Annotated in this window: 100 protein-coding genes and 2 pseudogenes (2 of these 102 cut by a window edge); 51 read left to right on the top strand and 51 right to left on the bottom strand. The window is 70.8% G+C overall.

The genetic code is table 11. The features are described 5' to 3' along the window. Positions 1-3,128, bottom strand: the 5' portion of a protein-coding gene (locus HNR07_RS17745; protein WP_184365943.1) for an SH3 domain-containing protein. Its footprint begins 580 nt before the window's first position; only the first 3,128 of its 3,708 coding nucleotides appear in the window; it begins with the start codon at positions 3,126-3,128; the stop codon falls past the left edge of the window. Positions 3,129-3,586: 458 nt separating this feature from the next. Here HNR07_RS17745 and tnpC point away from each other — a divergent pair, with 458 nt between their 5' ends. Continuing rightward, positions 3,587-5,086, top strand: coding sequence for an IS66 family transposase (gene tnpC / locus HNR07_RS17740; RefSeq protein ID WP_221318653.1), 1,500 nt, complete (start codon positions 3,587-3,589; stop codon positions 5,084-5,086). Positions 5,087-5,090: 4 nt separating this feature from the next. Here the strand turns inward: tnpC and HNR07_RS17735 are convergent, their stop codons facing one another. From HNR07_RS17735 to HNR07_RS17720, 4 genes are read right to left on the bottom strand one after another with little or no spacing between them, the layout of a single operon-like run. Then, positions 5,091-6,821, bottom strand: a complete 1,731-nt coding sequence (locus tag HNR07_RS17735; RefSeq protein WP_376769928.1) for an ABC transporter ATP-binding protein — start codon at positions 6,819-6,821, stop codon at positions 5,091-5,093. Beyond that, entirely contained in the window at positions 6,818-7,711 is an 894-nt protein-coding gene (locus tag HNR07_RS17730; protein WP_184365942.1) for an ABC transporter permease, read from the bottom strand. The genes HNR07_RS17735 and HNR07_RS17730 overlap by 4 nt, the downstream gene beginning before the upstream one ends. Next, positions 7,708-8,643, bottom strand: coding sequence for an ABC transporter permease (locus HNR07_RS17725; RefSeq protein WP_184365941.1), 936 nt, complete (start codon positions 8,641-8,643; stop codon positions 7,708-7,710). The genes HNR07_RS17730 and HNR07_RS17725 overlap by 4 nt, the downstream gene beginning before the upstream one ends. A 46-nt stretch (positions 8,644-8,689) precedes the next feature. Further along, entirely contained in the window at positions 8,690-10,285 is a 1,596-nt protein-coding gene (locus tag HNR07_RS17720; protein WP_221318861.1) for an ABC transporter substrate-binding protein, read from the bottom strand. Between the two features lie 751 nt (positions 10,286-11,036). Here HNR07_RS17720 and HNR07_RS17715 point away from each other — a divergent pair. Continuing rightward, positions 11,037-11,570: an ATP-binding protein gene (locus HNR07_RS17715; protein WP_184365939.1), complete on the top strand. Its 534-nt coding sequence runs from the start codon at positions 11,037-11,039 to the stop codon at positions 11,568-11,570. Between the two features lie 135 nt (positions 11,571-11,705). Here the strand turns inward: HNR07_RS17715 and HNR07_RS17710 are convergent, their stop codons facing one another. From HNR07_RS17710 to hisS, 4 genes are all read right to left on the bottom strand, one after another. Beyond that, a complete protein-coding gene (locus HNR07_RS17710; RefSeq protein ID WP_184365938.1) occupies positions 11,706-12,554 on the bottom strand; it encodes an AMP-binding protein in 849 nt (282 codons plus the stop codon). A 410-nt stretch (positions 12,555-12,964) separates the two neighbouring features. Next, complete coding sequence (locus HNR07_RS17705) at positions 12,965-15,556, bottom strand: LuxR C-terminal-related transcriptional regulator (protein ID WP_184372227.1); 2,592 nt, start codon at positions 15,554-15,556, stop codon at positions 12,965-12,967. 165 nt (positions 15,557-15,721) lie between these two features. After that, a complete protein-coding gene (locus HNR07_RS17700; RefSeq protein ID WP_184365937.1) occupies positions 15,722-18,172 on the bottom strand; it encodes an ATP-binding protein in 2,451 nt (816 codons plus the stop codon). A 258-nt stretch (positions 18,173-18,430) separates the two neighbouring features. Next, complete coding sequence (gene hisS, locus HNR07_RS17695) at positions 18,431-19,759, bottom strand: histidine--tRNA ligase (RefSeq protein ID WP_184365936.1); 1,329 nt, start codon at positions 19,757-19,759, stop codon at positions 18,431-18,433. A 982-nt stretch (positions 19,760-20,741) separates the two neighbouring features. Here hisS and HNR07_RS17690 point away from each other — a divergent pair. The 3 genes from HNR07_RS17690 (at position 20,742) to HNR07_RS17680 (ending at position 24,259) form a co-directional block, all read left to right on the top strand. After that, entirely contained in the window at positions 20,742-21,371 is a 630-nt protein-coding gene (locus HNR07_RS17690) for a GTP-binding protein (protein WP_184365935.1), read from the top strand. A gap of 131 nt (positions 21,372-21,502) precedes the next feature. Then, positions 21,503-23,809, top strand: coding sequence for an accessory Sec system translocase SecA2 (gene secA2 / locus HNR07_RS17685; protein WP_184365934.1), 2,307 nt, complete (start codon positions 21,503-21,505; stop codon positions 23,807-23,809). Positions 23,810-23,956: 147 nt separating this feature from the next. Next, positions 23,957-24,259, top strand: a complete 303-nt coding sequence (locus HNR07_RS17680) for a DUF6406 domain-containing protein (RefSeq protein WP_221318860.1) — start codon at positions 23,957-23,959, stop codon at positions 24,257-24,259. 884 nt (positions 24,260-25,143) lie between these two features. Here the strand turns inward: HNR07_RS17680 and HNR07_RS17675 are convergent. The 6 genes and pseudogenes from HNR07_RS17675 to HNR07_RS17650 all read right to left on the bottom strand — a co-directional run bounded on the left by HNR07_RS17675 (position 25,144) and on the right by HNR07_RS17650 (position 31,413). Continuing rightward, positions 25,144-25,416 carry a hypothetical protein gene (locus tag HNR07_RS17675; protein WP_184365933.1) on the bottom strand — a complete coding sequence of 91 codons (273 nt, stop codon included), beginning with the start codon at positions 25,414-25,416 and terminating at the stop codon, positions 25,144-25,146. A 609-nt stretch (positions 25,417-26,025) separates the two neighbouring features. Then, positions 26,026-27,015, bottom strand: coding sequence for a cytochrome d ubiquinol oxidase subunit II (locus HNR07_RS17670; RefSeq protein WP_184365932.1), 990 nt, complete (start codon positions 27,013-27,015; stop codon positions 26,026-26,028). A 46-nt stretch (positions 27,016-27,061) separates the two neighbouring features. Next, entirely contained in the window at positions 27,062-28,393 is a 1,332-nt protein-coding gene (locus tag HNR07_RS17665) for a cytochrome ubiquinol oxidase subunit I (protein WP_184372222.1), read from the bottom strand. Positions 28,394-28,593: 200 nt separating this feature from the next. Beyond that, on the bottom strand, positions 28,594-29,268 hold the full coding sequence (locus HNR07_RS17660; RefSeq protein WP_184365931.1) for a response regulator: 675 nt from the start codon (positions 29,266-29,268) through the stop codon (positions 28,594-28,596). Further along, positions 29,265-30,450: pseudogene (locus tag HNR07_RS17655) on the bottom strand (sensor histidine kinase). Before HNR07_RS17655 ends, HNR07_RS17660 begins: the two are co-directional and overlap by 4 nt. Before the next feature lie 111 nt (positions 30,451-30,561). After that, on the bottom strand, positions 30,562-31,413 hold the full coding sequence (locus tag HNR07_RS17650) for a spermidine synthase (RefSeq protein ID WP_184365930.1): 852 nt from the start codon (positions 31,411-31,413) through the stop codon (positions 30,562-30,564). Positions 31,414-31,588: 175 nt separating this feature from the next. On the opposite strand from HNR07_RS17650, the gene HNR07_RS17645 reads away from it, so the two are divergent. Further along, on the top strand, positions 31,589-33,340 hold the full coding sequence (locus tag HNR07_RS17645; protein WP_184372219.1) for a proline--tRNA ligase: 1,752 nt from the start codon (positions 31,589-31,591) through the stop codon (positions 33,338-33,340). A gap of 71 nt (positions 33,341-33,411) precedes the next feature. Here the strand turns inward: HNR07_RS17645 and HNR07_RS17640 are convergent, their stop codons facing one another. Beyond that, positions 33,412-33,858 carry a ferritin-like domain-containing protein gene (locus HNR07_RS17640; protein ID WP_184365929.1) on the bottom strand — a complete coding sequence of 149 codons (447 nt, stop codon included), beginning with the start codon at positions 33,856-33,858 and terminating at the stop codon, positions 33,412-33,414. Between the two features lie 83 nt (positions 33,859-33,941). Then, complete coding sequence (locus tag HNR07_RS17635; RefSeq protein WP_184365928.1) at positions 33,942-34,469, bottom strand: ferritin family protein; 528 nt, start codon at positions 34,467-34,469, stop codon at positions 33,942-33,944. Positions 34,470-34,863: 394 nt separating this feature from the next. Here HNR07_RS17635 and rimP point away from each other — a divergent pair, with 394 nt between their 5' ends. The 7 genes from rimP to truB all read left to right on the top strand — a co-directional run bounded on the left by rimP (position 34,864) and on the right by truB (position 41,821). Continuing rightward, positions 34,864-35,346 (top strand): ribosome maturation factor RimP, encoded by a 483-nt coding sequence (rimP, locus tag HNR07_RS17630; protein ID WP_184365927.1) that lies wholly within the window; start codon positions 34,864-34,866, stop codon positions 35,344-35,346. 24 nt (positions 35,347-35,370) lie between these two features. Then, the gene (gene nusA, locus HNR07_RS17625; protein WP_184372216.1) at positions 35,371-36,393 is read left to right on the top strand and encodes a transcription termination factor NusA; all 1,023 of its coding nucleotides are present in this window, start codon (positions 35,371-35,373) and stop codon (positions 36,391-36,393) included. Further along, entirely contained in the window at positions 36,368-36,715 is a 348-nt protein-coding gene (locus tag HNR07_RS17620) for a YlxR family protein (RefSeq protein WP_312893869.1), read from the top strand. The genes nusA and HNR07_RS17620 overlap by 26 nt, the downstream gene beginning before the upstream one ends. A gap of 233 nt (positions 36,716-36,948) precedes the next feature. Continuing rightward, positions 36,949-40,038 carry a translation initiation factor IF-2 gene (gene infB / locus HNR07_RS17615; protein ID WP_184365925.1) on the top strand — a complete coding sequence of 1,030 codons (3,090 nt, stop codon included), beginning with the start codon at positions 36,949-36,951 and terminating at the stop codon, positions 40,036-40,038. 88 nt (positions 40,039-40,126) lie between these two features. Next, positions 40,127-40,423 (top strand): DUF503 domain-containing protein, encoded by a 297-nt coding sequence (locus HNR07_RS17610; RefSeq protein ID WP_026116717.1) that lies wholly within the window; start codon positions 40,127-40,129, stop codon positions 40,421-40,423. 2 nt (positions 40,424-40,425) lie between these two features. Beyond that, positions 40,426-40,866 (top strand): 30S ribosome-binding factor RbfA, encoded by a 441-nt coding sequence (rbfA, locus tag HNR07_RS17605; protein ID WP_184365924.1) that lies wholly within the window; start codon positions 40,426-40,428, stop codon positions 40,864-40,866. Between the two features lie 67 nt (positions 40,867-40,933). Next, entirely contained in the window at positions 40,934-41,821 is an 888-nt protein-coding gene (gene truB, locus HNR07_RS17600) for a tRNA pseudouridine(55) synthase TruB (protein ID WP_184365923.1), read from the top strand. Here the strand turns inward: truB and HNR07_RS17595 are convergent. The 4 genes from HNR07_RS17595 to HNR07_RS17580 are packed head-to-tail and all read right to left on the bottom strand — an operon-like array spanning position 41,818 to position 43,650. Then, positions 41,818-42,051: a hypothetical protein gene (locus HNR07_RS17595; protein ID WP_184365922.1), complete on the bottom strand. Its 234-nt coding sequence runs from the start codon at positions 42,049-42,051 to the stop codon at positions 41,818-41,820. The two genes, truB and HNR07_RS17595, sit on opposite strands and share 4 nt — an antisense overlap. A 41-nt stretch (positions 42,052-42,092) precedes the next feature. Further along, on the bottom strand, positions 42,093-42,506 hold the full coding sequence (locus tag HNR07_RS17590; protein ID WP_184365921.1) for a type II toxin-antitoxin system VapC family toxin: 414 nt from the start codon (positions 42,504-42,506) through the stop codon (positions 42,093-42,095). Beyond that, positions 42,507-42,767: a CopG family transcriptional regulator gene (locus HNR07_RS17585; RefSeq protein WP_184365920.1), complete on the bottom strand. Its 261-nt coding sequence runs from the start codon at positions 42,765-42,767 to the stop codon at positions 42,507-42,509. 10 nt (positions 42,768-42,777) lie between these two features. After that, positions 42,778-43,650 carry an alpha/beta fold hydrolase gene (locus HNR07_RS17580; protein ID WP_184365919.1) on the bottom strand — a complete coding sequence of 291 codons (873 nt, stop codon included), beginning with the start codon at positions 43,648-43,650 and terminating at the stop codon, positions 42,778-42,780. Between the two features lie 180 nt (positions 43,651-43,830). On the opposite strand from HNR07_RS17580, the gene HNR07_RS17575 reads away from it, so the two are divergent. From HNR07_RS17575 to HNR07_RS17560, 4 genes are all read left to right on the top strand, one after another. After that, positions 43,831-44,778 carry a bifunctional riboflavin kinase/FAD synthetase gene (locus tag HNR07_RS17575; protein WP_184365918.1) on the top strand — a complete coding sequence of 316 codons (948 nt, stop codon included), beginning with the start codon at positions 43,831-43,833 and terminating at the stop codon, positions 44,776-44,778. 286 nt (positions 44,779-45,064) lie between these two features. Further along, positions 45,065-45,334, top strand: a complete 270-nt coding sequence (gene rpsO / locus HNR07_RS17570; RefSeq protein WP_184365917.1) for a 30S ribosomal protein S15 — start codon at positions 45,065-45,067, stop codon at positions 45,332-45,334. 289 nt (positions 45,335-45,623) lie between these two features. Continuing rightward, positions 45,624-47,927 carry a polyribonucleotide nucleotidyltransferase gene (locus HNR07_RS17565; protein ID WP_184365916.1) on the top strand — a complete coding sequence of 768 codons (2,304 nt, stop codon included), beginning with the start codon at positions 45,624-45,626 and terminating at the stop codon, positions 47,925-47,927. A 108-nt stretch (positions 47,928-48,035) separates the two neighbouring features. Then, a complete protein-coding gene (locus HNR07_RS17560; RefSeq protein ID WP_184365915.1) occupies positions 48,036-49,370 on the top strand; it encodes a M16 family metallopeptidase in 1,335 nt (444 codons plus the stop codon). Between the two features lie 72 nt (positions 49,371-49,442). Here HNR07_RS17560 and HNR07_RS17555 read toward each other — a convergent pair whose 3' ends face one another. From HNR07_RS17555 to HNR07_RS17545, 3 genes are all read right to left on the bottom strand, one after another. Then, complete coding sequence (locus tag HNR07_RS17555; protein WP_184365914.1) at positions 49,443-49,910, bottom strand: Hsp20/alpha crystallin family protein; 468 nt, start codon at positions 49,908-49,910, stop codon at positions 49,443-49,445. Beyond that, positions 49,907-51,619 carry a BCCT family transporter gene (locus HNR07_RS17550; RefSeq protein WP_184365913.1) on the bottom strand — a complete coding sequence of 571 codons (1,713 nt, stop codon included), beginning with the start codon at positions 51,617-51,619 and terminating at the stop codon, positions 49,907-49,909. The genes HNR07_RS17555 and HNR07_RS17550 overlap by 4 nt, the downstream gene beginning before the upstream one ends. A 263-nt stretch (positions 51,620-51,882) precedes the next feature. Continuing rightward, on the bottom strand, positions 51,883-52,392 hold the full coding sequence (locus HNR07_RS17545) for a MarR family winged helix-turn-helix transcriptional regulator (protein ID WP_184365912.1): 510 nt from the start codon (positions 52,390-52,392) through the stop codon (positions 51,883-51,885). Positions 52,393-52,565: 173 nt separating this feature from the next. On the opposite strand from HNR07_RS17545, the gene HNR07_RS17540 reads away from it, so the two are divergent. From HNR07_RS17540 to HNR07_RS17525, 4 genes are all read left to right on the top strand, one after another. After that, positions 52,566-53,672: a polyprenyl synthetase family protein gene (locus HNR07_RS17540; RefSeq protein WP_246420374.1), complete on the top strand. Its 1,107-nt coding sequence runs from the start codon at positions 52,566-52,568 to the stop codon at positions 53,670-53,672. A 73-nt stretch (positions 53,673-53,745) separates the two neighbouring features. Beyond that, positions 53,746-55,212: a phytoene desaturase family protein gene (gene crtI / locus HNR07_RS17535; protein ID WP_184372209.1), complete on the top strand. Its 1,467-nt coding sequence runs from the start codon at positions 53,746-53,748 to the stop codon at positions 55,210-55,212. Beyond that, positions 55,209-56,165 carry a phytoene/squalene synthase family protein gene (locus HNR07_RS17530; protein WP_184365911.1) on the top strand — a complete coding sequence of 319 codons (957 nt, stop codon included), beginning with the start codon at positions 55,209-55,211 and terminating at the stop codon, positions 56,163-56,165. Before crtI ends, HNR07_RS17530 begins: the two co-directional genes overlap by 4 nt. 39 nt (positions 56,166-56,204) lie before the next feature. Further along, positions 56,205-57,212, top strand: a complete 1,008-nt coding sequence (locus HNR07_RS17525; protein ID WP_184365910.1) for a DUF5914 domain-containing protein — start codon at positions 56,205-56,207, stop codon at positions 57,210-57,212. A 32-nt stretch (positions 57,213-57,244) separates the two neighbouring features. On the opposite strand, the gene HNR07_RS17520 is transcribed toward HNR07_RS17525, so the two are convergent. Continuing rightward, positions 57,245-58,807: an FAD-dependent oxidoreductase gene (locus HNR07_RS17520; protein WP_184365909.1), complete on the bottom strand. Its 1,563-nt coding sequence runs from the start codon at positions 58,805-58,807 to the stop codon at positions 57,245-57,247. Further along, the gene (locus HNR07_RS17515; protein WP_184372206.1) at positions 58,804-59,616 is read right to left on the bottom strand and encodes a class I SAM-dependent methyltransferase; all 813 of its coding nucleotides are present in this window, start codon (positions 59,614-59,616) and stop codon (positions 58,804-58,806) included. The genes HNR07_RS17520 and HNR07_RS17515 overlap by 4 nt, the downstream gene beginning before the upstream one ends. 90 nt (positions 59,617-59,706) lie before the next feature. Here HNR07_RS17515 and HNR07_RS17510 point away from each other — a divergent pair, with 90 nt between their 5' ends. Further along, positions 59,707-60,894: a lycopene cyclase family protein gene (locus HNR07_RS17510; RefSeq protein ID WP_184365908.1), complete on the top strand. Its 1,188-nt coding sequence runs from the start codon at positions 59,707-59,709 to the stop codon at positions 60,892-60,894. Here the strand turns inward: HNR07_RS17510 and HNR07_RS17505 are convergent. Beyond that, on the bottom strand, positions 60,884-61,801 hold the full coding sequence (locus tag HNR07_RS17505) for a MerR family transcriptional regulator (RefSeq protein WP_184365907.1): 918 nt from the start codon (positions 61,799-61,801) through the stop codon (positions 60,884-60,886). The two genes, HNR07_RS17510 and HNR07_RS17505, sit on opposite strands and share 11 nt — an antisense overlap. Before the next feature lie 92 nt (positions 61,802-61,893). On the opposite strand from HNR07_RS17505, the gene HNR07_RS17500 reads away from it, so the two are divergent. The 3 genes from HNR07_RS17500 (at position 61,894) to HNR07_RS17490 (ending at position 66,381) form a co-directional block, all read left to right on the top strand. Beyond that, positions 61,894-62,514, top strand: a complete 621-nt coding sequence (locus HNR07_RS17500; protein WP_184365906.1) for a DUF4383 domain-containing protein — start codon at positions 61,894-61,896, stop codon at positions 62,512-62,514. Beyond that, positions 62,511-63,998, top strand: a complete 1,488-nt coding sequence (locus HNR07_RS17495) for an SDR family oxidoreductase (RefSeq protein WP_184365905.1) — start codon at positions 62,511-62,513, stop codon at positions 63,996-63,998. The genes HNR07_RS17500 and HNR07_RS17495 overlap by 4 nt, the downstream gene beginning before the upstream one ends. 148 nt (positions 63,999-64,146) lie before the next feature. Beyond that, complete coding sequence (locus HNR07_RS17490; RefSeq protein WP_184365904.1) at positions 64,147-66,381, top strand: MMPL family transporter; 2,235 nt, start codon at positions 64,147-64,149, stop codon at positions 66,379-66,381. On the opposite strand, the gene HNR07_RS17485 is transcribed toward HNR07_RS17490, so the two are convergent. Then, the gene (locus HNR07_RS17485; protein ID WP_184365903.1) at positions 66,341-67,126 is read right to left on the bottom strand and encodes an aminotransferase class IV family protein; all 786 of its coding nucleotides are present in this window, start codon (positions 67,124-67,126) and stop codon (positions 66,341-66,343) included. The genes HNR07_RS17490 and HNR07_RS17485 overlap by 41 nt on opposite strands. 101 nt (positions 67,127-67,227) lie before the next feature. Next, positions 67,228-67,935 (bottom strand): GntR family transcriptional regulator, encoded by a 708-nt coding sequence (locus tag HNR07_RS17480; RefSeq protein WP_184365902.1) that lies wholly within the window; start codon positions 67,933-67,935, stop codon positions 67,228-67,230. Between the two features lie 189 nt (positions 67,936-68,124). Here HNR07_RS17480 and HNR07_RS17475 point away from each other — a divergent pair, with 189 nt between their 5' ends. The 5 genes from HNR07_RS17475 (at position 68,125) to HNR07_RS17455 (ending at position 72,670) form a co-directional block, all read left to right on the top strand. Further along, positions 68,125-69,381, top strand: a complete 1,257-nt coding sequence (locus HNR07_RS17475) for an NRAMP family divalent metal transporter (RefSeq protein ID WP_184365901.1) — start codon at positions 68,125-68,127, stop codon at positions 69,379-69,381. Between the two features lie 112 nt (positions 69,382-69,493). After that, positions 69,494-70,300 (top strand): LamB/YcsF family protein, encoded by an 807-nt coding sequence (locus HNR07_RS17470; RefSeq protein WP_184365900.1) that lies wholly within the window; start codon positions 69,494-69,496, stop codon positions 70,298-70,300. A gap of 28 nt (positions 70,301-70,328) precedes the next feature. After that, a complete protein-coding gene (locus HNR07_RS17465) occupies positions 70,329-70,940 on the top strand; it encodes a 5-oxoprolinase subunit B family protein (protein WP_184365899.1) in 612 nt (203 codons plus the stop codon). Positions 70,941-70,966: 26 nt separating this feature from the next. Further along, a complete protein-coding gene (locus tag HNR07_RS17460) occupies positions 70,967-71,881 on the top strand; it encodes a 5-oxoprolinase subunit C family protein (RefSeq protein ID WP_312894067.1) in 915 nt (304 codons plus the stop codon). Positions 71,882-71,890: 9 nt separating this feature from the next. Then, positions 71,891-72,670, top strand: coding sequence for a putative hydro-lyase (locus HNR07_RS17455; protein ID WP_184365898.1), 780 nt, complete (start codon positions 71,891-71,893; stop codon positions 72,668-72,670). Positions 72,671-72,977: 307 nt separating this feature from the next. On the opposite strand, the gene HNR07_RS17450 is transcribed toward HNR07_RS17455, so the two are convergent. Further along, positions 72,978-73,673, bottom strand: coding sequence for an ABC transporter ATP-binding protein (locus tag HNR07_RS17450; protein WP_184365897.1), 696 nt, complete (start codon positions 73,671-73,673; stop codon positions 72,978-72,980). After that, complete coding sequence (locus tag HNR07_RS17445; RefSeq protein WP_184365896.1) at positions 73,670-74,791, bottom strand: FtsX-like permease family protein; 1,122 nt, start codon at positions 74,789-74,791, stop codon at positions 73,670-73,672. Before HNR07_RS17445 ends, HNR07_RS17450 begins: the two co-directional genes overlap by 4 nt. 168 nt (positions 74,792-74,959) lie before the next feature. Between HNR07_RS17445 and HNR07_RS17440 the strand changes: the two genes are divergently transcribed. Next, positions 74,960-76,201, top strand: coding sequence for a sensor histidine kinase (locus tag HNR07_RS17440; protein ID WP_184365895.1), 1,242 nt, complete (start codon positions 74,960-74,962; stop codon positions 76,199-76,201). After that, the gene (locus tag HNR07_RS17435; protein WP_312893866.1) at positions 76,198-76,878 is read left to right on the top strand and encodes a response regulator transcription factor; all 681 of its coding nucleotides are present in this window, start codon (positions 76,198-76,200) and stop codon (positions 76,876-76,878) included. Before HNR07_RS17440 ends, HNR07_RS17435 begins: the two co-directional genes overlap by 4 nt. 27 nt (positions 76,879-76,905) lie before the next feature. On the opposite strand, the gene HNR07_RS17430 is transcribed toward HNR07_RS17435, so the two are convergent. After that, on the bottom strand, positions 76,906-77,547 hold the full coding sequence (locus HNR07_RS17430; RefSeq protein ID WP_184365894.1) for a hypothetical protein: 642 nt from the start codon (positions 77,545-77,547) through the stop codon (positions 76,906-76,908). 191 nt (positions 77,548-77,738) lie between these two features. Between HNR07_RS17430 and HNR07_RS17425 the strand changes: the two genes are divergently transcribed. Together HNR07_RS17425 and HNR07_RS17420 are read left to right on the top strand one after the other, a co-directional pair. Further along, the gene (locus HNR07_RS17425; RefSeq protein WP_184365893.1) at positions 77,739-79,064 is read left to right on the top strand and encodes an aminotransferase class I/II-fold pyridoxal phosphate-dependent enzyme; all 1,326 of its coding nucleotides are present in this window, start codon (positions 77,739-77,741) and stop codon (positions 79,062-79,064) included. Beyond that, a complete protein-coding gene (locus tag HNR07_RS17420) occupies positions 79,049-79,939 on the top strand; it encodes a dihydrodipicolinate synthase family protein (protein ID WP_184365892.1) in 891 nt (296 codons plus the stop codon). Before HNR07_RS17425 ends, HNR07_RS17420 begins: the two co-directional genes overlap by 16 nt. 107 nt (positions 79,940-80,046) lie before the next feature. Here the strand turns inward: HNR07_RS17420 and HNR07_RS17415 are convergent, their stop codons facing one another. Continuing rightward, a complete protein-coding gene (locus HNR07_RS17415) occupies positions 80,047-80,820 on the bottom strand; it encodes an alpha/beta fold hydrolase (protein WP_184365891.1) in 774 nt (257 codons plus the stop codon). A 57-nt stretch (positions 80,821-80,877) separates the two neighbouring features. Between HNR07_RS17415 and HNR07_RS17410 the strand changes: the two genes are divergently transcribed. Beyond that, positions 80,878-81,228, top strand: coding sequence for a MerR family transcriptional regulator (locus tag HNR07_RS17410; RefSeq protein WP_184372197.1), 351 nt, complete (start codon positions 80,878-80,880; stop codon positions 81,226-81,228). 74 nt (positions 81,229-81,302) lie between these two features. Here HNR07_RS17410 and HNR07_RS17405 read toward each other — a convergent pair whose 3' ends face one another. The 7 genes from HNR07_RS17405 to HNR07_RS17375 form a co-directional block, all read right to left on the bottom strand. Then, positions 81,303-81,566: a hypothetical protein gene (locus tag HNR07_RS17405; RefSeq protein ID WP_184365890.1), complete on the bottom strand. Its 264-nt coding sequence runs from the start codon at positions 81,564-81,566 to the stop codon at positions 81,303-81,305. Positions 81,567-82,173: 607 nt separating this feature from the next. Further along, positions 82,174-83,148, bottom strand: coding sequence for an arsenic resistance protein (locus HNR07_RS17400; protein ID WP_184365889.1), 975 nt, complete (start codon positions 83,146-83,148; stop codon positions 82,174-82,176). Positions 83,149-83,366: 218 nt separating this feature from the next. Beyond that, a complete protein-coding gene (locus tag HNR07_RS17395; protein ID WP_184365888.1) occupies positions 83,367-85,625 on the bottom strand; it encodes a glycoside hydrolase family 3 C-terminal domain-containing protein in 2,259 nt (752 codons plus the stop codon). 11 nt (positions 85,626-85,636) lie between these two features. Then, the gene (locus HNR07_RS17390; protein WP_376769927.1) at positions 85,637-86,332 is read right to left on the bottom strand and encodes a TetR/AcrR family transcriptional regulator; all 696 of its coding nucleotides are present in this window, start codon (positions 86,330-86,332) and stop codon (positions 85,637-85,639) included. A 509-nt stretch (positions 86,333-86,841) separates the two neighbouring features. Continuing rightward, positions 86,842-87,018 (bottom strand): DUF397 domain-containing protein, encoded by a 177-nt coding sequence (locus HNR07_RS17385; RefSeq protein WP_184365887.1) that lies wholly within the window; start codon positions 87,016-87,018, stop codon positions 86,842-86,844. Next, on the bottom strand, positions 87,008-87,823 hold the full coding sequence (locus HNR07_RS17380) for a helix-turn-helix domain-containing protein (RefSeq protein ID WP_184365886.1): 816 nt from the start codon (positions 87,821-87,823) through the stop codon (positions 87,008-87,010). Before HNR07_RS17380 ends, HNR07_RS17385 begins: the two co-directional genes overlap by 11 nt. 1,073 nt (positions 87,824-88,896) lie before the next feature. Continuing rightward, the gene (locus HNR07_RS17375; protein ID WP_184365885.1) at positions 88,897-89,751 is read right to left on the bottom strand and encodes an NmrA family NAD(P)-binding protein; all 855 of its coding nucleotides are present in this window, start codon (positions 89,749-89,751) and stop codon (positions 88,897-88,899) included. A gap of 89 nt (positions 89,752-89,840) precedes the next feature. Between HNR07_RS17375 and HNR07_RS17370 the strand changes: the two genes are divergently transcribed. The 5 genes from HNR07_RS17370 (at position 89,841) to HNR07_RS17350 (ending at position 94,562) form a co-directional block, all read left to right on the top strand. After that, complete coding sequence (locus HNR07_RS17370; RefSeq protein ID WP_184365884.1) at positions 89,841-90,797, top strand: AraC family transcriptional regulator; 957 nt, start codon at positions 89,841-89,843, stop codon at positions 90,795-90,797. Positions 90,798-90,962: 165 nt separating this feature from the next. Further along, on the top strand, positions 90,963-91,745 hold the full coding sequence (locus HNR07_RS17365; protein WP_184365883.1) for a class I SAM-dependent methyltransferase: 783 nt from the start codon (positions 90,963-90,965) through the stop codon (positions 91,743-91,745). Between the two features lie 74 nt (positions 91,746-91,819). After that, complete coding sequence (locus HNR07_RS17360; protein ID WP_184365882.1) at positions 91,820-91,972, top strand: hypothetical protein; 153 nt, start codon at positions 91,820-91,822, stop codon at positions 91,970-91,972. A 169-nt stretch (positions 91,973-92,141) separates the two neighbouring features. Continuing rightward, the gene (locus HNR07_RS17355; RefSeq protein WP_184365881.1) at positions 92,142-92,624 is read left to right on the top strand and encodes a DUF1269 domain-containing protein; all 483 of its coding nucleotides are present in this window, start codon (positions 92,142-92,144) and stop codon (positions 92,622-92,624) included. Between the two features lie 135 nt (positions 92,625-92,759). After that, a complete protein-coding gene (locus tag HNR07_RS17350) occupies positions 92,760-94,562 on the top strand; it encodes an alkyl/aryl-sulfatase (protein ID WP_184365880.1) in 1,803 nt (600 codons plus the stop codon). A gap of 20 nt (positions 94,563-94,582) precedes the next feature. On the opposite strand, the gene HNR07_RS17345 is transcribed toward HNR07_RS17350, so the two are convergent. After that, complete coding sequence (locus HNR07_RS17345) at positions 94,583-95,110, bottom strand: TetR/AcrR family transcriptional regulator C-terminal domain-containing protein (RefSeq protein WP_246420372.1); 528 nt, start codon at positions 95,108-95,110, stop codon at positions 94,583-94,585. Positions 95,111-95,129: 19 nt separating this feature from the next. Here HNR07_RS17345 and HNR07_RS17340 point away from each other — a divergent pair, with 19 nt between their 5' ends. Then, a complete protein-coding gene (locus HNR07_RS17340; RefSeq protein WP_184373100.1) occupies positions 95,130-95,372 on the top strand; it encodes a hypothetical protein in 243 nt (80 codons plus the stop codon). Positions 95,373-95,392: 20 nt separating this feature from the next. Here the strand turns inward: HNR07_RS17340 and HNR07_RS17335 are convergent, their stop codons facing one another. From HNR07_RS17335 to HNR07_RS17325, 3 genes are all read right to left on the bottom strand, one after another. Beyond that, on the bottom strand, positions 95,393-96,292 hold the full coding sequence (locus HNR07_RS17335) for a GlxA family transcriptional regulator (RefSeq protein WP_184365879.1): 900 nt from the start codon (positions 96,290-96,292) through the stop codon (positions 95,393-95,395). Positions 96,293-96,330: 38 nt separating this feature from the next. Continuing rightward, a complete protein-coding gene (locus tag HNR07_RS17330; RefSeq protein WP_184365878.1) occupies positions 96,331-96,936 on the bottom strand; it encodes a cysteine hydrolase family protein in 606 nt (201 codons plus the stop codon). 69 nt (positions 96,937-97,005) lie between these two features. Then, complete coding sequence (locus HNR07_RS17325; RefSeq protein ID WP_312893863.1) at positions 97,006-97,479, bottom strand: GNAT family N-acetyltransferase; 474 nt, start codon at positions 97,477-97,479, stop codon at positions 97,006-97,008. Between the two features lie 51 nt (positions 97,480-97,530). Here HNR07_RS17325 and HNR07_RS17320 point away from each other — a divergent pair, with 51 nt between their 5' ends. Further along, positions 97,531-98,088, top strand: coding sequence for a TetR/AcrR family transcriptional regulator (locus tag HNR07_RS17320; RefSeq protein ID WP_184365877.1), 558 nt, complete (start codon positions 97,531-97,533; stop codon positions 98,086-98,088). A 174-nt stretch (positions 98,089-98,262) separates the two neighbouring features. Here HNR07_RS17320 and HNR07_RS17315 read toward each other — a convergent pair whose 3' ends face one another. Beyond that, a complete protein-coding gene (locus tag HNR07_RS17315; protein ID WP_184365876.1) occupies positions 98,263-98,712 on the bottom strand; it encodes a GNAT family N-acetyltransferase in 450 nt (149 codons plus the stop codon). A 122-nt stretch (positions 98,713-98,834) separates the two neighbouring features. Between HNR07_RS17315 and HNR07_RS17310 the strand changes: the two genes are divergently transcribed. After that, entirely contained in the window at positions 98,835-99,071 is a 237-nt protein-coding gene (locus tag HNR07_RS17310) for a hypothetical protein (protein WP_184365875.1), read from the top strand. Between the two features lie 40 nt (positions 99,072-99,111). Here the strand turns inward: HNR07_RS17310 and HNR07_RS17305 are convergent. The 3 genes and pseudogenes from HNR07_RS17305 to HNR07_RS35025 all read right to left on the bottom strand — a co-directional run bounded on the left by HNR07_RS17305 (position 99,112) and on the right by HNR07_RS35025 (position 103,814). After that, a pseudogene (locus HNR07_RS17305) lies at positions 99,112-99,947 on the bottom strand (TIGR03619 family F420-dependent LLM class oxidoreductase). Between the two features lie 34 nt (positions 99,948-99,981). Further along, complete coding sequence (locus HNR07_RS17300) at positions 99,982-100,509, bottom strand: endonuclease/exonuclease/phosphatase family protein (protein ID WP_246420370.1); 528 nt, start codon at positions 100,507-100,509, stop codon at positions 99,982-99,984. 2,021 nt (positions 100,510-102,530) lie between these two features. Further along, a complete protein-coding gene (locus HNR07_RS35025; protein WP_246420367.1) occupies positions 102,531-103,814 on the bottom strand; it encodes an AfsR/SARP family transcriptional regulator in 1,284 nt (427 codons plus the stop codon). 240 nt (positions 103,815-104,054) lie between these two features. Here HNR07_RS35025 and wrbA point away from each other — a divergent pair, with 240 nt between their 5' ends. Both wrbA and HNR07_RS17285 read left to right on the top strand, forming a co-directional pair. Next, positions 104,055-104,729 (top strand): NAD(P)H:quinone oxidoreductase, encoded by a 675-nt coding sequence (wrbA, locus tag HNR07_RS17290; protein ID WP_184365874.1) that lies wholly within the window; start codon positions 104,055-104,057, stop codon positions 104,727-104,729. A gap of 60 nt (positions 104,730-104,789) precedes the next feature. Then, positions 104,790-105,815 carry an arylamine N-acetyltransferase family protein gene (locus tag HNR07_RS17285; protein ID WP_221318855.1) on the top strand — a complete coding sequence of 342 codons (1,026 nt, stop codon included), beginning with the start codon at positions 104,790-104,792 and terminating at the stop codon, positions 105,813-105,815. Between the two features lie 93 nt (positions 105,816-105,908). Here the strand turns inward: HNR07_RS17285 and HNR07_RS17280 are convergent, their stop codons facing one another. After that, positions 105,909-106,811: a LysR family transcriptional regulator gene (locus HNR07_RS17280; protein WP_184372185.1), complete on the bottom strand. Its 903-nt coding sequence runs from the start codon at positions 106,809-106,811 to the stop codon at positions 105,909-105,911. A 171-nt stretch (positions 106,812-106,982) separates the two neighbouring features. On the opposite strand from HNR07_RS17280, the gene HNR07_RS17275 reads away from it, so the two are divergent. Further along, positions 106,983-107,990: an NADP-dependent oxidoreductase gene (locus tag HNR07_RS17275; protein ID WP_184365873.1), complete on the top strand. Its 1,008-nt coding sequence runs from the start codon at positions 106,983-106,985 to the stop codon at positions 107,988-107,990. A 198-nt stretch (positions 107,991-108,188) separates the two neighbouring features. After that, positions 108,189-109,007 (top strand): aldo/keto reductase, encoded by an 819-nt coding sequence (locus HNR07_RS17270; RefSeq protein WP_281386828.1) that lies wholly within the window; start codon positions 108,189-108,191, stop codon positions 109,005-109,007. 74 nt (positions 109,008-109,081) lie between these two features. Here HNR07_RS17270 and HNR07_RS17265 read toward each other — a convergent pair whose 3' ends face one another. Then, positions 109,082-109,771 (bottom strand): hypothetical protein, encoded by a 690-nt coding sequence (locus tag HNR07_RS17265; RefSeq protein WP_184365872.1) that lies wholly within the window; start codon positions 109,769-109,771, stop codon positions 109,082-109,084. 231 nt (positions 109,772-110,002) lie between these two features. On the opposite strand from HNR07_RS17265, the gene HNR07_RS35615 reads away from it, so the two are divergent. Both HNR07_RS35615 and HNR07_RS17255 read left to right on the top strand, forming a co-directional pair. Next, entirely contained in the window at positions 110,003-110,998 is a 996-nt protein-coding gene (locus HNR07_RS35615; RefSeq protein WP_184365871.1) for an AraC family transcriptional regulator, read from the top strand. A 373-nt stretch (positions 110,999-111,371) separates the two neighbouring features. Then, entirely contained in the window at positions 111,372-112,259 is an 888-nt protein-coding gene (locus tag HNR07_RS17255) for an alpha/beta fold hydrolase (RefSeq protein WP_184365870.1), read from the top strand. Between the two features lie 94 nt (positions 112,260-112,353). Here HNR07_RS17255 and HNR07_RS17250 read toward each other — a convergent pair whose 3' ends face one another. Then, complete coding sequence (locus HNR07_RS17250; protein ID WP_184365869.1) at positions 112,354-112,953, bottom strand: HAD family hydrolase; 600 nt, start codon at positions 112,951-112,953, stop codon at positions 112,354-112,356. A 127-nt stretch (positions 112,954-113,080) separates the two neighbouring features. Between HNR07_RS17250 and HNR07_RS17245 the strand changes: the two genes are divergently transcribed. Both HNR07_RS17245 and HNR07_RS17240 read left to right on the top strand, forming a co-directional pair. Then, a complete protein-coding gene (locus HNR07_RS17245) occupies positions 113,081-113,611 on the top strand; it encodes a GNAT family N-acetyltransferase (protein WP_184365868.1) in 531 nt (176 codons plus the stop codon). Between the two features lie 175 nt (positions 113,612-113,786). Next, positions 113,787-115,343, top strand: the 5' portion of a protein-coding gene (locus HNR07_RS17240) for a BCCT family transporter (protein ID WP_184365867.1). 87 nt of this gene lie beyond the right edge of the window; only the first 1,557 of its 1,644 coding nucleotides appear in the window; its start codon is at positions 113,787-113,789; the stop codon falls past the right edge of the window.

Below are 115,343 nucleotides of genomic sequence, written 5' to 3'. Positions count from 1 at the left end.
CGCTGGTCCTGTGGCGCGGGACTGCTGTCGACCTTGACCTTGAAGCGGAGCTTGCTGATCTTCGGGCGATCCCTGCGCTTCATCGGCGGCCAGTACAGCACGGACAGGGCCAGATCCGACCAGACGGGAGGAAGCGAGACCTTCCCCCTGACGTTCGCGGAACCCGAGCCGAGGATGAAATCGAGAATGTCCTTGCTCGCCAGGCTCTGGGTATAGGGGTCGATCCCTCCGGACGCGTCGATCGTCCATCCCCAACGGACGGGGGATTCGGAGGTGAGGAGGTACAGGTCCTCGTCCCGGCGCATGATGCCCTTCTCGTCGGGGACGAGCTCGAGCGTGACGTTGGCGTCTTCGGGAACAGGCGGCCCTTCGGGATCGAAGGCCAGTTCGATGAGTTCCACCCCGCTCAGCCGAGCGCGTTGGCGGTCAGGCCTGATCAGTCCCAACGCCAGGGGATCGAGCACGCAGCCGCCGCCCTTGTTCAGCGCGTCGATCGCCTGCGGGGTCTGCCTCGCCGTCAGCGCGAACTGCTGCGTGCCCGTGGTCTCCCGCAGGAGCTCGTAGGCGCTCAGCAACTGCTCGCGGAGGTCTGACAGGTTCTCTTCGAAGAGGGTTTCGAGTTCCCCCGCCTCAGCATTCAGCTTGGCCGGATCCCCTTCCCTGTCCGACTTCGCGAGGTCAGCGATCCTCTGGGTGACCTTGGGCAGGTCCCAGTTGACGGAGGGCCTCTTGAGCAGTGCTGACTCGTACGACTTGACCAGCAGGTACAGGTACTTCTGCAGCGTTGTCCGCGCCCGCTGGTCCATCTGCTGTACGGCGAAGACCGCTTCCGGGTCGGTTGAGATCCTCCCCTTCTTCTGCTGGAGGTGAACGACGGCGCCGGCGTTGGCCGCCAGACGGCTGAAACCCTCCCCCACGGAGTTGAGGGCTTTTCCGAGTTCGCCGAAGAGCGTCACCTTCTTCTCGTTGACCTCTCGGACGCGACGGGTCAGATCGTTCCACTCCGGACTCTCGGCCTCCAGCTTTGCGAGTGCCGCCTCCACCTCGGTTTCGGGTACCTGGAGCGCCTTGACGCCCTCAGAGGCCAAGGAGAAGGCGGAGCCCAGACCCCGGCCGACCGCGCTCCAGTCCACCGGCTTCTTCCCGGACGCAGCCTTGCTCGCCTCCTTCGCCTCCCGCGCCTGTTCCACGGCGTCCGTGACGTCCGTGAGGGCGCCGCCGATCTTCGAGAGGGTGTCGGGGGCCGAGTCCCGGTCTGCTCCCACCAGGTCGGCGGAGACCGCCGCCAGTGATCCGACGGCACCCAGGACAGGTTGGCCGACGGGGACGACCTGGCACAGCGCGCCAGCCATCTTGATACAGGACTTGATCGTCGCCTGCCTGCGCAGGTCGTTCTGCGCTTCGTCGAGCAGCCTGTTGCGGAGGTTGGTCAGCAGGGTGGCGAGGTCCCTGAGGTCGCCCTCCACGGTCCCGATCAGGTCCTGGACTTCGCTGATCCTCGCCTCACCGGCGGTTACCTGTTCCGCCGCTGCCCTGCTGTCGGCGTTCACGGTGTCGATCGTGTCGCTGAGGATGGCGGCAGTTTCCCGTGCACCGCGGTCCGCGTCAGCGACCCGCGCGCTGAGCAGCATCATCCGGAGCGCTCGCTTGGTCTCCTCCTCGTACAGCTTGATCGACCCGGAAAGCGAGAGCAGGGGAGTGTATCCAGCGGGGTTGCCGAAGTAGTCGAGGTGGGCCCGGTGCCGGACCAACATGGTGGCGAACTCGGTCTGGGCGGCCGTCCAGACCGACGGTGGCACGCCGTCCCAGGCGTTGGTCGCCGGGACGGGCTCGGCGAGGGCCTTGTCGTAGACAGGCAACAGCGCCTGCAGTTCCTCCCGCGCTCCCGCCAGGAACAGGTCACGGGCGCACTCCAGTGTTGCCTGCACGCCAAGCGGATGCAGCCAGGCGTTGGGGATGTCGAGGAAGACCGGTTCCGGCGTCCTGCTCGCACCCCGGCTGGCTGGGCGTCCCGGGGCGCCTGCGCCCGGTTCGGTATCACAGGAATCCATCATATGAATATCGGCGCTGGCGTCGCTCGTTCCGAACGCTTCATGCCATAGCGTTATCTTGTAATGTGCTGATTCTGTTGGCGTCCCTGCCCTTCCGCCTTTGCAGTCTTTTTCCTGGTCCCCGGCGGGCCCGCCCTTGTTTGAAGTTGCTAGATCCTGGGGGCTGAGATTGGTCGTGAGGGTTCCGCCGTGTCCTCCGTTGCCGGGAACTCCTGGCGGCAGGGCGTTTGATCCATTTTGAGGAAAGCGGTTCGATCCCCATGTGCCCTTGGTCTTTTCAGACCATGCCCACTGCCATTTGTATTCGTGGTAGGTGGATGGAGGGTTGAAGCGGATGGTTTTCGAACTGTTGAACATGTCCGCGGAGTATTTGAAATACTGACCCGGAGCCGCTTCCATGCTGTCGCCGTCTTTGCCGTCTTCGCCCGCGCCGGGGTCCTGGCCGCGTCCTCCGCGGGCGAGGAGGCGGAAGTCAGGGTCGCCGGCGGAGGTCACCCCATGAACGAATATCCGCAGCGATCCGGCGTTTCGTCCCTCGGCCCCGTTCGCTCCCGGGGTGCCGTTGGCGGCGTTTCGTGCCTTGTCCACCGTCCAGAGGAGCGGTGATGTGTTGATGCTGGCGGTGTCGTCGGCCCAGACAAGGCGACGGGCGAAGATGTCCACGTTCGCCTCTGGCAGCGAGAAGGCCCCGCGTACTTCGAGCGTGTCGCAGTGGATCCGCAGGGATCCGACCGCTACCCGGGGGTTGTCGCCGTCGATCCTCTGCGTGCTTCGGTCCACGTGGAGATCCCTCCAGAGGCCGTTCGGGTGACCCTCCGCGAGCACGACGTGTACGCCCACGACCGTGTGCTCCTCGGGCCCCGCGGCGGTCTTCGTGGAAAACCGCCGGATGTAGAGCGTGCTCGTCGCCGCCGGCTTCTCCGGGCGGGAGTCGATGAACGAGCTCTGCGCGCTCGTGTCCGACAAGTCGGGGATGAATTTCTGCCCTGTGAGCGGTTCTGCGGAACTGCGGGCATGCGGGACAAACGCATCTTGTCCGGTATGTAGCGCCATTGCTGATCCCTCCATGCGCATCACGGATGAGCTCGTTGCTGTTGGAAACGCGGGAAACTCGTTCGCTCGGCGAAATTCTGGAACCACGTTGGGGGACCAAAAAGAAAGACTGTGGCCAGTGCTGACGAGTCGAGTGTCCGGGGTTTATTTTCGCTCGCCAGTCCTGTGGTTGCGTCGGGCTGCCAAGTACTGGTGAGGATACAATCGAGCCGAGTGGCAAGTCGAATGGGGCAACCATGCAAATAAAGCCAAATAAAATACCTTCTCGGAGCTGCGTCGCTCCTGATCTGGGGTGCCCCGGAAAATATCGCCCGCGTTCTCAGAGGCTCCAGACAGCCGAAGGGCCGGGCGCGCGGCGTGCGCGCCCGGCCCTTCGGCTCGGTCTGTCCGGCTCCGCTCAGCCCTCGGCCAGGCGATTCCGGTCCAGGCGTAAGCATTCAGTTGCTGGGTTCGCCTGACAGGGCGACACTGGACCAGGCACGATGTCCACCATGCCGTCGGGACTGGAGACCGCCTCGCGTGAGGACCTGCTCGCGCTGATCGGTGTGCTCCACGAACAAAACACCGCCCTGCGCCAGCACCTGGCCCAGCAGACCGAAGAGATCACCCGCCTCAAGGCCGAGAACGAACAGCTCCGAGCCGACAACGCGCGTCTGACCACCCGGGTCGCGCAGCTCGAACGCCGCCTGGGACGCAACTCCGGCAACTCCTCCCTGCCACCCTCCTCGGACCTGTTCGACAAGCCCGAACGCGCACCCGCCAAGAAGAGCGCCCGCAAACGCGGACGCCAACCAGGCGCTGAAGGCTTCGGACTGCCTATGGTCGAAAACCCCGACCAGGTCCACGACCATCTGCCCGCCACCTGCACCGGGTGCCACGCCGAGCTGGACCCGGCCTCCTCCATTGGCTACCAGCGCCGTCAGGTCCGCGACATCCCCCTGGTCACGGTGCAGGTGAGTGAGCACCGCGCCCACACCTGCGCGTGCCAGTGCGGAAGCATCACCCAAGCAGCGATGCCCCAGGAACTGGCCGCCTCCCCTTCCTCCTACGGCCCCCACCTGCGCACCCTGGCCGTCTACCTGCTCGTGTTCCAGCACATCCCGGTGGAGCGCACCGCACAGCTCATCAACGACCTGACCGGCGCGAAGGTCTCCACCGGATGGGTGTCGCATCTACTGGGCGAGGCCCATGCTCTGGTCAGCGACAGCCTCAACCTGATCCGGGCGTTGCTCACCCTGGCCCACGTGCTGCACGCCGATGAGACCACCACCCGCATCAAGGACCAACGGTGCTGGTTGCATGTGGCCTGCAACGAGCACCTGACCCTGCTGGGTCTAGCTCCGCGTTCACGAGCCGGGGCGAACACGTTGGGGGTACTGCCGGGCTTTACCGGCACCCTGGTGCACGACTCCTTGGCCTTGTACTCGGGTTACACGTGCGCCCACCAGCTGTGCGGGGCGCACCTGATCCGCGAGCTCACCGCTGCCGAACAGGACCACCCCGGCCAGCACTGGCACCGTCAGATCCGGTCCGCGCTGGCCACCTTGGCCCGCGAGGCGGGGCGTGTGCGCTGCGGCCAGGCCGAGCACATCCCCGCCGGGGTGCTCCTGGCCCAAGGGGAGTTGTTCCACCACGGCATCGCGGTCGGGCTGTCCTGCCATCCCCGGGCCCAAGGAAGGAAGCAATCACCGGCCCGCAACCTGCTCGAGCGTCTGCGGGAGCGGGCCGAGCAGGTGTTGGGCTTCTCCGACCGGCCCCACCTGGTGCCCTTCACCAACAACCTCGCCGAAAGAGCGCTCAGACCCCTCAAGACCCAGGTGAAGATCTCCGGTTGCCACCAGTCCCGTCAGGGGGCGGCGGCCTGGCTCGGGGTGCGTTCCTACATCGACTCGGCCCGCAAGCACGGGGTGAGCGCGTTCGAAGCGCTGCGCCGGGCGTTCACCGGACAGTTGTGGATGCCGCCCATCCCCGCCTCCGCCTGACCAGCTAAGGCCATCTACCCTCCGCAGTCCCCAACGCCTTCTGAATGCTTACGTCCAGGCGGTCCTCGACGTCCAGGCCAAGCCGCTCCGGGGCGCCCGGGAAGGACAGTTCGAAGTCCGTGGTGTCGGCGATCAGCGCACGCGTGTACTCGTGCTGCGGCGACGACATCACCTCGCCCACCGGTCCGTACTCCACGATCTCGCCCTTGTTCAGGATCGCCACCCGGTCGGCGATGTTGGAGACCAGGGCGATGTTGTGCGTGACGAACAGCAGGGACATGCCCTGGTCCTGGAGGTTGCGCAGCAGCTTCACGATCTCCGCCTGCACCGAGACGTCCAGCGCCGACGTGATCTCGTCGCACACCAGCAGGTCCGGGCCGGTCGCCACCGCGCGCGCGATGCACACGCGCTGGCGCTCGCCACCGCTCAGCTGTTCGGGGAAGCGGTCGGCGTAGGACGCGGGCAGCGCGGCCCGCTCCAGAGCCTCGGCCACCACACCGTCCGGGTCCGCCGGCTTGCCCACCAGGTGCCGGTACGGGCCCAGGATCTGCTCGCGCACCCGCTTGCGCGGGTTCAGGGCCTCGTACGGGTTCTGGAACACGTACTGCACCCGCCGCCGCTGCTCAGCCGTGCGGCGGTAGCTGCTGGTGGCCAGCGGAACCCCGTCGAAGAGGATCTCGCCGGTGAACTGGTGGTGCAGCCCCGCCACCGAACGCGACAGGGTCGTCTTGCCCGAACCCGACTCGCCCAGCAGCGCCACGCACTCGCCCCGGGAGACCGACACGTTGATCCCCGTCAGCACCTGGGTACGCCCGTACCCCGCGGCCAGGTCGGAGATCCGCAGCAGCGGCTCCTCCTCCTCGGACTCGGCCTCCTCGTGCCCGGACGTCTTCAGCAGCGGCACCGCCATCAGCAGCTGCCGGGTGTAGGAGTGCTGGGGGTCGGACAGCACGTCCGCGGCCCGCCCGCGCTCCACGACCTCGCCCCGGTACATCACCGCGATGTCGTCGGCCAGGTCGGCGACCACGGCCATGTCGTGGCTGATGTACACGCCGGCGGTCCCGTAGTCACGGGTCATCGACCGGATGGTCTCCAGCACGTGCGCCTGCGTGGTCACGTCCAGGCCGGTGGTCGGCTCGTCGAGCACGATCACGTCCGGGCGGCCCACGAACGCCATCGCGATCGCCACCCGCTGCTGCTGCCCGCCGGACAGCTGGTGCGGGTACCGGCGCAGGAAGGCGTCGTCGTCGGGCAGTGCCACCTCGCGCAGGACCTCGCGGACCCGCTCCATGACCTCGGTGCCCGAAAGCGACGCGTCGTGCAGGGCCTCGCTCAGCTGCACACCCAGCCGCAGGGCCGGGTTGAGCGCCGAGGCGGGCGACTGCGGGATGTAGGCCACCGCGCGGCCGCGCAGCTCACGCACGCCCCGCTCGGTGAGCCCCGCCAGGTCCTGGCCACCGACGACCAAGTGACCGCCGACGATCTCGGTGCCGCGCTTGCAGTGCGCGAGCAGGGACAGCCCCAGTGTGGTCTTGCCCGAACCGGACTCGCCCACCAGGCCGAGGATCTCGCCCCGCCTGACGGTGATGGACACACCGCTGATGATCTCGACGTCCGAGGGACGCCCGATCACCGTGAGCCCGTCCACCACCAGCACGGTCTGGTCGTCGCCGGAGCCGTGGTATCCCCCGGGTCCGTGGTACTGCGCGCCTTCGTAGTTCTCGTTCCCGGTCACTTCTCGACCCCCCGGTCGATACCGATCGCCGCACGGGAGAGCCCGTCGGTGATGAGGTTGGCGCCGACGGTCAGCACCGCGATCGCCGTCACGGGCAGTGCCACCGCCCACGGCTGGATCGCCATGCCCTGGCGGTTCTCGTTGATCATCAGGCCCCAGTCCGCCGTCGGCGGCTGCAGACCCATGCCGAGGAAGCCGAGCACGGCCACCACACCGATGGAGTAGGTCAGGCGCAGACCCAGCTCCACCAACAGCGGACTGGTCACGTTCGGCAGGATCTCCACCGTCATGATCCGCCAGCGCGGCAGCCCGATCGCCTCGGCCGCCTTCACGTAGTCCTGCTCGATCACCTTGCGGGTGGCCTCGCGGATCACCCGCGCCACCCGAGGCATGTGCGAGACCGCGATGACCGCGACGATCAGCCACACCTTCGGGCCGATGATCGACATCACCAGCAGCGCCGCGATCAGCTGCGGGAAGGCCAGCAGCACGTCGTTGGTCCGCATGAGGACGTCGTCCACCCAGCCGCGGCGGTAACCGGCGATGATGCCGATCACCGTTCCGGCGGCCACACCGATACCGGCGGCGGAACCGGCCAGCAGGAGCAGGGTCCATCCGCCCCACAGGAAGCGGGTCAGCACGTCACGGCCGCGGTTGTCACCGCCGAACAGGGCCTCGTCCACGCCTGTCTCGAACGGCTTTGCCACGAACTCGGTCGGAGTGTAGGGCGCCACGAACGGCCCCACCACGGCGATCAGGACGATGAGGCCGCTCAGGACCACACCGACCTTGGTCCGGCCGAACCGCCACGCGGTCCGGAACAGCCCCGGGCGGCGCCGTGCGGGCGCCGCGGGGGTCGTGCTCGTCACGCTTGTCGAAGGTCCACTCATCGGTTCGCGACCCTCACCTTCGGGTTGGCCGCCAGCCCGATCACGTCGGCGATCAGGTTGACCAGGATGTACACGCCCGCGATGAGCAGGACCACGGCCTGGATCAGCGGCACGTCACGGTTGTCGATGGCGTCCATCAGGACCTTGCCGATACCGGGGAAGTTGAACAGGAACTCGATCGCCACCACGCCGCCGGCCAGCCAGGCCAACTGGAGGGCGACGACCTGGGCGACCGGGCCGATCGCGTTGGGCGCGGCGTGGCGCCACAGCACCGTGCGCTCGCTCATGCCCTTGAGCCGAGCCTGCTGCACGTACTCGCTCTCCAGGACCTCGATCATCGTCGCCCGCATCATCCGCACGATCGGCGGGGCGACCGCCAGGGCCAGCGTCAGCACCGGCAGGACCCACTGTTCGGGGCCGCCCGCACGGGCGTACACCGACGGGAACAGCCCCAGCCCGCCCGGGCCGAGCAGCAGGATCAGCAGGATGCCGACCACGAACTCGGGGATGGACGCCAGGACCAGGGTGCCCATGGAGGACGTGTGGTCGAAGGCGCGGTCCCGGCGCAGGGCGCTGAACGCGCCGACGACCAGCGCGATCGGGGTGGCGACCAGGGCCGCCAGGCCCATCAGGGTCAGTGAGCTCCGTACGGGGCTCGCGAGGTACTCGGCGACGGGCATCCGGTTCGAGAACGAGGTGCCCAGGTCGCCCTGGAGGAGTCCTTGGAGCCACTGCATGTACTGCACGGCAACCGGTTCGTGCAGGTTCAGCTGGTTGCGCAGCGCTTCCAGCCGCTCCGGGGTGGCGTCCCGGCCCAGGATCAGCTGGGCCGCGTCGCCGGGCAGTGCCTGCGTGGCCGCGAAGACCACGAGGGACACCGCCCAGAGCGTCAGTGCGCCGAAGAAGAGGCGGACGACGATGAGTCGAGTCATGGTGTGCTTTCGGTAGCGGTATGGAGCTCGGGGGCCGTCAGGCCCTCTACTGCTCCATCCACATGGTGTGGAAGGCGTAGGAACCGAGCGGGTGGCCCGAGACCGACGGGCGCAGGCCGTGTACCGCGACGGTGTGGGCGTCGAGCAGGTTCACGAAGCCCCACACGATGTAGCCGCCCTCCTCGAACTCGATCTGCTGGGCCTTGCGGATGAGCTCGTTGCGCTCGTCCAGGTCGGCGGTCTGACGGGCCTCCTCCAGGTACTCCAGCCACTCCTCGTGCTCGCCCCACATGGTCTCGTTGTAGGGGGCGCCCACGATCGAGCCCTGGGCGGTCTGGGTGATGTAGCCGCGGGCGCTCCAGAAGTCCTGGCCGAAGGGGTAGGGGAAGCCCTCCTCGGGGTTCCAGTAGTCGCTGGAGTTGACCCGGCGCAGGTTGACGGTGACCCCGGCCTCGCGGGCCTGCTCCTGGAAGACCTCGGCGGCGGCGATCACACCGGTGCTGATGTCGGCGGTGACCAGCTCGACCTCCAGGCCGTCCTCGTAGCCGGCCGCGGCCAGCAGGCGCTTGGCCTCGTCGATGTCCTGGTCGCGCTGGTCGAAGTCCTCGGGGTAGGACGGGTCCATCCGCGCGTACATGTCGTTGCCGATCTGGCCGTACCCGGCCAGGGCCTGGTCGACCATCTCCTGGCGGTCGACGATCAGGCGGAAGGCCTGGCGCACGCGGACGTCGTCGAACGGCGCCTCCTCGATGTTCATCGTGAACGGCAGCCACATGCCGGTCTCGGACTCGAGGATGTTCACGTTGGGGTCGGCCTCGATGATGGAGACCTGCGCGTGCGGAACCTGGCTGATCACCTGCACGTGGTTGCTGTTGAGGGCGTTCACGCGGGCGTCGTCGTCGGGGAAGTTGATGATCTCGAGCTTGTCCACGTAGGGCTGGCCCTCGATGTGGAAGCCGTCGTGGCGGTCGAAGACGCTGTACTCGCCGACCTCGAACTCGGAGTACTTGAAGGGCCCGGCGCCGATCGGGTTCGCCGGGTCGTAGCCCTCCGGAACGATGCAGTTGTAGTACTCGGCGAGCGCCTCGGGCAGGGTGACGAAGGGCTCTTCGGTACGGATGATCATGGTGCGCTCGTCGACGATCTCGCTCGCGTCCAGGTCGACGCCTTCCAGGTCGCCCGCGCCGCGCTGGGGGTCCTCGGGGTCGAGGATGCGCTCGAGGGAGTACATGACCGAGTCGGTGGTGACCGCGCTCTCGTCATGGAAGGTCAGGCCGTCCCTGAGGACCAGCGTCCACTCGGTGCCGTCCTCGTTGGGCTCCAGCGACTCCGCCAGGTAGGGCTCGATGGTGCCGTCGTTGTCGAAGCGCATCAGCGAGGCGTAGAGGGCGTAGTTGCGCGCGATGTCGACGTTGTCGGTGGGGGCGTGCGCGTCCAGCGTGTCGCTGGCGCCGCCGCCCGCGACGCCGACCTTCAGGTGGCCGCCGCGCTGGGGCTCGCCGTCACCTCCGTTGCCGCCGGACTCGGAGTCACCGCCGCACGCGGCCAGTACCGGGACGACGGCCGCACCGGCCGCGGAGGCCTTGAGCAGGCTGCGGCGGGAGGTGAGGTGCTTCAGGGCAGGGGTGGAGTCTTCGGGCATGGCAGGCACGGGGACACCTCGTGTGGGGATGGGGATGGGGATGGGGACTATAGGCAGACCGAGACCGCTGTGACGGGCGGTCGCCCGGGGGACCGGCCCCCCGGGTGATGGTCGGCATCGGCCCAATCGATCCTTGTTCGCACTACAGGAAGCGTCAAACGAGGTCGGGACAGGGGTGGGGATGTCCGGGAGATTTCTTACGGCCTGTCCGAGATGGTGCTGGAGGGGATGCTGAAACCTGCTGTGGCCTGGGGGTTTTGGAGGGGAGAGGCGGGTACCGCACACGGTCGTGCACGCGCTGCCCCGGTGCCGTGGTAGGGGCGATGGGCACGCTTCCACCGTTTGCTGTTGTGTCCCCATCGTTGTCGCCGGGTAGCGAAAACGTGGCGTTTAGTCGCCGGTTTTCTGTCTTTGTCGGAGGTGCGATCACATAGGGTGACCATTCCCGGAACCGTGCGGGACGGGTCCCGGGACGGAATCGACAGCCGTAATCGTCGCCCCGGGTCACGTGCGTCCCAGGGGGAAGGCCGGTTCCGGTCAGGTATTGCCTGCGTGTTACACCTCACATGGCCGGTCCTGGACCCCGGGTCGTTTCCTTTGTCCACATCGGGGAGGACACGGGACGGGGTTTTGTGACCAAACCCCGGCGAGGTGAACACGGGTGTGCTGTTCTGGACCCGACACACCCTTGTCTAAGGTGAGTGCAGGCGGCGCGACCCGCGCGCCCGACGCGGGTGATTGGAGTGACCGGATGGCTGAGGCGAGGCAACTCCGGGACTATGTGCCCGCGGACGCCCCAGAGGCCGCGATGGCGACCGCACCGAGGATCGACGTCGGAGAGCTCACCGGTGGGGTCACCGACCACACGGTGTGGAGTTGTGCGGGGAACCTGACCGCGGTCCGGTCCGTCCGGGCCCGGGTGCGCGAGTTCCTCACCAGGGCCGGGCACGGCGAGGAGGCCCTGGACGACGCGGAGCTGGCCGTCAGCGAACTTGCCACCAACGCCCTGCTGCACTCGCGCTCGGGACAGAGCGGCGGGGTGATGACCCTGTTCATCCGCTCCGACTCCCAGCGGCTCCGCGTGGCCGTCGCCGACCAGGGTGATCGTGACCCGGCCGACTCCGAAAGCGGGCACACCCGCGAGGACGGCGACGACTTCGGGCGCGGCAAGTTCATCGTCGACAGCTGCGCCACGCGCAGCGGTGAGTACTGGAGCGAGGCCACCCACGTGGCCTGGTTCGAGATCGACGACGCCGGTGAGTCCGCGGTCGCCGAACCCGCCTAGAACGCTTTCCTCGCCGTCATCGACTCCGGACGGCAGCGCGACTCCGCACGGCTCTGGCGTTCGCCGCCCGGAGCCGCCCCGGCCAGACCCCGCCGGGCGTAGTAGAGGTGTTCCGGTGTCCTAGGGGCCCGTGTCCTAGGGGGCCCCGCTGGAGTGGGGGAAGCCGATCCTGGTGGGGACGGGGTCGCACGCGACCGTCACCCGCCGTCCCTCCGGGGGAGGGCAGTCGTCGCCCGCCACCACACACGCTCCGGTCCACAGCGCCAGCGCCACCAGCGCCAGCCGGGTCGCCTCGTCCCCGGCCTCGCCCACCGCCACCACGTCATCGGCGGTCAGGGCCAGCTCCTCGCGCAGTTCGGTGAACCGGGCCAGCAGGTCGTTGTGGGTGTGCAGGGTGGTCAGGATGTCGTCGCCCGCGGGCTCGTAGCCCAGGTGTCCGTTGTCGAACAGTCCGCGCGCGGGGCTGTACCCGTTGCCGTCCGGGCTGGGCAGCAGGAGTTCCTTGAAGGGCGTCGTGCCCAGTGCGGACCCGAACGTGATCACCTGCCGGACCCGGGACCGCTCGGCCAGCTCCAGGGCCCTTCCGGCCAGTTCCTCGCTGACCATGAGCAGTCGGGCGTCGGTCTCGGCCAGGGCCCGGCACTGCGTGCGCAGGTCGGATTCGGGGGAGACGGTCAGCGCGCGTCCGCCGACGGCCATCACCGTGTAGGAGGCCAGGAAGCGGTCGGGGGAGATCGGGGCGAGTACGCCCACGACGTCCCCGAGGCACATTCCGTGGCGGCTCAGCCCGGCCGCGGCCTGCTCGACCGTGGCGGCGAAGGCGAGCGCGTCGGTCCGGCCGGACCGCCCGCGGATCGTTCCGCCGCGTCCGGGCCTGAGTCTGAGACGTTCACACAGCCCGCCGGTGAGTGAGCCGATCGGGTCGTCCCGACGCGGCAGGTGACGGCCGGGTCGTCCGGTTCCAGAAGTCAGCTCTACCCCCATGCGTTCCTCCACTCGAACAGTGTGCCCGCGGGCCCGCTGCCCGGGCTCGTCACGCCCCCTCCACGTGGCGAGCCCGGAAGCGCCGTGCCGGGCGTTCGTCGCGAGGGACCTCCCCAGGTCTTCCCCCGCGCCGGCGCGGTTGCCCACCGGCTCCGAGAGCGTCCACGGAGCCGACGGCCCGACGGTCTCCCGGTGTTCGGCCCGGGCCCCGACGGCCGCTTCTGGGAGCGCTCAGACCCGGTCCGTACGGTGCCAGGAGCCTGATGTCCCATGGCTTGAAGCCTAGCGTGTTCACAGTCAAATGCACATGCATCTTGCTATGCAGATGCATATGTAGATTCGTGGGCGCCCGGGGACTACACAACCCGCGCGGCGCCCCTGGGCCACCCGCGCGGACGGGTCGGACCGGTTCAGGCCGTCCGGTGCCGCTCGATCCACGCGGTGATCTGTGTGCGCGAGTGGAAACCCATCTTCCGGTTGATGTTGGCGACGTGTCTGGCCGCTGTCGACGACGTGATGAACAGGGCCCGCGCGATCTCCGGGTTGCTCTTGCCCGTGCTCACCTGCAGCGCGACCTCCAGCTCGCGCCGGGTCAGCAGCTGCCGGGGGCTGGCCGACTCGGGGGAGGGCGCCGGGGCGGACGCGCCCTTGGCGGCAGAACCGTCCCTACGCCCGCGCCGAGCACCGGACCGCGAGCCCGAGCCGGAACCCGAACCGGATCGCGAACCCGTACCCGAGCCGGAAGCCGATCGTGAACCTGCACGTGTACTCGAGTCCGGGCGGCGGCCCTCCTCGGCCAGCCGCCACGCCTCCCGGACCACCTCCGACTGGCCCAGCAGGTACCCCTGCTCCCACCAGCTCACCAGGTGACGGCGGCGCCGCCGGACCCGCTCCACGTCCACGAACGGCCACGGGGCACCCTGCACGGGCAGCCCGACCCGGGCGCGCAGCGCCGTCGCCGCCCCGGCCAGGCGGCAAGCGGGTTCGCGCAGCCCGGAACCGAACGCCACCCGGGCCAGCGACACCAGAGTGCGGGCCGCTTCGGCGCGCTGCCCGCTGGTGTGGCTGATCAGCAGGCCTTCGCTCAGGTAGTCGTAGGCCTGGCTCGTGGAACCCTGTGCGTGCGCGACCCGGCCGATCCCGGCCAGGCATCGCGCCTCCTCGGCCACCGCGCCGATCATCCGCTGGGTGTCCAGCGCCTCCCGGTAACAGCGGTCGGCGGTCATCAGGTCGCCGTTGACCTCCGCGGCGCGGGCCTGTCCCAGCAGAACCACGCCCACCCCCCAGCGGTGGTCGATTCCGCGCAGCAGGGTCAGCGCCGCGTTGTAGTGCTGGTCGGCGGTGGGGTAGTCGCCCTGCTGGGCCACCAAAGCGGCCCGGGTACCCAGGGCGATCGCCTCGCCCCACAGGTCACCGGCCTCACGGCACAGCCGCAGGGCCTCCTCGACCCGGACCGAAGCCCGGTCCAGGTTGCGTTCGCGCACCTCCACCAGCGCCAGCAGGTTCAGGACGGTGCGCACGAACACGTCGTCCCCGGCCTCACGGCACAGCCGCAGCCCCTCCTCGCCGGCGCTCACGGCCAGATCGTGGTCCCGCCGCACCCGCGCCAGCTGTGCCCGACCCACCAGGGCCCGCGCCCGGGAAGGCGCCTTGGCGGTCTCCTCCAGGTTCAGCAGCCGATCCATCCAGTGGGCGCCCTCGGAGTAGCTGTTGTGGCTCACCCAGTGCGCCACCAGGCTCACGCACAGCCGCAGCCCCGGCTCGGCCGCGCCGCGCTGGTGCGCCCAGCGCAGCAGCGACCTGAGCGTGTCGTACTCGGCGATGACCCGCTGGCGCCCGGCGTCCCGCTCCGCCCACGGCATCGACCGGCTCGACTCCAGCCGCTGCCCCAGGGCCTCGGCCAGCCGCAGCATGCGCTCCAGCAACCGCTCCTGGAAGAGCTCGGCCTCACCCGCCTCGACCAGCAACCCGTGCGCGAACAGCCGCACCGCCTCGGGCAGCCGGTAGCGCACCCGCCCCTCGAACTCGCCGGTCACCGTGATCAGCGACCGGTCCAGCAGCGAGGTCAGCAGGTCGAGGATGCCCGACTCGGGCAGGGACCCGTCCGCGCACACCTGCTCGGCCAGCTCCAGGTCCCAGCCGCGGAACACCGAAAGGCGGCGCAGCAGCACCCGCTCGGGTTCGGGCAGGGCCCGGTAGACGAAGTCCAGCACCAGAGGCAGCACCTGGCTGCGTGAGACGGCCTGCCCCGGCCCGGGCTGGAGCGCGGGGGAGGCCAGGTGCGCGCGCAGCCCCTCGGTGAGCGCGTCGATGCCCTCGTCCGGGGCCCGCGCGCCCAGCACCTCGATGCCCAGCGGAACGCCCCCGGCCAGATCGCACAGGGTCGCCACGGCCTCCAGCTCCGCACCCGAAGCGGTGAACCTCGGGTCCCGGGACCTGGCCCGGTCCAGGAACAGCCGCACCGACTCCGCGTCGGCCGGGTCCGGCGGCGGGGCGTTGCGCGCGGCCACCGGCAGCGCCATCGGCGGCACCCGCCACACCGTCCCGCCGGTCAGCCGTACCGGCAGCTCACTGGTGAGCAGTACCGACACCGCCGAGCACTCCGTGAGCAGGGCCTCCCCGACCTCGGTCACCTCGTCCGCGATGTGCTCGCACGAATCCAGCACCAGCAGCAGCCGACGGTCCCGCAGCGCCTCGGTCACGGTCGCGGCCAGGGGCAGGCCCGGTTCCTCGATCACACCCACGGCCTGGGCGATGCGCGCGTGGATCTCCAGCGTGGTGCGTACGTCGGTCAGGTCCGCGATCCACACCCCGTCGGGGAAGGAGACCGTGGACTGTTCGGCCACGCGCAGGGCCAGCCGTGTCTTGCCGATCCCGTCGGAGCCGCAGAGGGTCACGGACCGGCTGGAGCCGAGCAGGCGGAGCAGATCGCTCAGATCTCGCTCCCGGCCCACGAAACTGGTGCCTGGCCGGGGGAGATTGTGCCGCGCTGGCGCGGTCAAAGGTGCCATGGCCTTCACAAATAGGGGCTGTCAGGGGTGGTCTTGTCCGGGGGAAGCTCGGGGCGGCGGGGACGGACGTCATCGGGGTAGGCGGAGCTGGTTGGGCTTTCTGGTTTAGCGGGTGCACGCGCACTGTGCAAGTGCTCACGGGCGAACGTGAGTCGTTCAGCCGGGTTCTCGCGGTGAAGCCCAGCCGGTCAACTGCGTCCTGGACGAAATCGAGAGTTTTCTGAAGATGTTCGCGATATGGCGAGCCGCGGTGGCCTGGCTGATGGTGAGCCGTTGGGCGATCTCCCGGTTGGACAGGCCGCCTTCGGCCAGCGTGGCGATCTCACGCTCCCTCGGGGTGAGCGCGTCCGCGCCGGTCAGCCGGGGCGCGGGCGGGCGGGGGAAGGCCAGGGCCCGATCACGCACCTGCTCCAAGGGCAGCGAGCGCCAGGCGCTCCACGCCTCGGCGGCCCGCCCCGCCCCCACTCTGCGCTCCACCGCTGACCGCAACCGGACGGTCTCCGCCGACGGCCGGTCCAGCTCGGCCCGCAGGCTCGCCGCCACCCCCGCCAGCGCGGCCGCCCGCGTGGGCTCCTCCTCGGCCAGGGCCAGCTCGGCCAGGGCCTCCAGCGCCCGCGCCACCGCGATCCGGCGGCCGGACGTGAAACTCACCCGCAGGCACTGGGCCAGCGGCTCCCGCGCGGACAGGGTGTCCCGTTCGGCCAGGTGGAGGCGGCCCAGGTCCGCTGCGCACTGCGCGGCCAGCGGAGCCGAGGGCAGCTCACCGAAGACCTCCAGCGCCTCGGCGAACAGCTCCTGCGCCCGCTCGTGGTCGCCGGCCTCGGCCGCGATGGACCCCAGACCGTGCAGACATCGCGCCTCACCCCAGCGGTCGCCCAGGTCCCGGGCGGCTCGCGCGTTCTCCTCCAGGTGGGTGACGGCCTCCTCGGTGGCGCCTCGGCGCCGGGCCAGCTCGGCCAGCACACCCCGGGTGGTGCCCTCGGTCATCGGGTCACCGGCCTGGGCCGCCCACGCCAGGGCGCGCTCGGCCTGGCGCTCGCCGTCCTCCAGGGCACCGGTGCGCAGGGACAGGGTGGCCGACGTCGCCAGCGCCGAGGCGGCGGCGGTGGCCTCACGGCAGGCCCGCGCGGCCTCCAGGGCACAGGCGGCCAGGGCGCCGACCCTGGCCGCGGCGTCCACGTCCAGACGCAGCTCCGCGTGCAGGGCCAGCGCCCGGGACCGCAGCGGCGGCGACTGCTCGTCGGGTTCGTGTGCCAGGACCTGCTCCAGGAGCCGACTGCCCTCGGCGGACAGGTCCCGCACCAGCCAGTAGGTCCGCAGCGCCACACACACCCGCAGGGCTTCGTCCACCCGACCCCGGGACAGCGCCCACGCCACGATCCGGGCGTGGTTCTCCCGGTGGTGGTCGTACATCCGCAGCCGGCCCAGGCGTTCCTCCCAGGTCTGCGGGACGGCGGCGCTCTTGGCCTCCTCCTCCAGCCGGTTGACGGAGAAGCGCAGATACCGCTCCCAGCGCTCGTCGCCGTCCGAACCCAGCTGCTCGGCGGCGTAGACGCGCACCGTCTCGGTCAGGCGGTAGTGGGCGGTGCCGTCGATCTCCGAATCCAGCACCACCAGCGACTTGTCCATCAGGGAGAAGTGCAGGGACAGGATGTCGGCGGGGTCAACCCCCTCGCCCGAGCACACGTCCTCGGCGGCCTCCAGGTACCAGGTGGAGAACACCGAGAGCCGGTGCAGCAGCAGCCGTTCGGCATCGGAGAGCAGGTCGTGGCTCCACTCCAGCACCGCGCGCAGGGTGCGCTGGCGGACCGGGAGGTTGCCGGTGCCGTCACTGGTCAGGAGCTGAAAGCGGTCGTCCAGGCGGCGCAGGATCTGCTGGACCGACAGCACCCGCACCCGGGCGGCGGCCAGTTCGATGGCCAGCGGCATGCCGTCGAGCATCCGGCAGATCTCCGCCACGTACCCGGAGTTCTCCCGGGTCATCTCGAACCCGGAGCGGGCCGCGTGCGCGCGTGTGAGGAACAGGCGCACGGACTCGTAGCGCTGGGCGTCCCGCCGCGGGATCGGCGCCGGAACCGCCGCGTAGGGGTCGGTGGGGGTGGGGCGAGCGGGCAGGGACAGCGGGGGCACCCGCCAGATGGTCTCCCCCAGCACGTGCAGCGGCTGGCGGCTGGTCACCAGGATCCGCACTCGGGGGCAGTCGCGCAGCACGGCCTGGCATAGCTGGGCCATCGGTCCCACGGCGTGCTCACAGGTGTCCAGGAGCAGCAGCATGTGCTGGGTGCGCAGCGCCGTGATGACACCGTCCATCAGGCTCTTGGCGTCGCCGGTGGCCGCCTGTAGACCGGCGGCGACCGTGCGCAGCGCCTGCTCGTGGTCGGAGGCCTCGCTCAGGTCGATGAACCGCGCGCCGTCCGGGAATCGGCGCAGCACGCGCTCGGCCAGGTGCAGGGCGAGTCTGGTCTTGCCGATCCCGCCGGTACCGGTCAGCGTGAGCATCCGGGACTCACCCATGATGCGGCTCAGGTCGACGATGTCGCGTTCACGGCCGACGAACTGGATGAACTCGCCGGCGGACAGGGGCAGGTTGTGGCGGGGAGGTGACATGGCCTCGATTACTAGGACACCGAAATCGGCCCGCGACGTACGCGCGGTACGGCACGGAGTACAGCCTGTCCCAGTCTGGCACCCGGACCCGCCAACTGTCTCGGGAATGGCCGGTTCCGGCACGGGAGGTCGCAAACCACCCCGTGCCGGACCAGAACCTGCTAGGGACCGCCTGCGGAGTGAGGGCGCCGGCAGGCTTCCTCAGCGCTGGAGGCCGCTGCCCTTGAGGGCGCCAAGACCGCAGGCCGGAGAAAACAGCTACAGCACGGTGCCCCGCGGGGTCCAGACGGCCGGGTCGGCCGGGCCCTGCTCGCCCTTGCCCATGTCCTTGACCTCGTGCTCCCCGCCCTCCTCGAACGGCGGGAACCACACGAAGGGGATGCCCTTCTTGGACGCGTACTGGATCTGCTTGCCGACCTTGGCGGTGGAGTGGAACACCTCGGTGTTGAAGCCGCGTTCGCGCAGCAGCTCACCGGTGCGCAGCGCCTCGGCGCGCCGCTCGGCCCCCGGGACCACCACCATCACGTCGGTGGGGCAGACCCGGCCGGTCTCGATCTTGCCCTCGGCCACCAGCTTGGCGAAGATGCGGGTCAGACCGATGGAGATGCCCACGCCCGGCAGCCGCTTGCGGATGAACTGACCGGCGAGGTTCTCGTACCGGCCGCCCGCGCAGATGCTGCCGTAGTCGGGGTCGTCGTCGAAGGAGGCCTCGTAGACGGTGCCCGTGTAGTAGTCCAGGCCGCGCGCGATGGACAGGTCCGCGACCACGCTGCCCTCGGGCAGGTCGGCGAGGTCGTTCATGACGAAGGCCAGCTCGTCCAGGCCCTCCTTCAGCAGCTCGGAGGCCACCCCGAGCTCCCGGACGCGCTCCACCACGTCCGAGCCGGTGCCCTTGATCCGGGCCAGCGCCAGGCAGGGGTCGACCTGCTCGGCGCTCAGGCCCTCGTCCTGGAGGATCTCGCGCACGCCGCCGTCACCGATCTTGTGGAGCTTGTCCACGGCGCGGATCACCGCGATCGGCTCCTTGATGCCCAGGCCCTCGTAGAAGCCCTGGAGCACCTTGCGGTTGTTGACGTTGAGCGTCCAGGCCGGGATGTCCAGCCCGCTGAGCACCCGGTGCACGATCCGGGGCAGTTCGGCGTCGAAGTGCAGGGGCACCGAGTCCACGTTGATGACGTCGATGTCGCACTGGGTGAACTCGCGGAAGCGGCCCTCCTGCGGGCGCTCCCCGCGCCAGACGCGCTGCATCTGGTAGCGCTTGAACGGGAAGGTCAGCTCGTTGAAGTGCTGGGCCACGTACCGGGCGAAGGGCACGGTCAGGTCGAAGTGCAGACCGAGCTTGGCATCGGAGTCGTCCCTGGCGTCGGCCTGGAGCCGGTTCAGGGTGTAGACCTCCTGGGACGTCTCGCCCTTGGCCATCAACACGTCCAGGTTCTCCACAGAGGGGGTCTCCACGGACGCGAAGCCGAAGGACTCGAACCCGGCGCGGATATGGTCCAGCCAACGCTGCTCCACGGCCCGGACCTGTGGGGTCCACTCGGGGAAACCGCTGATGGGAGTGGGGCGGACGACGCGCTGATCGGACATGTGGGGTTCTCGGCTCCCTTGGGAGTGTTCGGCTTGCTTGTGGGAAAACAACCCCTCGACCCGTCTCGCGCGCGCACGCGCACACGGCAACGCAGTGACCGACGCCGTTCGGGGAGGGGGCCCGTCCATCCTACGCACTCCACCACGAGCAAACCGCTGACCTTGGCCACAAGGGGGCTTTCCCGTTCGTGCGCCGGGGAGGGCGCTGTGAGAGGAGCCAAGCCGCTGGCGAGGTACGAGCGTCGGGCGCCGACGACGATGCCGTGTTGCCTCGAACACGGGTCCCCCGCGAAGGCGCCGAACAGCGGAAGAACCGTCGCGCGCCAGCGCGCCCGTTGGGGGCGGTGGCGGGTGACAGGCGGGTCGAGGCCAAGCGGGGCCCGAGAAAAACCGCCACCGGCCCACGTGGACGGTTGTGGGCCGGTGGGGCTGCGGAGCGCCAGTCGGGGGAGTACGGCCGGTCCGACGTCGAAGAGCGAGACGTCGGCGGTGGTCGTGCGCCCCAAGGCGCCGCCGAGGGCCCCGAGGTGGCCGCGTCCTCGTGCCAGGAGTCCGTCGCGACCGCGCTTGGGCGGGTGCCCTGTACTCCACCGTAGATGGCGGCGGCGGTGCCGGACAGGGATTGGCGCGGCCGAAAGCGGCCGAAAAAGGCCGCTCACAATGTCGTAAAGTCGACCTTCCGGGGTACAGGAGTGTGCTTGTCTGACTACGGTCCGTTCGCCAAGACGGACTCCCTGCCACGAGGCGGACATCCCGCCCCGGGGCCTCTTCGGCTGCGCGTCGCCCGAAAAGTGCGGAGTGGTCGCAAGATGTGACCTCGTGCCCCACTGTGCCGAAACTCCGGATTCCAGCGCCGTCCGGTGTTAGGTTCCTGGTGCGGTCGTTCCCGCGGAGGTTCGGACCCGGGAGCACCGCGTCCCTCCAGACCGGGTCATGTGAGCCAACTGTCCGTGCAGGCCCGGCACTCTCGCTAGGACAAACTGTGATCCACTCAGCTAACAGCACGAACAACGTCCACGCACCCACCGAACTGTCCACCAAGATCATCATCGCCGGGGGCTTCGGGGTCGGAAAGACCACGTTCGTCGGGGCTGTGTCGGAGATCCCCCCGGTCCGCACCGAGGCCGCGGTGACCGCGGCCAGCGCTGGTGTGGACGACCTCTCGCACACCCCGGACAAGACCAGCACCACGGTGGCCATGGACTTCGGCCGGATCTCCCTGGACACCGACCTCACCCTTTTCCTGTTCGGCACCCCCGGCCAGCAGCGCTTCTGGTTCATGTGGGACGACCTGGTACGCGGGGCGCTGGGCGCGGTGATCCTCGCCGACACCCGGCGCCTGGAGGACACCTTCCAGGCCCTGGACTACTTCGAGCGCCAGTACCGCCTGCCCTTCGTCGTCGCGGTCAACGAGTTCGACCCCGAGAACGCCTACAGCGCCGAGGAACTGCGCGACGCCCTCGACCTCACCCCGGACGTCCCCGTCGTCTACTGCGACGCGCGGGACCGCAAGTCCGTGGTCCGGGTCCTGGTCACCCTGGTCAAGCACGCGATGGCCGTGGAAGCACGCCAGCGCGCCCAGCCCACTCAGCGGACCCAGCTCGTCACCTGAACCAACCCCGCAGCACCGGCACGAACCCCTTCCCCCCCCAGGGGGTCGCGTCCGATGAGTACGTACTAACGCTCACCCGGGGGGAACCATTCGGTTGTGTCCGGCGTTACCCTGGCGTGGTGTTCGGACGAATGGCAGAAAGCGTCCGCCGCCTACTGGGCAAGCCCGGTGCGGTGGACCTGCGGCCCTATACCAAGCTCCTGCCGGCGATCGAGGCCGAAGAGGAGGGTCTGCGAGAACTCAGCGACGAGGAGCTGACGGAGAAGGCCATCGACCTCGGCTACGCCGAGCTCCCCTACTCCCACAGCGACCTCGTGAGTCTGTGCGCGGTCGGCCGCGAGGCCGCCCGGCGCACCCTCGACGAGCGCCCCTTCGACGTGCAGCTGCTCGGTGTGATGGCCCTGCTCGACGGCCACGTGGCCGAGATGGCCACCGGTGAGGGCAAGACCCTCGCCGGTACCCTCGCCGCCGCCGGGTTCGCCCTGCGCGGCAAGCGCGTGCACGTGCTCAGCGTCAACGACTACCTCGCCCGGCGCGACGCCGAGTGGATGCGCCCCCTCTACACGATGCTCGGGGTGACCGTCGGCTCCATCAGTGAGGAGGCCACCGTCGCCGAGCGCAAGGACGCCTACGCCTGCGACGTCACCTACGCGGCCGTCAGCGAGCTCGGCTTCGACGTCCTGCGCGACCGCATGGTCACCGACATCGACGACCGGGTGGTCCCCGAACCCCACGTGGCCATCATCGACGAGGCGGACTCCGTCCTGGTCGACGAGGCCCGTGTGCCGCTGGTCCTGGCCGGTGCCGCCGAGGCCGTTCCCGCCGACGTCGAGATGGCCGACGTCGTGCGCGGGCTCAAGCCGCGTCTGCACTACGAGATCGACGGCGAGGGACGCAACGTCCAGCTGACCGACGCCGGGATCGACGCGGTCGAGAAGGCCCTGGACGGGGTCGACCTGTACTCCGAGGACGACACCTCGGTCCTACCGCAGGTCAACCTCGCCCTGCACGCCCAGGTGCTGCTCCAGCGCGACGTCCACTACGTGGTGCGCGACGGCGAGGTGCGGCTCATCAACGAGTCGCGCGGCCGTATCGCCCTGCTCCAGCGCTGGCCGGACGGCCTCCAGGCCGCGGTCGAGGCCAAGGAGAAGGTGGCGGTCAGCGAGACCGGCGAGGTCCTGGACTCCATCACCGTCCAGTCCCTGGTCCTGCGCTACCCCACCCTCGCCGGCATGACCGGTACCGCGATGAGCGTCGCCGAGCAGCTGCGCGAGTTCTACGAGCTCGAGGTCGCGGTCGTCCCCTCCAACAAGCCGAACGTTCGGCAGGACCACGGCACGCGCCTGTACGCCACGCGCGAGGAGAAGGAGGACGCCCTCGTCGAGAAGGTGGAGGAGGTCCACAAGAGCGGGCGGCCGATCCTCATCGGTACCCAGGACGTGGCCGAGTCCGAGCTCCTGGCCGACCGGCTGCGCGAGGCCGGGCTGGAGAGCGTGGTCCTCAACGCCAAGAACGACGCGGACGAGGCCTCCATCATCGCCGAGGCCGGCACCTACGGCGCGATCACCGTCTCCACCCAGATGGCCGGCCGCGGTACGGACATCCGGCTGGGCGGCAGCGACATGGCCGACCGCGAACGCGTGGTCGAGGCCGGCGGTCTGTACGTCATGGGCTTCGGCCGCTACCCCAGCAGCCGTCTGGACGGTCAGCTGCGCGGGCGCGCCGGGCGCCAGGGCGACCCCGGCGACTCCATCTTCTTCGTCAGCATGGACGACGACCTGCTGGTGAACCACGCCCCCGAGACCACCGGCTACCAGACCACGGCCGAGGGCGAGATCACCGACGAGGGCTGGCTGGCCATGGTCGGTCACGCCCAGCGGGTCTCCGAGGGCCAGCTGCTGGAGGTGCACCGCAACACCTGGCGCTACAACAAGCTCATCGACGTGCAGCGCGAGGTGGTCCTGGAACACCGCGAGCTGGTGCTCACCGACGGGCAGGGCGACCGGCACCTCAAGGCGGACCGCAAGGAGCGCCACGAGGAGCTGGTGGAGGAGTTGGACGCCGAGGAGGTCGCCAAGGCCGCCAAGCTGATCACCCTCTACCACCTGGACCGCGGCTGGACCGACCACAACGCGTTCCTGTCGGAGCTGCGCGAGGGCATCCACCTGAGGTTCCTGGGCCGCCGCGACCCCCTCGACGAGTTCAACCGCGAGGCGGTCCCGGTCTTCAAGGGCTTCCTGGACGACGCGCGCTCCCGTGCGGCCGAGAGCTTCGAGGAGCTCGAGGTGGTCGATGGCGAGCTCGACGTGAGCTCGGTCGGGGTCAAACGTCCGTCGATGACCTGGACCTACATGGTGCACGACCACCCGTTCAGCTCGGCTCTGGAGACGCTCGTGGGCCGACTCAAGGGCGGTCGGGGCACGTCGAGCGGCGACTGATAATACGCTGAACCGCCACTTGCGCGGGTCGGGACCAAAGTCCCGGCCCGCGCATTACTTTTGTCGGCTAGTCTGCTCAAAACGCTAATCTTACCCACCAGTTCCCTGTCTAATTGGGCGGAGCGGGTTAATATGGATGCGTTTTCAATGGTATTCGAGACGGTTGGGACTGAATCCACGGTGGTCCACGAGATCGGCGCACAGGAGAAGATCAGTTACGGTCGCAACGACCGCTTCGCGGGCGGACCCGTTGGCGGAGGGAGCTTCTGGACCGACGATGACGGTCAGCCGGTGGCCAAGATCGGCGGTCCGAAAGACTGGCGGCCTACGCCCATGATCGATGTTCGGGTGGGTGATGTGTTCAGCGTCGGCGGCCAGGTGTGGCGGGTCACGGAAATCGTTGACGCCGATTCACCGGGTGCGTATCTGCTGGCCACTCGGATTAGCTGAACCCCTTCCCCGGTGTTGATCCCGGGGAGGATTTGTGTTGGGCCCTCGCTGGAATTGCAACCCCTTGCAACCTTTTCCCTGGTCGTGGCGGAGCGTTTCCTGTTTCGGTTTTCCGGCGAGGGCCTTCTTGTTTGCCCCTTTTTCTTGCTGGCTCTTTCCGGGCTGTTCTCGCCCGCCGCCCGACGTGGCCTGCCCGAATGGGGGCTACGACGCGGTGGCGCTGCGTCACCGCAGGTCAAAAGGGGTGACGCTGGTCTCGCCCGGGGCGAATCGAGACATTCCGGTTATCTCAAGGGGGGTGTTCGCGTTACCGGTGCCTCGTTAACGTCTGTGGTGCATGGTGCGCCCCGAAGTGTGTGCGAAGGTCCTTCGTCCACCTGGGGTACGGGTCGTCGCGCCTGGTCACTGCCGGTCCCAGGGGCTGTCCCCCGCCCCTGGGCCTGGCCGGCCCCCCTCCCCGGGCCGTTTCCCCGCCCCTGCGGGGTCTTCCTGTTCTCGCCGGGCCCTCCCCGGTCCCTCTTGCCGCGCCGCTCCGCGAGCCGGGCGGCCTTCTCGTGGTGCCGCCCCGTCGGCGGTCCGGCTGGGGTGGATCCTGTTGCAGAAGATCTGGCTGCCTCGGGTCGGCTGGTTTCTCCGGGTGGGAGGTCTTTTTGGGGCAAACCGAGTGGCGCTCGGGTCTTGCGGTAGAACGCGTTCCAGTATTAGCCTCTGGGTATGCCTCGCCCGGTGAGGGCACCCAACAGTTCGGTCGTGGGGTGTCACTGGCGGCAGGCGAACCGAAGGACCGTCGCCCGCCGAAGTCGGATCGCGCCCCGACTTCGGCGGGCGACGTCCGTTTCCGCCGCTTTCCCCGGTGTCCGCGCGGGTCCTGGGAGGTCCGGCGGCTAGCTGATCAGTCGGGCGATCTCGCCGAAGGTCGAGCAGGGCCAGGGCAGCCGACAGCCCCGGCAGCGGTGCTCGTTCTCCTCGCCGGGGCTGTGCAGGTGCAGGAGGTCCGCGCAGACGCTCGCGAGGGTGGACACCTCGTTGCGGGCGTTGGCGTAGAAGGCGACGTCGTTGATGCGGGCCAGGGCGCTGTCGGAAGGGGCCTCGGGAAGGCCCACGGTATCCGGATCCCAGGGCACCGCCCGGTCGGATCGCTCCAGGATCTGCTGCACGCACTGAAGCAGCCTCGCGTGTTCGGAGGGGCGTCCCCTCCGTGTCGCTGGTTTCATGAACGGCGGCATCGCTGATCTCCCCCAACGGGCGGATACGCAGCGGCTCATCCCGTCAGGGAAAGCGCTGTGACCAAGAGTACACATATCGTCGCCCAATGTCGCGGAGCGAGGGTTGTGGTCTGTCCCCAACAAGAGGTACGGGCTGCCCCCAAGGGGAGGGGCAGCCCGTTGGCCTACGGCGGGGGACCGGTCACGGAGGCGGGATCCCCGGCCGGGGGCGGATCAGCCGCAGCTGGCACCACAGCCGCAGGCGTTGCCTTCCTGGCAGCCGCAGGTGCAGTTCGAGCCGCAGTTGCAGCCGTGCTGGGGCGGTGTTCTGGTCAGGGGGTCGAGCACGGTCCCTCCTCAGGGTCGGTGGCGTACCCGTGTGCGATCACGCCAGGGCTTCCGGGCGGAAGGTGGCGCCACGAGTACGTTTCCCGCCACAGGAGGTGCCCGTTGTCCGGCTTTCCCAATCAGGGACGGGAACCTTACCCTCCCGTTACCCAAGGCGGGCGGGTCGGCACCCTTCGCGACACACCCGGCTGACCACCGCTTTCAGCACCGGAGTCAGGCGAAGAAGCTCGCTGGGACCGCGGGGCGGCGGGTCATTCGGTAGAGCCAAACCTGACCGATGAGCATGACCGGAACCGCGGGTAGCAGCGTCGACCACACGAACACCCCGGTCATGCCGGGCATGTCCGCCACCGGCAGTTGCGCGCACAGCGCCACCAGCAGCCCGGGAACCGCGATCGCCAGCGCCGAGGTGTGCCGGGACAGTATCGGCCCGCTCAGTCCGCTGGTCGCACCCAGGGCAGCCAGCAGGACGGTCACCAGCAGCACCGCGATCCCGGGGCCGGTCAGCACGAGACCGTCCGAACCACCAGAGCCCGCACCGTCAGAACCAGTTCCGGCGGCTGCGACAGCCGCGACGGCCGCGGTCGCCGCGACGGTGCCCAGGGCCACCCGCGCCAGCGTCCGGGTCGCCCTGGCGGCGGCGTCCGCGCTCTCGGCGCCGCTCTCGTCGTCGGGCCCCACCAGGCGCTCCGCGCCGAAGGCCGCGCCGCGCAGCGCGAACAGCCAGACCACCGCGACCGCGCCCAGAACGGTGAAGGGGTTCAGGGACGCTCCGCCGCCGAGCAGACCGGCCAGCACCAGTCCCCAGCACAGGGCCAGCGTCCAGCTGCCCGTCACGATCGCGGTGTCACAGGCGAACCGCCACCGCGCGCTGTCCACCTGGCCCCGGAACCACAGCCCCGCGTCCCGGAACAGCCACCCGGCCAGCAGCACGACGAGCACCGGCCACAGGGCACCGACCACGTGGTGTTCCAACACGGGGAAGAGCCCGGCCATCACCCCGAGCGCGGCGACCAACCACACCTCGGAGGCCAGGAAGTAGGGGGCGATCGCGGCCGCCACCCGGCGGCGTTCGGCGGGGGTGCGCGCCACGTGCGGCATGAGCATGCCCAGGCCGATGTCGGACCCGGCCAGGACCAGGTAGCCCACCACGAACAGGGACAGGAGCACGGCGGACGGCGGTGATGCGGACAGGAGGTCCATGACGGCTGTTTCCCTCTGACACTCAGATACTCGGACACTGGGGCTCTCAGAACGTGTGCACGGGTTCGGGGGTCTCCCGGGGCCCCTCCTCGCGGCGCTCGGCCAGAGGGCTTCCCTCGGGGCCCAGCCGGGCGAAGCGGACCAGCAGCCGGTAGGTCACGGCGGCCAGGGCGGCGAAGGCGACGGTGAACAGGGTGAAGGAGACCAGGGCCGCGCCCGGCGGCATGGGTGTCACGGCGTCCGCGGTGGTCAGATGGTGCACCACCACCCAGGGCTGGCGGTTGGTCTCCCGGAAGACCCAGCCGCCCACGCTCGCCAGGTAGGGGAGGAACGGCGAGAACAGCAGAAGGGTCAGCCCCCAGCGGCTCGGCCTGAGCCAGTTCGGGACCCGGCCGGCCAAGGTCCGACGGCCGGCGCCCCGACGGGGGAGCAGGTTCGGCAACCACCGCAGCGGGTTCAGCAGGTCCGCGAACTGGGCCAGGAGCATGACCGGGCCGAGGAAGAACATGAGCGTCCAGGCGGTGATCATCACGATCTCGCCGGTGGTGCTGGCGGTGGTCGCGATCGTGCTCCGCGCCGCGCTCTCGATCTCCTCGACCTCCGCGGCGGTGTAGGTCAGTCCGCTGGTGGGCGGGTCCTGGCCGAAGATCTGGAACTGCAGGCCGCCGAAGGTCACCACGACGAACGGCATCACGGTCATCACCACCGCGGCGAAGCGCATCCCGCGCCGGAAGATCCGGTGCGGGTCCTCGCCGCGCAGCAGGTGGTAGGCGCTGACGGCAGCCACGACCAGGGCCCCGACCAGCAGGGCGCTACTGGTCACGTGCAGGAAGGCGAACACCGCGGCGGGGTTGGTCATCAGGGCGACCGGGTCCGTCAGGTGCGCGACCCCGTCCACCATCGTGAACCCCACGGGGTGGCGCAGGAAGCCGTTGGAGATCAGCACCCACCACGCCGACGAGTACGCCGTCACGGTCACCACCGTGAAGCAGAACAGGTGCGCCCACCGGCCCATCCGGTCCCAACCGAAGATCCACAGTCCGAGGAACGTGGACTCGATGAAGAACGCCGTCATCGTCTCGATCGCCAGCGGAGCGGCGAAGGTGTACCCGAACATCTCGTGCAGCCCGCTCCAGTTCAGCGCGAGCTGGAGTTCCATCACGAGTCCGGACAACACCCCCATGCCGTAGTTCACCAGGTACAGGCCGCCCCACAAACGCACGGAGAGCATCCGCGACCGGTCGCCGCGCAGCACCGCCACCAGCTGCGTTCCGAGGATGTAGGGCGCGAGCCCGAGCGTGAGCGCGACGAACATGTAGTGGGTGGCGGCGGTCAGGGCGAACTGGAGCCGTGCCAGTACGAGCGGGTCTTCCAACATCGGGTGGCCTCTGCGGTCGGCGGTGGGGGCACGGAACAGCATCCGCCGACAGTCGGGCCCGCCACATCCTCTCCAGGGCGGCAGCTGAGGCACACCGGGGGAGGTACACCACGCGCACTCCTACTCCCGTAGGTCTACGGGCCGCCCCCGAGCCGCGCTCAGGGTTCCCCGAGACCGCGGCCGACCGTGTGCACCGCCCGCTACTCGCCGCGCGACCAGCCCGGGGTCACCAGCGCGCTCTCGTAGGCGATCACCACGAGCTGGGCCCGGTCGCGCACGCCCAGCTTCACCATCGCGCGGCTGACATGCGTCTTGGCCGTGGCCGGACTGAGCACCAGCTCCCGGGCGATCTCCACATTGGACAGCCCGCAGCCGACCAGTGCCAGGACCTCGCGCTCGCGGTCGGTCAGCCCGTTCAGGCGCGTGTGCGGGGCCGGGGAACCTGCCGGTCGCCGCGCGAAGTCGGCGATCAGCCGCCGGGTGACACCGGGGGAGAGCAGCGCCTCGCCCCCGTGCACCACCCGCACCGCCTGCAGCAGGTCGCGCGGTTCGGTGTCCTTGACCAGGAAGCCGCTGGCACCGCCGCGCAGCGCCTCGAAGATGTACTCGTCCAGATCGAACGTGGTGAGGATGACGACCCGCGTCCGCCTCAGCGCTGGGTCGGCGACAATACGTCCGGTGGCGTCCAGCCCGTCCACACCCGGCATCCGGATGTCCATGAGCACCACGTCCGGGCGCTCGGCACGCGCCAGCCGGACCGCCTGCGCACCGTCAGCGGCCTCCGCCACCACCTCGATGTCGGGTTCGCTGTCGAGCAGGGCGCGAAACCCTGCCCGCACCAGCGCCTGGTCGTCGGCGAGCAGCACCCGGATCACCCTGGTTCTCCCTGTCCTCTCGCGGGGCCGCCGTCCACCGGAAGCCTCACCCGCACCCGGAATCCTCCCCCCTCCACGGGTCCGGCGTCCACCGTTCCGCCGATCAGCGCCGCCCGCTCACCCATGCCGGTGATGCCGTTGCCCGGAACGGGCGGTCCCACGGTCCCGCGGCCGTCGTCGGTGACCTCCACGAGCAGCTCCGAGCGCCCGTAGTCGATTCGCGCCCACGCCCGGTCCGCGCCCGAGTGCCGAACCACGTTGGTCAGTGCCTCCTGCACGGCTCGATAGGCCACCCCTTCGACTCCCCCCGCCAACCGCCTCTGCTGACCGGTGACCCGCAGCTCCACCGCCACCCCGGCCCCGCGCGCCCTCCACCAGGTCCGGGACCCCGTCCAGACCCGGGACCGGCGCGCGGGGCGCGGACTCCTCCACCGCGCGCAGCACCCCCAGCATGGCTCTGAGCTCGGTCAGAGTGTCCTTGCTGGTCTGCTTGATGGTGGACAGCGCCTCGGCGGCCCGCTCCGGCTGGGACTCCATCAGGTACAGTGCCGTCCCGGCCTGGACGTTGATCAGCGAGATGTTGTGCGCGACGGTGTCGTGCACGTCGCGCGCCAGCCGCAGCCGTTCGTCGGAGGCCCTGCGCAGCAGCTCCTCCTCTCGGGTCCGGGCACTCTCCTCCTCCCGCTCCCGGTCCGCCCGCCGGTAGACGTCGCGCCACCGGAGGATCTCGGCCACGCAGATCAGCACGATGATCCAGGCCAGTGCGGCCATGGAGTCGGCGCGCAGTCCGCCGCCGGCCAGCAGCCCGTACACGTTGAGCAGGACGAACAGTCCGGGTCCCAGAAGCCACCCGAAGATGCGGTATCCCCGACGCACCAGGGTGTAGAGCATCACGAGCGCGCTCAGCATCACCACCCCGTCGGGGAAGGCCAGCGGGTAGTAGACGGTGGCGGCGGCCACCGCGACCAGCGCGACCACGCGCGGGAAGGCGGTCCGCCACAGGACCGGCAGGCAGGCGGCCAGGATGAGCGCGTACCCCCCGGGCCAGGCGGGCCTGTCCTGCGGGAGCGGGTCGAACACCTCGATCAGCGCGGTGCTGCCCGCGGACAGCAACAGCAGGCCCAGGGCGAGCCGGAGGTCGACGCGGGTGGGACGAGGGACACGCGAGAGTAGTGCTGCCACGAGCCCGACACTACGGCTGCCGCGTCCGGGAGGGCGTCCCCCTCGGGGCGACGCTTCGGGGTCGGCGCTACGCCCCGGGGAGTAGCGGCCCCCAGGGGGACACCGGGCACGCTAGAAGATGTCGGTCGGCGGCGCTGGTGAGTCCTCGGCGTCCGAGTCGTGCACGGGGGAGTGGCCGGAGACGAACCGGTCCAGGTCCTCGCCCGCCACCAACCGCGCCATCTCCGGGTCTCGGTGCGCCAACCGCCCCAGCTCCTCCTCGGGCAGCGGCCGGTGCCCCGCCACCAGCACCAGGTTGCCGAACCGGCGGCCGCGCAGGATCCCCGGCTCCGCGGTCATCACCACGTGCGGCAGTACCGAACGCACCGTGGCCACCTGGGCGCGCGTGTGCCTCAGGGCGTATCCGTCCCCGACGTTGACCACGAGGAAGCCGCCCGGCCGCAGCACTCGCGCGGCCTCGGCGTAGAACTCCGCCGAGGTCAGTCGGGCCGGGGTCCGCGCCCCCGCGAAGACGTCGGACACGATCAGGTCAGCGCTGGACTCGTGCCGAGCCGTGATCCACTCCCGCGCGTCCCCGATCCCCACCCTCAGCTGCGCCCTGCGGTCCCACGGCAGCCGCCGCCGGACCGTCTCCACCAGTGCCGCGTCCACGTCCACCGCCCGCTGGCGCGAACCCGGGCGGCTGTGCGCCACGTACCGGGCCACCGTCAGCGCACCGGCGCCCAGGTGCATCGCCTCGACCGGCTCGCCCTCCGGCGCCACCAGGTCGGCCGCGTGCGCGATCCGCCGCACGTACGAGAAGTCCAGGTAACCGGGGTCGGACAGGTCCACATGGGACTGCGGGGTGCCCTCGACCAGGAGGAACCACGAGTTCGGCCGATCCGCGTCCGCGAGCAGGTCGACCCCGGGCACGGCCGAGACCTCCTCCTGCGCCTCGACCCTGTCACGCACACGTCTGCCCATGCCCCCGCCTCACTCCCGGAAAATCCCTCCAACGTTAGGCGCTGCTGGCGCCAGTCGGAAACGGGCGCGCGAACGCCCTCCCGGGAGCGCTAGCCTGGGTTTCCCCGCATCCATCTACATCTATCCACGCGCCCCCCCGGGGCGCGATCACCGAGGAGTGGCCGTGCTACTGCGGATGTCGAACCTGTTCCTGCGCACCCTGCGTGAGGACCCGGCGGACGCCGAGGTGCCGAGCCACAAGCTGCTCGTCCGCGCCGGGTACGTCCGCCGCGCCGCCCCCGGCATCTACACCTGGCTGCCCCTGGGCAAGATGGTCCTGGAGAACGTCGCCCGCGTGGTGCGCGAGGAGATGAACGCCATGGGCGGCCAGGAGGTCCTCCTGCCCGCGCTGCTGCCCAAGGAGTACTACGAGGCCTCCGGCCGCTGGGAGGAGTACGGCGACACCCTCTTCCGCCTCAAGGACCGCAAGGGCGCCGACTACCTGCTCGGCCCCACCCACGAGGAGCTCTTCACCCTCCTGGTCAAGGGCGAGTACTCCTCCTACAAGGACTTCCCGGTCGTGCTCTACCAGATCCAGGAGAAGTTCCGCGACGAGGCCCGCCCCCGCGCCGGAGTGCTCCGCGGCCGCGAGTTCCACATGAAGGACTCCTACTCCTTCGACATCGACGACGAGGGCCTCCAGGAGTCCTACGACAGGCACCGGGCCGCCTACATCCGGATCTTCGACCGGCTGGGCCTGGAGTACGTCATCGTCTCCGCCACCTCCGGCGCCATGGGCGGTTCGGCCTCCGAGGAGTTCCTGGCCGTCGCCGCCACCGGTGAGGACACCTTCGTGCGCAGCACGGAGTCCGACTACGCCGCCAACGTCGAGGCCGTGCGGACCCCGGCCCCCGCCGAGCTGCCGGTCGAGGGACTGCCCGAGGCGCAGGTGCACCACACCCCGGACACCGCCACCATCCAGACCCTGGTTGACTTCCTGAACAACACGGTTCTGAACGACGCCGGGCCGGGCCGTGACGCTTTCACCGAGGCCGACACCCTCAAGAACGTACTGGTCAAGACCCGCGCCCCGGGCAGCGAGGACTGGGAGCTCCTGGCCATCGGCGTGCCTGGGGACCGCGAGGTCGACTTCAAGCGCCTCGAAGCCGCCCTGGAGCCCACCGAGGTCGCCCTCCTGGAGGAGGCCGACTTCGCCGCCAACCCCTTCCTCGCCAAGGGCTACATCGGCCCCAAGGCCCTGCTGGACAACAAGGTCCGCTACCTCGTCGACCCGCGCGTGGTCACCGGCACCGCCTGGGTGACCGGCGCCGACAAGACCGACCACCACGTCATCGGCCTCGTGGCCGGACGCGACTTCACCCCGGACGGCACCATCGACGTCGCCGAGGTGCGCGACGGCGACGCCTCGCCCGACGGCCGGGGCACCCTGTACACCGCGCGCGGCATCGAGATCGGGCACATCTTCCAGCTCGGCCGCAAGTACGCGGACGCCTTCAAGCTGGACGCCCTCGGCCCGGACGGCAAGCCCAAGCGCGTCACCATGGGCTCGTACGGCATCGGCGTCTCCCGCGCCGTCGCCTCGGTCGTGGAGCAGTCGCACGACGACAAGGGCATCATCTGGCCGCGCGAGATCTCGCCCGCCGACGTGCACGTGGTCGGCACCGGCAAGGGCGGCGAGGTCGAGGAGGCCCTGCGTATCGGCGGCGAGCTGGAGGCCCGAGGCCTGCGCGTGCTGGTCGACGACCGCAAGGCGGCCCCCGGCGTGAAGTTCAACGACGCCGAGCTGCTGGGCATCCCCACCGTGGTCATCGTCGGCCGCGGTCTCAAGGAGGGCCTGGTCGAGCTGCGCGACCGCCGCTCCGGTGAGCGCTCCGACGTCCCGGTCGGGGAGATCGTCGACCGCACCGTCACCGCCTGCAGCGAGTAGCGATGAGAGAGTAGACACAGCGAAGGAGCGGCGGCTCGGGACCCGGACCGCCGCTCCTTTCGCGTTCGGGGTCAGGCCTGGTCGAACCCCGGCAGGGAGTCCAGCTCGGCGCCCCACGCCAGCGCCCGTACCGTCGCCTCCTGGAGGATCCGCGCCGCCGTGATCCGCAGGTCCGTGTCGGCCGAGGCGCTCAGCCACAGACAGGCGCTCATCGTCGTCTCCTCCAACCCCGCGGCGAAGGCGTCCACGTCGTCACCGCCGCGCCCCTCCGGCAGCGGGTAGGAGGCCAGCGCGGGCGGGGGATCGACGCCCCGTTCCACCGCGGCCGCGTGCAGGGCGTCCCGCAGGGCCTTGTGCTCGTAGGCCGCCGCCGAGGCGCGCTCCCGCGGGGTCTGGTCACCGGCGGCACCGCCGACGAACTCGAACCCGTACACGGCGGCGTGCTCGGCGCTCAGGGCCTCCGCCAGCGCCGCCGCCGTGGGGTCCTGGCCCTCCGCGGGCGTGGGGCTCCGGGTCACCTGACTACCTGCCTTCACGTACTTGGGTGGTTCGGTCGCGGGGTGCTGCGCCGGCGCTCGGCGCCGGCGCTCGGCGCTGGGGCTCAGGCCCGGGCGAGCAGGTACGCGTGTCCGGCCTCGCACGCGCCGATCCCGCTGATCAACTGGGCCAGACCCGGGTCGGCGACCGCCGCCGCCTGGTCGAGCCTGGCGCCGGTGGCCGCGGCGGCCAGCACCCGCAGCCCCGCCACGTCGAGTACGGCGTCCAACGCCGGGTCCTCCTGCGGTGCCACCGGTTCGCCGCCCTCGACGTCATCAGGGTCCGCGTCGTGCGTGCCCACCTCCTCCGGGAGCGCGTCGAGCAGCGCGTCCAGATGGGTCACGTGGTGCTCCAGCAGCTGTTCCAGGAGTTCGGCGGGGCCGGTGCCCTGTTCCAGCGCGGCCTCGTAGCGCACCACCATCCGCTTCTTCTCGCGGATGAGCGAGCGCAGCACGGACACGTCCGGGGTCACGTCGAAGGGGTACCAGTCGACCGTGCCGCAACCGCCCGCTCCGACAGCGACACCCGTCACAGCCACACCCGTCACCGTCAGGCCCAGCACCGTGCGGCGGCTGACATCCCCCTGGCCCACGCGCCCTCCTCCCGTGCCCCGCGGCTCGGCGCGGTGTCGACAGGACCGCCGTCAGCGGCGGTCAGACCCCATCTTTCCACGGGCGGCGGTGGGCCCGGGCCGCACCGGCACCCCCTGCCAGGACGGTGATCCAGCCATGCGGCGGACCGAGCGCGACGCGCCCCGCCCGCGCGGACCGACCTGGGGGACGCTCAGGTGTGGATACCCTTGCACCACAACCGCCGTCGCACGCGACGCGCGGCGCTCGTGTGTCTCTACGGCACAGCGTCTCCAAGACGCCGTGCCCTCAGGGCACAGAGCGAATTCGCCGCAGACTACGTACAGAGCTGGACCGCCCCGTTCAACGGCACACGGCCGAGCGGGCGGGATTTCGCCGTTTGAGGGGCTAACACGCATGGGAGCGCAGGCGCGCAACGAGCGCATCGCCGAGCTGCTGGAGCCGGTACTGGCCGAGGCCGGACTGGACCTGGAGGCTGTCGAGCTGACACCCGCGGGCAAGCGGCGGGTGCTGCGCGTGGTCGTGGACTCCGACAACGGGGTCGACCTGGACACCGTCGGAGAGATCAGCCAGGCCGTCAACGACAGCCTGGACTCCTCCGACGTCATGGGCGAACAGCCCTACGTCCTCGAGGTCACCTCCCCCGGAGTGGATCGTCCGCTGACCCTGCCTCGCCACTGGAGGCGCTCCCAGGGCCGACTGGTGAAGGTCTCCCTCGTCGAGGGCGGTGACCTCACCGGTCGCGTCACCGAGTCCGACGACCAGGGCGTGACCCTGGACGTCAAGGGACGGCCCCGAACCCTGGCCTACGACTCGATCGCCAAGGCCAAGGTCCAGGTGGAATTCCGTCGCGCCGACGACGCCGACGCGGCGGACTAGAGGGGGAGCCCCGTGGATATTGACATGAGCGTCCTGCGCAGCCTTGAGCGCGAGAAGGACATCGCCGTCGAGCTGGTCGCCAAGGCCATCGAGGACGCGCTGCTGATCGCCTACCACCGCGAAGAGGGCCCCGACAAGAAGGCGCGCGTGGAGCTGAACCGCTCCACCGGCCACGTGATCGTCTGGGTCTCGGAGACCGACGAGGAGGGCGAGATCGTCGGCGAGTTCGACGGCACGCCCACCGGCTTCGGCCGCATCGCGACCTCCACCGCCAAGCAGGTCATCCTCCAGCGTCTGCGCGACGCCGAGGACGAGCTGACCCTGGGCGAGTTCGCCGGTCGCGAGCACGACATCGTCTCCGGCATCATCCAGCAGGGCAAGGACCCGCGGAACGTGCTGGTCGACCTCGGCAAGCTCGAGGCGATCCTGCCCCCGCAGGAGCAGGTTCCCACCGAGACCTACACCCACGGCGAGCGCCTGCGCGCCTACGTGGTGCAGGTCCGCAAGGGCCACCGCGGTCCCTCGGTGACCCTCTCGCGCACCCACCCCAACCTGGTGCGCAAGCTCTTCGAGCTGGAGGTCCCCGAGATCGCCGACAACACCGTCGACATCGCGGCGATCGCCCGTGAGGCCGGCCACCGCACCAAGATGGCGGTCCGTTCCAACCGCGGCGGCGTCAACGCCAAGGGTGCCTGCATCGGCCCGCTGGGCAGCCGCGTCCGCAACGTCATGGCCGAACTCCACGGAGAGAAGATCGACATCGTCGACTACTCCGAGGACCCCGCCGTGTTCGTCGCCAACGCGCTGTCCCCGGCCCGGGTCAACTCCGTGGAAATCCTTGACATGGCCGCCCGGGTCGCGCGCGTGGTCGTGCCCGACTACCAGCAGTCGCTGGCGATCGGTAAGGAGGGCCAGAACGCCCGCCTCGCCGCGCGCCTCACCGGTTGGCGCATCGACATCCGCTCCGACGCCGAGCCCGCGCAGGCCTCCGAGGAGGGCGCCGAGGGCACCGTTCAGGGGGATGACGACGCCCCCTCGGCCGGTTAATCGGGTCGCGGGCATGCCCCGACGCGATAAGGTGGCCGGAGACGGTCCTGACCGTCCCGTGCGAACGTGCGTGGGGTGCCGGTCTCGGACAGTCCAGTCCGACCTCGTGCGGCTGGTGGCCGTGGGCATGGTCATCACGCCCGACACCCGAGGTCGACGCCCGGGGCGCGGCGCCTATCTGCACCACGACCGGCGATGCCTTGAGCTCGCCGAACGCCGCAGAGCGTGGCCACGCGCCTTCCGGAGCCGGAACGGTGGAGGCGGCACCGGGTGGGACGTCTCACTCGTGACGTCCCTACTAGGTGACGCCCCGCGTGACTGAGCGCTTCGTCGTTCCGGATAGGGTTGGAATGTCTGGGCTGGCCTAAAGGTTGTAGAGACCGAGGTCGGCGTGCAGTGCTGTGTCGGCACGTAAGGGCTGGCCCATTGTTGTGTAGCGATGAGGAAGCAGGTCGAGATTGCGATGAGCGCCTGATGAGTACGCAGCGATGAGTAACTCGAGCTAACGACGGTCCGGCACAAGCCCATGTCCCGGACCGAAGCTGAAGGAGAAGTGTGGCGAAGGTCCGGGTGTACGAACTCGCCAAGGAGTTCGGTGTGGAGAGCAAGGCCGTGCTGGCCAAGCTCAATGAGATGGGTGAATTCGTCCGTTCGGCGTCCTCGACGATAGAGGCCCCCGTCGTGCGACGCCTGCAAGAAGCTTTCAACAACGGTTCCGACGGCAACGGCAAGAAGGGCGGCTCGGCTCCCAAGCCCGGCCCCGCCCCCAAGCCTGCCGCGCAGACCTCGGCGCGCCCCGCGGCTCCCAAGCCGGGGCCCGCCCCCAAGCCGGGCCCGAAGCCGGGCCCCAAGCCCGCGGCGGCCCCGCGGGCCGAGAAGCCCGCGGTTCCGGCTGACAAGCCCGCCCCGCCGGTCGAGAAGCCCGCGGTTCCGCACTTCGAGCAGGCTGCCGAGCAGCCCACCGCCTCCAAGCCCGGCCCCAAGCCGGCGCCGAAGGCGGGTCGAGGCGACGCCCCGCGTCCCGGTGCTCCCAAGCCCGGTGGTGCGGCCGGCGGTCGCGGCGAGCGTCCCCAGCGCGGTGACCGTCCGGAGCGTTCCGGCGGTCGCGAGGGTGGTCGTGACGGCGGTCGTGGCCAGCGTCCGGGCGGTCCCCGTCCGGGCCCGCGTCCGGGCAACAACCCGTTCGCGTCCAACGCTTCCGGCATGGGCTCCAAGCCGGCGGCTCCGCGTCCCGGCGGCGGTGCCCCGCGTCCGGGCCCCCGTCCCGGTGGCCCGCAGGGTGGCGGCGACCGCGACCAGCGCGCCCCCCGTCCCGGCGGTGGCGCTCCGCGTCCCGGCGGTGCCGGCGGCCCGCGTCCGGGTCCCCGTCCCGGTGGCCCGCAGCAGGGTGACCAGCGCGCCCCCCGTCCCGGTGGTGCCGCAGGCGCCCCGCGTCCCGGCGGCGGTGCTCCGCGTCCGGGTGGCGGCGGTGGCGCTCCGCGTCCCGGCGGTGCCGGCGGCCCGCGTCCCAGCCCGATGAACATGCCCTCGTCCCGTCCTGCCTCGCCTGCTGGCGGCGGCCGTGGTGGCGGCGGTGGCGGTCGTCCCGGTGGCGGCGGTGGCCGCGGCCGCGGTGGCGCTCCCGCTGGTGCGGGTCCGCGTCCCGGCGGTGGCGGCGGCGGTCGTCCCGGCGGTTTCGGTGGTCGTCCCGGTGGCGGCGGCCGTGGCCGCGGTGGCGGAACGGCCGGTGCGTTCGGTCGTCCGGGCGGTCGTCCCGGTCGCGCCCGCAAGTCCAAGAAGCAGCGGCGTGCGGAGTTCCACGAGCTCTCGGCCCCGTCCTTCGGCGGCGTCAAGATCCCGAGCGGCAACAACCAGGTCATCCGTCTGTCGCGCGGCGCCTCGCTGTCGGACTTCGGTGACAAGATCGACGTCAACCCGGCGTCGCTCGTCCAGGTCATGATGCACCTGGGTGAGATGGTCACCGCGACCCAGTCGCTGCCCGACGAGACGCTGCAGCTGCTCGGCGAGGAACTCAGCTACCGGATCGAGGTCGTCAGTCCCGAGGACGAGGACCGCGAGCTGCTCGAGTCCTTCTCCATCGAGTTCGGCGAGAACGAGGGCGGCGACGCCGACCTGCGTCCGCGCCCGCCGGTGGTCACCGTCATGGGTCACGTCGACCACGGTAAGACCCGACTGCTGGACACCATCCGCAAGACCAACGTCGTGGGCGGCGAGGCCGGCGGAATCACCCAGCACATCGGTGCCTACCAGGTCGCGACCGAGGTGGACGGCGAAGAGCGCAAGATCACCTTCATCGACACCCCCGGTCACGAGGCGTTCACCGCCATGCGTGCCCGTGGTGCGAAGGTCACCGACGTCGCGGTTCTGGTCGTGGCGGCCGACGACGGCGTCAAGCCGCAGACGGCCGAGGCCATCGACCACGCCAAGGCGGCCGAGGTGCCGATCGTGGTCGCGGTCAACAAGATCGACGTCGAAGGCGCCGACCCGCAGCGGGTACGCGCCCAGATGACCGAGTACGGCCTCGTGGCCGAGGAGTACGGCGGCGACGTCCAGTTCGTGGACATCTCCGCGCTCAAGGGCGACAACATCGACGCCCTGCTCGAGTCGATCGTGCTCACGTCCGACGCGGCCCTGGACCTGCAGGCCAACCCGGACATGGACGCTCAGGGTCTGGCGATCGAGGCCTACCTGGACCGCGGTCGCGGTTCCATGGCCACGGTGCTGGTCCAGCGCGGCACGCTCAACGTCGGTGACTCCATCGTCTGCGGCGACGCCTACGGCCGCGTTCGCGCCATGCTCGACGAGCACGGCGCGAACGTCCAGTCGGCTGAGCCGTCCCGTCCGGTCCAGGTCCTGGGTCTGACCAACGTGCCCAGCGCCGGTGACAGCTTCCTGGTCGTCAAGGACGACCGCGTGGCCCGTCAGATCGCCCAGCAGCGTGAGGCGCGCGAGCGCTTCGCCCAGCAGGCGAAGTCGGCCCGCCGCGTCACCCTCGACACCTGGAAGGACCACCTGAAGGAGGGCGAGCGCTCCGAGCTGCTCCTCCTCATCAAGGGTGACATGTCCGGTTCGGTCGAGGCGCTCGAGGAGTCGCTGCTCAAGATCGACGCCGGTGGCGACGAGGTCGCCATCCGGATCATCGGTCGCGGCGTCGGTGCGATCACGCAGAACGACATCAACCTGGCGTCGTCCGCGGACGCGATCATCGTCGGCTTCAACGTTCGGCCCGAGGGCAAGAACAGCCAGCTGGCGGACCGCATGGGCGTCGACATCCGCTACTACTCGGTCATCTACCAGGCCATCGACGAGGTCGAAGCCGCGGTCAAGGGTCTCCTCAAGCCCATCTACGAGGAAGTCCAGCTCGGCAGCGCCGAGGTCCGCGAGGTCTTCAAGGTGCCCAAGATCGGCAACATCGCCGGTTCCATCGTCCGCGACGGGATCATCCGCCGCAACACCAAGGCACGTCTCATCCGCGAGGGCAAGGTCATCTCGGCCAACCTCAACGTCGAGTCGCTGCGTCGGTTCAAGGACGACGCCACCGAGGTCCGCGAGGGCTTCGAGTGCGGTATCGGTGTCGGTTACAACGACATCCGGGTCGAGGACGTCATCGAGACCTACGAGATGCAGGAGAAGCCCCGCGACTAGTCGCGAGGACTGATCCACCTGGGGCCCCGGACCGCTGTGTCCGGGGCCCCGCCTTTGACGGCTCACACAACACCACAGGTGATCATTCTTGTACGTTGGAGCGCTGACCTTGGACGTTCTCCTCGGAGACGTCCACTCGCTCAAACAGAAGCGTTCGATGGTGCGGCCCGTCGTCGCCGAACTGCGCCGGAAGTTCTCGGTGTCGGTCTCGGAGGTCGGCGATCACGACCTCTACCGTCGGGCCAAGATCGGTGTCGCGGTGGTCGCGCCGACCGCCGCCCACGCACGGGACCAGATGGACACCTGCGAGCGTTTCGTCGCGGGCCGTCCCGAACTGGAGCTGCTCTCCGCCAGGCAGCGGCTCTTCAACGAAGAGGAAGACTGACGATGGTTGACGCCGCACGCGCGCGTAAGATCGCCGACCGTATCCAGCGCATCGTCGCCGAGATGCTGGACCGGCGAATCAAGGACCCGCGCCTGGGATTCGTCACCGTGACCGACGCCCGGATCACCGCGGACCTGCGGGACGCCACGGTGTACTACACGGTGTTCGGCACCCCCGAGGAGAAGGCGGCCAGCGCCGCCGCCCTGGAGAGCGCCAAGGGCGTGATCCGCAGTGAGGTCGGTCGCCAGACCGGCATCCGCCACACGCCCAGCCTGACCTTCGTCATCGACGAGGTGCAGGAGAACGCCCAGCACATCGAGAAGCTGCTGGTCGAGGCGCGCAAGTCCGACGAGGAGGTGGCCCAGAAGGCCACCAGCGCCAAGCACGCGGGTGAAGCCGACCCGTACAAGGCGCCTCGTGAGGACGAGGAAGAAGACGAGTAACCATCCCCGGGGCGGCGGCAGCGACCGCCGCCCCAGCCCTTTTCCCACGCTTTCCCGGAGGAACCCCATGGCCGACAGCGGTGTCGTGGTCGTCGACAAGCCCGCCGACTGGACGTCCCACGACGTGGTCGCCAAGACCCGCGGCCTGGCGCGCACCCGCCGCGTGGGCCACGCGGGCACCCTGGACCCGATGGCCACCGGGGTCCTGGTCCTGGGTATCGAGAAGGGCACCAAGCTGCTCGGCCACCTGACCCTGACCGAGAAGACCTACGAAGCCACGATCCGGCTGGGCCTGGTCACCAACACCGACGACGCCGAGGGTGAGCCCGGCGCCCGCGTGGACGCCTCCGCCGTCACCGACGCCGACGTGCACGCCGCGGTCGCGAAGCTCACCGGCCCCATCCAGCAGGTCCCGCCGCAGGTCAGCGCGATCAAGGTGGACGGCAAGCGCGCCTACAAGTCGGCCCGCGAGGGCAAGGAGGTCGCGCTCAAGGCCCGCACGGTCACCATCTCCCAGTTCGACGTCACCGCCATCCGCCGCACCCCGGACGCCGAGGGCGCCTTCGTGGACGTCGACGCGGTCATCACCGGTTCCAGCGGCACCTACATCCGCTCCCTGGCCCGCGACATGGGCGCCGACCTGTCGGTGGGCGGCCACCTCACCGCCCTGCGCCGCACCCGCGTGGGCCCCTACGACCTCTCCCAGGCCCGCACCCTGGACCAGCTCGCCGAGGAGTTCACCCAGGTCCCCCTGGCCCAAGCCGTGGCCGCCGCCTTCCCGGTGCGCACCATGGACGAGGCCGAGACCCGCGCCATCCGCCACGGCAACCGCATCAGTGAGAGCTCTTTGGGGGAGGGTACCGTCGGCCTGTTCGCCCCGGACGGAACGGTCATCGCCCTGGGCGAGAACCGCCCGGGCCACATGAAGCCGGTCGTGGTCTTCAGCCCTGCTTAGCGCAACCCGGTCTCGATCCAGCACCGCGTGAGGGCGGCCGGTTTAGCACCCTCCTCAGTAGCGGCATCGCGTACCCGATCCATCAGTTCCTTGGGCAAACTGAGCTCGGAGACGATCATGACCCGGCCCGTTGGCGGGTGTTGTTCCAGATCGGCGGTCCCTATCTCCTCGCTGATGTCCTGGTTGCCGTGGTACTCGGCCAGCCTTTCGAGTTTCTTCTCATCCACCATTGGCCACGGCTCCGCTTGGACGTGCGCTGTTCGGGTCGGCCTCAGATCTTGATGATGGTGGCCTTGTTGCCGCAGAGCATCCGCAGGTCGTCCGGGTCAGATGTGAGGATCGTGACCGGTCCGGGAGACGCGAGCGCCGTGGCACACAGCATTGCGTCGATAGCGTGCCGGTGGCCGTGCAAATTCGCAGCGCTCAGCAACCGAGCGGCCTCTTTGGCAATGTGCTCGGTCACCGGTTCGATCGTCAACCGGGAGAGCTGCCATTCCAGGGCCGCGCGGTTGATGCGCGGGTGAATGACTTCCACGAGCGTCGCGGAGCTCGTGATCACGCGGCTGTCATCGGCTTGGGCGAGGACGAACCAGCGTGTGATATTCCGGTCCTGGAGGACGGCTCTGGCCAGCCCTTCGCTGTCTAGGACCAGTGTGCCGTTCGGGCGCTGGAGGTCCGGGCTCATCTACTCCACTGCTCCAGGTGTGCCCTGCTCTTCGCGAGCACGGTTCAGTTCATCGCGAGTTTGCTGTATTTCCTCGTCAGTGATGGGGCCGTGGTGGGATTCCAATGCTTCGATGAGGTCGTTGAGATTATCTCGCTCGAGCTGCCTGGCCACAGCGGCGGCGACATAGGAGGAGAGGCCAGAGGGGCCGCTTCTGGAGCGTGCTTGCTCGGCGATGTCTCTGGGCATGGTGATGGAGTACTTCTGTGTAAGACTGCTCATGACACCTATGCTACCAACTATGCCCCTCTGGTGTGGGTCCAATGTTGAGGAACTCGACCAAGGCCGCCGTCAGCTCTCCCGGGCGCTCCACCGAGGGCAGGTGGCCGGTGTCCGGCAGTTCCAGGAGGCGGGCGCCCTCGATGCCCGCCTGGTAGAGGTCGGCGACGTCCTGGACTTGGGGGAGCTCGGACAAGCCCTTGACGACCAGGGCGGGCACGCTGATCTCGTGCAGGCGGTCCACCGCCGGGCGCTCGGGCCACTGGGTGTGGTTGGCCGGGCTCGACCAGCGGCGGGCGTACATCTCGCGCAGCATCAGCAGCGACAGGTCCCAGGCCTCGACGGGCATCTCGTCGGGGGAGCGGCCCGGGCCCAGGACCATGAACCTCGCCTGGGCGTCGGCCATCGCCGCCACGTCTGCCGATTCCGGTTCGGCGTTGCCCTCCTGGTACGCCGCCAGCCGCTCGTGCGGTACCGCCGCCAGGGCCATCTGTCGGCCGGTCCGCACGAAGGCCTCCGGCCACACGTGCCCCGACATGCCCGGGCAGACCAGCGCCAGCGCGTTCACCCGCTCCGGGGCCGCCAGCGCCGCGTCGACCGCGTAGGCGCCCCCGTAGGACGCGCCGATCAGCGTGGCCTCCGGGATCTCCAGCGCGTCCATCAGCGCCAACAGGTCCTCGTGGTGCCGGACCGGGCCCTCGTGGTCGGCCGAACCCCCGTAACCGCGCCAGTCGTAGCGCACCACCCGGTGGTCCTTGGCCAGCTCCGCGAACTGGTGGTCCCACATCCGCCGGTCGGCCACCCCCGCGTGCACGAGCACGATCGCGGGCCCGGTCCCGGCCTCGTCATAGGCCAAACGCGTCGTACCGGTGTCGATCATCGCCATCCGGGCACGGTAAACCGCGTGCCCGGGTCGTGCCAACCCTTCTTTGCCCACGGCAGGGAGCCGACCGTGCGGGAAGCGGAGTGTGCCGGGCCACACCGGCCGCGTGTCGGAAGCGGGAGCGCCGACATGGCACGCTTGTCTCAGGAACAACCAGACCACTTCACAGCAAGGGGACCGAACGTGCGGCGATGGGACGGGCTGGAGGACATTCCCTCCGACTGGGGGCGGTCCGTGGTGGCGATCGGCGTCTTCGACGGGGTGCACCGCGGCCACCAGGCGATCCTGGAGTCCGCGCGCGCCCACGGGCGCGAACTCGGCCTCCCCGTGGTCGTGGTCACCTTCGACCCGCATCCCCAGAAGGTGCTGCGCGGGTTCACCCCGCCGGTCCTGACCCCCGTCGAGCACCGCGTCGGGCTCATGGAGTCCCTCGGGGCCGACGCCGTGTGCGTTCTGCCCTTCAGCGGAGAACTGTCCTCGCTCAGCGCCGAGGAGTTCGTCCAGCGCGTGCTGGTCGACCGGCTCCACGCCGCGGCCGTGGTGGTCGGCGAGGACTTCCGCTTCGGCCACCGCGCGGCCGGGAACGTGGCCGTTCTGGCCGACCTGGGGGAGAAGTACGACTTCACCGCCGACGGCGCCCGCCTGGTCGCCGAGGGCGACACCATCACCTCCACCCGGATCCGCGGCCTCCTGGACGAGGGCGACGTGGTCGCGGCGGCCGAGCTCCTGGGCCGTCCGCACCGCGTGTCCGGCGAGATCGTGCACGGCGCCGCCCGCGGTCGCGAACTGCTGGGCTTCCCCACCGCCAACGCCGACCTCCCCGCGGACACCGCCGTGCCCGGTGACGGCGTCTACGCCGGGTGGCTGAGCCGCCTGGAGCCCGTCGAGGGGCAGGAGTCCCGCTGGCCCGCGGCGATCTCGGTCGGTACCAACCCCACCTTCGACGGCGCCGAGCGCACGGTGGAGGCCTACGCGCTCGACCGCGACGACCTGGAGTTGTACGGCCTGCGCATGGCCGTCGACTTCACCGCGCGGATCCGCGGTCAGGAGCGCTTCGACGACATCGAGGAACTCATCGTGGCGATGCGCCGCGACGTCGACCGCTGCCGCGAGGTCCTGGGCGTGGCCTGATCGGGCGCGGCCTGATTCCGCGTCCGGCTGTGTCTTCCACGACCCGTGACCAGGACGCTTCACCACGTGGTTTGCGGTAGGGTGGATCCGTCCACGTGTGCCCGCGGTGAGTCACGCCCTTCTCGGGGCGCGGATTCGGCGGGAGCGCGGTGCACCCACGCCATCGGCGGCGGGCCGCGCGCACCACACGCGACGGTGACTGTTCGTACGCGCGGTCACCGCGCCTGAACCCTGTCAAGTACCGGGGTTCGCCCTGCGTACCGACTCTTGAAACAGAAGGAGCGTTGTGTCGATCGACACCGCCACCAAGGAAAAGATCATCGCCGAGTACGCCACCGCTGAGGGCGACACCGGCTCCCCCGAGGTCCAGGTCGCGCTGCTCACGCACCGCATCACCGAGCTCACCGAGCACCTCAAGGACCACAAGCACGACCACCACAGCCGTCGTGGCCTGCTCCTGATGGTCGGCCGCCGCCGCCGTCTGCTCAAGTACATCGCCAAGCAGGACATCACCCGCTACCGCTCGCTGATCGAGCGTCTGGGCCTGCGCCGCTAGGTTGACTCGGAGGGAGTGGCTTCGGCCGCTCCCTCTTTGTTAGTAAGGTGTAACCAGAGTGGCCTCCGACACCGGAAGCCACTCGCACGCCACCGCGCCGCCACCCCGGTACCAGGGGTCGGTCCTCGGTAGTGGTCTCCGGACACCACCCGTCACGGGTGTGCCGTGGGCTTCGATCGATGACCGGCCGTCATCACCTCCGGGGCACGTCGCGGAAATGTACATCGCTGTGCCGGGAGCCTGTCGGGCTCCGGCGCGGCGGACCGCAACATGTAGTAGGAGGTCGCCCATGGAGGGCGTTTACTCGGCCGAAGCCGTCATCGACAACGGCAAGTTCGGCACCCGTACCATCCGCTTCGAGACCGGCCGCCTGGCCCGTCAGGCCGCCGGTTCGGCCACGGTCTACCTGGACGACGAGACCGTCGTCCTGTCGGCGACCACCGCCTCGAAGCGCCCCAAGGAGAACCTCGACTTCTTCCCCCTGACGGTGGACGTCGAGGAGCGGATGTACGCCGCCGGCCGCATCCCCGGCTCGTTCTTCCGGCGTGAGGGCCGTCCTTCCGAGGACGCCATCCTCACCTGCCGTCTGATCGACCGCCCGCTGCGCCCCTCCTTCAGGAAGGGCCTGCGCAACGAGATCCAGATCGTCGAGACGATCCTGGCCCTGCACCCCGAGCACCTGTACGACGTCGTCGCGATCAACGCGGCCTCGATGTCCACGCAGATCTCCGGGATCCCCTTCTCCGGCCCGATCGGCGGCGTGCGCGTCGCCCTGATCGACGGCCAGTGGGTGGGCTTCCCCACCCACGCCGAGCTCGAGGGCGCCACCTTCGACATGGTCGTCGCCGGCCGTGTCCTGGAGGACGGCGACGTCGCGATCATGATGGTCGAGGCGGAGTCCACCACCCAGACCCTGAAGCTGGTCGCCGAGGGCGCCGTCGGCCCCAACGAGCAGACCGTCGCCGAGGGCCTGGAGGCGGCCAAGCCCTTCATCAAGGTGCTGTGCAAGGCCCAGCAGGCCGTCGCCGACCAGAGCAGCCGTGAGCAGACCGAGTTCCCGATCTTCCTCGACTACGAGGACGACGCCTACGCCGCCGTCGAGGCGGCCGTGCGCGAGGAGCTCTCCAAGGCGCTCACCATCGCGGACAAGCAGGACCGCGAGAACGAGCTGGACAAGATCAAGTCCTCCGCCGCCGAGAAGCTGGCCGAGGACTTCGAGGGCCGTGAGAAGGAGGTCAGCGCCGCCTTCCGCAGCCTGAGCAAGCAGCTCATGCGCGAGCGCGTCCTGCGCGACCAGGTCCGCATCGACGGCCGCGGCCCCAAGGACATCCGTCAGCTGAGCGCCGAGGTCGGCATCCTGCCGCGGGTGCACGGTTCGGCCCTCTTCGAGCGTGGCGAGACCCAGATCATGGGCGTCACCACGCTGAACATGCTGCGCATGGAGCAGATGGTTGACACGCTCAACCCTGACAAGACCAAGCGCTACATGCACAACTACAACTTCCCGCCCTACTCCACCGGTGAGACCGGTCGGGTGGGCTCGCCCAAGCGGCGCGAGATCGGGCACGGCGCGCTGGCCGAGCGGGCCCTGCTGCCGGTTCTGCCCGCCCGCGAGGAGTTCCCGTACGCCATCCGTCAGGTCTCCGAGGCCCTCGGGTCCAACGGCTCCACCTCGATGGGCTCGGTCTGCGCCTCCACCATGTCCCTGATGGCGGCCGGTGTGCCGCTCAAGGAGATGGTCTCCGGTATCGCCATGGGTCTGATCAGCGAGGGCGACCAGTTCGTCACGCTGACCGACATCCTCGGTGCCGAGGACGCCTTCGGCGACATGGACTTCAAGGTCGCCGGTACCCGTGAGCTCATCACGGCCCTGCAGCTGGACACCAAGCTCGACGGCATCCCCGCCGAGCAGCTGGCCCTGGCCCTGCAGCAGGCCCGCGGCGCCCGTCTGGCCATCCTCGACGTCATGCAGGAGGCCATCGAGCGTCCGGCCGAGATGAGCCCGAACGCTCCGCGCATCCTCACCGTCAAGGTGCCCGTCGAGAAGATCGGCGAGGTCATCGGCCCCAAGGGCAAGATGATCAACTCGATCCAGGACGACACCGGCGCGGACATCTCGATCGAGGACGACGGCACCATCTACATCGGTGCCACCGACGGCCCCTCCGCGGAGGCCGCCCGGGACACGATCAACCAGATCGCGAACCCGACCATGCCCGAGGTGGGCGACCGCTACCTGGGCACCGTCGTCAAGACGACCGCCTTCGGCGCGTTCGTCTCGCTGCTGCCCGGCAAGGACGGTCTGCTGCACATCTCGCAGATCCGCAAGCTGCACGGCGGCCAGCGCATCGAGAACCTCGACGACGTGATCAGCATCGGCGAGAAGATCCAGGTCGAGATCCGCGAGATCGACGACCGCGGGAAGCTCTCCCTGGTCCCGGTCGAGGTCGTCGAGTCCGAGAACGCCAAGTCGGACAAGGCCGACAGCGCCGAGGGTTCGGAGGAGGACTCCGACAAGGATGACGACAAGGGCGAAGGCGCCCCGCGCCGCCGTCGGCGTCGCAGCTCCGGCGGGCGTTCCGAGAACACCTGATCCTGAGTCCGTCTGACCCGGGGCGGTCGCGTCTTCACGACGCGGCCGCCCCGCCGTCGTCCCACACGTATGCTCTGCTGAATGCCCCGACGCGAAGAAGAAGGATCCATGAGTTCTGTCCCCATCGCCGCAGAGCAGGAGCCGGGCACGACCGTGACGCTGCTGGAGCCCGACGGCGGCTCCGGACTGGTGCGTCGGACGGTACTGCCCGGCGGCCTGCGCGTGGTCACCGAGAACATCCCCGGCGGCCGGTCCGCGGCCTTCGGGATCTCCGCGACCACCGGCTCCCGTGACGAGGACTCCGCGCACGCGGGGTCGGCGCACTTCCTGGAGCACCTGCTCTTCAAGGGGACCGGGACCCGCTCGGCGCTGGAGATCTCCGCGCTGCTGGACGGTGTGGGCGCCGACCACAACGCCTACACCACCAAGGAGCACACCTGCTACTACGCGAAGGTCCTGGACCGGGACCTTCCGCTCGCGGTGGACGTGGTCGGTGACATGGTGGCCAACTCCGTCCTGGACGAGGACGAGGTGGAGACCGAGCGCGGCGTGATCCTCGAGGAGATCGCCATGTACGAGGACGAGCCCGCCGACCTGGTGGACGACGTCTTCGCCGAGCACTTCTTCGGTGACACCCCGCTGGGCCGCCCGATCCTGGGCACCGCCGACACCATCAAGGCGCTGGCCCGCGAACGCATCGCCGAGCAGTACCGGGACGCCTACGTGCCCTCGGAGCTCATCGTCACCGCCGCGGGCAGCCTGGAGCACGACACGGTGGTCGAGCAGGTCCAGGCCATGTTCGCCGACCGCCTGGCCGCCGCCGGTGACGCCCGTCCGTCCCGCCCGCGCATCGCGGGGAAGCCGGTCCGCACCTTCGGCGGCACGGTGGTGCAGCCGCGTGAGACCGAGCAGGCCCACATCATCCTGGGTTCGGAGGGGCTGACCCGTACCGATCCGCGCTGGTACGCCCTGCGCCTGCTCAGCGCCGCTCTGGGCGGTGGCATGTCCTCCCGCCTGTTCCAGGAGGTGCGCGAGAAGCGCGGCCTGGCCTACGCGGTGCACGCCTACCACACGGCGTACGCCGACACCGGCACCTTCCAGATCTACGCGGGCTGTCTGCCGGAGAAGGCCGACGAGGTCATCGGGGTCTGCCGCGACGAGCTGGCCAAGGTCGCCGCCTCCGGCATCACCGCCGAGGAGCTGACCCGCGCCAAGGGCCAGATCCAGGGCGCCATGGTGCTGGGCAGCGAGGGCACCAACGCCCGTATGGGGCGCCTGCTCTCGCACGAGCTCACCCGGCCGCGCCACTCCTCCATCGACGAGGACCTGGCGAAGTACGACGCGCTCACCCGGGATGACGTGGCCGCGGTCGCCGCCGAGCTGCTGGCCCGTCCGCGGGCGCTGGCCGTGATCGGCCCCTACGAGGCCGACCGCGTCTTCTAGCCCTCACACGCGAACGACCCCCGCCGGGCACGCTCCCGGCGGGGGTCGTTGGGTTCCTGGGGCCTGCCCGGATCAGGTGCGCTTGCGCCGTGAGATGTTGATCCGCTTGGGGACGCGCTGGTTGGCCGCCCCGTGGACGACCACCTCCAACAGGCCCTCGCCGTAGCTGGCCTCCACATCCTTCTCGCCCACCCCGTCGGGAAGGCTGATCTCCCGGCGGAAGGTGCCCATGAACCGCTCCGAGGAGTAGTAGACGACGTCGTCCTCGTCGCGCCGCCGCTCCCCGCTGATGGTCAGGATGCCGTGGTTGAGGCTGACCGACACGTCCTCCTCGTACACGCCGGGGACCTCGCACCTGATCACCAGGTCGCGGCCGCGGGCGAGGATGTCCGTGGGCGGGCTCCAGGCGTCGGCGAAGCCGCGTTCGCGCTCACCGGCCTGGCTCGTCTCGATCGAGGACATGGTGTCGGAGATGCGGTTCATCTCCGTGATCATGTCGACGACCCCGTGGAAGGGGTTGCTGAACCTCTTGGGTGTCATGTGCCCTCTGCCTCCTCTGGAGTGCCTTCTTCACCCTTACGGCCCACCCTGATGTTCCCAGAAGGGGCGGCTGGCGGTCGATCCTCCGCCCGGACCCTCTTCGGCGCGCCGGGCTTCGGTTCGCTCGCGAGCGCCTTGAACAGACCCCACAGCATGAAGATCAGGATCACCGCGAAGGGCAGGCCGGTGACCACCGACGCCGCTTGGAGGGCGTCGAGTGCCAGTGCGCCGCCCAGGACGAGCAGGATGAGCGTCACGGCGCCCTCGCTGACCGCCCAGAAGCCGCGCTGGAGCCGGTAGGCCTTCGTGCTGCCGCCGTTGGTGAGCATGTCGACCACCAGGGAACCGGAGTCCGAGGAGGTGACGAAGAAGATCGTCACGACGAGGATCAGCAGCAGGGAGGCCACGAGCGCGACCACCGGTGCCAGCGGGAGCGCCTCCATCAGGTGGAAGGCGGCGTCGGCCTCGTTGCCGTCCTGGAAGCCGCCGTCACCGAACAGTTCGTAGTACAGGCCCGAGCCGCCGAAGACGCCGAACCACAGGACCGACACGACGACCGGCGCGAACAGTGCGCCGAGGACGAACTCCCGGATGGTGCGGCCGTAGGAGATCCGGGCCAGGAAGATGCCGACGAACGGGGCCCAGGAGATCCACCAGCCCCAGTAGAAGACGCTCCACCCCGTGGTGAAGCCCGCCGCCTGCTCGTCGGCCAGCGGGCTCGGGAAGGACAGGCTCCACGGAACGAGGCTTTCCAGGTACTCACCGGCGCCCGAGGTCATTCCGCTGATTATCCACAGCTTGGGCCCGGCGACGAAGACGAAGGCCAGGAGCAGGAAGGCCAGCCACAAGTTGATGACCGAGAGCCTGCGCAGACCCTTGTCGATCCCCGACAGGACGCTGAACAGCGCGATGGCGGTGATGACGATGATGATGAGTGACTGTGTCAGCCCGTTGTCCGGGATTCCGAACACCCGGCTGAGGCCGCTGCTGATCTGCAGGGTGCCCAGCCCCAGGGAGGTCGCCAGGCCGAAGATGGTCCCGAACACCGCGAGGACGTCGACGATGTTGCCGGGCCAGCCGAAGGCGCGTTGGCCCAGCAGCGGGTAGAGGGCCGAGGCGGGCCGCAGTGGCAGGCCCTTACGGTAGGCGAAGTAGCCCAGGGACAGTCCCACCGCGATGTAGATCGCCCAGGGGTGGAAGCTCCAGTGGAAGAAGCTCGAGGCCAGCGAGCTGCTGGCGGCCTCGGGCTGGAGGAGCGCGTCGACCTCCTCACCGTCCTCGTCTTCGATGACGATGGGTGTGAGCCCGGCTTCCTCGGCCGCCTCGAGCTGTTCCTCCCCGGCCTGGCCCTGCTCCACGACGATGGGCGCCTGCGTGGCGTCACGCGGGTCGTGCAGGTGGTTGACCGGCTCGGCCACGCCCCAGAAGACCAGGCCGATACCCATACCGGTGGTGAAGAGCATCGCGAACCAGGCCATGGTGCTGAACTCGGGCCGGGAGTCGTCCGGCCCCAGCCGGACCTTCCCGAACCTGCTGAGCATCAGGAAGATCGCTGCGCCGAGGAAGAAGGTGGTCGCCAGGACGTAGAACCAGCCGAGCGTCGAGCCGATCCAGTCGCGGGTGCTCTGTGCCGCTTGGAGCAGCGGGTCCGTGTAGGCGATGCCCAGGACCACGAAGGCGATGATGACCGCTCCGGAGGTGATGAACACCGGAGGGTTGGTTCGTTCTTGGATGAATGCGCGCAGGGTTGAGATGGTTGCTCCTTCCCATCCCCGTCACGGAGAGTTTCGGGCGGGGGTCGGGCGCCGGTTCCTGCCACCGGCCACGGATGGGTCCCGTGGGATGGTAGAGGCTTTCGTCCCTGGTAGTAAAGCAACCGTCACAATGCGGAGAGTTTCCGGCAGAGTGTGACATGTCGTATGACGGGTTCACGCTCCGGAGCGGAGGGCCCGAACGCGGGGCGCGGGGCGGGTCAGGTCTTGGGCTCGATGAGTGAGTCCAGGGTCGATCCGGCCCGGTCCAGCCAGTCCACGATGACCCTTAGCTCTTCCAGCGTGTAGCCGGAGTGCAGATCGATCATCGCCTGCCGCATGCCCGGAGCTCTGGGGCCGATCCTGTCCTCCGACCCCTCGACCAGCCGTACTGCGACCTTGCGCCTGTCCAGCGGGTGCGGTGTTCGTTCGACCAGGCCGTGCGCCTCCATCCGATCCACCACGCCGGTCACCGACCCCGTGGACAGGCAGAGACTGTCCGCTATTTCGCCGGGTGTCATGGTTCCGCTGGCTCGGAGAAGCATGTAGCACTGGAAGTCGGTCGGGTTCATGCCCGTGCGGTCCGCCATCCGGTGCAGGAGGCGTACGAGGCGCACGGCCAGCTGCTGACCGTCTTGCTGGAGCGCCGTGTAGAGCTCCTCGCGGGGCCTGCGGTCGACCTCGTCAACGGCCCCGCTCTCCGTGGTCCCAGCGTTGGGCGCGCTCGTCATTGGTCTCCCTCGCCGCTTCGTGCACGGTCCCTCCGTCGTTCCTGTTGATCTTAGGCCTCATCCCAGGTGTCGCTTGGCCTCGAGACCGCATCGCATGAAATAGTTAGATATACAAGATACTCTGAAAATAAGACATTCTATGACTTTTGGGCCCTGCCGGGGGAGTCGACGCCTTGCTTTCAGCGCACCTGCACGAGACAACGCTTCCAGCAGACCTGGACGGTGTCCGGTCGCTTGTGGGAGACCTGCTGTCCGAGTACCTCGAAGGCCGCGTCAACGCCGCTGACAAGGTGGACGAGGACTTCGCGGCCGACCTCGCGGTCAGGCTCGCGTCCTTCACCCTGGACGGCGGCAAGAGGCTGCGCTCGGTGCTGGCGTGGTGGGGCTGGCTGGCAGGGGGCGGCGCAGTGCGCGGAGCCGGTGCCCGAGCCGCGCTGAGCGCCTGTTCGGCCATCGAGGTCCTCCAGTCGTTCGCCCTCGCCCACGACGACGTCATGGACGCCGCGCCCATGCGCCGCGGTGAGCCCTCCTTCCACGCCGCCCACACCGCGGAGCACCGCGCGCGCCGGTACTCCGGGGACGCGCGCCGCTACGGGGAGGCCATGGCGATCCTGGTCGGCGACCTCGCCATGGCCTGGGCCGATGACCTGCTCCACGAGTCGTTGGAGAGCCTGCCCACCCGGAGCGCCGCGCACACGGTGTGGCGGGAGATGCGCACTGAGGTCATGGCCGGGCAGTTCCTCGACCTGCGCGCACAGGCTCGCGGTGAGCGGTCCGAGCTCAGCGCACTGCACGCCGACCGCCTCAAGACCGCTACCTACACGGTCGAACGGCCGCTTCACCTGGGCGCGGCCATGGCCGACGCGCCAGCGCGGACACTGGCGGCCCTGCGCGGCTACGGCGCGGACGTGGGGGTGGCCTTCCAACTGCGGGACGACCTGCTGGACCTCTACGGCGATCCCGCCCGAACGGGTAAGGACCCCGGGGAGGACCTTCGTGAGGGCAAGAACACCTTTCTGCTGGCCGCCGGACTCCGGTTGGCCCGGGAGCAGGGCGACACCGAGGCACTGCGGACGCTGTGCCTGATAGGAGGACCGTCCGAACACGTGGACATCGAAGGCGCAGCGCGCGCGCTCGAACGGGTGGGCGCCCGAAGCCTGGTCCAGCGGCGCTGCCGGGAACTGGCCGAACGCGGCCTCGGGCGGCTCGCCCCACTCGATCTCGACCCCGCGGTCGGTGAGGGCCTACGGTCCTTCGCCCAGACGGCCGCCCAGTCCTGAACACCGGATACATGACATTCCCGGAAGCCGAGGAGAAGACGTGAGCGTGGTTCAAGGAAGCGGGCGGCGTCCCGTGGTCGTGGTGGGAGCCGGCCTGTCCGGGCTCTCCTGCGCGCTGCACCTGCTGGGTGCCGGGCGCGACGTGGTGGTGGTGGAACGGGAGGACCATCCCGGCGGCCGCGCGGGGCGCCAGGACATGGAGGGGTACCGCCTGGACACCGGGCCCACCGTCCTCACCATGCCCGAGCTGCTGGACGAGGCCTTCGCCGCGGTCGGCGAGACCCTCCGGGACCGGATCGAACTGGTGCCTCTGGCGCCCGCCTACCGCGCGGCCTTCGCCGACGGTTCCACGATCGACGTCCACACCGACCGCGCGCGCATGGCCGCGGAGGTCGCCCGTGCCGCCGGAACCCGCGAGGCCGTGGGCTACCTGCGCCTGCGTGACTGGCTGACCCGGCTGTACGACGTGGAGATGCGCTCCTTCATCGACGCCCAGTTCGACTCGCCGCTGGACCTGCTCGGCCCCGACCTGGTGCGCTTGGCCGCGATGGGCGGGTTCGGTCGCCTGGCACCGGCCGTGGGCAGGCACGTCAAGGACGAACGGCTGCGCAGGATCTTCTCCTTCCAGGCGCTCTACGCCGGCGTCGCACCCGACAGGGCGCTGGCCGCCTACGCCGTCATCGCCTACATGGACACCGTGGCCGGCGTCCACTTCCCCCGAGGCGGGATGCGGATGATCGGTGAAGCCATGGCCGCGGCCGCGGCCAAGGCCGGCGCCGACCTGCGCTACGGGGAGCCGGTGAGCCGCCTGGAGCGCTCCGGGGAGCGCGTCACCGCGGTGATCACCGATCAGGGGGAACGGATCGCCTGTGACCAGGTGGTACTGACCACGGACCTGCCCGCCGCCCACCGGCTGCTCGGTCACCGTCCCCGTAGGCCGGTGCGTCAGCGGTTCTCGCCCTCGGCCGTGGTCCTGCACCTGGGCACCGACCGCACCTGGGACCACCTGTCCCACCACACCATCTCCTTCGGGGCGGCGTGGCAGAGCACGTTCACCGAGATCATCGACCAGGGGCGGACCATGAGCGACCCCTCGCTGCTGGTCACCCAACCGACCCTCACCGACCCCTCCCTGGCACCGGAGGGGCGCCACCTCTTCTACGTGCTGGCGCCCGCGCCCAATCTGGAAGCGGGGGCCATCGACTGGGACGAGGAGGGGAGGCGCTACCGCGACCACATCGTCTCCACCCTCGAATCACGCGGGATGACCGGCCTGGACGCCTCGGTGCGCGCCGAGCACCTGGTCACTCCGGCGGACTGGGCCCGTAAGGGCCTGGCCAGGGGGACCCCCTTCTCGCTGGCGCACACCTTCACGCAGACAGGACCGTTCCGGCCGCGCAACACCGTGCCCGGAACCGCGAACGCCGTGCTGGCGGGCTGCGGCACCACCCCCGGGGTCGGGTTGCCCACGGTCCTGGTCTCCGGCAAGCTCGCGGCCGCCCGCGTGGTCGCCCGGACCGGGAGCGGGGTGCTTCGATGAGCACCGCCACCGCCGAACTCCAGGCGGCCGGGATCGGTCCCGGCCAGTTGCGGGAGGACTACCTGCTCTGCCGGGCCCTGCACGCTCACCACGGCCGTACCTACTACACCGCCACACGTGTCCTGCCGCCTGAGCGCAGACCCGGTGTCCACGCCCTGTACGGCTTCGCGCGCTGGGTGGACGACATCGTCGACGAGCCCGGTCCGGAGCTGACCACCGGGGACCAGCGAGCCCGTCTCGACGCGATCGACGCCGACCTCCACCGCGTCTTCACCGGCGGTGAACCGGGTGAACCCGTCCTGCGGGCCCTGGCGCACACGGTACGGCGCTACGATCTGCCCCGGGACTACTTCACCGCCTTCATGGCGTCCATGCGCATGGATCTGGACGTTCCCGCCTACCGGGACCTCGCACACCTACGCGAGTACATGTACGGCTCGGCCGCGGTCATCGGACTCCAGGTCCTTCCGGTCCTCGGCACGACCGTGCCCCGGGAGGTGGCCGCCCCGCACGCCGCGGCGCTGGGAGAGGCCTTCCAGCTCACCAACTTCCTGCGCGACGTGGCGGAGGACCTGCGCCGGGGCCGGGTCTACCTGCCCGCCGACGTGCTCGCCGACCACGGTGTCGACCGCGCTCTCCTGGAGCACTGCGCGAGTACGCGGACCCCGGACCCGCGCGTGCGCCGTGCGGTCGCCGACCTCGTCGGGATCAACCAGGGGTTCTACCGGGAGGCCGAGCCGGGCATCGCGATGCTCGACCCGGTCGCCAGCCCGTGTGTCGCCACCGCCTTCCGCCTCTACCGCGCGATCCTGGACGAGATCACCGCGGCCCACTTCGACGTGTGGAGTGTGCGGCACCGGGTTTCCGACAGTCGGAAGCTGGCCGCCGCTGTCCCCGCTTTCGCCCGCGCGCTGTGGGCGCGCGGTGTGCCCCGACCCAGAACCGCCACGTGACCCCCCCGCCCGGAGCCCGGAGTGAAGAGAAGGAACCCGATGACTTTGCCGACTCCCGAACGCCGACGCCTTCCGCTGCGCAGGATGCCCCGCGGCACCTGGGCCCGGCAGGAGCCCTCGTGGCGCCAGGCCTCTCCCGCCGTGATCGGCGCGGCGCTCAAGAGAGCACTGGCCCGCCCCTCCGGGAACTGGTTCGTCCTGGCCTCCAGTACCGAGGTGCGGGCCGACCGGCCGTTCGGCCGGGTGGTGGCCGGAACCGAAGTCGTCGCCTGGCGCACCGGCGACGGATCCGTGCACGCGGGTCCGGGCGCCTGCCCCCACCTCGGGGCTCCGCTGTGCCGGGGAGCCGTCGACCAGGGGCGCCTGGTCTGCCGGTGGCACGGGCTCTCCCTGGGCCCCGGCGGTTTCCCGGGATGGAGCCCCTACCCGGCGCACGACGACGGAGTGCTCGTGTGGGTGCGCCTGGACGCGGCCGGAGGCGAGGAACCCACCGACGCACCGGTCGTCCCCCAGCGCCCGCGCGGAGCGAACACGATCGCGGCGGTGGAGAGTCTGGCCGGCCGGTGCGAGCCCGAGGACGTCGTGGCCAACAGGCTCGATCCGTGGCACGGCTCCTGGTTCCACCCCTACTCGTTCGTGGGCCTGAGGGTCACGGAGATACCGGAGGGCCCGGATCCCGACCCGGACCGCATGGTGGTGGACGTGGGTTTCAGGGTGGCGGGCAGGTGGGGTGTGCCGGTGCGCGCCGAGTTCACCTGCCCCGAACCGCGCACCGTGGTCATGCGCATCATCGAGGGAGAGGGGACGGGCAGCGTGGTGGAGACACACGCCACCCCGCTCGGCGTCGACCGCGACGGAGTGCCGCGCACCGCGGTCATCGAGGCCACGGTCGCCGCTTCCAAACGCACCGGATTCGCCCTGGCCCGGCGGGTGGCGGGTGCGGTGCGCCCGGCGATGAGGTTGGTCGCCCGCCGACTGTGGAAGGACGACCTCGCCTACGCCGAGCGGCGTTACCTGCTCCGGGCGTCCGGTCGCTGGCCGGGCTGAGAAGGGGGCTGCCGCGGCGGGCGACGACTTCGCTACGTGCTCTGCCCCCATCGCCTTCGAGCGGCCCGTGCCAGAGCGCGCAGTGCTGTGGAGCGCCCCCGCCGGGGCACGGTCCACAGTGTGTGGCCCCGCCGCCCCCACCGCGACAGAAGCGTGTTCGCGGCGCTCATCCCGCTGGTGGCCGCGCCCTCCATCAGGGCCACCGGCAGGTCCACGCGCACGTGGTCCCCCGCCACGACCAGGGAAGGATCGGGTGTGGTCACCGTGCACCGGTCCGCATAACCCCCCGGGGGGAAGAGCGCGCAGTCCGCACGCATCTCGTGCCGGGCGTCCACCGGCCGGGCCGCGGCCAACTCCGGGTAGACAGCGGTGGCCTGCTCCCACAGGGACTTGCGCTCGGCCTGTGCGTCACACCCTTCGGCCAGCGCGTAGGCGTGCAGTTCCACCACCGAGCCCCCGGTCCGGTCCGACCACTCCCGGGCCTGGTCCTCGTACCGCTCCAGCACGCTGACGTTGTCCAGGGTCGGGTATCCGCCGGTGCCGAGGAAGGCCTGCCGGTGCGGTCGGACCGGGCGGTCCAGCCAGTAGCGCGACACCAGGAACGCGGGGGCGGAGGGGATGCGGGACACCCGGCTCCGCCACCGGGCCGACCCCAGCTCCGGTGAACGGGAGACCAGCTCTCGCAGTCCGCGCGGGTCGGTTGCCAGAACGACCGCGTCGAACTCCCCGCTCCGGGCGCCCGCCGCCTCCGACCAGTCGACACGGTGGCGCAGTCGCCCCCCGGGGGTGATCCCGTCGACCGACGCGCCGGTGCGCAACTCCACTCCCAGGCCTCTCAGGTAGCCCGCCAGCGGGTTCCACAGCGCTTGCGGGAACGGCGACCTCGGTACGTCGAACACCAGCCCCTCCGCGGACCCCAGGAAGTACACGTGGAACATGACCGCCATCTCGGCCGCGGAGAGCTGCTCGGGCGCGGCGAAGAAGCTCCGGCTGAAGACCTCGAAGGCCAGGTGCCGGGCGGTGGCCGGGAAACCGGTGACCTCCAGCAGTTCCCGGGCGCTGCGGTGCCCCATGCGTTCGTGCACCCCGGGCACGTCCACGTCCAGGAGTTGGAGCACGGCTGGGAGGTTCACCCCGGCGAGCTCCCTCAGGGGGAAGCTCGGGCTCGTCGCGGCCAGGGCGAACGCGTTCAGCGGCGGGGTGCGGGGCAGTCCCGAGAACCGGTCCCTGGCACCCGAGCTGTGCACCAGCGGGTAGTCGGGCAGCGCGACCAGGCCGTCCAGGTCCGGGTCGGTCCGTCTGAGCAGACCGCGCAGGTTGTAGTACTGCCGGAAGAACGCGTGGAAGCCCCGGCTCATCGTGGCGGTGCTGCCGTCGGCCAGAGTCGTCTCCCATCCGAGCAGGCGGCCCCCCAGCCCCGACTCGCGCTCCAGCAGTACCACCTCCACATCGCGCTCGGCGAGTCCGCAGGCGGCGGCCAGTCCGGCGATGCCGCCGCCGACGACCGCGACGCGCGGCCTGTGCCCGGGGCGTGGACCGACCGGCGGCGGTGCCGGTACCGGTTCGGCCCGCGGGTCCCGCACATCGGGGTTCACCGTGCCCCCTCCCGCGCGGCGGGGCCCTCACCGGGAGGGCAAGCGGCTTCGCGGGAACCGGATACCGGGCCGCTCTCCCCGGGGCCCGGGCGCCGCAGCGGCCTGCGTCCGACGAAGGTGTGCGTGATCCCGTACTGCCATCCGGGCAGGGGGGCGCTCGCCACCGACTCCAGGCCGACCGCGCGCATCCTCTCCAGCAGAGCGGAGCGCCCGTCGAATTCCAGAACGCTCCGCCACAGGTAGCGGAACAGGTCCGTGCGTCCGGCCAGGGCCCGCCCCGCCGGTATCACCACGCTCCAGCACACCGCCGTCCACACCGCCTGGGCGGAGGCCGAATCGGCCACCGAGTACTCGTGCAGGGCCAGCCGCCCGCCCGGGGCCAGAACCGAGCGCACCGATTCCAGGAAGGCGTCCGGGTCGGGGACGTTGCGTACCAGGTAGGCCGCGAAGACCGCGTCGGCGGAGCCGCCCAGCAGTTCCCGCGCCCACCCCGGGGTGATGTCCTCCGCCCGCGCGAGGTGGAAGGTGACGTTCGCCGGCCATTCCTTGGCCGCGGCGGCCCTCAGCATGCCCTCGGAAGCGTCCACACCGACGATCCTGGCCAGCGGGTACTCGCGTAGCAGGGCCGCGGTGGAGGCGCCCGTGCCGCAGCCCAGGTCCATGAGGAGCAGTCCCTCGCCCCGGGCGGGCAGCCGCAGCCGCCGCGCCGATGTGCGCAGGTCCCGGTGGTAACCCGGGTTGGCGGCGACCAACCGGTCGTAGGAGGAGGCGGCGTTGTCGAACTCGTCCGTCACCGCCCCGGTCTTCATCATCCCTGTCGGGGTGGTCAATTGTTCCTCCAAGGGTTGCGGGGGCCGGGTGGGGAGCCCCGAGCCCTTCCAAGGGGCATGCTTGTGGACATGGCCGACTACGACGTGGTGATCATCGGAGCCGGAGCCGCAGGGCTCACCCTTGCCGATCGCATGGGGGAGGTCAACCAACGACGCGACTCCCCGCTGCGCGTGGCACTCGTGGAGCCTCCCCGGGGCCCGCACACGCCGCCGCCCCGGACGTGGTGTTTCTGGGAACCGGACGGCGGCCCCTGGGACCGGCTGCTGGCCGCTCGCTGGGAGGACCTCTCGGTCGTGGGCCCGGACGGGGCCGAGTACCGCTCCTCGGCAGCGCCCTACGTCTACAAGATGCTCCGTTCGGCCGACGTCCAGGCGCACGTACGCGCCACCGCGGACGAGCACGTCGAACAGAGGGAACTGTACGTCCAGCGGGTCGCCGACGGTACCGACCACGCCGCTCTCACGGCCCTGGGGCCTGACGGAGATCGGGTGGTCCTCACCGCGCGGTGGGTGTTCGACTCGCGTCCGCCCTCCCCCGTGCCCGCGGGCCGCACCCACCTGCTCCAGCACTTCCGCGGTTGGTTCGTGCGCACGGCCGAGGACTCCTTCGACCCCGACGCGGCGGTGCTCATGGACCTCCGCCCGCCTCAGCCCCGGCACGGGGTGGCCTTCGGCTACGTGCTCCCCCTGTCCACCCGCGAGGCTCTGGTGGAGTACACCGAGTTCGGCCGTACCCCCCTCACCACTCCCGAGTACGACCTGGCACTCAAGGACTACTGCGACCGCGCCGGCCTGCCCGAAGTCGAGGTCACCGCGACCGAACAGGGCAGGATCCCGATGACCGACGCGCGCTTCGCGACCCGCGCCGGGCGGCGCCTGTTCAGGGTGGGCACCGCCGGGGGCGCGACGAGGCCGTCCACCGGTTACACGTTCAGCGGGGTGGGACGGCAGGCCGCGGCGATAGCCGAAGCCCTGGTGCACGACCGGGTACCGGTGCCGCCGGTCCCGCACCGCCCCCGCCACCTGGCGATGGACGCCGTCATGCTGCGGGCCCTGGACAGCGGCCGGGTGTCGGGTGCTGACTTCTTCACCCGGCTCTTCTCGGCCAACCGCTTCGGTGACGTACTGGCCTTCCTCGACGGGGAGTCGGGGCTCGCCCGTGAACTGGCCATGGGATGGTCCACTCCGGTCGCCGCGATGGCGCTGAGCACGGCCGACCATCTGTGGTACTCCCTGAGTTCCCGTTTCAGTCCCTGACGGCGGACAGGACGGCCACGGCCTCGGAGAGGGAACCGAGGTGCCCGTCCGCGAACCGAAGTGAGGACCCCGCCTCCCGCCAACCCGGCCCGGCCGTGTAGAGAGCGGTGCGCTCAGGCGCGGAAACCGTGCTGCGCGCGGTCGTCACCAGGGTCTCGGAGTCGTGCGCGCTGCTGGTGTGACACCACAGGACCACCGCGCGCGGGCCCACCCGGCGTACGGCGCGCACCGTCGCCTCGGTGGGGGTGCAGGGTCCCAGGACGCGGTGTGCCAGCCCCGCTTCGCGCAGAGCGGCGGCCAACGCCTCCACCGGCAGGCTGTGCATCTCGTGCGGTACGCAGGCCAGGACGACCGGCCGGTCCCGGCCGCCGGACGGCGGAGGCGGTCCGGGCACGCGGCGCAGGACCGAGGACACGCACCAGGAGAGGAGGTGCTCCACCTCGATGTGGCGTTGTGTCTCCTCCCATTTGCGCCCCATCCCGTACAGCAATGGCATCGCCAGGTCCTCCCAGGCCAGGACGGTCCCGTAGCGTGCCACGGCTTTCTGCAGAAGGCTTTCGACGAGATCGGAATCCATCCGCATGGCGGCTCTGGTCAGCCCCTGGAGCGTGGGGGAGGCGGTTCCCAGCGCGGTGGCCCGCACTTCGCTTCGCGGCTCCGGGAGCATCGGCGGTTCGGCGGTGCGCGCGGTCAGGACCTGGCGCGCGGCCTCGGCCGCGGGCATGCCCTCGCCGACCAGACGGCACAGCTCCCGGAGACGGGCGACATCGGCGGGGGAGTAGCGCCGGTGCCCTCCCGGGCTGCGTTCACGCGGGCCGACCCCGTAGCGCCGGTCCCAGCTGCGCAGGGTGGTCGGTGCTATCCCGAGCAGCCGTGCCGTGGCCCCCGGGCTGAGTGCGTCCATCATGGCGCCCCAACACGTTGCGAAATCGGTGCGACTTGTGACACAGGCCGCTGACCTCTGACTCTAGTCCTGAGAGCACCGAAAGGGGCAACGACATGGAACTGGACACCACACGTCGGGCGGACCGGCGCCTGGACCTGGTCTACCGTATCGGGGCTGGGTTGACCGGGCTTGTCCTGGTGGGCTTCGGCAGCGCGGGGCTGATGATCAGGCTGCCGCTCTTCGACACCCAGGGCGAGGTCATCGCGGGGCTTTCCACCAACGGCGCACTGAGCTTCATCTCCATCGCCATCGGTTCCCTCCTCGTGGGGGCGGCGATTCTGGGCGGGAAGTTCGCGTCCACGGTGTGCGTCGCCGTGGGTGCGGCCTTCGTGGTCAGCGGACTGGTGAACCTCTACCTGATGAGTACGGACTTCAACGTTCTGGCCTTCTCCATGCCCAACGTGATCTTCAGCTTCGTGGTCGGCCTCGTGGTCATGACCTTCGGCATGTACGGCCGGTTCAGCGGGGGGTTGCCGGAGGACAACCCCTTCCAGCGGCACCGCCACCCCGAGGCCTCCGCCGACGAGGAGGGGCGGGAGAGCGGTGCGACGGGGGAGGACCGCGTTCGGGGCCACGGGGCGAACCGGCTCGCGGGCCCGCGGGGTACGGCCACCGGTGTCCCCGGTCCGCGCTCCGCGGCGCGACAGGACAGCGCCGAGGAGTCCCGGGGATGAGTGCTGCCACGGGGCGCCTCGCCCTGGTGACGGGGGCCAGCGGCTACATCGGCGGTCGTCTGGTCCCGGAGCTGCTGGCCGCCGGGTACAGGGTCCGCTGCCTGGCCCGGACCCCGGACAAACTACGTGATCACCCCTGGCGGGACCGCGTCGAGGTGGTCCGGGGCGACGTGGTCTCCGGGGAGGGCCTGCCGGAGGCACTGTCCGGTGTGGACGTGGCCTACTACCTGGTCCACTCCATGGGCGGTGGCCGCGACTTCGTCAACACGGACGCCGAAGGCGCGAGGCGGTTCGCCGAGGCGGCGGGGGAGGCCGGGGCCGGACGCGTCGTCTACCTCGGGGGACTGGCCCCGGAGCACGTCGAACTGTCAGAGCACATGGCCTCGCGGGAGGAGGTCGGGCGGATCCTGCTGGATGCGCCGGTGCCCGCCGTGGTGCTGCGCGCCGCTGTCATCCTCGGGTCCGGATCGGCGTCCTTCGAGATGCTGCGGCACCTGACGGAGCGACTTCCCGCGATGACCACGCCCCGGTGGGTGCGCAGCCGGGTGCAGCCCGTCGCCGTTCGGGACGTGCTGCGCCTGCTCGTACGCGCGGACGAACTCCCGGAGGAGACCAACCGGACCTTCGACATCGGCGGACCCGAGATCCTCAGCTACGCGCAGATGATCCAGAGGTTCGCCGCCGTGGCGGGGCTGGTCCGCCGGCTGATTATTCCGGTGCCGGTTCTGTCCCCGGGGCTGTCGAGCCTGTGGGTCGGCCTCATCACACCGGTTCCGCCGTCGGTGGCCCGGCCGCTGGTGGAGTCGTTGCGGCACGACTCGGTGACGGCGGAGGACGATCTCGCCCGGCTTCTGCGCGATCACGAGCGCATCGGTTTCGACGAGGCGGTGCGCCTGGCGCTGCGGCGCATCGACGAGGACCGCGTGGACACGCGCTGGTCCTCCGCCGCGTGGCCCAGCGCGCCGTCCGACCCGTTGCCGACCGACCCCGACTGGGCCGGGGGCAGCCTGTACACCGACCGCCGGGCGCGTCACGTGGACGCCGCCCCGTCGGAGCTGTGGCGGGTCATCGAGGGCATCGGCGGTGAACGCGGTTGGTACTCCTGGCCGCTCGCCTGGGCCGCGCGCGGCTGGATCGACCTCGCGGTGGGCGGGGTGGGCCTCAGGCGCGGCCGCCGTGACCCCGAGCGCCTGCGGGTAGGGGACTCGTTGGACTTCTGGCGTGTCGAGGAGCTCGTCCCCGGCGAACTCCTGCGGCTGCGAGCCGAGATGCGCCTGCCGGGCCTGGCCTGGCTGGAACTGCGCGTGGGGGTCCAGGACGGGCGCACGGTGTACTGCCAGCAGGCTCTGTTCCATCCGCGCGGTCTGCTGGGGCACCTGTACTGGAAGGCGGTCACGCCCTTCCACGGGATCGTCTTCGGGTCGATGGCCGACAACATCGCCGCCCGGGCCGCCGCCACCGACGAACCGGCCGTACGCACCTGAACCACGCGGCGGGGCCGGACCGGCCCCGCCCGGCGTGACCTGGTCCGGGTGTGCGTTATCGTATGGGGGTAATTAGCTAGGATTCCAAGAAGCTTGGATTTCTAGTCAAATGCTGGGCCCTACCCACCTACCCGGAAGGACTCCCGCCGTGAGGGAACGACACGAGCCGCCACGCAGACGATCACGCTGGTGGGTCGGCGCGGCTCTGCTGGTCAGCCTGGTCTGGCTGCTAGGTGCGGGCCCCCTGGGGGCGTTCCTGGGCAGGCTCGGGGAAGTCCAGGCCAACGACCCCGGCGCGTTCCTGCCGGTCGGAGCCGAATCCACCGAAGCCGCGGAACTCGCCGGGGACTTCGACCGGGGCGACACCGTCCCCGCCATCGTGGTCCTGTCCGCCGACCGCGAGCTCACCGGCACCGACCTCGCCGAGGCGGGTGCCCTGGCCGAGCGGATCGGTGCCGAGCCCTGGGCCACCAGCCAGGTCATCGGCCCGATCCCGGGCACCGAGGACCCCTCCGTCGCCCAGCTCATCGTTCCGATCGGTGAACGCTTCGACACCGGCGACTCCGTGGCCGAACTGCGCGCGCTCCTGGCCGATGACCCCCTCCCCGGGATCCAGGCCCAGGTCACCGGGCCCGCCGGGTACGCGGCCGACCTCGTGGCGGCCTTCGCCGGCATCGACTCCACCCTGTTGATCGTCGCGGTCGTCGCCGTCCTGGTCATCCTCATCGCGGTCTACCGCTCACCCCTGCTGCCGGTGCTGGTGATCGTCGCCTCACTGCTGGCCCTGGGACTGTCCGGGGCACTGGTCTACGCCGCCGCCGACACCGGCTTGGTCAGCCTCAACGGCCAGAGCCAGGGCATCCTGTTCATCCTGGTCGTGGGCGCCTGCACCGACTACGCGCTGTTGCTCGTCGCCCGTTACCGGGAGGAACTGGCTGCCCGGGAGCGCGTGCCCGAAGCGGTCCTCGCCGCGGTCCGGGGCGTCACCGGACCCGTCCTCGCCTCCGGCGGAACCGTCATCCTCGGCCTGCTCTGCCTGCTCGCCGCCGACCTCGCCTCCACTCGCAGCCTCGGTCCCGTGGTCGCCATCGGGGTGGCCGCCGCGATGCTCTCCGCGATGACCTTCCTGCCCGCCGCCCTCGCCCTGTGCGGTCGGGCCGCCTTCTGGCCCACCAAGCCGCACCACACCCGCCACGAGGAGGGCCAGAGCACCGACCAGGTCCTGCGCCAGCACCCCTTCTGGGGGCGCGTCTCCGCCACGGTCGCCCGCCGCCCGCGCGCCTACTGGCTGGGCACCACCGCCCTGCTGATCGCCGCGGCCGTGTTCGCGCCCCAGTTCAGCGCCCAGGGCACCGGGCAGGCGGAGGTCTTCCGCACCCAGGTCGAGGCGGTGGACGGCCAGGAAGCACTCACCCGCGGATTCGGCGCCGAGTCCAGCGCCGCGCCCGCGCTCGTGGTGGCCGACGCGGAGTACCTGGACGAGGTGGTGGCCGCCGCCGAGAGCCTGCCCGACGTCGACGGGGCTGCCCCGGTCACCGAACCCGGACCGCCCGCGGGCCAGGCCCCCGGCGAGGACCCCGCGCCCCTGGTGGAGGACGGCCACGTCCTGGTCGAGGTGGTGCTGGCCGCTGACCCCGAATCCCCCGAGGCGGTGGCGGCCGTGCGCGGCCTGCGCGCCGAGCTGGGTTCGATCGAGGGGGCGAACGCCCTGGTGGGAGGGGTGAGCGCCACCGACCTCGACACCCTGGAGACCGCGCAACGGGACTTCGTCGTGGTCGTGCCACTGGTGCTGGTGGTCGTCTTCCTGGTCCTGATCCCGCTGTTGCGGTCGCTGGTGGCCCCACTGCTCCTGATGGCCGCCAACGTGCTCTCGTTCGCCGCCGCCCTGGGGGTGGGCACTGTGGTGTTCGACCACGTCCTCGGCCTACCCGGAGCCGACCCGGTGGTGCCGCTGTTCGCCTTCGTGTTCCTGGTGGCGCTGGGGATCGACTACAGCATCTTCCTGATGTCCCGGGCCCGCGAGGAGGCCCTCACCCGCGGGCACCGCGAAGGCGTCCTGCGGGCGCTGACGGTGACCGGAGGGGTGATCACCTCAGCCGGGGTGGTGCTGGCCGCGACCTTCGCCGCGCTCGCCGTGATCCCGCTGCTCTTCCTGCTGCAACTGGCGTTCCTGGTGGCGTTCGGAGTGCTGGTGGACGCGCTGCTGGTACGGACGCTGCTCATCCCCGCCCTGTCCCTCGACGCGGGGCCGCGCCTGTGGTGGCCGGGCCGGGCGGCCCGAACCGGTGACGGGCCCCGGCCCGACTCCGCTTCCGCGTCCCCGCCCCTCATCGCCATCGCCGCTACAACAACTCGCCCGGAAGCTCCCGGTAGGTCTGACTGATCTTGCGGAGCAGGTCCGGCCGGGGAAGGCTCACCCCGTCGATCGAGCCCACCGGCCGGACCCCGGTGACGGCGTTGGTGACGAAGGCCCCCGCGGTCCGGGTGGCCGCCACGGCCGCCAGGGGGCGGGTGGAGACCGGGACCCCGAGCGCCTCGGCGACCTGGCCGACCAGCCGCATCGTCACCCCGGGCAGGCAGGGGGCCTGCGGCCAGACCAGCCCTGACCCGTCCAGGAAGCCGATGTTCCAGGTGGGGCCTTCGGAGACACGGCCGTCCACACCCGTGAACAGGGCGTCGTCGAATCCGTCCAGCTGGGCCGCGCGCCGTTGCCGGATCGCCCCGAACAGCCCGGTGCCCTTGACCATCGGGGTGTCCCGCGAGAACAGGCGGGTACCGAGGTGGATCGGCGGCGGGACGGACCCCGGGGCCGAACGGGTCGTCACCAGGATCTGGGGCAGGGACCGGGCACTGGGGCGACCCAGATCCAGGGCGGGGTCGTAGACGGTCACCCGGACCACGGCGGGCGAGGGGTGCGCACGCGCTGAGCGGCGTGCGAGTTCGCGTACGCGCGGGATGTCGAGTTCGGTGCCAAAGAGGGTCGCGCAGTCCCGGCTCAGGCGCTCCACGTGCAGATCCAGGCCGCGCACGCGTAGGTCCGTGACCAGCATGGTCGTGAAATGCCCGTAGCCGTACAGGGCGAGAGCGGCGAGTTCTCCCGTGCTGACGGGGCGTCCGTTCAGTTCCATTACGGGCACCATTCTGGCACTTCGGGACCTCCGGCAGCAGGCGGTTGGGCGGCCGGGTCCGGACGGAGAAGGGCCCGGGTCCATCGCGCCCCGGGCCGGTCTCAGGTGCGGGAAGTCCGCTCCAACTCGACGAACGCGGTGACCAGCTGGTCCTCCGAGGTGTCCAGGTACTCGGTGAGTTCGGCGGCCGCGGTCTCGGCATTCCCCTCGACCAGTGCCAGGTGGATGCGCCGGTTCCACTTGAGGTAGGGGTCGTGGAACTCACGGGGCGCGGCCATCACGTGGAACACCAGCCGGGTCTCGGCCAGCACCTGTCTCATGAACTCGTTGATCCGCTCACTCCGCGCCAGGGCGGCGAGCGCCTCGTGGAAGTGCATGTTCGCGCTGCCCATCCGCCACCAGTCCTCCTCGGCGCGGGCCCGCTCGCCCTCGTCGACGGCGGCGCCCACGGCACGCACCAGTTCCGCCGGGGCGTTGCCCGCCCCGCGCACGGCGGGAAGTTCCAAAGACCTGCGCGCATTGAACAGATCGCGGACGTCTTCGCTGGTGGGGCGGTTGACGAACACCCCGCGGTGCATGTGGTGCACGAGCAGGCGCTCGCGGCTCAGGAGCCGGAAGGCCTCGCGCAGCGTGTTCCGGGAAACCTGGTACTTGCGGCTGAGCTTCTCCTCGGACAGGCGCACGCCGGGGGCCAGCGCGCCGTCGATGACGAAGGTGCGCAGCAGGTCGGCGACGCGTTCGGCCTGGCTGGTGGGCCGCGCCAGGGCGGGCGCGGGCAGCCGGTCGATGTGGTCCTCGGTCGCCGTCACGTGAGCCCCTTCGACTGCTTCGTGCGTGCCCGCACCGGGCGGGGTGGTCCCACCAATGTTACGTACCGGAGGCGCCGGGATTTTACTTACCTGTCCTTTACCAAGTCCGCACGATTGAAGTATTGTTCAACAATCCAACGATGATGTTGGTCACCAGGACCGTTCGATCTCCCCACACTGGAGAAAGCCATGGGCGACAAGCCCCCCGCACCCGCTCCCGCGCCGATACGCCCCCGACTCGGCCGCGTAGCTCTGAGCAGCGGTCTCCTCGGCGCCATGTTCCTGATGGCCACCAGCGCCGTCGGCCCCGGATTCATCACCCAGACCACGACCTTCACCGCGCAGCTCGGAGCCGCGTTCGCCTTCGCGATCCTGGTTTCGATCCTGGTCGACATCGCCGTGCAGCTGAACATCTGGCGGGTCATCGGCGTCTCGAACACGCGCGCCCAGGACCTGGCCAACAAGGTGCTCCCCGGGGCCGGTTACCTGCTCGCCGCCCTCATCGTCTTCGGCGGCCTGGTCTTCAACATCGGCAACATCGCCGGCACGGGCCTGGGCCTGGACGCCATGATCGGCCTCGACCCGCGTGTCGGCGCGATCATCTCGGCCGCGGTCGCCATCGTCATCCTGGCCGTCAAGCAGCTGGGAGTGGCCCTGGACCGCATACTCGTGGTCCTCGGCGTGCTCATGATCGCCCTCACCGCCTATGTGGCCTTCGCGTCGAACCCGCCGGTGGGCGAGGCCCTGCGCCAGTCCGTGCTGCCCGAGGCGGCCAGTAGCGACCTCTTCCTCGCCACCATCACCATCATCGGAGGCACGGTCGGCGGCTACATCACCTACGCGGGCGCCCACCGCCTCATCGAGCAGGGCAGGGGCGGCCGCGAGAACATCGCCGCCATCACCCAGACCTCCGTCACCGGCATCATCGTCACCGGCCTCATTCGGGTTCTCCTCTTCCTCGCGATCCTCGGCGTGGTCTCGGGAGGCGTCGCGATCATGGACTCGCCCAACCCTTCGGCCGAAGCCTTCCACCAGGCCGCCGGAGAGGTCGGCATGCGCCTGTTCGGCATGATCATGTGGGCGGCCGCGGTCAGCTCCGTGATCGGCGCCTCCTACACCTCCGTCTCCTTCGTCACCACGTTCTCCCCGTGGCTGGAACGCCACAAGGGCAAGCTGGTCACCGGCTTCATCGGGATCTCCCTGGCGATCTACCTGATCTCCGGCCAGGCCCCCGTCACGCTGCTGGTCATGGCGGGCGCCCTCAACGGTGTGATCCTTCCGGTCGGCCTCGGCCTGCTCCTGTGGGTGGCCGCACGCCACTCCCGCACCCTGCTCGACGGCTACCGCTACCCGCGCTGGCTGATCGTCATCGGCGTCGCGGCGTGGCTGCTCACCGCCTACATGGCGGTCAACTCCCTGAGCGGTATCGCAGCCCTCTGGCAGTAGCTCCGGCAGACCCGGGGCCAGCACCGGAAACACCCGGCACGGTGGAGGTACCGGCACAACGGAGTGCCGGTGCCACCACCGGGTACGAGAAACAGGAAAGAGGAGCAGCACGTTGCGTATCGATCTCAACTCCGACCTCGGCGAGAGCTTCGGCCGCTGGGAACTCGGTGACGAGCAGGCCCTGCTGTCCATCGTGACCAGCGCCAACGTCGCCTGCGGCTTCCACGCCGGCGACCCCTCGGTCCTGCGCCGCACCACCGCCGAGGCCGCCGCGCGCGGGGTCGCCGTCGGCGGGCACGTGGCCTACCGGGACCTCGCCGGGTTCGGCCGCCGCTTCGTGGACGTGCCCCCCGCCGAACTCACCGACGAAGTGCTCTACCAGCTCGGCGCCCTGTCCTCCTTCACCGCGCTGACCGGCGACCGCATCCGCTACGTCAAGCCGCACGGAGCCCTGTACAACGCGATCGTCCACCACGAGGACCAGGCCGCCGCGGTCGTGGAGGCCGTCCGCGCCTTCGACCCCGACCTCCCCGTCCTCGGCCTGCCCGGCTCGCGCTTCCTGGAGAAAGCAGAGAAAGCGGGCCTGCGCACCTACCGCGAGGCCTTCGCCGACCGCGCCTACACCCCGCAGGGCACTCTCGTCTCACGCCGCGAGCCCGGCTCCGTCCTGCACGATCCCGAGGCCATCGCCGCCCGCTGCCTGCGCATCGCCCGAGGCGAACCGATCGAGGCCGTGGACGGCAGCGAGATCCTCGTCGAGGCCGACTCCCTGTGCGTGCACGGTGACAGCCCCGGAGCCGTGGACATCGCCCGAGCCGTGGCCGACCTGCTCCGCGCGCGGGGCGTGACCATCGCCCCGTTCACCGCGGATCCGTCCGCCCCCGCTTCGTTCACCACCGCTCCGTCCACCTCCGCCTGACCGAGCCCGTCCTGATTTGGAGCCATCCGTGCGCGTCCTGAACTGCGCAGACACCGGGGTTCTGGTGGAGGTCGCCGACCTCGCCCAGGTCATCGCCCTGGGTTCCGCCCTGGAAGCGGACCCGCTACCCGGCGTCGCCGACGTCGTCCCCGCCGCCCGCACCGTCCTGCTGCGGCTGGAACCCGGCACCGACCCGGCCGAGATCACCGCGGCCGTCACCGGCATTCCGCTGTCCGCCGAGGCCAGCCAGGGTGTCGGCGAGACCGTCACCATCCCCGTCCACTACGACGGGGAGGACCTCGACGACATCGCCGAACTCACCGGACTCAGCCCGCGAGAGGTCGTGCGCGCCCACACCTCGGCGGCATGGACGGTCGCGTTCTGCGGGTTCGCCCCCGGCTTCGGTTACCTGGTCGGCGACGACCCGCGCCTGCATGTTCCCCGCCGAGGCGAGGCCCGCACCCGTGTCCCCAAGGGCTCCGTCGCCCTGGCCGGGGAGTTCACCGGCGTGTACCCGCGCAGCTCCCCGGGAGGGTGGCAGCTGCTCGGCCGGACCGACGCGGTGACCTGGGACCTGGACCGGAACCCACCAGGCCTGTTGCGGCCGGGTGTGCGCGTGCGCTTCGAGGAGGTCGTGTGAGCCCGCGGACCAAGCGCCGAGAAAGCGTGCTCTCGCCGAAGGGGGAGCCCTTTGCGGCGCGGGGCGGCCGGACCGCCACCGCTCTGGAGGTCCTGGCGACCGGCCCGATGACCACCGTGCAGGACGCGGGACGCTTCGGCCACGCCGCCCTGGGTGTGGGGCGTTCCGGCGCAGCCGACACCGACTCCTACGCTCTCGCCAACCGCCTCCTCGCCAACCCCCCGGGCGCCGCCGCTCTGGAGACCACGCTCGGCGGGCTCAGGGTTCGGGCGCACGGGGCGGTCACCGTCGCGGTGACCGGAGCCCAGGCGCCGGTCCGGGTGAACGGTCGCGGCGCGGCGGTCAACGAGGTCCTGCACCTGCCCGACGGCGCCGAACTCGCCCTGGGCGCGCCCGCCCGCGGCCTGCGCTCCTACCTGGCCGTGCGCGGGGGAGTGGCGGTGCCTTCCGTGTTGGGTTCACGCAGTACCGACGTGCTCGCCGGTCTCGGTCCCGCCGTCCCCCGGGTCGGGGACGTACTCCCGGTCGGTGCGGCCCCCCCGACCTTTCCGAACCTGGACCACGTCCCGGCCCGGGCGGTGGGCGGGGACCGGGTGGAACTGCGGGTCGAGCTCGGCCCGCGTGAGGACTGGTTCACCGAGCGGGCCCTAGCGGCACTGCTGTCCGGCGACTACGAGGTGACCTCCCGCAGCGACCGGGTCGGTGCCCGACTGGCCGGGCCGCCCCTGGAGAGGTCGCGCGAGGGCGAGCTGCCCAGCGAGGGCATGGTCGCCGGGGCGCTCCAGGTGCCCCCGGGCGGGGAACCGGTGCTGTTCCTCGCCGACCATCCGGTGACCGGCGGCTACCCGGTGGTGGCGGTGGTGCGCTCCGCCGACCTGCCCAAGGCCGCCCAGGCCCGCCCGGGAACACGTATCCGCTTCGTTCTGTGGCCAGGAGTGTAGGAGAAACCGATGAACCCCGCCGAACTCTCGCCCAGCCGGGCCCGAGCCCTGTTCCGTGACGGCCTGCGGGTACCCACGTCCGGCTACAGTCCGGGATACGCGCAGGCCAACCTGATCTCCCTGCCACGGGACCTCGCCTTCGACTTCCTGCTCTTCGCCCAGCGCAACCCCAAGGCCTGCCCGGTACTGGACGTCACCGAGCCGGGGGAGGTGTCGGCCTCGGTGTTCGACGGAGACCTGCGCACGGACCTGCCCGCCTACCGGGTGTACCGCGACGGGAAGCTCGTCGAGGAGCGCGCCGACGTCACCGACCTGTGGCGGGACGACCTCGTGTCCTTCCTCATCGGGTGCAGTTTCACCTTCGAGACCCCGCTGTTGGAGGCCGGGGTGCCGGTCCGCCACATCGAGGCCGGCACGAACGCCGCCATGTACGAGACCGATCGGGCCTGCCGATCGGCCGGACGCTTCTCCGGGCCGCTCGTGGTGTCCATGCGCCCGATCCCGGCCGGTCAGGTCGCGGACGCCGTCCGGATCACTTCCCGCTACCCGGCGGTGCACGGGGCACCGGTGCACGTCGGAGACCCCGCGGCTCTGGGCATCGCGGACCTGGACCGGCCCGACTACGGCGACCCGGTCCAGGTCAGGGAGGGCGAAGTACCGGTGTTCTGGGCCTGCGGGGTGACCCCGCAGGCCGCGGTGGTAGCCTCCGCCCCCGAGTTCGCCATCGGCCACGCGCCCGGCCACATGGCGATTACCGACGCCAGGGACACCGAGTACCAGGTGCCCTAGCCGCCGGTCGCTCCGGAGCCCGGCTCTAGCGTTCCTCCGGGGCCGGGGCCGGGGCCGGGGTGTCGGGGAAGGACAGGCCGGAACGGTTCTGCCCGCCCCGGAGCCGGGCACCCTGCCGTTCCCGCGGGTCCTTCTCCCCTTCCCGGCCTCCGTCGTCTTCCTGATCCTGGCCCCGGCCCTCCTCTTCTGGGGCTGCGACATCGGACTCCGACCGCTCGGACCGGCACATGGGACCGCCTCCAGGGGTATCGACTGGCCTCCAGCGTAGAAGTCCCTCCGGGCCCGAGCCTTCGAACGGGTCCCGCTGTCAGGGCGTTCGGAGTCCGTCCGCGGCCAGGGCGCCCAGGCGGCCGTCGCGCATCTGGAGCACCTGCTTGGCCGAGCTCAGGTACTCGGTGTCGTGGGTGACCAGCAGGGTCGCCACGTCGAACGTCCTGGTCGCCTCAGCCAGCAGTTCCATGATCCGCGCGCCCCGTTCGTGGTCCAGCGCGGCGGTCGGCTCGTCCACCAGCAGCGCGCTCGGGCGCCCCGACAGCGCGCGGGCGATGTTGACCCGCTGTCGCTCGCCTCCGGACAACTGGTGCGGGCGCCGCCGCTCCTTACCGGACAGCCCCACCGCGGCCAGGGTCTCCATCGCCGACGTCCGTGCCTCGCGCAGCGAACGCGCACGCATGTGCTCGGTGACCATCAGCTGTTCCACGGCGGTCAGCGAGCTGATCAGGTTCGGCTGCTGGAAGACGATCCCCACCTCGGCCAGGCGGAGTTCGGCCATCTCCCGGGGCCGCAGCCCCAGAGTCTGGACCCCGCCGACCCTCACCCGGCCGGAGTCCGGCCGGATCAGGGTCGCGGCCACCGCCAGCAGGCTCGATTTACCCGAACCGGAGGGGCCGACCACCGCGGCCAGCTCACCGGGGGCCACCCGTACCGACACGCGGTCCAGGGCGGTGACCACCCCGTCCCCGTCGGGGTAGGTCAGGGTCACATCGCTCAGTTCCAGGCTCATCGGACGCCTCCCAGGGCGGTCAGCGGGTCAACGGAGGTGATACGGCGGACGGCCAGGACGGCACCGAGCATGCCCAGCGCGACCATGGCGGCGACCGGGCCGAGTGTGGTGGCCGCGGTCAGCGCGAAGGGCAGCACCGAGGCGGCCAGGGCACCCAACCCCACCCCCGCGGCGCCGCCCACCGCGGTGCCCAGGAGCAGCACGATCAGGGCCTGGGCCAGGGCGTCCCGCAGCAGGTAGCGGGTGGATCCGCCCAGAGCCTTGAGAATCGCGATGTCACCGCTGCGCTGGATCGTCCACACGGTCAGGAACGCGCCGATGACCAGCGCGGAGATCGCGTACAGGAAACCCTGCATGGTGACCAGGGAACTGTTCTCGGAGGAGAACGAACCGATCGCCTGGAGGCTGCCGGACAGGGTGGTGGACACCGTGTCGGCCTCCTCGTCCACCGCGCCCTCCTCGGCCTCGGTCACGGCCTCCGGGCTCGCCTGGGAGTCGATCCGCGAGGCGATCACGTTGGCGATCGGCGCGTCGTGCCCCTCCGCGTGCCGTACCCGGGGGTCGATTCCCTGCCAGACCTCGATGTCGGTCCACACGGCGGGGAGGTGGCTGTAGTGCTCGGTCGGAGCCACCGCGCTGACGGTCAGCTCGGTACCGGCGACGGTCACGGTGTCGCCGGTGGTGGTCCCCAAGTCCTCGGCGATCACCTCGCTGACCACCAGGCCGCCCCCGGGCACCAGGCCCTCGGGCGCCAGGCGGCCGTCCGAAGACACACCGAACAGCGCGGCGGCGGTGCCGTTGCCGTCCTCCAGCTCGACCCGGCTCTGGGTGATGCCGACCGGCTCGGCCCACTCCACCCCCTCCGCGCCGGTCCAGACGTCGAGCTGGGCCCGGGTGACGGTGCTGTCGGCGTAGGACTCCTCCGGGGCGCCGTCCCCGGACGCCCCGAAGGCGACGCGGTCCGCGGGCAGGTTCCGGACCGCTGAGGTGGACTGGTCCGCCAAACCCGCGGTCAGCCCGGACAACAGGACGATCAGCACGGTGATGAGGGCGACGACGGAGCCCATCAGCGCGAACCGCCCCTTGGCGAAGCGGATGTCACGAAGGGCGACGAACACGGCGGCCCTCCTTCCTGGAAACTCTCGGTGGACTGGTGCTTCCAGCCTCGTTCGGACCAAGATCATCGGCATCGGGCGAACGGAGCGTTCCCCGGGGCGTCCGGGTGGAGCGGGGACTCAACCGAACGATGGATGCCCCGCCCCGCCTCACCGTCGTACGCTGCACTGATGCGGTACAGCAGAATGCGGGCTCCCGAACTGCCCGGGGTGACGACGGTGCTCAAGGTGCTGCGTCTGCTCCTGCACGCCTGCTTCCTGTTCCTGCTCGGGGTCGGCACCCTCCGGTACGTGCTCACCCACCTCGGCGCGGACTCGGCACACCCGCAGTGGGCACACGGTGCGGTCGTCTGCGGAGCCGTACTGCTCGGAGCGGTCTACTGCGCCGGTGCTCTGGTCGCCCGGCACGACGTGCACCGAACCCGCTCCCTCGTCTGGCTCGCGGCGGTCACCCTCCTGTGGGCGCTGCTGGCCCTGGCGGGGCCGGACTTCGTGTGGTTGGCCTTCCCGCTGTACTTCCTCCACCTGCATTTGCTGCGAGGGCTCCACTCGGTGGTGGCGGTCGTGGTCATCACCGCCTCCGTGGTTCTCGGGCAGGCCCTGCACGGTGGGAACCTCACCGTCGGCATGGTCCTGGGGCCTGTGTTGGGGGCCGTGTTCGCGGTGGCGATCGCCGCCGGGTACATGGCCCTGCACCGGGAGAGCGAGCGGCGCCGCGAACTCATCGACACCCTCACCCGCACCCGCGACGAACTCTCCGCCGCCCAGCGACGTACGGGTGTCCTCGACGAACGGGAACGCCTGTCGCGGGAGATCCACGACACCCTCGCCCAGGGGCTGTCCAGCATCGTGCTGCTCCTGCGCGCGGCCGAGAGCGCCCTCCCCCAGGACACCGGTCTGGCGGCCACCCGCATCGCCGAGGCCCGGGAGAGCGCTTCCACGAACCTCGCCGAGGCGCGCAGGTTCGTGCGGGACCTGGCCCCGCCCTCGCTGACCGGCGCCAACCTGCCCGAGGCGCTGACCCGCCTCTGCGAACGGGTCAGCCGCACCGGCGGGATCGACTGCCGGTTCCGCACCGACGGCGCCCCCACCGAACTCCCCTCCGGCTACGAGGTCGCGCTGCTGCGCGCCGCCCAGGCCAGTCTGGCCAACGTCACCGCGCACGCTCACGCCGACACCGCGGTGGTCACCCTCGGCTACCTGGGCCAGGAGGTCACCCTGGACGTGTACGACGACGGGGTCGGCTTCGATCCGCGGGCGCCGCTCACCCGCGCGGGCGGTACCGGCTACGGGATCGCCGCGCTCCGGGAGCGCGTGAGGGCGCTGGGCGGGCGCCTGGACGTGGAGTCCGCCCCGGGCGAGGGCACCGCCGTGGCCGTCCGACTTCCCCTGACCGACGAGGAGACCCCGTGACCGATCCGACCGACCGCTCCCTCCCCCGGGAGCCGCGGCTGCGCATCCTGCTGGTGGACGACCACCCGGTCGTACGCCACGGGCTCAAGGCGATGTTCGCCGAGCGCCCCGACATGGACGTGGTGGCGGAGGCGGCCGACGGCCGGGCCGCCCTGGACGCGCTCACCGGGCCCGGGACGCGGGGCGCGGGCGTCGACATCGTTCTCATGGACCTGCGGATGGGCACGGGCATGGACGGGGTCACCGCGATCCGGCACATCACCGAGCTCGACTCCCCGCCACCCGTCCTCGTCCTCACCACCTACGACACCGACGCCGACATCCTCGCCGCGGTCGAGGCCGGGGCCACCGGCTACATGCTCAAGGACGCGCCGCCGGAGCAGCTGTGCGAGGCCGTGCACGCGGCGGCGCGCGGCCAGACGGCGCTGGCCCCCGGCGTCGCGAACCGCCTCATGGACCGGCTCCGCTCTCCTCGCCCCGCGCTGAGCGGGCGTGAGCTGGAGATCCTCGGACTGCTGGCCGAAGGGCTGTCCAACCGGGCGATCTCCCGAGAGCTGTTCATCAGCGAGGCGACGGTCAAGACCCACCTGGTGCACGTGTTCGACAAGCTCGGGGTGGACAACCGCACCGCCGCCATCACCACAGCGCTACAGCGGGGGATCATCCGAGTCGACTGAACCGGCCGGTTGCCGAGCCCCCGATGGTCAGGAGGGCTCCAGGGCCTTCCCGGCGGCGATCGGCTCCGTGCGCAGACCCAGCCGCCGCAGTTCCAGCGCGGCCAGCTCCGTCACCGCGCAGGGGTCGTTCTCCCGCCAGGCCCCGGCCGGGTCCTCGTGCACCGCCATGAGCGCGGCTGGGGAGGCAAGGGACAGGGCGCGCAGCGCGAGCAGTCGGGTCCGCGCCTCGGGGGTGAGCCCGAGGAGCCGCTTCGCGCTGGTCGCGCGGCTGATCCAGCGCGCACGCACGGGCAGCCACGTGGTGGCGAGCAGGAGCAGCGGCAGGAGCGCCACCAGCAGCGGGAGGGTGAGGGCGAGCGAGGAGACGGTCTCCTGGAAGGAGTCCCCCGCCGCGGTGAGGGACTCTCCGGTCTCACCGAGGTCGGCGAAGGGCGTGGCCAGGGCGTCACCGGCGAGGGGCACCTGTCGGACGTTCTCCGCCGCGGTGTTCATGTGCTCGGTGAACCCTTCTCCGGTGCTGGTCATGAGCTCCCCGGGCCGGTTCAGGGTCAGGAGGGCCTCGCGTAGGGACAGCGCGGCGGAGATCCACACGAACACCCACACGAGCGCGAAGAGATCCGACACGAGTTGGCGACAGGCGTGGACGGGGGTGTCGGCGTACAGCTTCACGAAGGCTCCCGGGGGGTGAGGAGGGTGTGGGCCGCGACTGTGCGACCCACGCTTGCCCGTTACCCGTTTGCGTCCGCACACACCCGCCCACAGCCCTTCTCCGGGGGCGTCCGGTGCGGAGCGCCGGTTCTGACCGCACCCGGACAGGCGACCTCTTTTTGTCCTAGGACATATATGTGTATCGTGGGGACATGCTCGAAGAACCGCCCATCAGCGGAGACACCGCCGCCGCGATCGCCGACTCGGTGCGCGCTCTGATCGCGCGAGGGGAACTGCGCCCGGGTGAGGTCCTGCCTCCGGTCCGTGCCCTCGCGGCCCGGCAAGGGGTCAACCGCAACACCGTCGCGGCCGCCTACGCCGCGCTGGCAGCCGCCGGTGTGGTCGAGACCCGCCGCCGCGGGGGCACGGTGGTGCGCGGCATCGTCCCCGTCCCCGGCGAAGGCGCGCCGGCGCCCGAGAACACGATCAACCTCGCCGACGGCAACCCCGACCCGGCGCTTCTGCCGCCGCTGCCCGACCTCCAGGGCTACGAGGCCGTCCTGTACGGTGCCGCCGGTATCGACGAGTCGTTGCACCACTGGGCCCGGCGGCACATGCTCCCCGACACCGACAACTCGGGCACCCTCGTGCTCACCCACGGGGCCGTGGACGCGGTGGAGCGTCTGCTGAGCGCGCACCTGACGCGCGGGGACGCCGTCGCGGTCGAGGACCCGTGCTTCTTGTCGAGCATCGGCACGTTCCGCGTCAACGGATACCGTGCTCTGCCAGTGCCGATGGACGAACACGGCATGACCGCCGCGGGGCTGGGCGCCGCCCTGGAAGCCGGAGCGCGGGCGGTGGTGTGCACGCCTCGGGCCCACAACCCGACCGGTGCGAGCCTGACCGAGCGGCGCGCCCGCGAGTTGCGCTCCCTGTTGGCCGGGCACCCGCACGTGCTGGTGATCGAGGACGACCACTTCTCGGCGCTGGCCCGCACCCCCTACCGGCGCATCACCCCGCCCGAGTCCACCCGGTGGGCGCTGGTGCGTTCGGTGTCGAAGTTCCTGGGGCCGGACCTGCGCCTGGGGCTGACCGTGTGCGATGCCGACACCGCTGCCCGGTTGCAGGCCCGCCTGGCGGCGGCCACGTGGGTCAGCCACCTCTTGCAGCACCTGGTCGCCAGGGTTCTCACCGACCCCGCCACACCGTCACGTCTGGACCACGCCGCCCAGGCGTACACACGTCGCCGTCGGCGGCTGACCGACGCGCTGGACGCTCACGGCGTGCCCTGGCTGGCCGGTCCGGACGGTCTCAACGTGTGGCTTCCGCTGGCCGAGGACGCGGAGGCGGCCGTGGTGGAGGAGCTGGCCGAGCACGGGTGGGCCGTGCGCCCCGGATCCCTGTTCACCCTGACCCACCGGCCGGCCATCCGCATCACCACCGCCACCCTGGCCTCCGAACACACCGAAGCCCTCGCCGCACGCCTGTCCAGCACCCTTGCCTCGATCAACCAGGAGCCCCCGTGTTCACCGGACTGAGCGCCTTCCCGCTGACCCCGCTCAACCAGGACCGCTTCGACGAAGCCGCACACGCCCGGCTCATCACCCGCCTGGTCGACGCCGGTGTCGACTCGATCGGCGTGCTGGGCTCGACCGGCTCCTACGCCTACCTCGACCGCGACGAGCGCCGCCAGGTCGCCCGGGCCGGCGTACGTTCGGCGGACGGTGTGCCGGTGGTGGTCGGTATCGGCGCGCTGCGTACCTGCCACGTCCAGGCCTTGGCCGAGGACGCCCAGCAAGCCGGGGCCTCGGCCGTGCTGTTGGCTCCCATGAGTTACCAGACGCTCACCGACGAGGACGTGTTCGAACTCTACGCGGACGTCACCGCAGGACTGTCGGTACCGTTGGTGGTCTACGACAACCCGGTCACCACGCACTTCACCTTCTCCACCGAGCTGTACGCGCGCATCGCCGTCCTGCCCAACGTGGCCGCGATCAAGATCCCCCCGGTCCCGCTGGAGGCGAACGCGGCACGCGAGCGCGTCGAGGCGATCCGCGCGGTCGTTCCCGACCACGTGAGCATCGGCGTGTCCGGGGACGGCGCCGCGGCCACCGGTCTGAACGCCGGCTGCCAGGCATGGTTCTCCGTCGTGGGCGGCACCCTGCCCGAGGCGGTGCTGCCGATCGTGCGCGCCGCACGCCGGGGTGACCCCGAGGGCGCACTGGCCCACTCCGAACGCCTGCGTCCGCTGTGGGAGTTGTTCGCCGCCCACGGCAGCCTGCGGGTGACGGCGGCCATCGCCGAACACCTGGGGTTGGTCCCCCCGTCCTGCCTGCCCCGCCCGCTCCTGGGGTTGACCGCTTCCCAGCGGGAGCGGGTCGTGCGTGTGGTGGAGAAGCTGCGCCTGTCATGAGCCGCACCACTCTTGAGCCGCACCACCGCGTCCCCGGAAGGGGAACGCACGCGACGCCGTGGCTGAGGCGCCGGGGAGCGGCATCAGCTGCCACTCCCCGGCACCGGCTAGGAACGGTGCCGGTCCAGGAAGTCCCGGATCGCGGCCCGCCAGGCCTCCGGCGCCTCGGCGGAGACCAGATGGCCGGACTCCACCTCCACCAGCTCGGCGCCCGGGATGCCCGCGGCCAGCTCGCGTGAGAGCTCGGGAGAGGCCAGCCGGTCCAGGACCGCGGCCACCACCAGGGTGGGAACGGAGACGTCGGCCAGTTCACCGGTGGTGTCCGCGGCGATCACCAGGTCCACCTGTTCGGGTGTGCCCTCGGGGATGAAGTCCGCCAGCCACGCCACCGAGCCCTCCAACTCGCCCGGAGACATCGCTTCCAGCGCCGGGTCTCCGGCGGCCACCAGGGTGAGGAACCGGGCGAGCAGATCGCGGTCGCCGTCCAACAGCTCCCGCCAGATCCTGGTCGCCAAGCGCATCCGGTTGTCCGCCCGGGCGAACCCGGCTGTCAGGATCAGCCCCGTGACCCGGTCGGGGTGTCGGGTGGCGGCGCGCACCGCGACCGCCGTTCCCAGCGAGTACCCGAGAATCGTGAACCGCTCCACTCCCGCGCCCACCGCGGTCGCGACCATGCTGTCGGCCACCGAGTCCAGGTCCAGCGGGACCGTACTGCGCGGGGTGGCGCCCGAACCGGGAAGGTCCGGGGCGACCACCGTGTGCGTTGAGGTCAGATCGTCCATGAGCGGTCCGAAGTTGGCCTCGGCTCCGCCACCGCCGCCGTGCGCGAGCAGCAGACCGGGACCGGAACCCTTTACTGTGTGGGAGAAGTGTTCAACCATGCGGCGACGGTAAGCAGTGACACCGGTGTGAAGGTCAAGAGTGAGGTGGGCCACCAGATGCTGATCGGGGAACTCTCGGAGCGCACCGGGGTGAGCCGTAGGCTGCTGCGTTACTACGAGGACCAGGGGCTACTGGAATCCGCCCGGTCCACCAGCGGGTACCGGGTCTACGGGGAAGAGGCCCCGCGAACGGTCCAGCGCATCCGTACCCTCCTGGACATGGGGCTGACCACCCGGACCATCGCCTCGGTCCTGCCGTGCGCGACCGGTGACGGGAACGAGCCCCTGGAACTGGAGATGTGCCCGTCCCTGCTCGCGACCATCCGCCGTGAACTGGCCGAACTGGACGAGCGGATCGACGAGCTCCAACGAAACCGGGGAGCCCTCGCGGCGCAGATCGGCTGCTGAGAGCACTCCCTCACGACGCGGGGGCCCTGAGCGGCCCCTGGAAGAGCCCCCTCCCCGGACTTCCCGGGCCGAGCTCAGAAGTCGGGAGTGAAAGCGAGCGCCCGCAGCGGTTCAGGCAGGGGCAGCCCGTTGGGCTCCCAGCCGGGGAAGCCGCCGTGCGCGACCGCCGCGCGCAGGTACTCCACGAAGGTGACGCCGGGGCGCCCCCGGGCACCGAGCAGGACCGGGTCCGCCGAGGCGTCGGGCAGGAGGACGTCGTGGGTGCCACCGCTGATGTCGGCCTTGTGGAGTTCGTCGGGGGCCAGATCGAAGTAGTGGAGCGAGGCCAGGACGGGCATCACCGGGCGGATCGTTCGGGAACACGTCCGGAGGCAACCCCTCGGGGCCGACGCCCCCGGCGCCGTTGCCTTCGCCCAAGGGCGGGAACCACTCCTCCACCCAGTAGCGCAGGTAGTCGGCCCCGGGGAGGCTGAGAGGGTCGGGCGCTCCGATGAGGGGGGAGAAGTCACTCCGCTCCGCCCAGGACGGGGCCGAGTGGTAGCGCAGTCCGATCTCCGGCCAGTCCCCAGTCAGACTGATCTCCCCGACCGAGCTCAGGTACGCGGCCAGGGCGGCGGGAACACCCCCGATCTCCTGCTCAAGGGCCGATACCCCGGCGCGGGCATCCGCACCGGGTGGTGTGTGGAGGGGAAACCCGGCAGAGGGTCTGAACCCCAGCTCGGGCAGGGCTTCGGCCAGCCGTGACATGGGGACGGCCACGCGTGCCATGGTCAGGTCGGCGACCTCTCGAACGTCTTCGCGCAGGTGCCGGGGGACCCGTCCCAAAGCGCCCAGGTCGTCCAGACCTCTTCGTGCCGTCCTGAGGCGTAGCGCTGCGTGTGGCTCGTCACGGAGCAGATCCTATGCCCGCGCACTGTCGGCCCCCGGCCGCTTCGGGGCTGGTGCCTAGTGCCGCGTGTCCGTGGCGGGCCGGGACCCACGCACACGGACGACCTGGCTCAGGACGGCGAGTACCGGCAGTTCCACCAGTGGGCCCACCACCAGCGCGACCGCGATGAGCGGCCGGTCCGGGAACGCGGCCACGGCGACCGCCAGCGCCACGGGGGAGTTGCGGGCCACCGAGGTCATGGTGAGGGTGACCCCCTGCTCCGCGGGCAACCGCAGCAACCGGCCCGTCGCCACCGCGACCAGTGGCATGACGAGGAAGAACAGGCCCAGCGGAAGCAGGAGCACCGCGAGGTCGCCCAGGTGCGCCGTCACCGCTCGGGCCTGCCAGGCGAACATGGCGAAGACCGCCGCGTACAGCAGCGGCAGCACCGAGGCCGAGGCCACCGGCATCACCCGCTCCTCCCGCCACCGCTCGCCCTTCCATCGCCGGGTAACCGAACGCATCAGCAGGGCGATCAGCAGGGGCACCACCAGCACCAGCAGAACCGCCTCCACCAGGGTGCCGGTGTCGACCATCGCCGCCTCGCCGCCGAGGAGCAGTACGTACACCGGCAACAACACCAACTGGAGCACCAGGTTCACCGGCAGCACCGCCGCCGCGACCCCCATGTGCCCGCGGGCCAGCCCGGTGAAGACCAGATACCAGTCCGTGCACGGGGTCACCAGCAACAGGAGCAGGCCGATCCGCAGGTCCGGGGATCCCCCCAACAGCCCTGCGCCCAGGGCCCAGGCGAACAGGGGAGTGAACACGAAGTTCAGTACCAGGCTCGCGGCGACCACCTTCCGGGCCCCGCGCGCCTGCCGCACCTGTCCGGCGTCCACCTGCGTGAACACCGCGGCCAGCATCACCATCAGCAGGGGCAGTACCAGGAAGCCCGCCACCTCGCCCAGGGGCCACAGCAGACCGGCCCCCAACCCGAGGACGGCGGCCAGCGCCACGAACACACTCTGGAACTTCTCTGACGTGGACACGCTGTGGCTTCCCGCGGCTTTCCGGACGACGGTGGGCCGCCCACCTGACAGACCCCGGTGGGGGACGGCCCACCCACGCTAGCCGAAGGCGATGACCAGGGCGCAGCCCCCGGATCCTTCGCGATCTCGCTACCAGGAGCGCTGAGCCACCGAAACCCAAGGTGCCGCACTCGCCCCTGGTAGCAAGATCATCCCTGGAGAGGGGGAGACGGTCCGGGTCAGCCGGTGATCTCACCGCGTTCGATGGCCGCCTGACGCCTGGCCTCGATGTCGTCGACCAGCAGGTCGAGCATCTCCTCGGTGACGCCCAGACCGAAGGACCGCAGGTTGACGATGGGCAGGGAACGCGCCATCTCCAGCAGGTCCCCGGGAACGTCGTCGAGGTCGGGGAAGGCGGCGAGCAGCTCTGCCACGACCGGGCCGCCGATGTGGTGGGCACGCCACTCACCGATGGTGCAGCGCTTGGTCAGCTTGCGCACGTACCGGTCGCCCGCCGTGGTGACCTCGCCGAGCAGCCGCAGGTCCCGGGAGGAAGCGCCCACGGAGACGGTGTAGGTGCCCGCGGCCAGGGACCAGCGCCCGTCCCGGGAATCCCAGACGGACAGGTCGCGTCCGGTGAGCGGGAGCCCGACCCGCACGCTCTCGCCCGGCTCCAGCGCCACCTTCGCGAACCCGCGCAGCTCCCGTACCGGGCGGGTCGGGTGGTCCTGCTCGACCCCCGTGTACAGCTGGGCGACCTCCTGCCCGGCCCGGTCGCCGGTGTTGGTGACGGTGAACGACACCGTCCACGCGCCCTCCCCGTCCGACTCCCCGCTGGGGGATACCTCCAGCCCGGAGTAGGCGAAGCTGGTGTAGGTGAGCCCGTACCCGAAGGGGTAGGCGACCGGCACGTCCAGGGTGTCGAAGTGGCGGTAGCCGACGAACACACCTTCGCCGTGGCGGACCACGCTGTTCTCGCCCGGGAAGTTCAGGTAGGTGGCGTGGTCGCTCAACCGGACGGGGATGGTCTCGGTGAGCCGGCCGGACGGCGAGACCGCACCGGTCAGGACGTCGACGACGGCCGCCCCGCCGGCCTGGCCCAGCAGCCAGCCCTCCAGTACGGCGTCCGCCTGCTCCTGCCACTCCGCCACGGAGACCACACCTCCGTTGGACAGCACGACCACCACCTGGTCACTGACCTCGCGCACCTTGGCGAGCAGCCCCAGCTGGCGCGCGGGCAGGCCGATCGTGGTCCGGTCGTAGCCCTCGGACTCGGCGGAGTCGGGCAGCCCCAGGAAGAGCACGGTCGTGTCCGCTTCGCGGGCGGCCGCCACGGCGTCCTCGACCAGTGTCGGGTCGTCCGTCCCGTCCAGGGTGAACCCGGCGGCGAACCGCACGCTCTTCAGGGAACCCGCCTCAACCGCCGCACCGAACTCCTCCAGCGCGCTGTGCACACGGGTCGGCGCCACGTGGGAAGAGCCACCGCCCTGGTAGCGGGGGGTGCGGGCGAACTCGCCGACCACCGCCAACGAGCGGTCCGCGGCCAGCGGCAGCACGCCGCCGTCGTTCTTCAGCAGGACCAGCGCCTCACGGGCGGCCTCCCGGGCCAGGGCGTCGTTGGCCCCGTGCTCCAACGGACGGGATGTGTCGGTGGTGACACGTTCCTGCACCCGCTTGAACCGCTCCACCACGGTGTCCAGCACGGACTCGTCGAGCTCGCCCCTCTCCACGGCTTCGACGATGAGGTGGTCGGTCCGGCTCGGCGGCATCTCCAGGTCGAGCCCGGCGCGGACCGCGGCGACCCGGTCGACGACCGCGCCCCAGTCCGAGACGACCACGCCCTCGAACCCCCACTCGCCGCGCAGCAGGTCTGTCAGCAGCCACGGGTCCTGGCTGGTGTACACACCGTTGAGCCGGTTGTAGGAGCTCATCACCATGGCGGGTTCGGTGGTGCGGATGACCTCCTCGAAGGCGGGGAGGTAGATCTCGCGCAGCGTGCGCTCGTCCACCTCCGCGCTGACCCGGTGCCGGTCGGTCTCCTGGTTGTTGGCGGCGAAGTGCTTGACGCACGCGCCGACCCCCTCGGACTGGATGCCCTTCACCAGTGCCGCGGCGATCCGCGCGGTGACGTGGGGGTCCTCGGAGACGTACTCGAAGTTGCGTCCGCACAGGGGGGAGCGCTTGATGTTCATGCCCGGCCCCAGGACGACGTCCACGCCCAGCGAACTCGCCTCCGCTCCCAGGGCCCGGCCGACCCTGCGCACGAGGTCGGGGTTCCAGGTGGAGCCCAGCCCGACGGCGGGCGGGAAGCAGGTGGCCGGAACGCTGCTGCCGAGGCCGAGGTGGTCGCCGTCCTCGGGCTGCTGCCGCAGGCCGTGCGGGCCGTCGGACAGGTGGAGGGGGCGCAGCACGCCCTCCACGCCGGTGCTGTGCCAGGTGTCGGAGCCGGAGGTGGCCGAGGCCTTCGCGGCCAGGTCGAGATGGGGGGCGTTGCTCATCGGTGCCTTTCTCAGGTGGGGTCGGCGCCACCCGTGGAGTCGGTGCCGGTGGGTCTTGCCGGGTCGGCGGGGGCAGCGGGGCCAGCGGGATCGTCCGGAACGGTGATGCCCAGGGTGCGCAGGAAGGAGACGACCGCGCCGCGCATGTCCACGGTGCCCGGGTCCAGGAGCCACTGGACCTGGAGCCCGTCCTGGAGCGCCAGGAACTGCTGGGCGGCCACCTCGGGGGTGGGGTGCGGTCGGTCACCGAGGAGCTCGGCGAACGCCGGAACGAGCAGTTCGCGCAGGATCTGGTAGCGGCCGAAGAAGTACTCGTGCGCGGGGTGCGCGGGGTCGGTGGCCTCGGCCGACAGGTTGACGTAGAGCGCGACCAGGCCGGGGGTGCCCGTGTTGCGCTCGACGATCCTCACGATGTTGTCGATGAGTTCCCGGTGACTGATCCCCTCGTCCAGAACCAGGGGTGCGTCAACGGCGTCGCGCTTGCTCAGCACGTGTATGAGGGTGGCCTCTTTGTTGGGGAAGTGGTGGAGCACCCCGGCGTGGGTGATCCCGGCGTGCGAGGCGATGTCGCGCAGGGACACCGCCCGGTAGCCCGATCGGGAGAACAGCTCCGTGGCGGAGTCGATGATGCGCTGCCGGGTGCGCTCCCCCTTGCTCATCCGGGGGCTCTGGCTCAGGTGCTGCCGTGCGCGCTCTCTGTCCGTCACGGGTGGCCCTCCTCGCAGATCGTCACCAGTTCGTCTCGCAGGGCTCCCTTGGTGGCCGAGAAGGCCGCGAGGACCGCGAGGGCCCCGAGACGACGGTTCCGGCACGCGTTCTCCCGCTCTTGCGGGACCCGGTCACCGTGGTGCACGGTGGTGCACGGCGACCGGCGCGAAACCTGCCATCTGGTTGATTTGTGGTGCCAGACACACTAGTCGATCTCCCGGAGGCCCATCAGGGCCCCGGGCCCTGCCCGCCGGAGTGGCCCACGCGGACGAAAGGCCGCCTGAGGGCAGGCGGCGGCTCATCTCAACCAGACCCTCATTGCGACAACCACTTGACTCCAAGCGCCGATTTCGCTTCTGGCAGCAAGTTCACGGGGGAGGGGGAGTGGAAAAGGCGCTTGGACCCTGCACTCAGCCCGGTGTTGGTTCCGATCGCGCTGGCGGGCTGGGCGCGCCTGATCTCGCCGGGCCCGAGGGGGCAATCCCGGTACCCGGCGGCGCGGAGGTGTCTAACGGTTCGTCCGGAGGTCCCCGACGAGAGTCGTCCATTCCGCGATGGGGAACGACAGGTGACCCGCTTCCCGGTGCTGCGTATCGCGCACGTCCGCACCGTGGGCGGACTCGCGGGCCTCAACGCAATCGTTCGTCCCGCCGCTGTAGGAACTCTTGTGCCATTCAGCCTGCACTGTCCAACCTCTTCACTTCGTCGCGGACTGCCCGAAGGGAGCCCTCCGGGTCCCATGCCAAGCCTTGCAGGCTCCCGAAGAGCATGCGACGTCGGGCGACCACGGTTGCGCTGGTCAGGATGCGTCCCTCTTCGGCGCTTTCGACATAGGCAAGCTCTGTTGAGTCCTGCAAGGTGATCACACGGAACGATCCGGAGTTGCCGGGGTGCCTGGGGTGATCAGCGGGCATGATCTGTAGGGTAATCCGCTCCCGCTCCGCAAGGTCTGCGAGGTGGGAGAGTTGTTCACGTGCTGTGATCACGCCCCCGTACCTTCGGCTCAAGAGGGATTGGTCCAGGACCAGCCACAGCAGCGGACGAAGCGCGTCCACGAAGTGGGTCGCCCGGGTCATCCGCTCGTCAACGCTTTTCGTGAGTTCCTCCGGGGAGAGCCACGGGGCGGACGCGGACACCAGAGCACGCGCGTACGCCTCGGTCTGTAGGTAGCTGGGGAAGGCCAGCGCCTGGTACTCCCAGACCGCTTGGGCGTCCTGGATCGCGGTAGCGATCTCCGAGAGCCACGGCGCCCGCCCGCTGCCGGTGAGGTCTTCCCACAAACGGGCGAGTCTGCCGAACCCGATCGCTTCGTCGAGGGCTTTGCGCAGCTTCACGGACGGAGGGGCTTTTCCGCATTCAACGTCTGATATCTGGCTCTTGCTGCTTTGGACACGGGTGGCGAGCGAGGTCTGTGTTAACTCCGCCTCGGAGCGCAGGCGCGCGACCTCACGTCCGTATCGCAGGAGAACTTGCTTCGGCACGGGGGGCATAGCTCCAGCAGATCACACAGCGGACAGTTTCGGAGCGGTTCCGAAGAATTCCGAAGCAGACGGAAAGGCTCCGGAGGATACACAAGCTCCTTTGCCTGGCGTGTTCCGGAAAGCAACACTACGAAGTGTCCTCAGTACCCTTCGGCTTCGGGAGGCTTCACGTGGTGACCGCATTCGCGACGGACACGACAGACAGGGCTGTTCTCGCGTTGCACTCCGCAATCCGTCGGCGGGGTGTGGCGGCCATGGACGGAGAGCGGACTGGCGAGGTCCGGGCGGAGCACGGAGGGCGTTGCATCGTGGTTCGGCTCTCCGAGGGCTTGTGGATCTCGGTGGTTGACGGGGGCGGCCGTACCGCTCCGATCGGCCGTGAGGGTGGGGAAGAACCCCTCGCCCGCTGGCTCACCGGCGAACTCCTGGGGCGGATATGACTGCTCCGGTTCGCACGTTCGCTGATTTCGCACGGTTGACGCGGCGCCGCCGCCCTCAAACCCCTGCCTCTCGTCTGGGCGGGCACCTGCCGCTTCCTCACAGGGGTCGACCCCCGTCAGGGCCGGGATGCCCACCGCACGATTGGAACCGTGCCACTGGTTCCCGAATTCAACAATGCCGCGCGTGTGGCATCACTCAGCGAGTCCCGTAACCCTGACTGGAAAGCCCTACATGTGCACTGACTGCGGCAAGCTGATCAACACGTCCGGCGAGTGCCCCGGGGGAACCCACTTCTCGGGAGTGTCCAGTTCGGTGCAGGCTTCGACGCGCTCGCGTGTCGCTTCCGTGAGGGAGAACCCACGCGCCTGGAGGATCGGGACCACGTTCCGGGTGGCTTCGGTGATCCGGCCTTCGTCCAGGCCTTCTTCGCGTGCTTCTCCTCGCCGATGCCGACGTACTCGCGGGCGAAGTCGCTCCGCCACTGGTAGGTTTCCACGGCCATCATGCCCTCCAGCTCCTTCCGGGCGGCCTCGTTAAGGCCGACCGGTACGTAGTCACAGCAGAACGCACTGTGCCCGTTTTCCGGAAGGTCGGGGGATCCCCCGGCTGACTGAGGCCGGGGCACCCACTCACGGTGTTGGTCAACCGCGCGACCACACCCCCGATGCGGCGGCCTTGGCGGTGTACTCCTCGAAGCCGGTCGCCGGGCGGGACAGGGCGCGCTCCACTCCGTCGGCGGGCTTGACGTTGCGGCCGTCCAGGACCTCGGTGAACAGCGCCGCCAGCCCGTGGGCGACCTCCTCGGGCATGCCGTCGGCGGCGGAGGCGGCCACGAACTCCTCCGTGGAGACCTTCCGGTAGGCGACCGGGCGGCCGGCGGCCTCGCCCAGAACGCTTCCCGCCTCGGTGAAGGTCAGCGCACTCGGTCCGGTCATCTCGTACAGCTCCCCGGCGTGCCCGTCCTCGGTCAGGGCCCGGGCGGCCGCCTCCGCGACGTCGTCCAGGTCCACGAACGGCTCGGGCACGTCCGCCACCGGCAGCGCGATGGTGCCGGACAGCACGGCCGGGGCGAAGAAGAACTCCGAGAAGTTCTGCGCGAAGAAGGCACAGCGCAGCACGGTCAGGTCGGGGAAGACCTCCCGCACCTGTCGCTCCGCGCGCTGGGCCTCCGGTTCGCCGCGCCCGGACAGGAGGACCATCCGGCGCGCGCCCTTCGAGGCCGCTCGCGCGGCGAAGGCGGAGACGGTCTCGGCCGCCCCCGGGAAGGCCAGGTCGGGGTGGTAGCAGAGGTAGACGGCGTCGACCCCCTCCAGGGCGGTGTCCCAGGTGCCGGTGTCGTGCCAGTCGAAGCGCGGGGTGCTCGTCGCCGGGTGGCCGGACCGGGAGGCGACCCGGTGGTCGGCGCCCCGCTCCGCCAGTAGACGGGTGATACGGCGACCGGTCATCCCGGTGCCGCCGGTGATCAGGACTCGTGTGGTGGTGCTGTTCGTTCCCATGGCTCCAGTACAACGGCAATTCGCTGGACGGAACATGGTTCCTCTGCTCGAATACATAAGAGAACGTCCAGTGACACTCGGAGGCCCCCGTGGATCCCCTGGTACATCTGATCGACGGGCCCCGCGCCCGCTCCGCCTTCACCCTGCGCGTGGTGATGAGCGCCCCTTGGGGCATCGACGTCCGCGACGGGTCCGCGCTCACGGTTCTGGTGGTCACCGGCGGCCGGGTCTGGCTGCGCCGTGAAGGCATCGACCCCGTTCGGACCGGCCCCGGCGACGTGCTGCTCATCCGGGGCGCGGAACCCTACGTGATCTCCGACCGGCCCGACTCCGCCCCCGGCACCGTGGTCCACCCGGGCAACCGCTGCATGAGCCTGGACGGCCGGGAGGTCCACCAGACCATGAGCCACGGCGTCAACACCTGGGGAAACGACCCAGAAGGCACGGACACCATGATCCTCGGCGCCTACGAGGACACCGGCGAGATCGGACGACTCGCCCTGGCCGCCCTGCCCCCCGTGGCCCTGCTGCCCGCCGGTTCGGTCGACGCCTCCGTCGTCTCCCTGCTCACCCGGGAGATCACCACCGCACGGGTGGCCCAGAGCGCCCTCAACGACCGCCTCCTCGACTCCCTGCTGATCATGGCGGTCCGCGCCTGGTTGGAGGCCCGTCCCGACACCGCCCCGAACTGGCTCAGCGCACGCCACGACCCGGTCGTCGCCCACGCCTTGGACCTGGTGCACGAACATCCCGCCCGCCCCTGGACCCTGCAGTCCCTTGCGGGGGAGTGCGTGGTCTCCCGCGCCACCCTGGCCGCCCGTTTCCAGCGCGCGGTTGGCAGTCCGCCCATGACCTACCTGCGTACCTGGCGGCTCACGCTGGCCTGCGACCTCCTGGTCGCCGAACCGGACCTGGGCCTGGAACCACTGGCCACCCGGGTGGGTTACGGGAGCGCCTTCGCCTTCAGTACCGCCTTCAAGAACCACACGGGAAGCAGCCCCTCGGACTACCGCAGGACCAAACGGGAACCCTCGCCGGCCGGATAGCGGGCGGAACGGTGCGACACGCGCCCCCTCCGAAGAGGCGAACCAGTGCGGGGCGCACCGTGGGCGGCCCCTGCGGCCCGTGTCCGTTAGGATGCCGCACGCCCGACCAGCGACCTGTACCCCGGTGAATCCACCTCAGCCCTTACGCAGCGGAGGGACCCCCAGATGAGTGACCGTACCCAGGCCTTCACCGGCCTCACCGAGAACTACCGGGCCTTTCGCCCCGGCTACCCGGACCAGACCCTGGCCACCTTGCGCGAGCATGTGCGTGCCGGTGCCACCGCCGACTGGCCCGACCCCTGGCTCCTGCTCGACGTCGGCTCCGGAACCGGTATCTCCACCCGCGCGCTGCGCGGCGTCTTCGGCCCCGGCCCCCGCGTGGTGGGGGTCGAGCCCGGTCAGGACATGCTCGACGCCGCGGCCTCCGAGACCGAAGGGGTCGAGTACGTGGACGCCCGCGCCGAGGACATCCCCTTCCCGGACGCCTCCGCCGCACTGGTCCTCACCGCCCAGGCCGTGCACTGGTTCGACCGCCCCGCCTTCTACGCCGAGTCCACCCGCCTGCTCGCCCCCGGCGGCACCCTCGCCGTGCTCAACAACAACCGCGACCTCGACGGCAGCGCGTTCATCGACGACCACGAGTCCCTGCTGGAGCGGTACAGCCCCGGATACGACCGCTACTACCGCAAGTACGACCTGGTCGGAGAGCTCTGCGCGGTCCGGGGGCTGACCGGAGCGACCGAGCACTCCTATCCCTGGGTCCGCGAACTCACGGCCGAGCAGTACCTGGGCATGGCGCTGTCCTCCAGCAAGATGGCGGCGGTCGTCCGCGAGCTGGGCGAGGAGCGCGCCCGGGCCGAGATCCTCGCCACCGCCGGGCGCCACTTCCCCGACGGGAACGTCAGGGTGCCCTACACCACCCAGCTGGTGATGGCCCGGCGGGTGTGAGCCGGTGCGCTGACGCGTCCCGAGGGCACCACCGGGTAGGTATCGGAAGGTAACTCTCGAACCAGGAGGCACACGTGGTACTCGGACCACTCGCCTACCTGCTGGTCGCCGCCGTCGTACTGGCCTGGGGATACGGGCTGTACCGGCTGGTCCGGCGGCAGGCGCGCCGTGAACGCGACCCCGACGACCCCGGGCCCGGCCCCGGAGGACCGCTCAACGACTGGTGACCGGGGTGGCTCCGGCTCCGCGCGGCGCTGGCCCCGTGCCCCGGAACGGCGTGGTTTTGCAGGATCGCGCCCTCCCGCTGGCGTTGGCCAAAGACGTGACCGGGAAGGCTCCCGCCGATCGGGCCCGCTCCCCGCGAGCCAGGCAACGACGACGGGGGACCACGCACCCATGGCGCAGCTGATCGTACTCGGAGTGGCCGACCGGGACACCGCCGAGAAGGCACTCGACATCGCCGCTGACCTCAACAAGAAGGAACTCCTCCGACTGGAGGACGCCGCCTACGCCTACAAGGACGACAAGGGCCGCCCGCGCATCCACCAGACCGTCAACCTCACCGGTTACGGTGCGGCGGGCGGCGCACTGTGGGGCACGCTCATCGGTCTGCTCTTCCTGAACCCGCTCCTCGGCCTGGCCGTCGGCGCGGGCACGGGCGCGATCGCGGGCAGACTCAGCGACGTCGGCATCGACGACGACATGATCAAGGACATCGGCTCCGAGCTCCAGCAGGACCGGGCCGCGGTCTTCCTGCTCGCCGACGACGCCACCATCGACCGCGTGGTCGACGCCTTTCGGCCGCTGAACCCGACGGTCATCCAGACCAACCTGTCCAAGGACAACGAGAAGGAGCTCGTCGAAGCCCTCCAGTCCTAGGATCCCCGACCCGGATCCCCGGGCCCTCTCACGCCGCCGGTGCGGGCCACTCGCACCGGCGGCTCTTCTTCCCCGGTCGAGAGGAAGCGCACCCCGCTCGGCTGATCGCCTCGGCCCGTACGACGAGGAGAAGTGATGACCGGTAACGGACCCGACCACTCCGACGACACCGACTTCGTCAACGCGGACCGGGGTCTGATCGCACGGCTCGAACCCGGACGGGTCCGGGACGACAACGGGCGGGTGGTGTGGGACGCCGACGCCTACGGCTTCCTCGAGGGTGAGTGCCCCGACACCGCCGACCCCGGTCTCTGGCGGCAGTCCCAGCTGTGCGCCAGACAGGGGCTGTTCGAGGTCACCGAGGGGATATACCAGATCCGGGGTCTGGACCTGTCCAACATGACCCTGGTGGAGGGCGACCAGGGCGTCCTGGTCATCGACCCGCTGGTCTCCGCCGAACCGGCGCGCGCCGGGCTGGAGCTGTACCGGGCGCACCGCGGCGACCGGCCGGTCAGCGGGGTCATCTACTCACAGTCGCACGTGGACCACTTCGGCGGGGTCGGCGGGGTCACCGACGGCACCGTGCCGATCCTCGCACCCGCGGGATTCATGGAACACGCGGTGTCGGAGAACGTCTACACCGGTCCGGCGATGGCCCGTCGCGGCCTCTTCCACACCGGATCCCACCTGGAGGCCGGACCGAGGGGACACATCGGTGTGGGGCTGGGCCTGAGCAGGTCCTCCGGCACCGTCACGCTCATCGCGCCCAACCGCTCCATCACCCGCACCGGCCAGGAGGAGGTGGTGGACGGGGTGCGGATCGTCTTCCAGATGACGCCCGGCCCAGAGGCCTCCACCGAGATGAACTTCTACTTCCCCGAGCACCGGGCCCTGTGCATGGCGGAGAACGCCACCCACAACCTGCACGACATCCTCACCCTGCGCGGGGCCCCGGTGCGCGACGCCCGGGTCTGGTCGCGCTACCTCGACGAGGCCATCGCGCTCTTCGCCCACGAGTCCGAAGTCCTGTTCGCCTCCCACCACTGGCCCACCTGGGGAGCAGACGAGATCGTCGCCTTCCTACGCCAGCAGCGCGACCTCTACGCCTACCTGCACGACCAGACCCTGCGCCTGATCAACCAGGGGTACGTGGGCATGGAGATCGCCGAGCACCTGCGGATACCGCCCGGCCTGGAGCGGGAGTGGCACACCCGGGGCTACCACGGTTCGGTCAGCCACAACGTCAAGGCGATCTACCAGCGTTACATGGGCTGGTTCGACGGCAACCCCGCCCACCTGTGGGAACACCCGCCAGAGGAGGCCGCGCGACGGTACGTGGAGTGCATGGGCGGCATTGACGAGGTGGTGCGCAAAGCGGACGGGTACCGGGACCGGGGCGATCTGAGGTTCGCCGCCACACTGCTCAACCACGCCGTGTTCACCGATCCCGGACACGCTCGCGCCCGAGCCGCGCTGGCCGGGGTGTACGAGCGGCTGGGCTTCGGATCGGAGAGCGCCACCTGGCGTAATTTCTACCTCCAGGGCGCCGCCGAACTGCGCCGGGGCAAACCGGACCTGCCCCCGAACCTGGGAACGGGGATGGGGGCGGCGCTGTCGGTGGACCAGCTCTTCGAGTCCGTGGCGATCCGGGTCAACGGTCCCAAGGCCTGGGAGGAGTACTTCGTCATCGACTGGGTGTTCACCGACTTGGACACCACCTACCGGACCACGCTCTCCAACGGGGCCCTCACCACCCGTGAGAAGCCGCGCTGGGGCGAACCGGACCTCACCATCACCCTGAACAAGTTCCGCCTGCTGCGCCTGCTCGCGGGAAAGGGGACCGAGGGCATGAGTTTCTCCGGGGACGAACAACTGCTTGACCGCCTGCTCGGCCTCCTGGACCAACCCGATCCGACCTTCGACATCGTGACCCCCTGACCGGAGTCCGCCGGGGAAACCTACCTGCCGGACTGTGCGGCGATCCCGTCCAGGACCATGTCCAGGCCGGACACCACCCAGTCCGCACGTCCCGTGTCCGCGTCCGCTGAGCTTTCCGAACCCGGGGTTCGCGCTTCGGAGCCGGAGCCGGACGCGGAGTCCACCAGGGCCGCAACACGGGGGAAGGCGGACAGGTCGTCCCCGCTGAGCCGCCTGCGCCAGGCGTTGCCGGGGTTCCGTTCGTCCAGGTCGCCTTCGCCGCCCAGCGCCAGGCGGGCACTGCCCTGGAGGTAGTGCGTGACGGCCATGATCGCCCGCCCGGCCTGTTCCGGTGTGAGTTCGAGGGGTTCGAGGGCGGCCAGTGCCCACTCCATCGACGCGAGCATGTGCGGTCCCACGGGCGGCGCGAGGGTCGCGGTGGCGGTGAGCAGCCACGGGTGGGCCGTGTACATGTCCCAGTCGTGCCGGGCGAGCAGGCGCATCCGCTCACGCCAGTCCATGTCGCCGGGATCGGGGTAGGCGTAGCGGGAGTGGAGGGTGTCGATCATCTCCCGGAGGAGCTCCTCCTTGTCGCAGACGTGCCGGTACAGCGACATCGCCCCCGCCGAAGGGGTGGAGGCGATCAGCGCCAGCCTGGGCGCCGCCCTCGCCGTCGCCGACCACCTCCCGGCCGGAGCCGCCGGGAGCCTGACCTCCTCGGCCCGCGAAGTGTTCGTGTCGGGAATGGCCGCCACCGGCCTGACCGGAGCCGTGCTTCTGCTGATACTGGCCGGGGGCTCCTGGTATTGCTACGCCAGAAAGGACGGATGAGCGCTCTCCCGGGTGGGCGGTCAGTGACGGGCACGGAGGCGGCGGAGCATGCGGGCGTCCTGGAAGCCCACGGTCCGCGCCGCGGACTCCAGGGTCGCCCCCTCGCCGATCAGCTGTTCGGCGCGTTCCCAGCGCAGCTGCTGCTGGTACCGCAGCGGGGTCAGTCCGGCGGCCTCGGTGAAGGCGCGGGTCAGGGTGCGTTCGCTGACCCCGGCCGAGGCGGCGAGCTCGCCCAGGGGCAGGGGTTCGCTGAACCGGGCGTCGATGGTGTCCTGCACCCGGTGCACCAGGTCCACCGGGTGGCTCCGGTGCCGCAGCATCGCGCTGACCTGGGGCTCGTCGCCGTTGCGGCGTGCGTAGACCACCATCTCCCGGGCCACCGAGGCCGCGACGGCCGGTCCGTGCCACCGGGTGACCAGGTGCAGTGCGAGGTCGATGCCGCTGGCGATGCCCGCCGAGGTCACCACCCGGCCGTCGGACACGTACAACACGTCCGGTACGACGCGGGCGCGTGGAAACCTCCGGGCCAGGTCGTCCTGGAGGGAGTGGTGGGTGGTGCACCGGCGTCCGTCCAACAGCCCGGCCCTGGCCAGGGCGAACGCACCCGAGCACACGCTCGCCACCGTGCCCCCGGCCGCGTGGTGCGCGACCAACGCCTCAGCCTGGGCCGGGGTGGCGTGCGGCGCGGAGCCGCGGGTCCGCCAGCCGGGGACCAATACCAGGTCGTCGGGGGCGAGCTCGGGCCACTCGACCTCCGCCCGCAGCCCGATCCCCTGGGCGGTGGGTACCTCGGGAAGGTCGGCGACATGGTGCAGCTCCACCGGGCGGCCCAGCTCCGCCAGCGTGGAGAACACCTGAGCCGGGCCGGCCAGGTCCAGTAGATGGAGCCCGGGCAGCAGCAGGAAGACGACCTTGTGCACGATCCGGTCAGCCTATCCGAACCCGCCAGGCCACCGGCTCAACTCTTCTCGCCGATGATCTCGTCCACCGTGCGCACCGTGGCGAAGCGCCCGGACAGGGCGTAGACGGTACGGGTGATGATGTCCCGGGGCAGGAGGGTCCGGGGATCGTCGAGGATCTCCTGGAGCGGGCGACCGGGCGCGGACCCCGGCGCCTCGATGGGTTCGGTGGCGGTGGCGTCCACCGCGAGGGTCATGGCCAGCCCCAGCTCCGAACCCATCCGGGTGGTGGTCTCGCAGCACTGCTCGGTGCGTACCCCGCAGACGGTGACCTCGCCGACGCCCCAGCCGGTGAGCAGCCGCTGCAGGTCGGTCCCGGTGAAGGCGCTGTGCGCGGTCTTGGTCAGCAGGGGTTCGCCGTCGACCGGGGACAGCCCGGGCATCGGTTCCACGAACCCGCGTTCGGGGTCGAACACGGTGCCGGTGCCGGGTTCGGTGTGCAGGACCCACACGACCCGGTCGCCCCGGCCGCGGAAGTGGTCGACGAGGCGCCCGATGGGCTCGGCGACCTCGGGGTCGGAGGAGGCCTGCCAGCTCTGCCGCTGGAGGAAGGACCGCTGCGCGTCGACGACCACGAGGGCTCTGCCGGTGAGTGTGGGGTTCATGCCGTCCACCCTCCCAACGGCAGGGGCTCCGGAACAGACACGTTCCCGACCACTGCCGGACCGATCCGGTCACAGGTCCAGGGTCCAGTCCTGCCCGACGAGGTCGTGCCCGAAACTGTGGTGCGGCTCCTCCTTCACCAGGGTGAACCCGGCCCGCTGGTAGATGCGTCGGGCGGCGGCGAGGACGTCGTTGGTCCACAGCGTCACGCGCTCGTACCCCTGGGCCCGGGCGTACTCCAGGCAGTGCTCCACCAGCGCGGAACCCAGCCCCAGGCCGCGCGCCGCGGGGGTGACCACGAGCAGGCGCAGCCGGGCGGTGCCGGGTTCGGAGTCGGGAACGCAGAAGACGCCGCCCACCCGTTCCCCGTCCGCCTCGGCGATCCACGCCGCGCCCGCGGCCGGGTCGAAGTCGGCGACGATCCGCGCGACCAGCGCCTCATAGCTCTGGTCCCAGCCGTACTGTTCGGCGTAGGTCCGGCCGTTGGCCATGACCACCCACCCCAGGTCCCCGGGGACGCCAAGCGGTCGGATCCGGGTATCCACGGGCCCTCCAGGGTACTGACACGACTGTTTCAGTTCCTCTAGGGAAAGTCCGTGACCACAGCAGGAACAAGCCCTTCGCCGCGACGGAGACAGCTGCTCGAGGCCGCCTACCGGTACGCGCTCGCCCACGGACTGGCCGACCTGTCCCTGCGTCCTCTGGCGACCGCCATCGGCTCCAGCCCGCGCGTCCTGCTCTACCTGTTCGGCAGCAAGGACGGCCTGGTCCGCGAACTCCTCGGCTGCGCCCGCCTCGACGAACTCGTCCTCCTGGAACGGCTCCCCCGGGGAGCGGGTCTGGCGCGGACCGCCACCCACGTGTGGGAGTGGCTGGCCGCTGAGGAGCACCGGGCACTGCTGACCCTGTGGGTGGAGGGCTACGCCCGCTCACTGGTCGACCCCCGCGGCCCCTGGGCCGACTTCGCCGCCACCACCGTCCGCGACTGGTTGGACGTGCTCTCCGAGTCCCAACCCGACCCCGACACCCCCGAGGCCCTCGCCCAGCGCACCCGCGCACTCGCACTCCTGCGGGGCGCCTTGCTCGACCTCCTCGCCACCGGGGACACCGACCGCGTCACCCGGGCCGTTCGGGCCGACCTCTCCAGCCTCTGAACGGGCGCCTGTCCGCCAAGCGATTCGGGTACGCCGCCGCCAGGCCCCGGCCAGGGCCCGGCGGCGGCGCCCGCGGACCCGGGGCTCACCCGAGGTCGGAGCGAGCCCGCGAACCAGGGCGGGCTCAGCGGACCCGCCACCGCCTCCCCCTCGGACGAAGGGCGGCCGCCGGGCTCAGACGAGCCGCTTCTTGAAGCCGACGTGGCTGGGCTCGTACCCCAGGCGTTCGTAGAAGCGGTGGGCGTCCTGACGCTTGACGTCCGAGGTCAGCTGCAGCATCACGCAGCCGCGCCCCCGGGCCTCCCGCTCGGCCCACTCCAGCAGGTCGCTGCCCAGGCCGCTGCCGCGTTCGTCGGCGTGCACCCGTACCGCCTCGATCTGGGCACGCGTGGCGCCCCGCCGGGACAGGCCGGGCAGCACCGTGAGCTGGAGCGTGCCGACGACTCGGCCGTTGCGGCGGGCCACGGCCAGGTACTGGTGCGGGTCGGCGTCGATGACCTCGAAGGCCTCGATGTAGGCGGACAGGTCGTCGGGGGTCTCGCGCTGGGCTCCCAGGGGGTCGTCGGCCAGCATGGCGACGATCGCTTCCACGTCCGTCTTCAGAGCGCGTTCAATGGTGAGCATGAGCCCAACCTAGCGAGCCGCGTCCGCGGGGCTCTCGGTTAACAACCGTTTCCTGCCACTGGGATCAGGACTCTCCCGATTCCGCTCTCCCGATCCCCGGTCCGGTCAATTACAGTTGACCCATGAACACCGAACAGCTCGCCGCGCTCACCCGGGCCCTGGACGGGGACGACCCGCTGGTGGGGTTGGACGCCGTCGTCCAACTGCGGGGGGAGGCCGAACGGGCCGAGGCCGTCCTGGTACGCCGTGCCCGGAACCAGGGCGCCACCTGGGCCCGGATCGCCGAGGTCCTCGGGGTGTCCAAGCAGGCCATCCACAAGAAGTACGGCGGCCGGGGACTGCTGCGCAACCAGAAGTAGCCCGACGCCCTCCCGTGGGCCGACGCGGGAGCGCTCGGGCTCAGCGCAGCGCGGCCGCGAAGCGTGCCATGCGCTCCCCGAAGCCCTCCGCGTCGCCGAACCACACCCCCACCGAGTCCGCCCCCGAGGCCGCCAGCTCACGGAAGCGCTCCACCGCCGCCGCGAACTCCGCCTCACCACCGGTCCACGCCATCCGGACCCCGGCGCGCACCGGGCGGCGGGTGAGTTCGCGGAGCCGGTTGCGGGCCGCCCGGAACACCTCCGGGTCCGGGTCGGCCCCCTGCCACTCGTCGGCCCACTCCGCGGCCCGACGCAGAGCCGCGTCCGAGCCGCCGCCGACCATCAGCCGGACCCGCTCCGCCGGGCGCGGCTCGAACACCCCTCGTTCGTAGGAGTGGAACCTTCCCCGGAACGGGCCCTCGCCCTCGAACAGGTGCCGGAGCAGCGCCAGCGCCTCGTCCGCCCTGGCACCCCGTTCGGTGAACTCCGCACCCACCGCCGCGAACTCCTCGCGTTCCCAGCCCACCCCCGCCCCGAGCGTGAACCGGCCCCCGGACAGCCGGTCCAGGGTGGCCACCTGTTTGGCGAGCAGAAACGGATCGCGTATCGGCAGCACCAGCACGGACGTACCCAACCGGACCCGTTCCGTACGCGCGGCCAGGTACGCCAGGGTCACGAGGGGCTCGTACACGCCCCGTACGCCTCGCCGTAGGGCCGGGGAGGCAGGAGGTGGTCCGGCAGCCACACCGTGTGCGCCCCGAGTTCCTCGGCGCGCACCCCCAGGTCCACCAGGGTGTGCGGGGACATCGCCGGCGACTCGTCGGGCAGTACGACCTGGAAGCGGGGCCCGGTCAGAGGTTCGGTCAGCTCGCTCATGCGGCGACGGTAGCCCGTCACACCGGTGTGAGGGTCAAGACACCCGGCGGGACCTGTGGTCCGGTGCCGGGGCGCACGGATCCCGGGGCAGGGCTCGGGCCAGGCCGCCCGGCAGGGTCAGCCGGGCAGCCAGGGCGCGGTGCGGGGTCCCCGGCGCGTCCAGGATCTCCGGGTCGTCCACGGCGCCCCGCTCGTCCACCAGCACGTGGTCGATGGCGGCCCCGGGCAACGGATCGCCCACCGGCCAGGTGCCGGTCAGGCCCTGCCCCAGGTGCGCGGCGGCGTCGGCGTAACCGCTCTCCGGGACGTCGCGCATCTCGGCGTGGTCGAGGGTGGCGTTGAAGTCGCCCGCGAGGACGCGGACGGTGTCGTCGGCGGCCTCGGGCAGCCCGCGCAGCCCGTCCCGCCAGGCGGTCATCGTGGAGGGCCGGCGCGGCGGCGTCGGGCGCACGGGGACCGCCTCCACCGGTCCTGAGGCGTCCGGGGCCGTCAGCCCGGCTCGCGGCAAGGCCAGTGAACCGATGCCGTGCCCCGCGTCGCCGAGGTCGTCGAGCGGGTACACCGAGGGCGCCGAACCCCCCGGCGGTTCGCAATGATCAGTCCTGTCGAACCACTTCCGCCGCCTGGCGCCCAGCGGCGAACTCCCTCAGGTAGGCCTGCGCACCGAGAGCGTCCCTGGCCGCCGCGCTGATCCGGTCGACGTCCCCCCGTTCGGCCTCGGGCAGGGGAGCACCAGCCGACTCCCGTTCGGCCGCCGCGGTACCGAGCAGGCGGGCCGCCCCGGCCGCGTCCCCGTCGAGCACCGCGACCCCGGCCAGACCCTCACGGGCCAGCGCCACCGCCCGCGGATCACCGGTGGCCCGGGCCGCGACCAGCCCCTCGGCGTGCAGTTTCCGGGCGGTGCCGGAGTCACCGCGCAGCTCCGCCACGAACCCCAGCTCGGTCTTGCCCAGCGCGACCCCGGGCAGGTAGCCGCTCGCGCTGTTCCACTCCACGAGCCGCGTCATGCGCTCCTCGGCCGAGTCGAGCCTGCCGCGTCTGCGGTCGGCCAGGGCCAGGCCGTTCTCCGCGAAGGCGGCCCCCGCGCCGTGGGCGCGTTCCCGGGCGATGCGCAGAGCGCGCTCGTGGAGCTCGGCCGACGTGTCGAAATCGCGGCGGAGCAGGGACAGCCTGCCCAGGCTGGACAGCTGTTCGGAGACGGCCACCCACAGGTCCAGGTCCTCCGCCACCCGCAGCGCCTCGGTGTGCAGCGCGCGCGCTGTGTCGTAGTCGCCGCCGATCTCCGTCAGGGTGCCGAGGATGCGGGTTGCGCTCAGACCGCCGGCGGCGTCTCCGAGTTCCCCGAACAGGTTCACCGCGCTCTCGGCGTCGGTCCGGGCCCGCGCCAGAGCCCCCCTGACCAGGCGCTGTTCAGACCGCACCACCAGTGTCGACGCGATGCCCCACCGGTCCCCGAGCTCGCGGAAACCGGTCAGCGCCTCCTCCGCGAGCCGCCTGGAGACGATCGGGTCCCCGGCGCCCAGCATGGCGGACGCGCACAGCAGCCTGGCGTGCGCGGCTCCCTCCGGATCGTCCGCGCGGGCGTGGGCGTCGAGGAGGGTCCGCAACTGTTCGTTGGGGTCCTGGTCGCCGGGGCCGAGGAAGCCGGGAGCCAGGAAACCGGTGCCGGTGAGCCAGGCCAGTGCCCGCAGCCGGGCCGGGGACCCGGCGCCGCCCTGACCCCCACCGCCACCGCCACCGGCGCCGAGCGCCCGGGTCAACTGCCGCCGCGCCTCCCGCAGTCGCCCGCGCAGTACCCAGTACCGGCCCAGGGAGGAGGCCAGCCGAAGCGCGAGGTCGGCCTCGCCCGCGTCGACAGCCCATTCGAGCGCGCTCCGGAGGTTGCCGGACTCGGCGTCCAACCGGAACAGCCACTCCCGCTGCCGGTGTCCGCGCAAGCCGGGCTCGGAGGCCTCGGCGAGGGCGGTGTGGTGTTCGGCGTGGGCGCGCCGGACCCGCTCGGTCTCACCGGCCTCCGCCAGCCGCTCCAGGCCGTAGGCCGCCACCGATTCCAGCAGCGCGTACCTGGGCGCCGAGCCGCCGTCCTCGACCACCACCAGCGAGCGGTCCGCGAGCCGGGCCACCGCGTCCAGCACGTCCGCGCGCCGTACGCCCTCGCCGGAGCACACGCGTTCGGCCGCCTCCAGGGTGCAATCGCCCCGGTGGACGGCGAGCCTGCGCAGCACCGCCCGCTCGTCGTCGGTCAGCAGGTCCCAGCTCCAGGCCATCACCGCGCGCAGCGTTCGTTGGCGTTCGGGTGCGGTCCGGTGCCCCCGCCCGAGGACCCGGAAGCGGTCGTCCAGCCGCCGGGCCAGTTCGCGGACGCCCAGCGCGCGCACCCGGGTGGCGGCCAGCTCCAGGGCGAGCGGAAGCCCGTCCAGGCGGCGGCAGACGGCGGTCACCGCCTCCCGGTCCTCCACGGCGAGGGCGAAGCCGGGGGAGGCCCGTTCGGCACGCGCCACGAACAGGCGCACCGCCGCCGACTCCTCGGCCCTCTCCGTGCTCTCGGGCAGGTCCAGCGGCGGGACCGGGTGGACCCGCTCGTCAGCGATCCCCAACGGCTCGTGGCTGGTTGCCAGGGCACGGACCCCGGGCGCGGAGCCCAGCAGCTCCTCGCACAGACGCGCGACGGGATCCAGCAGGTGCTCGCAGGTGTCGAACAGCAGCAGCGCGCGCTGGTCGCGCAGGGCGGTACAGAGCTGTCCGGCGGCCCCGCCCGTCACCCCCTCCTGAAGCGCGTGCCCCGGTGAGCCCTCCCGCAGACCCAGTACCGCCGCCACCGTCTCGGCGACCTCCGCGCCCGACCCGGGACCGGACCCGGTGAGGCCGCCGAGCCCGATCATCCACATCCCGTCGGGGAAGCGGTCGGAGATCCCCCCGCAGCGCCTCCACGGCCAGCCGGGTCTTGCCGACCCCGCCCGGGCCCACCAGCGTGACGAGCCGTTCCGCGGCCAACAGGTCCCGCACCCGGGCGATCTGGGCGCCTCGGCCGATCAGGCCGCCGTCAGCCTGGGCGCTGAGCGGCTCGGGCAGGTTCCCGACCCGTCGCGCGACCGGGGCGTAGACCGAGGCCGGGGCGTCCAGTGAGGTGTCCCGGGCGAGCAGGGACCGGTGCAGATCGGCCAGTTCCGAACCCGGGTCCAGACCCAGTTCGCCGGCCAGCCGCACACGCAGCCGCTCATAGCTGTCGAGTGCCTCGCTCTGGCGGCCGGACCGGTACAGGGCCAGCATGTGCGTCGCCCGCAGGCCCTCGCGCAGCGGGTTGCGCTCCACGAGGTCGCCCAGCTCCCCGGCCAGCAGCCGGTGTTCGCCCAGTTCGAGCCGGGCCCGGGCCAGCTCCTCCACCACGGTGAGCCGCAGTTCCTCCAGCCGGGCGGCCGCGTGGCGGGCGTAGGCGTCCTCTGCCGCGTCGGCGTAGGCGGGGCCGCGCCACAGGCCGAGGGCCTCGCGCAGCAGCTCGGCCCTGGAGTGCGGTTCGGTCAGGTTCCTGGCCCGTTCCAGCAGGTCGCGCATCCGGTCCGCGTCAACCTCGGCCGCGTCCAGTACCAGGCGGTACCCGGCGGGACCGTGCTCCACCAGCGCGCGCCCGCCCGGCTCGGCCCGGTCCAGGGCGCCGCGCAGCTGGGACACCTTCGCCTGGAGCGCACCGGCCGTCCGCTGTGGCGGGCGGCCGCCCCACAGGGCCTCCACCAGCCGGTCCACGGAGACCGGGTGCCCTTCGTGGACCAGCAGCGCCAGCAGCAGGGCACGGACCTTCACACCGGGAATCCGCACCGGTTCACCCCGGCAGGTCCACACCGCGAGTGGACCGAGCACCCCGAATCTCATGCCGCCCACGTTAGGGCGTTTCCGGCGGTCACGTCCCGGCCGTCAGTACCGGCAGCGGGACCACGCGGCCCTGTGCGCACCGGCCACGCGCGCACCGGAGCGGGCGGACGACTGGTCGGCCGGGCGCGGAGCGGGCCGGGGATCAGCGGATGGTCAGCCGACGGTAAGCGCCCGCGCCCACCGTGGGACCCAGTCAGGCAATGCCGGACCCGAGGGTGCGGCAACGACAGGGAGGACCCGATGAACACCCAGCGCGCCCGTATCGCTGTCGTCTACTACTCGTCCACCGGCAACGTCCACCGGCTCGCCGAGGCGGTCGCGGACGGCGCCGCCGACGCGGGCGCCGAGGTCCGGTTGCGCCGGGCGGCCGAGCTCGCCCCCGCGCGGGTGGTCGACGCCCAGCCCGACTGGCGGGCTCACCTGGACGCCACAGCGCACATCCCCGAACCCTCACTCGACGACCTCCGGTGGGCCGACGGGTACGCCTTCGGCACACCCACCAGGTTCGGCAACGTCGCCGCTCAGCTGCGCCAGTTCCTGGACACCACCAGCGGCCCCTGGCAGGCCGGAGAGCTCGCGGACAAGCCCGCCACCGGGTTCACCGCGAGCTACGAGGCGCACGGCGGCCAGGAGTCCACCCTGCTCTCGCTGTACAACACCCTCTTCCACTGGGGCGCCGTCGTCGTGCCCACCGGTTACGTGGACTACGAGGTGGTCAACCGGGCGGGCGGGAACCCGTACGGCGTCAGCCAGGTGGAGGAACGGGCCGCGGCGGACCCCGAGTACGTGAAGGCCGTGCTCGCGGCCGCCCGATACCAGGGGGCACGGCTGGCCGCCTTCACCGCGACCCTGGCCGCCGCCCGCGCCGACCGACAAGCGACCAGCGGCGGACCCCAGCCCGTTCCAGTCGGCTGAGGCACCGCCCCGCCCCGCGCCCCACCCCAGCCCGTACCGATCTGCTCCGAGGAGCCACTGATGACCAACCAGGACACCGTGCGAGGACGCACCGGCCCCACGGGCCCCGCAGACACCCCCGAGACCGTCACCGCCGCCGACCCCGCCGACCCCGCCGACGCCGCCGCTCCCGTGGGCCCCGTCGGCCCAGCCGACGGGCGGGAACGCCCCGACCTGTCCGCCCGCTGGGACTCCGAACCCCTGGACCTCGCGGCCTACCTCGAACGGATCGGCTACGACGGCCCCCTCGAACCCACCTTCGACACGCTGCGCGCCCTCCAGTCCGCCCACTTGGAGGCCATCGCCTTCGAAGGGCTCAACCCCTACCTGGGCCTGCCGGTTCCGCTGGACATCGGGTCCCTTCAGGACAAGATGGTGTACGGCCGCCGGGGCGGCTACTGCCACGAACAGAACACCCTGTTCGGCACCGTCCTCGACCGCCTCGGCTTCCACGTCACCGGCCGCAACGCCCGGATGCTGATGGGGGCGGACGAACGGGTCGTGACCGCGCGCGGTCACGCCATCCTGTCCGTGGTGATCGACGGTACGGACTGGCACGTGGACGTGGGCATCGGCAACGTGGGACCGCGCGGGCCGATCCCCCTGGCCGAAGGGGCGCAGGTCTTCACGGGGCCGTGGGAGTACCGGATGGAGCGCACCGACCTGGGGCACTGGCTGCTCCGCTACCGGCGCCCGCAGGACGGCGAGTGGTTCAACGTCGTGCAGTTCACCGAGGAGGTCCACTACCGGTCCGACTACGCCGACGCCAACATCATCGCCGCCACCCACGGGTCGTCGCCGATCACCCGACAGCCCATCGTCGCGCACAACGGCGACCGGGTGCGGTACGCGCTCTCCGGAAGGACGCTGAACACCTACCTGCCGAACGGGGAGAAGAGCACCCGCGAGCTCGGGGCCGAGGACGTCCCCGGCGCCCTGCGCTCGGAGTTCGGTATCCACCTGACCGAGGAGCAGGCGGACGAGCTGGTGCGGCGCCTGGGCGCCCCCAGCGGAGCGGCGGCGGAGACCGCTCCGGCCGACCTGTAGGGCCGCGACCTGGAGGGCCGAACGTACCCGGCGGCACGCCCGTATCCGGGCCCCGTGCGGGGCGGGGCCGCCCCGACCCGGTGCGGCCGTTCCTCACCAGGTGCGGGCGGCCCTGGTCAGGTGGGAGCGGACCAGGTCCAGGTGGGGGTTGTCGGTCGCCCCGGGCCGCCGGACCAGGTACACCGTGTTGAACGGCGGGTCCTCCGGCTCCAGCAGCGCCACCAGGTCGCCTTCGAGCAGGGCCCGCTGGCACAGGTAGCGCGGCAGGACGGTCGCGCCCGCCCCGTTGACCACCGCGGCCATGACCGAGCGCAGGTCGGGCACGGTGAGTTCCGGGGTGTGGGTCAGCCGGACCCCGAACACGTGCCGCCAGTAGCGGCGGGCGATGGGCAGGTCGTCGGCGTAGGTGACCAGCGGGACCCCGCACAGGGCCGCGCAGCCCTGGCGCCGGACCCGGGGCAGGCCCACCTTCTCCGCCCAGACGGGCGCCGCGACCAGCACGAACTCCTCGTCCATCAGCGGTTCGGCGAGCACCGCCCGTCCCCGGGGCCGGATCGAGGACAGCACCAGGTCGTGCCGTCCCGCCCGCAACCCCTCCAACAGGTCGTCGGCCAGGCCGGTGTGCACGCGCAGCCGCAGCCCCTCCTCGGCGACGAGCGGGGCCAGCGCGGGCAGCGCGCGCTCGCTGAGCAGCTCGGCCGGTCCCGCCAACCGCAGCGGCGCGGTCGGCGCCGACGACCTGCCGGGGCCGCCCTGGAACGCCACCGTCTCCAGGTCGTCCAGCGGCCCCGCGACCCGGGCGGCGAGGTCGTTGGCGTCCGAGGTGGGGGCCACGCCGCGGGGGAGGCGTTCGAACAGCGCGTACCCCAGACGCCGTTCCAGAGCCCTTATCTGAGTGGTCACAGTCGGCTGTGACAGCCGCAGCAACTGGGCCGCGGCGGTGAAGGAACCCGAGCGGTGCACGGCCAGGAACGTCCGCAGCAGCTGGAGGTCCAGAGGTCCGTCCGGCCCGGGCTCGGCGTCGAGCGAAACGGAACCATTGGAAATTCTATAGGTCACCTCGCCGATTCTATTGGTCCTCGTATGCCGTCCGGGTCTAGTGTCGAAGACCCGTGGTCGTACCGGTACCCGGTCCCACGAAGTCGCGTTCAGGGGAGTGCACCAACCATGCCCGTTTCCAAGGAAGTCCACCTCGTCGCCCGGCCCGACGGCGAACCCCGGCCGGAGGACTTCTCCGTGGTCGAGACCACCGTCGCCGACCCCGCGCCGGGCCAGATCCTGGTCCGCAACGACTGGATGTCGGTCGACCCCTACATGCGCGGCCGCATGAACGACGTCAAGTCCTACGTGCCGCCGTTCGAACTGGGCGAGGCCATGGAGGGCGGCGCGGTCGGCACCGTCGTCGCCTCCCAGAGCCCCGACGTCCCCGTCGGCGCCAGCGTCCTGCACTTCCAGGGCTGGCGCCAGTACGCGCTCGTGGACGCGGCCCGGGCCAAGGTCGTGGATACCGACGCCGCCCCCGCACAGGCCTACCTGAGCGCCCTCGGCATGGTCGGCCTCACCGCCTACGCGGGCCTGACCGCCGTGGCCGGGCTCAAGGAGGGCGACGTGGTGTTCGTCTCCGGCGCCGCGGGCGCGGTCGGCAGCCTCGCCGGCCAGATCGCCAAACAGCTCGGCGCCTCGAAGGTGATCGGTTCCGCGGGCGGCCCCGAGAAGAAGCGCCGCCTGCTGGAGGAGTTCGGCTACGACGCCGCCATCGACTACCGCGAGGGCGACCTGGAGGGGCAGCTGGCGGAGGCCGCCCCCGAGGGCATCGACGTCTACTTCGACAACGTCGGCGGCGACCACCTGCGCGCGGCCATCCAAGGTATGCGCGTCCACGGCCGTGCCGCGCTGTGCGGGGCGATCTCGGTCTACAACGCCACCGAGCCGGTGCCGGGTCCCGACAACCTCGGTCTGCTGGTGGGCAAGCGGATCAAACTCCAGGGCTTCCTCGTCGGCGACCACGGTGACCTCGCCCCCGAGTACTACAAGAACGCAGCCCAGTGGCTGGCCGAGGGCAAGCTGCGCACGGAGGAGACCGTGGTCGAGGGCATCGACAACGCCGTCGACGCGTTCCTCGGCATGATGCGCGGTGCCAACACCGGCAAGATGCTGGTGCGTCTGCCCGTCTGATCCGCGCCCTCAGGCCGGGGGCTCCCGGTTTGCCTGGAGCGCACTCCAGGTCGGCATCATGGGAGCCCCCGGGTTCTGGTCACCACGCCAAGGAACCCGGCGCCATGGGCCGCGCCGCCATGGACTCCGCTCCTGGGGGAGCTACCGCGGCACAGCCACAGCCGCGACCCGTTGCACCACCGTTGAAAGGCAACCCTCTTGCAGCACGTCACGCTGAACAACGGCCTCACCATGCCGCAGCTCGGTTTCGGTGTCTGGCAGGTCCCCGACGACGAGGCCTACAGCGCCGTCACGACCGCCATCGAGGTCGGCTACCGCAGCATCGACACCGCCCGGCTCTACGACAACGAGAAGGGCACCGGCCGCGCCATCGCCGACTCCGGTGTGGCGCGTGAGGACATCTTCCTCACCACCAAGCTGTGGAACGACGACCAGGGCTACGACAAGGCCCTGAAGGCCTTCGACGCCAGCCTGGAGCGGCTGGGCACCGAGTACGTCGACCTGTACCTGATCCACTGGCCGGCTCCGGAGCGCGACGCCTACGTCGACACCTGGAAGGCGCTGGAGCGCATCCACGCCGAGGGCCGGGCCAAGGCCATCGGCGTGTCCAACTTCACCGCGCGGACCCTGGAGCGCCTCGTAGGCGAGACCGAGGTCGTTCCCGCGATCAACCAGATCGAGCTGCACCCCTACTTCTCGCAGGCCGGAATGCGCGCGGCCAACGCCGACAAGGGCGTGCTCACCGAGGCCTGGAGCCCGCTCGGCCAGGGCAAGGGCCTGCTCGATGACCCGGTCCTGGCCGAGCTCGGCGCCAAGCACGGAAAGTCCGCCGCGCAGGTCGTGCTCCGCTGGCACCTCCAGCTCGGCAACGTCGTCATCCCCAAGTCCGTGACCCCGTCGCGGATCCGGGAGAACTTCGACGTGTTCGACTTCGAGCTCACCGCCGAGGACATCGACCGGATCGGTTCGCTTGACCGCGACGGCCGTATCGGCCCGAACCCGGACACGCTCAACTAGTCGGGGAGCCGGACCGGCGCCCGGGCCCGCCGAGCCCCCGCTCGGCGGGCCCGCGATGATCCGCGGAACTCGCCCTAAGCCCGGTAGAAGGTGAAGGCCCCGTACCGGGAGATGCTGAGTTCCCACTCGGTGGTCTCCCCGGTCTCCTCGTCCAGGCTCTGGCACAGGAAGGGCGCCTCGCCGCCGGTCTCGCCGCGCTCGACGTCGGAGTCCATGTCGCAGAGCACGTACTCGGTCTCGGCGCTCACCCGGAGGCTGTCCTCGACGACCTCGCGGACCAGCGGGCCCTCGGGCAGGTCCCACTCGTAGTTGATCAGGATGCCGGAGGAGTGGATGTCGATCGTGTAGTCGAACTCCTCTCCCAGGAAGGTCACCGCGCAGGTGACGGACTCGCCCTCCTCGCCCTCGATCTCGGGACAGGTGTAGGTGGCGCCGGGGTCGGCCATCGAGGCGAAGGTGGAGACCCGGTCCAGCGCCTCCCAGGCGATCCGGTCGCCCAGCGGGGCGTCGGAGCCGGGCTCGGCGGGAAGGTCCGCGTCCGAGTCGAGTTCGGGGGCCTGGTCGGGGACGGGGCCCTGGTTGAAGGCGGAGGCGTCGACCTCGGGGGCCTCCTCCTCTTCCCAGGGGTCACCGGCGTCGTCGACGGCGGCTGTGTCGGTCCGGGAGGGCTCGGGGGCGTCGGCCCCGCAGGCGGCCAGGGCGAGGGCGGAGCCGGCGGCTGCCAGGCCGAGGGCTACACGGTGTCGACGGGCGGAGTTGATCATGGAAGGTCCTGTCCGGGAGTGAGGAGGGACGTCCTCGCCGCACACGGTTCGCGCGGTGGCGCCGGAACCGGGGCGGGACGAACCCCCACACTGGCAAAACGGGGAGGCCGGAGCCATGATCCGGAGTGACCGCTTCCTTGACCAGGAGTGCACCCGGGGCGGGCGGGGGCACCGGCGGAGCCCGGCGGATTGACTACACTCAGGCGGGTCCGGTCGGATACGGGGTCGTACATGTTGGTCACCACCGAGTTCAGCAGCGGGAGCGAGCCCGCGGAACACCGCTTCGACATGTGCCGGAAGCTGATGTCCTCGGCACCCGCACCGATGGAGGTGTCCAGTGAGCACGCCGCCGACTTCCTGCTGTACCAGCGCGACCTCCACCTCGGGCCGGTCCGCGTCTGGGCCATGGATTTCAGTCCGGCGGTCCTGACGCGGTCGAACCGGCTCGTCGAGGAGTCGGACCCGCGGAGTTACAACCTCTGCCTGGTCCGGCGCGGCGGGTTGGAGGCCGTCCAGGGCTCGTGGTCGGAGTCCTGCGGCCCGGACGACCTCTACTCGATCGACTCGTCCCTTCCCTTCGAACTCAGGGCACGCGGAGCCGGGGAACACACGGGGGAGCCGGTCTCGTTCCTGGGGGTGGAGGTGCCCAAACGCCTGCTCGACCTGCCCCCGGGGCAGATGGACGAGTTCGCGGTGCGCAAGCTCTCGGGACGGCGGGGAACCGGCGCGCTGCTGGACGGACTGATCGGCACACTCCTCAACGACCCGGCCCCCTACCGGCCCTCGGACGGAACACGGTTGAGCGTCGTCCTCGCCGACCTGGTGTCCGCCCTGTTCACCCAGGCCCTGGAGGCCGACCCCCACGCGGGGTCCGGCGGACGACGGAGCGTCCTCCTGGCGAGGGTGCAGGTCTTCATCCGGCACCACCTGGCCGACCCGGACCTGACCCCGGACGTGATCTCGGCCGCCCACCACATCTCCACGGGTTACCTGCACCGGATCTTCCGGGAGGAGGGCCTGACGGTCACCCAGTGGATCCGCGGGCAGCGTCTGGAACGGGCCCGCAGGCAACTCGAGGACCCCGCCTCGCGCACGACCCCGATCCACCGCATCGCCTCGGCCTCGGGCTTCTCCCACCCCGAGGTCTTCAGCAGGGCCTTCCGGCGGGAGTTCGGAGCCTCACCGCGGCAGTACCGCGAGGACGTGGGCTTCGGCCTCCAGGGCTGACGGATCCCGGTACGCGGACCCGCACGTGCGGGAAATCACCCGCTCCCACCCCTCGACGGTTCGTTCCGTCACCGAGGCCGTCGGCGCAGGCGCGAAACCCCGGCCCGGCCGCCCCGTGCCGAAGGTAAACGTCTGGCAGGGGAATGGCCGTTTCCGGTCGGGACCATCACCTCCCGCCCCAGGGTGAACAGGCTGCACAGCGGACACCGCGCCGAGGGTAGGAACCCCTTGTACGCGGCTGAGCGGCGACACCACACCGCAGACTTCCGGTCCGGGGTGGCGAGGGGCCGAACAGAGGCGTACAGTCCTCTCTGGTGTGCCGGGGAAGTTCACGCGGCTGACACCACACGTCTCTCTACGCGAAACCAGATCCATGACCGTCGTCCCCCGTCGCACCGCGCGTGTCTACCGCTCCGAAACCGCGGAGCGGTCCGTGCACGCCTGGTGTCACAGAGCCCTGAGCCAGTGGCCCGAACTCGGCCCCCTTCCTCCCGTTGAGACCCGCCTGGGCCCCACACAGGCCTTCCGGGCCGCGGGTGGGACCGGAACCCCGGTCCTGGTCCTGTCGGGTACCAACTTCAACGCCGCCACCACGGTCCCCGCCGCCCGCGCGCTCGCCGCGGACCGGCCGGTACTGCTGGTCGACCTTCCGGGGCAGCCGGGTCTGAGCTGCGGCCAGCGGACCGCGGGTTCCCGGATCGAGGCCTACGGTGCGTGGCTCGACGAACTACTGCCCCGCATCACCGACGGCCCCGTCATCGTGCTGGGCCACTCCCGGGGTGCCGCGATCGCGCTGTCCTCGACACCGAATCCGCTGGTGGCAGGGATGCTGCTGCTCAACCCGGCCGGGTTGACCGCGGCGGGCGTCAGCTCGGAGTCGATGCGCGCGACCCTGCCGTGGATGATCCACCCCAACGAGCAGACCAGTACCCGACTCCTCGAATTCCTCAGCGGCCCGTCCACGGACACCGGTTGTGAGGAGCACCGCTCGGAGGCGGAGTGGCTGACCATGGTGTCGCGCCACTGCCGTACCCACTCGACCCCGACCCCGCTCCACGCGGAGTCCTTTCTGGCCTGGGCCGGTACCCCGGTCCGCGTGGCCACCGGTTCGCACGACCCCTTCTTCTCGCCCGCGCGTCTGCACGGACCGGCCCGCCGGTTCCTCGACTCCGACGTGCGCATCATCGAGGGGGCGGGACACCTGTCCCTGTACGAGCAGCCCGAGAGCGTCGCCGAGCTCCTCCGCGAGCTCGACACCTGAGCGGTACCCGTCCCACAGACGAGCGCCGGTGGCGGCCTCACGGCCGGCACCGGTCCGGGACCCGGTTCCCAGGGGGCTCTGTCGGCGGTGGCGCTCAGCCGCGGCCCAGTAGCCGTCGCAGCTCCGGAACCGACGTGAACACGTGCCCGTGGAACCCGAGCGCTCGGGCCGCCTCGACGTTGGCCCGGTTGTCGTCCACGAACAGCACGTCCCCGGCCGGGACGCCCATGCGTTCCAGGCACCACCGGTAGGCCCCGGGCTCGGGTTTGGCGTGCCCGATCCGGCAGGACAGCCCCAGTGTCGGAAACAGGTCCAGCACGTGCGGGTGGAGCTCCTCGAAGCGCTTCGCGAGCTCTGCGGGGATGTTCGAGAGCAGCCCGAGCCGCACCCCCGCCCCGGACAGCTCGGAGACCAGCGCCACCGACTCCTCGTTCACCCGGGACCAGCTGTCCAGGTCCAGGGCGATGAGCTTCTCGACCTGCCCCGAAGTGAGGGGTTCACCCAGGTGCTCGCCTACCGCCTTCCAGTAGGCGGGGCCGTCGAGGTCGCCCCGGTCGTAGTCCTGGCGCGGTGCCCAGTAGGCGGTCCAGAAGGCGTCGTGGCCGTGGCCGGAGTACTCCACCATCGTGGCCCGGACCACCGGTGACTGGTCCATCGCGACCACACCGAACATGTCGAACAGCACAGCGTCCAAGAGTCTCTCCCGGGGTCGGCCGATCAGGGGTACCGGGTTCGGGTACGGAAGGGCTCCTTCCCCCGCGGGGCGCCCGCGAACCTCTGCTTCCTGGTGATCCCGAGAACACGTGGGTAGGGAGGACGGCATGGCCAATCCCCACGGCATCAGCCGTCGCGCACCCGAAACCGCGCCCACCCCGGCTGAGGTCGAGTCGCTCTACGCCGCCGCCTCCGCGCCGCCGCCTCTCAACGAGCCGCCCTCCACGGCGGCCCTCTTCGCCAGGCTGTACGCCGTGAACGTGAGCCGCCCCGACACGATCGTGCTCGCCGCCCATGAGGGAACGGAACTCATCGGGTTCGTGTACGGGTACCCGTGGGCCTGGTCCGAGGACGATCCCTGGGCACAACAGCTCCGTCAACGGCTGGGGGAGGGCCACCGGGAACTGGACGGCTCCCACGCCGTCCCGCTGCTCGCGGTCCACCCGAGGGCCTGGGGGCGGGGGCTGGGGGCGGCGCTGTTGAGCCGCATCGTCGAAGAGGCTCCGGGACGCCTGTGGCTCCAGACCACCGACGCCGACACTCCCGCGCTGCGCCTCTACCTACGGCAGGGGTGGCGCCGGGTCGGGGTCGGGCCCGACGCACCGAACGGACGGCCCGGCGCGGTGTTCGTCCGGTGAGCTCTGCCAGCGTGCTCGGGGTGAGTCCTGGTACGAACGGCTTCGTTATCGGCGAAGAGGCAAGTGTTACCGGAGGAATTCGCTCTCCGGTGCGTATCCTTGCCCGAAGTCGACGCGCGGGAAAGGGTGGTTCCCGTCATGTCGAAAAGCCCCAAAAAACCAGAAAGCAGTCGGCATGCTCGAAAAGCTGGCACGCAAGCTGGGCCTGGAAACGAACCCGGCGATCTTCTTCATATCAGCCATGCTCACCGTGGCCTTCGTGGTGTCCGCCATCGCCTTCACCGATACCGTTGACACGGTCTTCGGGGCTGTGTCCAATTGGATCCTGTCCCACCTGGGGTGGCTCTACATCCTCGGCGTGACGTCCTTCCTGATCTTCCTGATCTGGATCGCGGCCAGCCGCTTCGGCAAGATCCGGCTCGGGCCTGCGGACAGCAAACCCGAGTACAGCAATCTCACCTGGTTCTGCATGCTGTTCGCGGCCGGCATCGGAAGCATCCTCATGTTCTGGGGAGTGGCGGAACCGGTCAGCCACTTCGCCAACCCGCCCCAGCAGAACGTCGAACCAGAGTCGGTCCAGGCGGCCGAGCAGGCGATGGGATTCACGCTCTACCATTTCGGCCTCCACACCTGGACGATCTTCTGCCTCCCGGCGTTGGCCTTCGCCTACTTCGTCTACCGCAGGGGCCTCCCCTTTCGGGTCAGCTCCATTTTCTACCCCTTCCTCGGTGAGCGCATCCACGGCCCGATCGGGCGGTCCATCGACATCCTCGCGGTCCTGGGCACCCTGTTCGGCGTGGCCGTCACCATCGGCCTGGGCACGATGCAGATCAACAGCGGCCTCAACACGCTGTTCGGCATCGAGGAGACCCGCCTCACCCAGATCATCCTCATCTCCGTCATCACCCTGATCGCAGTGGTCTCGGTGATCACCGGCCTGGACGTGGGCATCAAGTGGCTCTCCTCCATCAACATCGTGATGGCGGTCGGACTGCTCCTCTTCGTCTTCTTCGCCGGTTCGTCCCTGTTCCTGGCCAAGGGCATCATCGAGACCACCGGCGTGTACCTCGAATGGCTGGTCCCGCTCTCGTTCTGGAACGACGCGTTCGGAGACACGGGCTGGCAGGGGTCGTGGACGGTCTTCTACTGGGCCTGGACCATCACCTGGTCGCCCTTCGTGGGCATCTTCATCGCGCGCATCTCCAAGGGACGGACGATCCGCGAGTTCGTGATCGGGGTCCTGGGGCTGCCCACCGCGTTCAGCATCGTCTGGTTCAGCGTCTTCGGCCTCTCCTCCTTCGACATGGAGCTGAACGGAAACGGCGGGCTGGTCGAGGAGGTCGTGGTCCAGGAGGACATCCCCGGTGCGCTGTTCGCCTTCCTGGCGAACTATCCTCTGGCCACCTTCCTCTCGGCGGTGTCCATCGTCATCGTCGTCATCTTCTTCACCACCTCCTCGGACTCGGCGTCCCTGGTGGTGGACATGCTCTGCTCGGGCACCCAGCAGTCACCCACCCGTCAGCGGGTGTTCTGGGGCATCACCGAGGGTGTGGTCGCCGCAACCGTCCTGACCGCGTCGGGGGTGGGCGGACTGGACGCCCTCCAACAGACGATCATCGTGTTCGGGCTGCCGTTCTTCATCATCGGGTTCTTCATGATGGCCTCCCTGGTGAAGTCCCTCTCCGCCGAGACGGCAGAGGGCTCCGGCCTCCAGCGGCAGCGCAACGTGCCC

Source organism: Nocardiopsis metallicus (genome assembly GCF_014201115.1).
In the GTDB taxonomy this organism is placed as follows: Bacteria; Actinomycetota; Actinomycetes; order Streptosporangiales; family Streptosporangiaceae; genus Nocardiopsis; species Nocardiopsis metallicus.
The sequence above is the reverse complement of the archived record's forward strand: the minus strand, read 5'-3'. Positions and strand labels throughout refer to the sequence as shown.

Excerpts from the sequence above, each read along its gene's own strand:
- tnpC (WP_221318653.1), top strand. The coding sequence starts at position 3,587 with ATGTCCACCATGCCGTCGGGACTGGAGACCGCCTCGCGTGAGGACCTG.
- HNR07_RS17730 (WP_184365942.1), bottom strand. The coding sequence starts at position 7,711 with ATGAGTGGACCTTCGACAAGCGTGACGAGCACGACCCCCGCGGCGCCC.
- HNR07_RS17725 (WP_184365941.1), bottom strand. The coding sequence starts at position 8,643 with ATGACTCGACTCATCGTCGTCCGCCTCTTCTTCGGCGCACTGACGCTC.
- HNR07_RS17720 (WP_221318861.1), bottom strand. The coding sequence starts at position 10,285 with ATGCCCGAAGACTCCACCCCTGCCCTGAAGCACCTCACCTCCCGCCGC.
- HNR07_RS17715 (WP_184365939.1), top strand. The coding sequence starts at position 11,037 with ATGGCTGAGGCGAGGCAACTCCGGGACTATGTGCCCGCGGACGCCCCA.
- HNR07_RS17710 (WP_184365938.1), bottom strand. The coding sequence starts at position 12,554 with ATGGGGGTAGAGCTGACTTCTGGAACCGGACGACCCGGCCGTCACCTG.
- HNR07_RS17700 (WP_184365937.1), bottom strand. The coding sequence starts at position 18,172 with ATGTCACCTCCCCGCCACAACCTGCCCCTGTCCGCCGGCGAGTTCATC.
- hisS (WP_184365936.1), bottom strand. The coding sequence starts at position 19,759 with ATGTCCGATCAGCGCGTCGTCCGCCCCACTCCCATCAGCGGTTTCCCC.
- secA2 (WP_184365934.1), top strand. The coding sequence starts at position 21,503 with ATGGCAGAAAGCGTCCGCCGCCTACTGGGCAAGCCCGGTGCGGTGGAC.
- HNR07_RS17680 (WP_221318860.1), top strand. The coding sequence starts at position 23,957 with ATGGTATTCGAGACGGTTGGGACTGAATCCACGGTGGTCCACGAGATC.
- HNR07_RS17670 (WP_184365932.1), bottom strand. The coding sequence starts at position 27,015 with ATGGACCTCCTGTCCGCATCACCGCCGTCCGCCGTGCTCCTGTCCCTG.
- HNR07_RS17665 (WP_184372222.1), bottom strand. The coding sequence starts at position 28,393 with ATGTTGGAAGACCCGCTCGTACTGGCACGGCTCCAGTTCGCCCTGACC.
- HNR07_RS17650 (WP_184365930.1), bottom strand. The coding sequence starts at position 31,413 with ATGGGCAGACGTGTGCGTGACAGGGTCGAGGCGCAGGAGGAGGTCTCG.
- HNR07_RS17645 (WP_184372219.1), top strand. The coding sequence starts at position 31,589 with ATGTCGAACCTGTTCCTGCGCACCCTGCGTGAGGACCCGGCGGACGCC.
- rimP (WP_184365927.1), top strand. The coding sequence starts at position 34,864 with ATGGGAGCGCAGGCGCGCAACGAGCGCATCGCCGAGCTGCTGGAGCCG.
- nusA (WP_184372216.1), top strand. The coding sequence starts at position 35,371 with ATGAGCGTCCTGCGCAGCCTTGAGCGCGAGAAGGACATCGCCGTCGAG.
- HNR07_RS17620 (WP_312893869.1), top strand. The coding sequence starts at position 36,368 with ATGACGACGCCCCCTCGGCCGGTTAATCGGGTCGCGGGCATGCCCCGA.
- rbfA (WP_184365924.1), top strand. The coding sequence starts at position 40,426 with ATGGTTGACGCCGCACGCGCGCGTAAGATCGCCGACCGTATCCAGCGC.
- truB (WP_184365923.1), top strand. The coding sequence starts at position 40,934 with ATGGCCGACAGCGGTGTCGTGGTCGTCGACAAGCCCGCCGACTGGACG.
- HNR07_RS17595 (WP_184365922.1), bottom strand. The coding sequence starts at position 42,051 with ATGGTGGATGAGAAGAAACTCGAAAGGCTGGCCGAGTACCACGGCAAC.
- HNR07_RS17590 (WP_184365921.1), bottom strand. The coding sequence starts at position 42,506 with ATGAGCCCGGACCTCCAGCGCCCGAACGGCACACTGGTCCTAGACAGC.
- HNR07_RS17585 (WP_184365920.1), bottom strand. The coding sequence starts at position 42,767 with ATGAGCAGTCTTACACAGAAGTACTCCATCACCATGCCCAGAGACATC.
- HNR07_RS17580 (WP_184365919.1), bottom strand. The coding sequence starts at position 43,650 with ATGGCGATGATCGACACCGGTACGACGCGTTTGGCCTATGACGAGGCC.
- HNR07_RS17565 (WP_184365916.1), top strand. The coding sequence starts at position 45,624 with ATGGAGGGCGTTTACTCGGCCGAAGCCGTCATCGACAACGGCAAGTTC.
- HNR07_RS17560 (WP_184365915.1), top strand. The coding sequence starts at position 48,036 with ATGAGTTCTGTCCCCATCGCCGCAGAGCAGGAGCCGGGCACGACCGTG.
- HNR07_RS17555 (WP_184365914.1), bottom strand. The coding sequence starts at position 49,910 with ATGACACCCAAGAGGTTCAGCAACCCCTTCCACGGGGTCGTCGACATG.
- HNR07_RS17545 (WP_184365912.1), bottom strand. The coding sequence starts at position 52,392 with ATGACGAGCGCGCCCAACGCTGGGACCACGGAGAGCGGGGCCGTTGAC.
- HNR07_RS17530 (WP_184365911.1), top strand. The coding sequence starts at position 55,209 with ATGAGCACCGCCACCGCCGAACTCCAGGCGGCCGGGATCGGTCCCGGC.
- HNR07_RS17525 (WP_184365910.1), top strand. The coding sequence starts at position 56,205 with ATGACTTTGCCGACTCCCGAACGCCGACGCCTTCCGCTGCGCAGGATG.
- HNR07_RS17515 (WP_184372206.1), bottom strand. The coding sequence starts at position 59,616 with ATGAAGACCGGGGCGGTGACGGACGAGTTCGACAACGCCGCCTCCTCC.
- HNR07_RS17510 (WP_184365908.1), top strand. The coding sequence starts at position 59,707 with ATGGCCGACTACGACGTGGTGATCATCGGAGCCGGAGCCGCAGGGCTC.
- HNR07_RS17505 (WP_184365907.1), bottom strand. The coding sequence starts at position 61,801 with ATGATGGACGCACTCAGCCCGGGGGCCACGGCACGGCTGCTCGGGATA.
- HNR07_RS17500 (WP_184365906.1), top strand. The coding sequence starts at position 61,894 with ATGGAACTGGACACCACACGTCGGGCGGACCGGCGCCTGGACCTGGTC.
- HNR07_RS17495 (WP_184365905.1), top strand. The coding sequence starts at position 62,511 with ATGAGTGCTGCCACGGGGCGCCTCGCCCTGGTGACGGGGGCCAGCGGC.
- HNR07_RS17485 (WP_184365903.1), bottom strand. The coding sequence starts at position 67,126 with ATGGAACTGAACGGACGCCCCGTCAGCACGGGAGAACTCGCCGCTCTC.
- HNR07_RS17475 (WP_184365901.1), top strand. The coding sequence starts at position 68,125 with ATGGGCGACAAGCCCCCCGCACCCGCTCCCGCGCCGATACGCCCCCGA.
- HNR07_RS17455 (WP_184365898.1), top strand. The coding sequence starts at position 71,891 with ATGAACCCCGCCGAACTCTCGCCCAGCCGGGCCCGAGCCCTGTTCCGT.
- HNR07_RS17450 (WP_184365897.1), bottom strand. The coding sequence starts at position 73,673 with ATGAGCCTGGAACTGAGCGATGTGACCCTGACCTACCCCGACGGGGAC.
- HNR07_RS17440 (WP_184365895.1), top strand. The coding sequence starts at position 74,960 with ATGCGGTACAGCAGAATGCGGGCTCCCGAACTGCCCGGGGTGACGACG.
- HNR07_RS17425 (WP_184365893.1), top strand. The coding sequence starts at position 77,739 with ATGCTCGAAGAACCGCCCATCAGCGGAGACACCGCCGCCGCGATCGCC.
- HNR07_RS17415 (WP_184365891.1), bottom strand. The coding sequence starts at position 80,820 with ATGGTTGAACACTTCTCCCACACAGTAAAGGGTTCCGGTCCCGGTCTG.
- HNR07_RS17410 (WP_184372197.1), top strand. The coding sequence starts at position 80,878 with ATGCTGATCGGGGAACTCTCGGAGCGCACCGGGGTGAGCCGTAGGCTG.
- HNR07_RS17405 (WP_184365890.1), bottom strand. The coding sequence starts at position 81,566 with ATGCCCGTCCTGGCCTCGCTCCACTACTTCGATCTGGCCCCCGACGAA.
- HNR07_RS17395 (WP_184365888.1), bottom strand. The coding sequence starts at position 85,625 with ATGAGCAACGCCCCCCATCTCGACCTGGCCGCGAAGGCCTCGGCCACC.
- HNR07_RS17380 (WP_184365886.1), bottom strand. The coding sequence starts at position 87,823 with ATGCCCCCCGTGCCGAAGCAAGTTCTCCTGCGATACGGACGTGAGGTC.
- HNR07_RS17375 (WP_184365885.1), bottom strand. The coding sequence starts at position 89,751 with ATGGGAACGAACAGCACCACCACACGAGTCCTGATCACCGGCGGCACC.
- HNR07_RS17365 (WP_184365883.1), top strand. The coding sequence starts at position 90,963 with ATGAGTGACCGTACCCAGGCCTTCACCGGCCTCACCGAGAACTACCGG.
- HNR07_RS17355 (WP_184365881.1), top strand. The coding sequence starts at position 92,142 with ATGGCGCAGCTGATCGTACTCGGAGTGGCCGACCGGGACACCGCCGAG.
- HNR07_RS17350 (WP_184365880.1), top strand. The coding sequence starts at position 92,760 with ATGACCGGTAACGGACCCGACCACTCCGACGACACCGACTTCGTCAAC.
- HNR07_RS17345 (WP_246420372.1), bottom strand. The coding sequence starts at position 95,110 with ATGATCGACACCCTCCACTCCCGCTACGCCTACCCCGATCCCGGCGAC.
- HNR07_RS17330 (WP_184365878.1), bottom strand. The coding sequence starts at position 96,936 with ATGAACCCCACACTCACCGGCAGAGCCCTCGTGGTCGTCGACGCGCAG.
- HNR07_RS17315 (WP_184365876.1), bottom strand. The coding sequence starts at position 98,712 with ATGCTCACCATTGAACGCGCTCTGAAGACGGACGTGGAAGCGATCGTC.
- HNR07_RS17310 (WP_184365875.1), top strand. The coding sequence starts at position 98,835 with ATGAACACCGAACAGCTCGCCGCGCTCACCCGGGCCCTGGACGGGGAC.
- HNR07_RS35025 (WP_246420367.1), bottom strand. The coding sequence starts at position 103,814 with ATGAGATTCGGGGTGCTCGGTCCACTCGCGGTGTGGACCTGCCGGGGT.
- wrbA (WP_184365874.1), top strand. The coding sequence starts at position 104,055 with ATGAACACCCAGCGCGCCCGTATCGCTGTCGTCTACTACTCGTCCACC.
- HNR07_RS17285 (WP_221318855.1), top strand. The coding sequence starts at position 104,790 with ATGACCAACCAGGACACCGTGCGAGGACGCACCGGCCCCACGGGCCCC.
- HNR07_RS17275 (WP_184365873.1), top strand. The coding sequence starts at position 106,983 with ATGCCCGTTTCCAAGGAAGTCCACCTCGTCGCCCGGCCCGACGGCGAA.
- HNR07_RS17265 (WP_184365872.1), bottom strand. The coding sequence starts at position 109,771 with ATGATCAACTCCGCCCGTCGACACCGTGTAGCCCTCGGCCTGGCAGCC.
- HNR07_RS35615 (WP_184365871.1), top strand. The coding sequence starts at position 110,003 with ATGTTGGTCACCACCGAGTTCAGCAGCGGGAGCGAGCCCGCGGAACAC.
- HNR07_RS17255 (WP_184365870.1), top strand. The coding sequence starts at position 111,372 with ATGACCGTCGTCCCCCGTCGCACCGCGCGTGTCTACCGCTCCGAAACC.
- HNR07_RS17245 (WP_184365868.1), top strand. The coding sequence starts at position 113,081 with ATGGCCAATCCCCACGGCATCAGCCGTCGCGCACCCGAAACCGCGCCC.